106 protein-coding genes and 1 rRNA gene (1 of these 107 running past the window's edge) are annotated in these 115343 nt (G+C 62.7%); 41 read left to right on the top strand and 66 right to left on the bottom strand.

Features of this window, described 5'->3' with window-relative positions; genetic code table 11:
• Positions 1-761, bottom strand: the start of a protein-coding gene (locus tag AC54AG_RS26965; RefSeq protein ID WP_496632400.1) for a hybrid sensor histidine kinase/response regulator. The gene continues 1144 nt to the left of window position 1, outside the view; the window shows 761 of its 1905 coding nt (coding positions 1-761); it begins with the start codon at positions 759-761; its stop codon lies off the left edge, out of view.
• A 45-nt stretch (positions 762-806) separates the two neighbouring features.
• Entirely contained in the window at positions 807-1547 is a 741-nt protein-coding gene (locus tag AC54AG_RS26960; protein WP_128141281.1) for a Crp/Fnr family transcriptional regulator, read from the bottom strand.
• Positions 1548-1782: 235 nt separating this feature from the next.
• Here AC54AG_RS26960 and AC54AG_RS26955 point away from each other — a divergent pair, with 235 nt between their 5' ends.
• Positions 1783-3867, top strand: coding sequence for a putative bifunctional diguanylate cyclase/phosphodiesterase (locus AC54AG_RS26955; RefSeq protein ID WP_496632397.1), 2085 nt, complete (start codon positions 1783-1785; stop codon positions 3865-3867).
• A gap of 9 nt (positions 3868-3876) precedes the next feature.
• Here the strand turns inward: AC54AG_RS26955 and AC54AG_RS26950 are convergent, their stop codons facing one another.
• Together AC54AG_RS26950 and AC54AG_RS26945 are read right to left on the bottom strand one after the other, a co-directional pair.
• The gene (locus AC54AG_RS26950) at positions 3877-4929 is read right to left on the bottom strand and encodes a porin (protein ID WP_072456766.1); all 1053 of its coding nucleotides are present in this window, start codon (positions 4927-4929) and stop codon (positions 3877-3879) included.
• Positions 4930-5368: 439 nt separating this feature from the next.
• Complete coding sequence (locus tag AC54AG_RS26945; protein ID WP_496632395.1) at positions 5369-9190, bottom strand: hypothetical protein; 3822 nt, start codon at positions 9188-9190, stop codon at positions 5369-5371.
• Between the two features lie 170 nt (positions 9191-9360).
• On the opposite strand from AC54AG_RS26945, the gene AC54AG_RS26940 reads away from it, so the two are divergent.
• The 4 genes from AC54AG_RS26940 to AC54AG_RS26925 all read left to right on the top strand — a co-directional run bounded on the left by AC54AG_RS26940 (position 9361) and on the right by AC54AG_RS26925 (position 15937).
• A complete protein-coding gene (locus tag AC54AG_RS26940) occupies positions 9361-12168 on the top strand; it encodes a valine--tRNA ligase (RefSeq protein ID WP_496632393.1) in 2808 nt (935 codons plus the stop codon).
• A gap of 112 nt (positions 12169-12280) precedes the next feature.
• A complete protein-coding gene (locus tag AC54AG_RS26935; protein WP_034749198.1) occupies positions 12281-12736 on the top strand; it encodes a DUF2147 domain-containing protein in 456 nt (151 codons plus the stop codon).
• 272 nt (positions 12737-13008) lie between these two features.
• A complete protein-coding gene (locus AC54AG_RS26930) occupies positions 13009-14784 on the top strand; it encodes an ice-binding family protein (protein ID WP_496632390.1) in 1776 nt (591 codons plus the stop codon).
• Positions 14785-14797: 13 nt separating this feature from the next.
• On the top strand, positions 14798-15937 hold the full coding sequence (locus AC54AG_RS26925) for an OmpA family protein (RefSeq protein ID WP_496632388.1): 1140 nt from the start codon (positions 14798-14800) through the stop codon (positions 15935-15937).
• A 51-nt stretch (positions 15938-15988) separates the two neighbouring features.
• On the opposite strand, the gene AC54AG_RS26920 is transcribed toward AC54AG_RS26925, so the two are convergent.
• The 11 genes from AC54AG_RS26920 to tyrS all read right to left on the bottom strand — a co-directional run bounded on the left by AC54AG_RS26920 (position 15989) and on the right by tyrS (position 25178).
• Positions 15989-16456 (bottom strand): YaiI/YqxD family protein, encoded by a 468-nt coding sequence (locus tag AC54AG_RS26920; protein WP_034749529.1) that lies wholly within the window; start codon positions 16454-16456, stop codon positions 15989-15991.
• A 23-nt stretch (positions 16457-16479) separates the two neighbouring features.
• Positions 16480-17535 (bottom strand): Holliday junction branch migration DNA helicase RuvB, encoded by a 1056-nt coding sequence (gene ruvB, locus AC54AG_RS26915; protein ID WP_034749202.1) that lies wholly within the window; start codon positions 17533-17535, stop codon positions 16480-16482.
• A 6-nt stretch (positions 17536-17541) separates the two neighbouring features.
• Positions 17542-18120, bottom strand: coding sequence for a Holliday junction branch migration protein RuvA (ruvA, locus tag AC54AG_RS26910; RefSeq protein ID WP_496632385.1), 579 nt, complete (start codon positions 18118-18120; stop codon positions 17542-17544).
• A 54-nt stretch (positions 18121-18174) separates the two neighbouring features.
• On the bottom strand, positions 18175-18714 hold the full coding sequence (ruvC, locus tag AC54AG_RS26905; RefSeq protein WP_034749205.1) for a crossover junction endodeoxyribonuclease RuvC: 540 nt from the start codon (positions 18712-18714) through the stop codon (positions 18175-18177).
• Between the two features lie 184 nt (positions 18715-18898).
• Positions 18899-20485: a bifunctional phosphoribosylaminoimidazolecarboxamide formyltransferase/IMP cyclohydrolase gene (gene purH / locus AC54AG_RS26900; protein ID WP_070301635.1), complete on the bottom strand. Its 1587-nt coding sequence runs from the start codon at positions 20483-20485 to the stop codon at positions 18899-18901.
• 107 nt (positions 20486-20592) lie between these two features.
• The gene (locus AC54AG_RS26895; RefSeq protein WP_008445162.1) at positions 20593-20826 is read right to left on the bottom strand and encodes a helix-turn-helix domain-containing protein; all 234 of its coding nucleotides are present in this window, start codon (positions 20824-20826) and stop codon (positions 20593-20595) included.
• 192 nt (positions 20827-21018) lie between these two features.
• Positions 21019-22059 (bottom strand): tRNA dihydrouridine synthase DusB, encoded by a 1041-nt coding sequence (gene dusB / locus AC54AG_RS26890; RefSeq protein WP_496632381.1) that lies wholly within the window; start codon positions 22057-22059, stop codon positions 21019-21021.
• 107 nt (positions 22060-22166) lie between these two features.
• Complete coding sequence (locus tag AC54AG_RS26885; RefSeq protein ID WP_496632380.1) at positions 22167-22811, bottom strand: histidine phosphatase family protein; 645 nt, start codon at positions 22809-22811, stop codon at positions 22167-22169.
• Positions 22812-22814: 3 nt separating this feature from the next.
• Entirely contained in the window at positions 22815-23447 is a 633-nt protein-coding gene (locus AC54AG_RS26880; protein WP_070301633.1) for a YbhB/YbcL family Raf kinase inhibitor-like protein, read from the bottom strand.
• Positions 23448-23466: 19 nt separating this feature from the next.
• Positions 23467-23916: a D-aminoacyl-tRNA deacylase gene (gene dtd, locus AC54AG_RS26875; RefSeq protein WP_072456741.1), complete on the bottom strand. Its 450-nt coding sequence runs from the start codon at positions 23914-23916 to the stop codon at positions 23467-23469.
• Positions 23913-25178, bottom strand: coding sequence for a tyrosine--tRNA ligase (gene tyrS, locus AC54AG_RS26870; RefSeq protein WP_034749219.1), 1266 nt, complete (start codon positions 25176-25178; stop codon positions 23913-23915). Before tyrS ends, dtd begins: the two co-directional genes overlap by 4 nt.
• A gap of 154 nt (positions 25179-25332) precedes the next feature.
• Between tyrS and AC54AG_RS26865 the strand changes: the two genes are divergently transcribed.
• A complete protein-coding gene (locus AC54AG_RS26865) occupies positions 25333-26700 on the top strand; it encodes a M23 family metallopeptidase (RefSeq protein WP_034749221.1) in 1368 nt (455 codons plus the stop codon).
• 121 nt (positions 26701-26821) lie between these two features.
• A complete protein-coding gene (locus AC54AG_RS26860) occupies positions 26822-27916 on the top strand; it encodes an anhydro-N-acetylmuramic acid kinase (RefSeq protein ID WP_496632376.1) in 1095 nt (364 codons plus the stop codon).
• Positions 27917-27980: 64 nt separating this feature from the next.
• Here the strand turns inward: AC54AG_RS26860 and erpA are convergent, their stop codons facing one another.
• The 5 genes from erpA to rplM all read right to left on the bottom strand — a co-directional run bounded on the left by erpA (position 27981) and on the right by rplM (position 30959).
• Positions 27981-28343, bottom strand: coding sequence for an iron-sulfur cluster insertion protein ErpA (erpA, locus tag AC54AG_RS26855; protein WP_029496047.1), 363 nt, complete (start codon positions 28341-28343; stop codon positions 27981-27983).
• A 98-nt stretch (positions 28344-28441) separates the two neighbouring features.
• Positions 28442-28831: a bactofilin family protein gene (locus AC54AG_RS26850; RefSeq protein WP_034749532.1), complete on the bottom strand. Its 390-nt coding sequence runs from the start codon at positions 28829-28831 to the stop codon at positions 28442-28444.
• A gap of 90 nt (positions 28832-28921) precedes the next feature.
• Entirely contained in the window at positions 28922-29959 is a 1038-nt protein-coding gene (gene argC, locus AC54AG_RS26845; protein WP_072456735.1) for an N-acetyl-gamma-glutamyl-phosphate reductase, read from the bottom strand.
• Between the two features lie 169 nt (positions 29960-30128).
• Positions 30129-30521 carry a 30S ribosomal protein S9 gene (rpsI, locus tag AC54AG_RS26840; protein WP_010393285.1) on the bottom strand — a complete coding sequence of 131 codons (393 nt, stop codon included), beginning with the start codon at positions 30519-30521 and terminating at the stop codon, positions 30129-30131.
• Positions 30522-30530: 9 nt separating this feature from the next.
• A complete protein-coding gene (rplM, locus tag AC54AG_RS26835; RefSeq protein WP_010393282.1) occupies positions 30531-30959 on the bottom strand; it encodes a 50S ribosomal protein L13 in 429 nt (142 codons plus the stop codon).
• A gap of 225 nt (positions 30960-31184) precedes the next feature.
• Here rplM and AC54AG_RS26830 point away from each other — a divergent pair, with 225 nt between their 5' ends.
• Positions 31185-31607 (top strand): OsmC family protein, encoded by a 423-nt coding sequence (locus tag AC54AG_RS26830; protein WP_034749235.1) that lies wholly within the window; start codon positions 31185-31187, stop codon positions 31605-31607.
• A 117-nt stretch (positions 31608-31724) separates the two neighbouring features.
• Here AC54AG_RS26830 and coq7 read toward each other — a convergent pair whose 3' ends face one another.
• Together coq7 and AC54AG_RS26820 are read right to left on the bottom strand one after the other, a co-directional pair.
• Positions 31725-32369: a 2-polyprenyl-3-methyl-6-methoxy-1,4-benzoquinone monooxygenase gene (coq7, locus tag AC54AG_RS26825; RefSeq protein ID WP_077399524.1), complete on the bottom strand. Its 645-nt coding sequence runs from the start codon at positions 32367-32369 to the stop codon at positions 31725-31727.
• Positions 32370-32454: 85 nt separating this feature from the next.
• Positions 32455-32886 (bottom strand): hypothetical protein, encoded by a 432-nt coding sequence (locus tag AC54AG_RS26820; protein WP_338680765.1) that lies wholly within the window; start codon positions 32884-32886, stop codon positions 32455-32457.
• A gap of 148 nt (positions 32887-33034) precedes the next feature.
• Here AC54AG_RS26820 and AC54AG_RS26815 point away from each other — a divergent pair, with 148 nt between their 5' ends.
• The 4 genes from AC54AG_RS26815 (at position 33035) to AC54AG_RS26800 (ending at position 39667) form a co-directional block, all read left to right on the top strand.
• Positions 33035-33814: an ATP-binding cassette domain-containing protein gene (locus AC54AG_RS26815; protein ID WP_496632371.1), complete on the top strand. Its 780-nt coding sequence runs from the start codon at positions 33035-33037 to the stop codon at positions 33812-33814.
• 3 nt (positions 33815-33817) lie between these two features.
• Complete coding sequence (locus AC54AG_RS26810) at positions 33818-35014, top strand: ABC transporter permease (RefSeq protein WP_034749241.1); 1197 nt, start codon at positions 33818-33820, stop codon at positions 35012-35014.
• Between the two features lie 170 nt (positions 35015-35184).
• Positions 35185-36078, top strand: coding sequence for an ABC transporter ATP-binding protein (locus AC54AG_RS26805; protein ID WP_034749256.1), 894 nt, complete (start codon positions 35185-35187; stop codon positions 36076-36078).
• 10 nt (positions 36079-36088) lie between these two features.
• Complete coding sequence (locus tag AC54AG_RS26800) at positions 36089-39667, top strand: ABC transporter permease/M1 family aminopeptidase (RefSeq protein WP_496632368.1); 3579 nt, start codon at positions 36089-36091, stop codon at positions 39665-39667.
• Positions 39668-39719: 52 nt separating this feature from the next.
• Here AC54AG_RS26800 and AC54AG_RS26795 read toward each other — a convergent pair whose 3' ends face one another.
• The 5 genes from AC54AG_RS26795 to AC54AG_RS26775 form a co-directional block, all read right to left on the bottom strand.
• Positions 39720-40103 carry a hypothetical protein gene (locus AC54AG_RS26795; protein ID WP_496632366.1) on the bottom strand — a complete coding sequence of 128 codons (384 nt, stop codon included), beginning with the start codon at positions 40101-40103 and terminating at the stop codon, positions 39720-39722.
• 142 nt (positions 40104-40245) lie between these two features.
• Positions 40246-41709, bottom strand: a complete 1464-nt coding sequence (locus AC54AG_RS26790) for a catalase (RefSeq protein WP_496632364.1) — start codon at positions 41707-41709, stop codon at positions 40246-40248.
• Positions 41710-41802: 93 nt separating this feature from the next.
• On the bottom strand, positions 41803-42459 hold the full coding sequence (locus AC54AG_RS26785) for a DsbA family protein (RefSeq protein ID WP_496632362.1): 657 nt from the start codon (positions 42457-42459) through the stop codon (positions 41803-41805).
• 20 nt (positions 42460-42479) lie between these two features.
• Positions 42480-43349, bottom strand: a complete 870-nt coding sequence (locus AC54AG_RS26780; protein WP_034749273.1) for an MBL fold metallo-hydrolase — start codon at positions 43347-43349, stop codon at positions 42480-42482.
• An 88-nt stretch (positions 43350-43437) separates the two neighbouring features.
• The gene (locus AC54AG_RS26775) at positions 43438-44355 is read right to left on the bottom strand and encodes a LysR family transcriptional regulator (protein ID WP_496632359.1); all 918 of its coding nucleotides are present in this window, start codon (positions 44353-44355) and stop codon (positions 43438-43440) included.
• Positions 44356-44454: 99 nt separating this feature from the next.
• Between AC54AG_RS26775 and AC54AG_RS26770 the strand changes: the two genes are divergently transcribed.
• From AC54AG_RS26770 to AC54AG_RS26755, 4 genes are all read left to right on the top strand, one after another.
• Entirely contained in the window at positions 44455-45144 is a 690-nt protein-coding gene (locus AC54AG_RS26770) for a hypothetical protein (protein WP_338680757.1), read from the top strand.
• 113 nt (positions 45145-45257) lie between these two features.
• A complete protein-coding gene (locus AC54AG_RS26765; protein ID WP_080698501.1) occupies positions 45258-46709 on the top strand; it encodes an alkaline phosphatase in 1452 nt (483 codons plus the stop codon).
• Between the two features lie 29 nt (positions 46710-46738).
• Positions 46739-48136, top strand: coding sequence for an alkaline phosphatase (locus AC54AG_RS26760; RefSeq protein WP_034749276.1), 1398 nt, complete (start codon positions 46739-46741; stop codon positions 48134-48136).
• 74 nt (positions 48137-48210) lie between these two features.
• The gene (locus tag AC54AG_RS26755; protein ID WP_070301619.1) at positions 48211-48930 is read left to right on the top strand and encodes a hypothetical protein; all 720 of its coding nucleotides are present in this window, start codon (positions 48211-48213) and stop codon (positions 48928-48930) included.
• Positions 48931-49008: 78 nt separating this feature from the next.
• Here the strand turns inward: AC54AG_RS26755 and AC54AG_RS26750 are convergent, their stop codons facing one another.
• The 3 genes from AC54AG_RS26750 to dprA form a co-directional block, all read right to left on the bottom strand.
• Complete coding sequence (locus AC54AG_RS26750) at positions 49009-51675, bottom strand: DNA topoisomerase III (RefSeq protein WP_034749282.1); 2667 nt, start codon at positions 51673-51675, stop codon at positions 49009-49011.
• A gap of 283 nt (positions 51676-51958) precedes the next feature.
• On the bottom strand, positions 51959-52423 hold the full coding sequence (locus tag AC54AG_RS26745) for a Smg family protein (protein ID WP_034749287.1): 465 nt from the start codon (positions 52421-52423) through the stop codon (positions 51959-51961).
• A 94-nt stretch (positions 52424-52517) separates the two neighbouring features.
• Positions 52518-53621: a DNA-processing protein DprA gene (gene dprA, locus AC54AG_RS26740; protein ID WP_072456707.1), complete on the bottom strand. Its 1104-nt coding sequence runs from the start codon at positions 53619-53621 to the stop codon at positions 52518-52520.
• A 306-nt stretch (positions 53622-53927) separates the two neighbouring features.
• Here dprA and def point away from each other — a divergent pair, with 306 nt between their 5' ends.
• From def to AC54AG_RS26725, 3 genes are all read left to right on the top strand, one after another.
• Entirely contained in the window at positions 53928-54470 is a 543-nt protein-coding gene (gene def, locus AC54AG_RS26735) for a peptide deformylase (RefSeq protein WP_034749294.1), read from the top strand.
• Between the two features lie 228 nt (positions 54471-54698).
• Positions 54699-55655 (top strand): methionyl-tRNA formyltransferase, encoded by a 957-nt coding sequence (gene fmt / locus AC54AG_RS26730; RefSeq protein WP_058050246.1) that lies wholly within the window; start codon positions 54699-54701, stop codon positions 55653-55655.
• Between the two features lie 14 nt (positions 55656-55669).
• Positions 55670-56572 (top strand): LysR family transcriptional regulator, encoded by a 903-nt coding sequence (locus tag AC54AG_RS26725; protein WP_072456701.1) that lies wholly within the window; start codon positions 55670-55672, stop codon positions 56570-56572.
• Here AC54AG_RS26725 and AC54AG_RS26720 read toward each other — a convergent pair whose 3' ends face one another.
• Together AC54AG_RS26720 and AC54AG_RS26715 are read right to left on the bottom strand one after the other, a co-directional pair.
• On the bottom strand, positions 56573-56983 hold the full coding sequence (locus AC54AG_RS26720) for a tautomerase family protein (protein WP_070301616.1): 411 nt from the start codon (positions 56981-56983) through the stop codon (positions 56573-56575).
• Between the two features lie 158 nt (positions 56984-57141).
• The gene (locus AC54AG_RS26715; protein WP_496632354.1) at positions 57142-59619 is read right to left on the bottom strand and encodes an IPT/TIG domain-containing protein; all 2478 of its coding nucleotides are present in this window, start codon (positions 59617-59619) and stop codon (positions 57142-57144) included.
• 650 nt (positions 59620-60269) lie between these two features.
• On the opposite strand from AC54AG_RS26715, the gene metH reads away from it, so the two are divergent.
• Together metH and AC54AG_RS26705 are read left to right on the top strand one after the other, a co-directional pair.
• On the top strand, positions 60270-64064 hold the full coding sequence (gene metH, locus AC54AG_RS26710) for a methionine synthase (protein WP_496632352.1): 3795 nt from the start codon (positions 60270-60272) through the stop codon (positions 64062-64064).
• 114 nt (positions 64065-64178) lie between these two features.
• A complete protein-coding gene (locus tag AC54AG_RS26705; RefSeq protein WP_051990989.1) occupies positions 64179-64550 on the top strand; it encodes an SPW repeat protein in 372 nt (123 codons plus the stop codon).
• Between the two features lie 96 nt (positions 64551-64646).
• Here AC54AG_RS26705 and AC54AG_RS26700 read toward each other — a convergent pair whose 3' ends face one another.
• The 8 genes from AC54AG_RS26700 to rsmB all read right to left on the bottom strand — a co-directional run bounded on the left by AC54AG_RS26700 (position 64647) and on the right by rsmB (position 72874).
• Positions 64647-65927, bottom strand: coding sequence for an EAL and HDOD domain-containing protein (locus AC54AG_RS26700; RefSeq protein WP_034749309.1), 1281 nt, complete (start codon positions 65925-65927; stop codon positions 64647-64649).
• 137 nt (positions 65928-66064) lie between these two features.
• Positions 66065-66844, bottom strand: a complete 780-nt coding sequence (locus AC54AG_RS26695; protein ID WP_496632350.1) for a class II glutamine amidotransferase — start codon at positions 66842-66844, stop codon at positions 66065-66067.
• Between the two features lie 77 nt (positions 66845-66921).
• On the bottom strand, positions 66922-67179 hold the full coding sequence (locus AC54AG_RS26690) for a BTH_I0359 family protein (RefSeq protein ID WP_034749313.1): 258 nt from the start codon (positions 67177-67179) through the stop codon (positions 66922-66924).
• A 150-nt stretch (positions 67180-67329) separates the two neighbouring features.
• A complete protein-coding gene (locus AC54AG_RS26685) occupies positions 67330-67737 on the bottom strand; it encodes an SRPBCC family protein (protein ID WP_034749315.1) in 408 nt (135 codons plus the stop codon).
• Positions 67734-68453, bottom strand: coding sequence for a response regulator (locus tag AC54AG_RS26680; RefSeq protein ID WP_034749318.1), 720 nt, complete (start codon positions 68451-68453; stop codon positions 67734-67736). Before AC54AG_RS26680 ends, AC54AG_RS26685 begins: the two co-directional genes overlap by 4 nt.
• A 98-nt stretch (positions 68454-68551) precedes the next feature.
• Positions 68552-70849, bottom strand: coding sequence for a sensor histidine kinase (locus AC54AG_RS26675; protein WP_070301613.1), 2298 nt, complete (start codon positions 70847-70849; stop codon positions 68552-68554).
• A complete protein-coding gene (locus AC54AG_RS26670; RefSeq protein WP_235194189.1) occupies positions 70849-71355 on the bottom strand; it encodes a DUF4390 domain-containing protein in 507 nt (168 codons plus the stop codon). The genes AC54AG_RS26675 and AC54AG_RS26670 overlap by 1 nt, the downstream gene beginning before the upstream one ends.
• A 97-nt stretch (positions 71356-71452) precedes the next feature.
• Positions 71453-72874: a 16S rRNA (cytosine(967)-C(5))-methyltransferase RsmB gene (gene rsmB / locus AC54AG_RS26665; protein ID WP_496632346.1), complete on the bottom strand. Its 1422-nt coding sequence runs from the start codon at positions 72872-72874 to the stop codon at positions 71453-71455.
• Positions 72875-73250: 376 nt separating this feature from the next.
• On the opposite strand from rsmB, the gene argS reads away from it, so the two are divergent.
• Genes argS through AC54AG_RS26630 form a run of 7 tightly spaced genes read left to right on the top strand, consistent with a single transcriptional unit; the run spans position 73251 to position 79419 of the window.
• Positions 73251-74960, top strand: a complete 1710-nt coding sequence (gene argS, locus AC54AG_RS26660) for an arginine--tRNA ligase (protein ID WP_496632344.1) — start codon at positions 73251-73253, stop codon at positions 74958-74960.
• A gap of 20 nt (positions 74961-74980) precedes the next feature.
• A complete protein-coding gene (locus AC54AG_RS26655; protein WP_496632343.1) occupies positions 74981-75682 on the top strand; it encodes an SPOR domain-containing protein in 702 nt (233 codons plus the stop codon).
• A 9-nt stretch (positions 75683-75691) separates the two neighbouring features.
• A complete protein-coding gene (locus tag AC54AG_RS26650; protein ID WP_496632341.1) occupies positions 75692-76363 on the top strand; it encodes a thiol:disulfide interchange protein DsbA/DsbL in 672 nt (223 codons plus the stop codon).
• A gap of 37 nt (positions 76364-76400) precedes the next feature.
• Positions 76401-77162 carry an SDR family oxidoreductase gene (locus tag AC54AG_RS26645; RefSeq protein WP_496632339.1) on the top strand — a complete coding sequence of 254 codons (762 nt, stop codon included), beginning with the start codon at positions 76401-76403 and terminating at the stop codon, positions 77160-77162.
• A 10-nt stretch (positions 77163-77172) separates the two neighbouring features.
• Positions 77173-77967, top strand: a complete 795-nt coding sequence (locus AC54AG_RS26640; RefSeq protein ID WP_496632337.1) for a biotin--[acetyl-CoA-carboxylase] ligase — start codon at positions 77173-77175, stop codon at positions 77965-77967.
• 4 nt (positions 77968-77971) lie between these two features.
• On the top strand, positions 77972-78730 hold the full coding sequence (locus AC54AG_RS26635) for a type III pantothenate kinase (RefSeq protein ID WP_496632335.1): 759 nt from the start codon (positions 77972-77974) through the stop codon (positions 78728-78730).
• The gene (locus AC54AG_RS26630) at positions 78724-79419 is read left to right on the top strand and encodes an SPOR domain-containing protein (RefSeq protein WP_338680745.1); all 696 of its coding nucleotides are present in this window, start codon (positions 78724-78726) and stop codon (positions 79417-79419) included. The genes AC54AG_RS26635 and AC54AG_RS26630 overlap by 7 nt, the downstream gene beginning before the upstream one ends.
• Before the next feature lie 52 nt (positions 79420-79471).
• Here AC54AG_RS26630 and AC54AG_RS26625 read toward each other — a convergent pair whose 3' ends face one another.
• The 6 genes from AC54AG_RS26625 to AC54AG_RS26600 form a co-directional block, all read right to left on the bottom strand.
• On the bottom strand, positions 79472-80524 hold the full coding sequence (locus AC54AG_RS26625) for a septal ring lytic transglycosylase RlpA family protein (RefSeq protein WP_496632333.1): 1053 nt from the start codon (positions 80522-80524) through the stop codon (positions 79472-79474).
• Positions 80524-81639 carry a rod shape-determining protein RodA gene (gene rodA / locus AC54AG_RS26620; RefSeq protein WP_034749348.1) on the bottom strand — a complete coding sequence of 372 codons (1116 nt, stop codon included), beginning with the start codon at positions 81637-81639 and terminating at the stop codon, positions 80524-80526. Before rodA ends, AC54AG_RS26625 begins: the two co-directional genes overlap by 1 nt.
• 8 nt (positions 81640-81647) lie before the next feature.
• Positions 81648-83615, bottom strand: coding sequence for a penicillin-binding protein 2 (gene mrdA, locus AC54AG_RS26615; RefSeq protein ID WP_034749351.1), 1968 nt, complete (start codon positions 83613-83615; stop codon positions 81648-81650).
• A 12-nt stretch (positions 83616-83627) separates the two neighbouring features.
• Complete coding sequence (gene mreD, locus AC54AG_RS26610; RefSeq protein WP_034749354.1) at positions 83628-84140, bottom strand: rod shape-determining protein MreD; 513 nt, start codon at positions 84138-84140, stop codon at positions 83628-83630.
• Entirely contained in the window at positions 84137-85204 is a 1068-nt protein-coding gene (gene mreC, locus AC54AG_RS26605; RefSeq protein WP_496632330.1) for a rod shape-determining protein MreC, read from the bottom strand. Before mreC ends, mreD begins: the two co-directional genes overlap by 4 nt.
• A 108-nt stretch (positions 85205-85312) precedes the next feature.
• Positions 85313-86356, bottom strand: coding sequence for a rod shape-determining protein (locus AC54AG_RS26600; RefSeq protein ID WP_010393186.1), 1044 nt, complete (start codon positions 86354-86356; stop codon positions 85313-85315).
• 351 nt (positions 86357-86707) lie between these two features.
• Here AC54AG_RS26600 and gatC point away from each other — a divergent pair, with 351 nt between their 5' ends.
• The 6 genes from gatC to AC54AG_RS26570 all read left to right on the top strand — a co-directional run bounded on the left by gatC (position 86708) and on the right by AC54AG_RS26570 (position 93014).
• Entirely contained in the window at positions 86708-87010 is a 303-nt protein-coding gene (gatC, locus tag AC54AG_RS26595) for an Asp-tRNA(Asn)/Glu-tRNA(Gln) amidotransferase subunit GatC (RefSeq protein WP_046683487.1), read from the top strand.
• 52 nt (positions 87011-87062) lie between these two features.
• The gene (gene gatA, locus AC54AG_RS26590; RefSeq protein ID WP_496632327.1) at positions 87063-88547 is read left to right on the top strand and encodes an Asp-tRNA(Asn)/Glu-tRNA(Gln) amidotransferase subunit GatA; all 1485 of its coding nucleotides are present in this window, start codon (positions 87063-87065) and stop codon (positions 88545-88547) included.
• A gap of 38 nt (positions 88548-88585) precedes the next feature.
• The gene (gene gatB / locus AC54AG_RS26585; protein WP_348645805.1) at positions 88586-90061 is read left to right on the top strand and encodes an Asp-tRNA(Asn)/Glu-tRNA(Gln) amidotransferase subunit GatB; all 1476 of its coding nucleotides are present in this window, start codon (positions 88586-88588) and stop codon (positions 90059-90061) included.
• 190 nt (positions 90062-90251) lie between these two features.
• The gene (locus tag AC54AG_RS26580) at positions 90252-90635 is read left to right on the top strand and encodes a BlaI/MecI/CopY family transcriptional regulator (protein WP_496632325.1); all 384 of its coding nucleotides are present in this window, start codon (positions 90252-90254) and stop codon (positions 90633-90635) included.
• Positions 90632-91879 carry a TonB family protein gene (locus AC54AG_RS26575; RefSeq protein WP_496632324.1) on the top strand — a complete coding sequence of 416 codons (1248 nt, stop codon included), beginning with the start codon at positions 90632-90634 and terminating at the stop codon, positions 91877-91879. Before AC54AG_RS26580 ends, AC54AG_RS26575 begins: the two co-directional genes overlap by 4 nt.
• Positions 91880-91976: 97 nt before the next feature.
• Entirely contained in the window at positions 91977-93014 is a 1038-nt protein-coding gene (locus AC54AG_RS26570; RefSeq protein WP_496632322.1) for an oxidoreductase, read from the top strand.
• 6 nt (positions 93015-93020) lie between these two features.
• On the opposite strand, the gene AC54AG_RS26565 is transcribed toward AC54AG_RS26570, so the two are convergent.
• From AC54AG_RS26565 to AC54AG_RS26545, 5 genes are all read right to left on the bottom strand, one after another.
• Positions 93021-93350 carry a hypothetical protein gene (locus AC54AG_RS26565; protein WP_051959363.1) on the bottom strand — a complete coding sequence of 110 codons (330 nt, stop codon included), beginning with the start codon at positions 93348-93350 and terminating at the stop codon, positions 93021-93023.
• The gene (locus AC54AG_RS26560; protein WP_496632320.1) at positions 93350-93820 is read right to left on the bottom strand and encodes a carboxypeptidase regulatory-like domain-containing protein; all 471 of its coding nucleotides are present in this window, start codon (positions 93818-93820) and stop codon (positions 93350-93352) included. The genes AC54AG_RS26565 and AC54AG_RS26560 overlap by 1 nt, the downstream gene beginning before the upstream one ends.
• A 59-nt stretch (positions 93821-93879) precedes the next feature.
• Positions 93880-94071 (bottom strand): YqaE/Pmp3 family membrane protein, encoded by a 192-nt coding sequence (locus AC54AG_RS26555; protein WP_034749384.1) that lies wholly within the window; start codon positions 94069-94071, stop codon positions 93880-93882.
• A 95-nt stretch (positions 94072-94166) separates the two neighbouring features.
• Complete coding sequence (locus tag AC54AG_RS26550) at positions 94167-95033, bottom strand: alpha/beta fold hydrolase (protein WP_496632317.1); 867 nt, start codon at positions 95031-95033, stop codon at positions 94167-94169.
• Positions 95034-95054: 21 nt separating this feature from the next.
• On the bottom strand, positions 95055-95948 hold the full coding sequence (locus AC54AG_RS26545; RefSeq protein ID WP_034749390.1) for a LysR family transcriptional regulator: 894 nt from the start codon (positions 95946-95948) through the stop codon (positions 95055-95057).
• A gap of 124 nt (positions 95949-96072) precedes the next feature.
• Between AC54AG_RS26545 and AC54AG_RS26540 the strand changes: the two genes are divergently transcribed.
• Together AC54AG_RS26540 and AC54AG_RS26535 are read left to right on the top strand one after the other, a co-directional pair.
• Positions 96073-96816: a sulfite exporter TauE/SafE family protein gene (locus tag AC54AG_RS26540; protein ID WP_496632315.1), complete on the top strand. Its 744-nt coding sequence runs from the start codon at positions 96073-96075 to the stop codon at positions 96814-96816.
• Positions 96816-97058: a GNAT family N-acetyltransferase gene (locus AC54AG_RS26535; protein ID WP_496632313.1), complete on the top strand. Its 243-nt coding sequence runs from the start codon at positions 96816-96818 to the stop codon at positions 97056-97058. Before AC54AG_RS26540 ends, AC54AG_RS26535 begins: the two co-directional genes overlap by 1 nt.
• On the opposite strand, the gene pyrE is transcribed toward AC54AG_RS26535, so the two are convergent.
• Positions 97055-97717, bottom strand: a complete 663-nt coding sequence (gene pyrE, locus AC54AG_RS26530; RefSeq protein WP_010393161.1) for an orotate phosphoribosyltransferase — start codon at positions 97715-97717, stop codon at positions 97055-97057. The two genes, AC54AG_RS26535 and pyrE, sit on opposite strands and share 4 nt — an antisense overlap.
• A gap of 108 nt (positions 97718-97825) precedes the next feature.
• Here pyrE and AC54AG_RS26525 point away from each other — a divergent pair, with 108 nt between their 5' ends.
• Positions 97826-98602, top strand: a complete 777-nt coding sequence (locus AC54AG_RS26525; protein ID WP_034749399.1) for an exodeoxyribonuclease III — start codon at positions 97826-97828, stop codon at positions 98600-98602.
• A gap of 137 nt (positions 98603-98739) precedes the next feature.
• Here the strand turns inward: AC54AG_RS26525 and AC54AG_RS26520 are convergent, their stop codons facing one another.
• From AC54AG_RS26520 to AC54AG_RS26460, 13 genes are all read right to left on the bottom strand, one after another.
• On the bottom strand, positions 98740-99642 hold the full coding sequence (locus tag AC54AG_RS26520) for a pseudouridine synthase (RefSeq protein WP_496632310.1): 903 nt from the start codon (positions 99640-99642) through the stop codon (positions 98740-98742).
• A 1-nt stretch (position 99643) separates the two neighbouring features.
• Positions 99644-100546 carry a M48 family metallopeptidase gene (locus AC54AG_RS26515; RefSeq protein ID WP_034749404.1) on the bottom strand — a complete coding sequence of 301 codons (903 nt, stop codon included), beginning with the start codon at positions 100544-100546 and terminating at the stop codon, positions 99644-99646.
• A complete protein-coding gene (locus tag AC54AG_RS26510) occupies positions 100527-101786 on the bottom strand; it encodes an AmpG family muropeptide MFS transporter (RefSeq protein ID WP_034749407.1) in 1260 nt (419 codons plus the stop codon). Before AC54AG_RS26510 ends, AC54AG_RS26515 begins: the two co-directional genes overlap by 20 nt.
• Positions 101786-102397: a methionine biosynthesis protein MetW gene (gene metW, locus AC54AG_RS26505; RefSeq protein ID WP_070301594.1), complete on the bottom strand. Its 612-nt coding sequence runs from the start codon at positions 102395-102397 to the stop codon at positions 101786-101788. Before metW ends, AC54AG_RS26510 begins: the two co-directional genes overlap by 1 nt.
• Complete coding sequence (metX, locus tag AC54AG_RS26500) at positions 102394-103593, bottom strand: homoserine O-succinyltransferase MetX (RefSeq protein WP_080698498.1); 1200 nt, start codon at positions 103591-103593, stop codon at positions 102394-102396. The genes metW and metX overlap by 4 nt, the downstream gene beginning before the upstream one ends.
• Positions 103594-103727: 134 nt before the next feature.
• A complete protein-coding gene (gene ptsP, locus AC54AG_RS26495; protein ID WP_034749571.1) occupies positions 103728-105470 on the bottom strand; it encodes a phosphoenolpyruvate--protein phosphotransferase in 1743 nt (580 codons plus the stop codon).
• A gap of 44 nt (positions 105471-105514) precedes the next feature.
• Entirely contained in the window at positions 105515-105784 is a 270-nt protein-coding gene (locus AC54AG_RS26490) for an HPr family phosphocarrier protein (protein WP_034749416.1), read from the bottom strand.
• Between the two features lie 90 nt (positions 105785-105874).
• Complete coding sequence (locus AC54AG_RS26485; RefSeq protein WP_070301592.1) at positions 105875-106279, bottom strand: PTS sugar transporter subunit IIA; 405 nt, start codon at positions 106277-106279, stop codon at positions 105875-105877.
• 14 nt (positions 106280-106293) lie between these two features.
• The gene (gene gshB, locus AC54AG_RS26480; RefSeq protein ID WP_496632306.1) at positions 106294-107250 is read right to left on the bottom strand and encodes a glutathione synthase; all 957 of its coding nucleotides are present in this window, start codon (positions 107248-107250) and stop codon (positions 106294-106296) included.
• Positions 107251-107347: 97 nt separating this feature from the next.
• Positions 107348-108646 carry a glutamate--cysteine ligase gene (gene gshA / locus AC54AG_RS26475; protein WP_034749425.1) on the bottom strand — a complete coding sequence of 433 codons (1299 nt, stop codon included), beginning with the start codon at positions 108644-108646 and terminating at the stop codon, positions 107348-107350.
• 203 nt (positions 108647-108849) lie between these two features.
• Positions 108850-110388, bottom strand: a complete 1539-nt coding sequence (locus AC54AG_RS26470) for an ammonium transporter (RefSeq protein ID WP_496632304.1) — start codon at positions 110386-110388, stop codon at positions 108850-108852.
• An 11-nt stretch (positions 110389-110399) separates the two neighbouring features.
• Positions 110400-110738, bottom strand: a complete 339-nt coding sequence (locus AC54AG_RS26465) for a P-II family nitrogen regulator (RefSeq protein ID WP_010393464.1) — start codon at positions 110736-110738, stop codon at positions 110400-110402.
• Positions 110739-110749: 11 nt separating this feature from the next.
• A complete protein-coding gene (locus AC54AG_RS26460; protein WP_034749431.1) occupies positions 110750-111517 on the bottom strand; it encodes a TorF family putative porin in 768 nt (255 codons plus the stop codon).
• Between the two features lie 270 nt (positions 111518-111787).
• Here AC54AG_RS26460 and AC54AG_RS26455 point away from each other — a divergent pair, with 270 nt between their 5' ends.
• From AC54AG_RS26455 to AC54AG_RS26440, 4 genes are all read left to right on the top strand, one after another.
• Positions 111788-112036: an accessory factor UbiK family protein gene (locus AC54AG_RS26455; RefSeq protein ID WP_034749434.1), complete on the top strand. Its 249-nt coding sequence runs from the start codon at positions 111788-111790 to the stop codon at positions 112034-112036.
• Between the two features lie 111 nt (positions 112037-112147).
• Positions 112148-113668: a YifB family Mg chelatase-like AAA ATPase gene (locus tag AC54AG_RS26450; RefSeq protein ID WP_496632300.1), complete on the top strand. Its 1521-nt coding sequence runs from the start codon at positions 112148-112150 to the stop codon at positions 113666-113668.
• Positions 113669-113734: 66 nt separating this feature from the next.
• Positions 113735-114280 (top strand): hypothetical protein, encoded by a 546-nt coding sequence (locus tag AC54AG_RS26445; protein ID WP_072456622.1) that lies wholly within the window; start codon positions 113735-113737, stop codon positions 114278-114280.
• A 181-nt stretch (positions 114281-114461) separates the two neighbouring features.
• Positions 114462-114806: a DUF1840 domain-containing protein gene (locus AC54AG_RS26440; RefSeq protein ID WP_092716690.1), complete on the top strand. Its 345-nt coding sequence runs from the start codon at positions 114462-114464 to the stop codon at positions 114804-114806.
• Positions 114807-114867: 61 nt separating this feature from the next.
• Here AC54AG_RS26440 and rrf read toward each other — a convergent pair.
• Positions 114868-114980: ribosomal RNA gene (gene rrf, locus AC54AG_RS26435) — 5S ribosomal RNA — on the bottom strand.
• Positions 114981-115343 lie beyond the last annotated feature (363 nt).

The following is a 115343-nucleotide window of genomic DNA, read 5'->3' as shown; positions in this document are numbered from 1 at the left end:
TTGGCGCGGTTGGCCTTTTCCGCCACCAGGCGTGCCTTCTTCAACTCCGCATTGTTGGTCTCGACCAGCGAGCGCGTGTACGCCTGCTGTTCGCGCAGGCGCTGGTCCAGCAAGGCCTGTTCCGCCTCGACCTGCTTGCGCACCGTGTTGTCCGTGCCGATCAGCAAGTAGCCAATGACCTTGCTTTGCGCATCGCGCAAGGCCGTCACGGAAACAATGGCGGGGAAGCGGCTGCCATCTTTGCGGATGTAGGTCAGTTCATAGATGTCTTCGATGCCGCGCGTGGCCTTGAACACGAGCGCTTCCACGCCGGGCGTGATGACGGTGTCGAGTTCGGCACTGAGGGCGGCGGCGCGCGCAACGATTTCCTGCGCATCAGAAATACCGGCCGGCGTCAGCTTGTCGACCACGTCGCTCGCCGCATAGCCCAGCATGCGTTCTGCGCCCACGTTGAAAATCTGGATCACGCCCTGCGCATCGGTGGCGATGCATGAGAAATTGGCGCTGTTGAAAATCGCATCCTGCAAGGCGCCCGCCTTGAGCAACTGACGCGGCAGGCTGGCCGCCACCGTGCGGCGGTACAGCGCCACGAGCAGCATCAGCAGCAAGAAGACCAGCGCGTCGATGACGCAGGCCGTTTCGAACGGCGCGCGCCAGGCCAGCAGGCCGATGGCCAGCAGCACGATGGCGCTGAACGAAAACGCCAGCGCCATGGGCCAGCGCGATGGTGCGCGCGGGGGAATGTTTTCAACAGATTGCATGGGGTAGCCCGGACTGTGACAACGATAAAAGAGAGGATGCGGTGTTCAGCGCGCCTGGCGCTGGCGCACATCCGACAGCAGGCGCGTGAATTCCTTCTTCACCACGCCATAGCATTCGCACACGTGGCCTTCGAGACCGGCGCGGTCCAGCACGGAAATATGGCCACGCCGGTAGCTGATGAAGCCGCGCGTCTGCAAACGCCCGGCCGCTTCCGTCACGCCTTCGCGGCGCACGCCCAGCATGTTGGCAATCAACTCCTGTGTCATGGTCAGCTCGCGGTTCGGCAGGCGGTCCATGGTCAGCAGCAGCCAGCGACACAGCTGCTGTTCCACCGTATGGTGGCGGTTGCACACGGCCGTCTGCGACATTTGCGTGATCAGCGCTTGCGTATAGCGCAGCAGCAAGCGCATGACGGGGCCGGCGCGGTCGAATTCTTCCATCAGCAAATGCGCCTTCAGCCGGTAGCCGACGCCGCCCGTCTGCACGACGGCGCGGCTCGGCGTCGAATTGCCGCCCATGAACAGCGACACGCCCACGACGCCCTCATTGCCGACGCCGGCAATTTCCGACGAACCGCCGTTTTCCAGCAGGTAGTGAATGGAAACGATGGCCGTGGTGGGGAAATACACATGCTGCAGCTTGTCGCCCGAATCGTAGATCACGTCACCGAGCAGCATCGGCACTTGCTCCAGGTGGGGGGCCAGGCGCGCGAAATCGGCGTCGAGCATGGCGGCGAGCAAATGGTTTTGATTCGGGTTGTGCAGCTGGGCATGCGGACTCGACATGGGCAGGTTTCCTGTTTTCCAGTCGTCAGCTAGGGGATCGATGAAAGGCGTCCGAACGAGGGGCGCCATGTGGTGCAGCGTAACACAGCGCTGGCACAGTGACCCGACTATATTTCTTGTCGGCATTGCCGTCCGTTCGGTAGCGAACGGACGGCATTTCGCCGTGCACCCTACAGTCAGTCACTGCCCGGCCTGCCTGATCATGGATCGGCACCGGCGCTGCCACGGGACCACCATGCAATCATTCTTCAAACGCATCTCCATTTCCGTTTCCACCTCGGCCCTGCTCACGCTCGCGTTCGGACTGTGCCTGACGGCCCTGTGCTACGCCTCGGCGCGCCAGATCGAGGCGGAAAGCGCCCGGCTGCTGCTGCAGTACCACGCCAGCGGACACACCTTGGGCGCCGCCCTGCTGCCGGCCAAAGGCATGGGCCTGGACGCCAGCCATCGCGGCTCGCTGTATGTGCTGCTCGGTGGAATGCTGTCGAGCCTGCTGGCGGCCGCATACGTGTATCAGCTGGTCTCGCGCAATTCCGTGATTGCCCGCATCACGGGCGAACGCACGGCGGCGCTGCAGTTTGCCAATTTGCGCCTGTCCGAAGACATCGCCGCGCGCATGCACAATGAAAAGTCGCTGCGTTTGCGCGAACGCATCATCGAAGTGTCGGCCAACGCCATCATCCTGTGCAGCGCCGACGCGCCAGGCTACCTGATCGAGTACGTCAACCCCGCCTTCGAGCGCATTACCGGCTATGCGGCCGGCGAAGTCATCGGCCAGCGCCTGGAAGACTTGCAGGGCCCGGAACAGGGCCGGCAAGACATGCACGCCATTACGTCGGCCCTGCGCGAACAGCGCGAAGGCAAGGCTATCGTGCGCAATTTCCGCAAGGATGGCAGCTGCTACTGGAGCGAGCTGTTCGTCGCGCCCGTGCGCGACGATGGCGATGGCCCCGTCAGCCACTTTGTCGTGGCGCAATACGACATCAGCAGCGTCATGCGTTTCGAACAGGAACTGGAATTCCAGGCCAGGCACGACATCCTGACGGGCCTGGCCAACCGGGCCTTGCTGCGCGAACGGCTGGAACAGGCGATGGCCGTGACGCGGCGCAGCGGCCTGCCCCTGTGGGTGGTCTTCATCGACCTCGACCGCTTTAAATTCGTCAACGATACCCTGGGCCACGACGCGGGCGACCTGGTGCTGAAAAACGTGGCCGAGCGCCTGCGCGACGCCACGCGCGAAGTCGACACGGTGGCGCGCCTGGGCGGCGACGAATTCGTGCTGCTGCTGCCCCAGCATGGCAATGGCGAACCGGGCGCCGCCATCCTGCAGCGCATCCAGGATGCCGTGGCGCAGCCGCTGCAACTGGGCGAATATGAATTTTTTCTCAGCTGCTGCATGGGCGTGGCCGTGTATCCCGACGACGGCCAGAATGCCGACACCCTGATCAAGCATGCCGACATCGCCATGTACCGCGCCAAGGAACAGGGACGGGGCCACTGGCAATTCTATGCCTCGGGCATGAATGCGGGCACCCTGGAGCGGCTGGGACTGGAGAGCGAATTGCGCCACGCGCTGGAGCGAGGGCAGTTCCACCTCGAATACCAGCCCCAGCTGGATCTGGCCAGCGGCACGGTGGTGGGCATGGAAGCGCTGCTGCGCTGGCAACATCCGCAACTGGGGCGTATTCCACCTGCCAGCTTCATCGGCCTGGCCGAGGAAATGGGCTTGATCACGCCCATCGGCGACTGGGTGCTGCGCACGGCATGCGCCCAGGCGCGCGCGTGGCAACTGGCCGGCCATGGCCCGCTGCGCCTGGCCGTCAACCTGTCGGCGCGGCAATTCAAGCAAAAGAATTTGCTGCACGCGGTGGCGCAGGTGCTGGCGGACACGGGACTCGATGCGGCCCATCTGGAACTGGAATTGACGGAAAGCATGGTCATGCATGACGTGGAGCAAGCCACGGCCATCATGGCCAAACTGAAGGCGCTGGGCGTGCAATTGTCGATCGACGACTTCGGTACCGGTTATTCCAGTCTGGCCTACCTGCGCCACTTCCCCATCGACGTGCTGAAAATCGACAAAACCTTCGTCAGCGACATCACGCACAGCATGGACGACGCGGCCATCGTGCGCGCCATCATTTCGCTGGCGCACAGCCTGCGCCTGAAAGTCATCGCCGAAGGCGTGGAAACGGAACAGCAGCTGGCCTTCCTGCGCCAGCACGGCTGCGACCAGATGCAGGGCTACCTGTTCAGCCGCCCGCTGGCTGCCGCCGCCTTCGAGACACTGCTGCTCGAAGGCAGCATGCTGCCCGCTTAGCGCAAAGGTTTAAAAAGCGTGGCGCAGACCGACGTTGAAGGCGCGGTTGCCCGTGCCCACTTCCGTGGCATTGCCCACCATGTAGGCGGCGTCGTTGCGGTTGCGAATATGCGCATAAGCAACATACACCTTGCTGCGCTTAGACAAGGCATACGTGGCGCCGATGGCCAGCTGCCGCGCATCGCGGTTGGCAGCGTCGCGGTCATCCTTGTGCACGTACGAGGCCAGCAAGGTCGTCGCGCCCAGCGGCACGGACACGCCGACGATGGCGTCGCGGCTGTCCGTCGACTGGGCCGGCGCCTGTGCCGCGCCATACGGGTTTTCCCCGAAGAACATGGTGCTGCCGTCGCCCGTGTTGCGGCCATAACCGGCAAACGCGGTGGCCACGCCGAAGTTGTAGTTACCGGCCAAAATCGTGTTGTTCACGTCGGCCTTGCCCGGCTCGCCGGCACGGCTCTGGCGCGCCAGGCGCAAGGTCAAGGGACCGTTGACATAGCCGAGGGCCAGGCCCAGCGAGCGCTGGTCGGCCGCCACACCCGTGTGTTCGCCAAAGCCGTACATGACGGTGGCCGTCACGCCGCGCATTTCAGGCGAGGTGTAGCGCACGGTATTGTCGATGCGCGTGGCCGAATAACCGGCCAGGTTGGTTGCCGCGCCGGCAAAGCCGCCTTCGAACGGGTCGGCCACGTCGGTCAAGGCCTGGCTTTGCAGGTTGTACTGGCGCCCCACGGTCAGCATGCCCAGCGGGCTGTCGATGCCGACAAACGCCTGGCGGCCGAACAGTTGCCCCGCCTGGTCGGAGCGGCCCGTGTCGCTCAGGACACCCGCTTCCAGCGTGAACACGGCTTGCAAGCCATTGCCCAGGGACTCGGTGCCGCGCAAGCCCAGGCGCGAGCCAGCCGATATGCCGCTGGTGAGCTTGCTGATGCCGCCTTCCTGCACCAGGCCGGCGTCCATCAATCCATACATGGTGACTGAAGACGGATCAACTGACGACTGGGCGTGGGCGGCAGGCAAGGCCCCCAGGGTGGCGAGTGCCATCGTGATCGAGATTTTTTTCATGCGGGTTTCCTTGTATAAGCGAAACCAGGAAAGCGCGCGGCCATGGCGCGGCCACAGGCGCCAAGGCGCGCTGGGGAGTGCCGTATCGAAAGACGACGGACCAGGCAGCAAGATTCCTGGCTAAGCTGTGGCGGCAGCGGCGTGCAATGAGCCGCGTTGATTCCGCCGTGAATGGTGCACCGCTGGCGGTGCGCGTGGCTCAGGCGCCCGGCCCGAAGGGGACGCTCTGAAAGTGGCTGGCATCGCAGATGCGCTGGCCGTGAGACGCGGACGAGTGTTGGATATGAAACGTTGATACAACCGCGTCTGCTGGCGCCGTCCGCAAGGATGGGGCAGGAGGCGCCGAGGCCGGCATTATAGCATCGGCAGCACCTCTACCCCCCGTTCTGTTGCAGGAAAACGACTCGCCAGGCCGCCAAACACGGCCATATGGCCGCGTTTACTTCACCTTGTCGTATGACAGCATTTGCCCATCGCGATCCCAGGCCAGTGTGTCATCCCCGATGCCGATGACGGCGTTAAAGTCCCGCATGCCCGAGCGCGGCGGATACAGCGCAAAGCGCAACAGGCCTTGCCGGGCCGGCAGCGCCACCGTGGCAAAGCCCGCTTCCGGATGGGACAGAGCCAGATGGCGCAGCGGCCCGGCAAACGGCACCTGCCACGGCTGCGTGCCGCTGACGCCTTTGGCAAACGCGGGCGCATCGCCGAGCGCCGCCAGGCCGATATCGGGCACGGCCTCGTTGCGATATTCGACGATGATGCGGGCCGGGCCCGTGGTGGCGTCGCCGGGCCGAGGCGGCAACAGCGCAAACGGTGCATCGGGCGACTTCCCATCGCCCTGCAGCAGCAGCTCGCCATCCAGCACCGACCAGCGTCCCTGCGCCGCTTGCTCATCGGCGCCGTACACCATCTGGTAACTGAAACGCCCGTCGGCGCGCAGCACGATCTGCGACGCGACCTCGGTCCGGCGCCCCATGGTGTAGCGTCCCGGCAAGCGCTGTTGCAGCGCCAGGTCGGCAGCCTTGTCCTTGTGTGCGGGTGCAGCCGCAACCTGCGCAGGCGGCACCCGCCAGCCGCCGGCCGCCAGGATGGCCAGCATGTCGGCGCGTCCCGCGGCGCGCAGCACGCTCCAGTCCTGCGGCGCGAGTTGCCGCAGGCCGCCAGCCAGGCGCGGCAGGCGCGCAGCGAAGCGCTGGCCCAGCCAGCCGGCCAGGATCAGCCCCGGTTCCTCGGCAAAGGCGGTGATCAGGCGCGGCGCCATGGCGTGCGCGCACTGTGGCGGCGCGCTGGAAAATCCATGCTTGAGCAGCAAGTCCCAATACGCATCGGACGCGTTCATGACGATATCGATCAGGTTCGGCGTGTCCGGCAGGCAGACCTTGTCCAGCGACAGCGTCCAGTCGCGCGTGACGAGCGCCAGCATATCGGTATTGAGACTGGCAGCGGCCAGGTCCAGTGCGCCACCCCATGGGTGCTCCGTGCCGTCATCGATCCGCGCGCCGCGCGCGAGGAACAGGCGCACGGCCTCGGTATTGCCATTGAGAATAGCCTGCTCCAGCGCGCTCTTCTGATTGGCGCCGCGCCAGTTCGGATCCAGCCCCAGGTCCAGCAGACGCGGCAGCAGATCGCCGCGCTGCGCCCGCAGCGCCTGCCGCAGCACCACCGCATCGCCCGGCGCGCGCCGCACACCGTCGGCGCGCCGCAACATGCCATGTTCCAGCAACAGCGGCGCCAATGCGCGCTGCGGCGACTGCACGGCGAGCACGGCGGCGTTGTTGCCCAACTGGCTGGCCGGCAGGCCGGCCGCCAGCATCAGGCGTACCCGCTCGACGCCGGCCGCATCGCGCACGGAACGCAGCGCCTCGTCCAGCGGCGACCACTTGATGTCTGCCAGCGGCTGGCGCGCCGCGACGGCCGCCAGCAGCAAGGTCAGCACAGTATTGTTTTCCGGCGTCGGCTTCAGTTTCAGCGCCATCCTCAAGACGGGGAACTCGCCGCCCAGCGGGTCGGCGCCCAGGCCCAGCAGCAGCTTGACCATCGCCGCGTCACTATTTTCGACGGCCGCCAGCAAGGGCGGACGATAGCCGTCGCTGACGACGGGCGCACCCATCTCGGCCAGGCGCGTGACCCAGTCCGGCCGCTGGCTGCGCACCGCATGCCACAGCAGGGTCTCCGTTTCCAGGTGCAGCGCGTCGAGCGTCGTCCGTTTTCTCATGTGCAACTCTTCGGCTGCGGGGCCGGCTTGCTTCCAGGGCATGCCGGGCATCACCAGCTGGCGCAGCACGTCCTCGGACGCCGGCTGATGGTTGTACATGGCACGCATCGCAGCATCGAGCCAGCGGTCCTTTCCCTTTGCGTCATGCCGGGGCACGCGCTGCTTGAGCCAATCCAGCGCGCCGGCGTTGCCCGCTTCGGCGGCGTAGGCGTACAGCGACTTGCCCTGTTCGTAGATCTCGGGCGTGGTGCCGGTGGCCAGCATTTTATCGAGCACTTCGGTGCCGCGCGTCAGGCCCAGCAAACGGCTCCAGAGCATGTGATCGGCCAGCGGCCGTTCGGCTGGCGGCGCCGCGCCGTCTTTCGCCGTCTTTTTCTCTGCCTGGCGCAGCTCCGCCATGCGCTGGTCGCCCACCAGGTAGGGCAGGCCCGAACCAGCGTCCAGCAAGGCGATCATGTTTGCCGTGCGTTCATCCGCGTCGAGCAATTCCGGCAGCATGCCCGCGTCTTCCTGCTGCAGCGCGTATTCCAGCGGCGCCAGCGTTTCATTTCCGGCGCCGTAGTGCCGCACGTCGGCGCCATGGGCCAGCAACAGGCGCACCATCGCGGCGTTGCCGTACATGGCCGCCAGATGCAGGGGCGCGACGCTACTGCCCCCGGTACCTTCGCCGACCGGCACGCCGCGCTGCAACAACAGCGTCATCATGCGCAGCCTGGCCGGCAGCAGCGCGGCGTGCCGCTCGCGTTGCGCCTGGCGGTGCGCCCTTTGCTGCATCTGTTGCAGCAAAGGGTCGTCCAGACGCGGCTGCGCCTTCTGCCATGCCGATTCGGCTTCGACCAGGCTGTACGCGGGCAAGATCAAGGTGTGCAGCAGGGTGTTCGAGCCGCTTCGGTAGGCGCCCGGCAGGGCGACGCCGGCGAGCAGCTGGCCGAAGGCCGCTTCATCGCCCTCGCTGGCGGCATCGAACAGCGCCCGCACTTCGGGCGTCGGCGGCAGCTTGTCGCGCGCCTCGCGCACATAATGGATCATGCGTTCCATGCCATGCACCGAGACCTGTGGCAGCGGCATGCCCACCTTCCACGCCCGCGCCAGCTGATCCGCCTCGGCGTTTTGCGCCGCGTTCATCGCCTTTGCCCAGCCCGCCACGCTGGCGGCGGCCTCCGGCTCCCTACCCGCCGCCGCCAGCTGGCTCAGCATGGAGGCGAGCACATAGTCCTGCGGCACGCCCCAACCCATGCCGTACACCTTGACCAGTTGCAGCTGGGCCTTGGCGTTGCCGCTTTCGGCCGCCTTGCGCAGCCAGCGGACGGCCTGCCTTTCATCCAGGCCGTCTGCTCCGTTGCAACACCGCATGCCCAGCTGGTAGGCGGCGTCCATGTCGCCGCCCTCGGCGGCGCGGAGGTACCAGTCCTGCGGCGAGCGCCGCCCCGTCAGCGACGTCGCCGGCAAGGGCGCGCCGCGCCGCCAAAGGCCGGCCAGGCGCACGGCTTCGTCGACCTGGTCCGGCGACATCGCGCTGCGGTGCGCCGGCAGATACGTCTCCAGCTCGGCCGCGCCGCGCCATTCCTTGTCCTGCAGCGCCAGCAGTCTGAGCGCATACGACAACACCTTGTCGGCCGGCACGCCTTTTCCCTCTTCATACATTTTCGCCAGTTGCGCCATCGGTCCGCCGGCGCCCTGCGACGCCAGGCTGCGCAGCCAGGACAGCGCGCGCGCGGGATTGCGCATGCTGCCCGACCAGCTCGTATACAGAGAAACAAGTTCCTCCTGAGCAACGCGGTCGCCGCGCTTGGCCGCCAGCAGATACCAGCGCACGGCATCGGCATCGCTGCGCGCCACGTCCGAACACTGCTCCGCGCCCGCGTAGATATCGCCGAGAACCTTTTGCGCCTTGATATTGCCGCCCAGCGCAAGTCCGCGCAATTGGGCCACGGCGTCAACGCAGCGCCCGCGCTGGAAAGACGCCATTCCTTCCGGAACGCCGGCGCACGCGCCACCGGCAGCCCATCCGGCGCCGAGCACGGCCAATTGCCACAATTTTTTCATGATTGCCTAAGCTTTCAAATAATGTTGCAAATATGATAGCTTAGAAAAAATACAATGAAGCAATATTGCGCAATCGTGCGCGGCTTTTCGGGCCATCCAGGCCCGCTATTTGCTGCGCATGCTTTATGCACCCCTTATAATGGCTCCTTTTGCCAATCACACGCCAAATCATGGAATTAGCCAAGTCTTTCGAGCCCGCCGACATTGAACAATTCTGGCGCACCGAGTGGGAACAGCGCGGTTACTTCACCGCCACCCTCGATGCCGGAAAACCTTCCTTCAGCATCCAGTTGCCGCCGCCGAACGTCACCGGCACCCTGCACATGGGCCATGCGTTCAACCAGACCATCATGGATGGCCTGACACGCTACCACCGCATGCTGGGCCACAACACAGCCTGGATTCCCGGCACCGACCACGCGGGCATCGCCACGCAAATCGTCGTGCAGCGCCAGCTGGACGCGCAAAAGATTTCGCGCCATGACCTGGGCCGCGAGAAATTCGTGGAAAAAGTGTGGGAATGGAAAGAAAAATCGGGTTCGATCATCACCGGCCAGATGCGCCGCCTGGGCGCTTCGGCCGACTGGCAGCGCGAATACTTCACGATGGACGAGCCGCGCTCGAAAGTCGTCACCGACGTCTTCGTGCGCCTGTTCGAGCAAGGCCTGATCTACCGCGGCAAGCGCCTCGTCAACTGGGACCCCGTGCTGGGCACGGCGGTGTCCGACCTGGAAGTGGTGTCCGAGGAAGAAGACGGCTCCATGTGGTACATCAAGTACCCGCTGGCCGATGGCAGCGGCTTCCTGACGGTGGCCACCACCCGTCCTGAAACCATGCTGGGCGACGTGGCCGTGGCCGTCGATCCGACGGACGAGCGCTACCTGCCGCTGGTGGGCAAGATGCTCAAACTGCCGTTGACGGACCGCGAAATCCCCATCATCGCCGACGAATACGTCGACAAGGAATTCGGCACGGGCTGTGTCAAGATCACCCCGGCGCACGACATGAACGATTACGCCGTGGGCCAGCGCCATAAACTGGCGCAGATCGTCATTTTGACGCTGGACGCGAAGATCACCGATGACGCGCCGGAAGCCTACCGCGGCATGGACCGCTTTGCCGCGCGCAAGCAGATCGTCGCCGACCTCGACGCGCAAGGCTTGCTGGAGCAAGTCAAGCCGCACAAACTGATGGTGCCGCGCGGCGACCGCACGGGCGTTGTCATCGAGCCGATGCTGACGGACCAGTGGTTTGTCGCCATGAGCAAACCAGCCCCGGAAGGCACGTTCTTCCCAGGCAAATCGATCGCCGAAACGGCGCTGGACAAGGTCGCCAACGGCGAAATCAAGTTCGTGCCGGAAAACTGGAGCACCACCTACAACCAGTGGCTCAACAACATCCAGGACTGGTGCATCTCGCGCCAGCTGTGGTGGGGCCATCAAATCCCGGCCTGGTACGACGACGCCGGCAATATCTTCGTTGCCAAGACGGAAGCCGAGGCCCAAGCCAAGGCGCAGGCGGCCGGCAGCACCGGTCCGTTGAAGCGCGACGACGACGTGCTCGACACGTGGTTCTCGTCCGCCCTGGTGCCGTTCTCGACCATGGGTTGGCCTGAAGAAACGCCGGACATGAAGGCCTTCCTGCCATCGTCCGTGCTGGTGACGGGTTTCGACATCATCTTCTTCTGGGTCGCGCGCATGGTCATGATGACGGCGCACTTCACGGGCAAGGTGCCGTTTGAAACCGTCTATGTGCACGGTCTCGTGCGCGATTCGACGGGGCAGAAAATGTCGAAGTCGAAAGGCAACACGCTGGACCCGATCGACCTGATCGACGGCATCGACCTGGAAAACCTGATCGTCAAGCGCACGACGGGCCTGATGAACCCGCGCGACGCGGAAAAGATCACCAAGGCCACGCGCAAGGAATTCCCGGAAGGCATTTCGGCCTACGGCACGGACGCCGTACGCTTCACCATGGCCAGCTACGCTTCGCTGGGCCGCAACATCAATTTCGACCTGGGCCGCTGCGAAGGCTACCGCAACTTCTGCAACAAGATGTGGAACGCCACCCGTTTCGTCATGATGAATACGGAAGGCAAGGACTGCACGCCGAACGACGCCGACCTGTCGCAAGCGGACAAGTGGATCATCTCGCTGCTGCAAAAGGCGGAGCTGGACGTGGCCAAGGGCTTTGAAGACTTCCGCTTCGACAATATCGCCGCCACCATCTACAAATTCGTCTGGGACGAGTATTGCGACTGGTACCTGGAAGTGGCCAAGGTGCAAGTGCAACAGGGCACGGAAGGCCAGCAGCGCGCCACCCGCCACACCCTGCTGCGCGTGCTGGAAGTGGTGCTGCGCCTGGCCCATCCGATCATCCCGTTCGTCACGGAAGCCCTGTGGCAGACGGTGGCGCCATTGGCTGGCAAAACGCTCAAAGCTGAGGGTGACTCCATCATGATGCAGCCGTACCCGATCGCCAACACCGACAAGATCGATGAAGCGGCCGAAGCGTGGATGCAGCAGCTGAAAGCGTTGACGGACGCGACGCGCAACCTGCGCGGCGAAATGCAGATCTCACCTTCCGTGCGCGTGCCGCTGATCGTCGAAGCGGGCAATGCCAGCGAGAAAGAAGCGCTGGCGTCGTACGCACCGTACATCCAGTCGCTGGGCAAGCTGGCCGACGTGCAGATCGTCGATGCGCTGCCGGACTCGCCAGCGGCCGTCGCCATCGTCGGCACCACCAAGCTGATGCTGAAAGTGGAAATCGACGTGGCTGCCGAACGCGAGCGCCTGGGCAAGGAAATCGCCCGCATCGAAGCGGAAATTGCCAAAGTCAACAGCAAATTGGGCAATGAAAGCTTTGTCGCGCGCGCCCCGGCCGCCATCGTTGCGCAAGAAAACGAGCGCTTGCTCAGTTTTTCGGCGACAATTGAAAAACTGCGCGAACAGTTTGCTAAACTAGCCAGCGCATAAGGCAAGTTTGGAAGGATTGCGCGGCGTCATTCGTGACGCCGCGCAGCACTGCTGGTCTTGCCTTGGTATATAACTGTTCGTGACACGATCAAAAAACCAATGGAGACTAGCGATGCATAAAGTATTCAAAGCAAGCGTACTGGTGGCCGCCCTGGCCATCGCCGGCAGCGCCACCGCGCGCGACGGCAACTTTACCCCCGTCGGCACATGGAAAACCATCGACGACGCCAGCGGCAAGCCGAAATCCCTCATCGTCATCACGGAAAGCAACGGCGTCTTGCAAGGCAAGATCGACAAGCTGTTCCGCGGCCCGGACGAAGACCAGAATCCCAAGTGCGACAAGTGCACGGGCGCCAAGAAAGACCAGCCCATCGTCGGCATGGTGATCCTGTCCGGCCTGAAATATGACGGCAAGGAATGGACTGGCGGCGAAATCACGGACCCGGCCAATGGCAAGACCTACAAGAGCAAGGCGGAATTGACGGAAGGCGGCACCAAGCTGCAAGTGCGCGGCTATGTCGGCGTGCCGATGTTTGGCCGCTCGCAGACGTGGGTGCGCGAAGAGTAAGCTCCCCCTGCCCTGATGAAGCCGGCCTTAGCGCCGGCTTTTTTGCGTCTGTTTTCCGCACACGGCCGTTGTTTTCCAGGCCGAATCGCGTTTTTTTGACCCTATCTCCGAACGCCAGGGGCCTATGCGCGCCACCGAACATACTTGAAGTTTCCTAAATGAAATAGTGCATGCCTGTGACGCCATCGCCCTGTAGCGACAGGCGGCATGGCTCTGCCGGATGACCTCATCCGCGGATGACCGGCAATGACTGCCATGCACAAAGGAACACTATGAATCTCTTCAAGCGATATCTGAACCCGCTGATCGTCTCGGCAGGCCTGCTGGCCATGACCGCCCTGGCCGGCTGCGGCGGCGGCGACCAGGGACGCGATCCTATCCTCGGCTTGCCGGCTGCCACCCTGTCCAGCCTGGCCGTCACGCCAGCCACGGCCACGGTCGCTATCGGTGCGGGCCAGCAATTCACGGCCATCGCCACGTATAGCGACGGCTCCTCGCAAGATGTCAGCGCCAAGTCGGCCTGGACCTCGGCCACGCCAGCCAGCGCGACAGTCAATGCCGCCACAGGCTTGAGCACCGGCATCGCTGCCGGCAGCAGCAGCATCAGCGCCGCATTTGGCGGCAAGAGCGCAGCGGCCCAGTTGACCGTCTCGCCCGCCACTTTGACGGCAATTGCCATCACGCCGCTCGCGCCATCGATCGCCATCGCAGCAACGCAGCAATTCACGGTGACGGGCAGCTTCAGCGACGGCGCCACGCGCGACGTCACGGCCGTGTCGGCATTTGCCTCGGCCAGTCCCGCCACGGCCAGCATCGCCGCTGGCGGCCTGGCGCTGGGCAAGGTTGCCGGCACGACGCAGATTACGGCCACCACGGGCGCGCTCACGGCCAGCACCGTGCTGACCGTCACGCCAGCGACCTTGCTGTCGATCGCCGTCACGCCGCAAAACCCGATCATCCCCGTCGCCGCGACGCGCCAGTTGGCCGTCCTTGCCACGTATTCGGATGGCAGCAGCGCTGACGTGACGTCCGGCAGCAGCTTCGTGTCCGCCACGCCAGCCTCGGCCACTGTCGCCAGCGGCGGCCTCGTCACCGGCGTTGCCTTTGGTACCAGCGTCATGAACGCCAGCTTCAACGGCAAGACGGCCAGCACCACCGTCACCGTGCCGGCCATTACCCTGGCCAGCATCGCCGTCACGCCGGCCACCGCCAGCATCGTTGTCGGTGCCACGCAGCAATTCATTGCCACCGCAACGTACTCGGACAGCTCGAACGCCATCATCACCAACAGCGCCGCCTGGACGTCGGGCACCGTTGCCAATGCCAGCGTGCTGAACACGGGCGTCGCCACCGGCATCGCCGCCGGCACCAGCAGCATCACGGCCACGGCCGGCGGCCAGTCGGGCAGCGCGCTGCTGACCGTCACTGCCGTCGCCATCCCGCCCGTCCTCAATCCGATCATCCTGGGCCGCGCCGCATCGTTCGGCGTGCTGGCCGGCACCTCGATCACGAATAATTCGGGCGGCACGACCCTGATCACGGGCGACGTGGGTTCGCCTTCGCAAACGGTCGATCCGACCCAGGCAGCTGGTTTTACCAACTACAAGTCGGGCGCCATCCTGGCCGGCGCGATGACGGATTTGCAAACGGCGATCACGGACGGCAACAGCCGCACTTGCGACGTCAGCTTTGCCGGCGGCATAGACCTCGGCGGCCAGACCTTCGGCCCCGGCGTGTATTGCTATGCGGGCGCCATCAGCATCACGGGTACCTTGACCCTGAACGGTCCCGGCGTGTACATCTTCCGCACGGCGCTGACCTTGAATTCGACCGTCAACTCGGTGGTTGCCCTGAACAATGGCGCCACGGCCGACAACGTCAGCTGGCTGCCCGTCGGCCCGACCACCCTGGCCGCCAACAGCGTCTTCAAGGGCAATATCCTGGGCCAGTCGGCCGCCATCACGGTGGGCGACAACACGACCCTGCTCAATGGCCGCGTGCTGACGGCTGCCGCCGTTACCCTGCGCAACAACCAGATCACCAAATAACCGGGACATGACCATGACTATCGCACACACACTGGGCGCCCTGAGCGTCATGACCGGCGCCTTGCTGGCGGCGCAATCGGCGCAGGCGCAGGACAATACGTTCATCAACCCGGACTGGGCCAACAGCGCCTGGTACATCGGCGCGGGCGTGGGCCAGTCGCGCGCCAACATCGACGAGCCGCGCCTGCGCGCCAGCCTGGCCGCCAACGGCGAAAGCGTCACCGGCTTCAGCAAGGACCAGCGCGACACCGGCTATAAACTGTTTGTCGGCCGCCAGCTGAACCAGTATGTCGCCGTGGAAGCCGGTTACTTTGACCTGGGCAAGTTCGATTTCAAGTCGACCACCAGCGGCAACGGCGTACTGAACGGGCAAGCGGCCTTCCGCGGCGTGAATCTGGACTTGCTGGGCCAGCTGCCGCTGTCGCAGCGCCTGTCCTTGCTGGGCCGTGTCGGCATGCACTACACCAGGACCAACACGGAATTCAGCGGCAACCGCCTGCTGGGTTCGACCAATACCCATGCCAGCGAGCGCAAGCTCAATGCCAAGCTGGGCCTGGGCCTCGAATACAAGTTCAGCGAAGCGCTGGCCCTGCGCGGCGAAGTCGAGCGTTATCGCTTGAACGACGCCGTCGGCAACCGGGGCGATGCGGACCTGTATTCCGTCAGCCTCGTGTATAAACTGGGCCGCCCGGCCAGCGCCACGCCCGCCTACCAGCCGGCGCCAGAAGTCGCCCCGGCCGTCGCGATGCCGGCCCCCGTCATCGTGGCCGCACCGGCGCCAGCGCCCGTGTCGGAAAAAGTGTCGTTTGCCTCGGAAGCGTTGTTTGATTTCGATCAATCGGCGCTCAAGCCGCAAGGCAAGGCCGCGCTGGACCAGCTGCTGGGCCAATTGCAAGGCATGGACCTGGAAGTGATCGTCACGGTCGGCCATACGGATGCCGTCGGCCCTGACGTCTACAACCAGAAACTGTCGCAACGCCGCGCCGAAGCCGTCAAGGCCTATCTGGTGGCGCAAGGCGTGGAAACGAACCGTGTCTACACGGAAGGCAAGGGAGAAACGCAGCCGGTGGCCGACAACACAAGTGCCGCCGGGCGCGCCAAGAACCGCCGTGTGACGGTGGAAGTGGTGGGCACGCGCAAAGTTGCACGCTAAGTTACATGCACGTAAAAAACCGGCTTGCGCCGGTTTTTTTTCGTCCGCGAATTACTGCGCCGGGGCCGGCTTGCGGTGGTGCTTGCTCAAATGCCGGTCCAGGCTGTTGGCGAACTGTTGCCGGTCGGACTGGCTGAAGGCGGCCGGGCCGCCCGTATCGACGCCGCCGCTGCGCAATTCTTCCATGAAGGCGCGCATCGTCAGTTGCTGGGCGATATTATCCTTCGTGTAGAACTCGCCGCGCGGGTTCAGCGCGAAACCGCCCTTGGTCAGGACGTCGGCCGCCAGCGGGATGTCGCCCGTGATGACGAGGTCGCCGGGATTCAACAAACGCACGATTTCCTGGTCGGCCACGTCGGCGCCGGACGGCACTTGCACGGTGCGGATGAAACGCGAGGGCGGCACGCGCAAGCCCTGGTTGGCGACCAGGATGAGCGGCAGCTCCAGGCGGTCCGCCACGCGGTACAAAATTTCCTTGATGACGACGGGACAGGCGTCGGCGTCGATCCAGATTTGCATACCCGGCATACCTTCCTGCGCCATCACAGTTCCCACGCTTCGCCGCCCGGGCCCATGCGCGGCGCGCTGACGCCGAAGTGCAGATAGGCAGCCGGCGTGGCGACACGGCCACGGGGTGTGCGCTGCAGGAAACCTTGCTGTATCAGATACGGTTCCAGCACGTCTTCGATGGTATCGGCCGCTTCGCCGATGGCCGCCGCCAGGTTGCCGATGCCGACGGGGCCGCCGCCGAACTTGAACAGCACGGCTTCGAGCAGCTTGCGGTCCATCACGTCGAAGCCGGCGGAATCGACGTCAAGCATGGCCAGCGCGCGGTCGGCCACCACCTTGGTGATTTCGCCATTGCTTTTGACTTCCGCGAAATCACGCACGCGGCGCAGCAAGCGGTTGGCGATACGGGGCGTGCCGCGGGCGCGCTGGGCGATTTCATGCGCGCCCTCCGGGTCGATCGGTGCTTTCAGCAAGGCCGCGCTGCGCGTGACGATCTTCGTCAATTCGCCCGTGTTGTAGAACTCCAGGCGCGCGACGATGCCGAAGCGGTCGCGCAGCGGATTGGTCAGCATGCCGGCGCGCGTGGTGGCGCCGACCAGGGTAAACGGTTGCAGATCGAGCTTCACGGAACGGGCGGCCGGGCCTTCGCCGATCATGATATCGATTTGATAATCCTCGAGCGCCGGATATAAAATTTCCTCAACGACCGGCGACAACCGGTGGATTTCATCGATGAACAGGACGTCGTTCGCTTCCAGGTTCGTCAAAATCGCCGCCAGGTCGCCCGGGCGCTCGAGCACGGGGCCCGAGGTCTGGCGCAAATTGACGCCCATTTCGCGCGCGATGATGTGCGCCAGGGTGGTCTTGCCCAGGCCCGGCGGGCCGAACAGCAAGGTGTGGTCGAGCGCTTCCTTGCGCTGGCGCGCGGCCGTGATGAAAATCTCGAGCTGGTCGCGGATCTTTTCCTGCCCGACATACTCGTCGAGCTGCTTGGGACGCAAGGCCCGTTCGATCGCCTCCTCGTTGTGCGAGATGGGCGCCGCGTCGATGATGCGCTGTTCCGTGAAGCTGTCGGTCTGGATGCTCATGCCCTATCAGCCTTTCGACAGCGCTTTCAGCGCCAGTTTGATGCCGTCCGACACGCCTGTACCAGCCGGCACGTTCTTCACGGCGGCCTGCGCTTCCTTGTCCGAATAGCCGAGCGCGACCAGGGCGTTGAGGATATCCGATTGCGCGTCGGGCGCCGCGTGCGCGCCGCCGGCGCCGATATCGGCTCCCAGCTTGCCCTTCAATTCCAGCAACAGGCGCTCGGCCGTCTTCTTGCCGATGCCCGGCACTTTCACCAGGCGGCCGGAATCCTGCAGGGTAATGGCTTGGGCCAGATCGGCAATCGTCATGCCCGAGAGAATCGACAGCGCCATGCGCGCGCCCACGCCCGTGATCTTGATCAACTGGCGGAACACGGCGCGCTCGGCCGCATTGCCGAAGCCAAACAGCAGGTGCGCGTCTTCGCGGATGGCCTGGTGCGTGAACAGCACGACTTTTTCGCCCACGTGGGGCAAGTTGTAAAAGGTGCTCATCGGCACGTCGACTTCATAGCCGACGCCCTGGCAATCGACCAGCAATTGTGGCGGATTCTTTTCAAGCAAAATACCGGAGAGACGGCCTATCATCGCGTGTTCCTAATGTTGTGTATCGTTGTTTCTATTGATATGAGGGCCATGCGCCTACCCTACTAAACGGCCGCGCTTCATGCGCAGACCCTGCAGTTGCGGCGCCAGCGCGCCTATCATGGCCAGCGCATCGATGCTGTTGGCATGGCAAATGGCCACGCCCAGCGCGTCGGCCGCATCCGTACCGGGCAAGCCGGGCAAGGACAACAACCGCGAGACCATTTCCTGCACCTGCTCCTTGGCCGCCTTGCCGTGGCCCGTGACAGCCTGTTTCACTTGCAGCGCCGTGTATTCGGCCACCGACAAATCGGCATGGACGAGCGCGCAAATGGCCGCGCCGCGCGCCTGGCCCAGCAGCAAGGTCGATTGGGGATTGACGTTGACAAACACTTTTTCGATGGCCGCGCAATCGGGCTGGTAGGTGCCGACGATCTCGCTCACGCCCCGCAGGATGACCTTCAGGCGCGGCGGTAATTCCCCTTCGGAACCCGTCTTGACGGTCCCCGACGCGATATAGCGCAGCTTGTTGCCGTGTTTTTCAATGACCCCAAAGCCGGTCGTGCGCAGGCCAGGATCGATGCCAAGAATAATCATCGCCAGATTCTATAATGAATACGGCAGGCACCGGTGAATAACCGGTGCCTGCCGCTGAGTACTTTATCGAGTAGCTGTAGGTCGGATTAGCGGTACGCGTAATCCGACATGCGTTGCCAACTGCGCTTGTCGGATTACGCGCGGCCTTCGGCCCCGCTAATCCGACCTACTCTCTCTATCGATATCAATGACGGAAGTGACGCGTGCCCGTGTACAGCATGACCACGCCGCGCTCGTCCGCCGCATCGATCACTTCCTGGTCGCGCATCGAGCCGCCCGGGTGGATGACGCAGGTCGCGCCCGCGTCGACGACGACGTCGAGGCCGTCGCGGAACGGGAAGAAGGCGTCCGACGCCACGACGGAGCCCGTCAGCGACAGGCCCGCGTTTTGCGCCTTGATGGAAGCGATGCGGGCCGAATCGATACGGCTCATCTGGCCAGCGCCCACGCCCAGGGTCATGTTATTGCCGCAGAAGACGATGGCGTTCGACTTGACGAATTTCGCCACTTTCCAGGCGAACATCAGGTCGGCCAGTTGCTGCGGCGTTGGCTGCAGCTTGCTGACCACGCGCAAGTCGCCGATACCGACGTTTTTCGCATCCGGCGATTGCACCAGCAAGCCGCCACCGACGCGCTTGAAGTCCATGGCGTGCACGCCGCTGCCCAGCGGGATTTCCAGCATGCGCACGTTTTGCTTGCTCGACAGAATCTGTTTCGCTTCGGCGGAGAACGACGGGGCGATCAGCACTTCCACGAACAGCTTGGCGATTTCGCCGGCGGTGGCGCCGTCGAGTTCCGTGTTGAAGGCGATGATGCCGCCGAATGCCGAGGTCGGATCCGTCTGCAGGGCACGCGCATACGCTTCCGCCGCATTCTTGCCCAGGGCCACGCCGCATGGGTTCGCATGCTTGACGATGACGCAAGCGGCGCTTTGCTCGAAGCCGCCCATGCTCTTCACGCATTCCCAGGCCGCATCGGCGTCGGCGATGTTGTTGTACGACAATTCCTTGCCTTGCAGCTGGCGGTAGTTGGCCAGCGCGCCGTCGGTGGTGACGAGGTCGCGGTAGAAGGCGGCGCTCTGGTGCGGGTTTTCACCGTAGCGCATGTCTTGCACTTTTTCAAAGGCCACGTTCAGGATTTGCGGATAGGTGCCGCGCTCGGCGTGCACTTTCGTCGGGCCCAGGCTCGTCAGGTAGTTGGTGATGGCGCCGTCGTATTGCGCCGTGTGCGCAAAGACTTTTTTCGCCAGCATGAATTTGGTGTCGTAGCTGACGTCGCCTGCCTTGCCATCGGCCGCACGCATTTCCGCCAGTACCACGTCGTAGTCGGTCGGGTCGCAGATGACGACCACGTCCTTGTGGTTCTTGGCCGCCGAACGCAGCATGGTCGGGCCGCCGATATCGATGTTTTCGATCGCGTCTTCCAAGGTGCAATCGGCCTTGGCGACCGTGCCCTGGAACGGGTACAGGTTGACCACCACCATGTCGATGGTCGGCATGTCGTGCTCGACCAGTTTCGACATGTGTTCAGGGAAATCGCGGCGCGCCAGGATACCGCCGTGCACTTTCGGGTGCAGGGTTTTCACACGGCCATCGAGCATCTCCGGGAAACCCGTGTAATCGGCCACTTCCGTGACAGGAACACCGTTGTCTGCCAGCAGTTTGGCGGTGCCGCCCGTGGACAGGAGGTTGACGCCGAGGGCGGACAGGGCGCGGGCGAATTCGAGAACGCCGGTCTTGTCGGAAACGGAGAGGAGAGCTTGTTTGATCATGGCTGTGGCTAGGTGGTTAAGTGTTCTTGGCGAATGGCGCAGCGGTCAGCTATGAAGCTGGGCCCGCTGCGGCGGATTCAAATCTTGGCGTCACTTGCATGCCGGCATTACAGCAAACCGTGCTCCTGCAATTTCTTTCGCAGGGTATTGCGGTTGATGCCCAGCATCTGCGCGGCGTGCGACTGGTTGCCATCGGCGCGTGTCATCACGACTTCCAGGATGGGCTTTTCCACGGTCAACACGACCATGTCGTAGATATTCGATGCTTGCTGTTCGCCCAGGTCATTGAAGTAATCTTCTAGACTTTTCTGTACGACTTCCTGAATGCTTTCTTTGCTCATTTGTATGCTTCAACCGGCTGAACACCTGGCCATCCGGCGCCGCGTCGCTCATGCGGTCCGCGTGCTGCCCTCTTGCCTCGGTGTTGTAATTAATATTGCATGACGCTCTGTATAGGCGCTCGCCCTTGTACTTCTTTATCACTCGTACTGATCACTATTGCTTATAACTTATGCCACTACCTTGCTATCTGCTCATGCTGCCGTGGCCGCTTCTATAAGGCCACTTTCACTGGATTCGGAGAGGCGGTATTGTAACCGTTCGCCAAATTTCCATTGCGACTCAAAAAATTGATCGACGGCCAGCAATTGCGCATCCGTCGATTCCAGCAAGTTCATTTGCTGGCGGAACGCTTCGCCGCCTTCCAGATCCTTGACATACCAGCCGATGTGCTTGCGCGCCGTGCGCACGCCGAGAAATTCACCGTAAAACGCGTAATGGGCGCGCAAATGCTCGTCCATCAGCGTGCGCACTTCATCCACGTACGGCGCCGGCAGCAAGGTGCCGGTGCGCAGGAAATGGTCGATTTCGCGGCAAATCCACGGCCGGCCCTGCGCCGCGCGGCCGATCATGACGGCATCGGCGCCCGTTTGATCGAGCACAAAGCGGGCCTTTTCCGGACTGGTAATGTCGCCATTGGCCACCACGGGGATGCCCACTGATGCTTTCACGGCGGCAATGGTTTCATACTCGGCATCGCCCTTGTAGCCATCGGCACGCGTGCGGCCGTGCAAGGTCAGCATCTGAATGCCGGCTTGCTCGGCGATGCGGGCGATTTTCAGGGCGTTCTTGTTTTCGCGGTTCCAGCCCGTGCGAAATTTCAGGGTGACGGGCACGTCGACGGCATTGACGACGGCGTGCAAAATCTTTTCGACCAGGCTTTCATCTTGCAACAGGGCCGAACCGCACCAGCTGTTGCACACCTTTTTCACGGGGCAACCCATGTTGATGTCGATGATCTGTGCGCCCCGGTCCACATTGAACTTGGCGCAATCGGCCAGGTCTTGCGGATCGGCGCCGGCGATCTGCACGGCTTTCGGCTCCATTTCGCCTTCGTGGTCCGTGCGGCGCGCGCTTTTTTCCGTCGCCCACAGGCGCGGATTCGACGCCGCCATCTCCGACACGGCGTAGCCGGCACCCAACTGCTTGCACAACTGGCGGAAAGGCCGATCCGTCACGCCCGCCATCGGAGCGACGAAAACGTTGTTGCGCAGAATGTGAGGGCCGATTTGCACTGAGGAACCTGGAATGGACGGAGGAACCTGCTATTTTAACCGATTCCCTGCCTATTTAATAAGCACTATTTTTTTAGCTCAGTGCGTCAGAGTGAGGATGGGGCCGCTTAGCCCAGCTCGTCCATCGCGGGCGCGCTCAAGTGCTCGATATTTCCCCAGTGCACTAAATGCAGCTTGCCGTCGGCGTAAGAAAACCGGTTGACGCTGGCATTTTTGACCTGGAAGTCGCGCGGACTGTCGAGCGTCATGCCGACCGCCTCGCGGTAAGCGCACTCGAGCACGCCGCCGTGGGCCACGATGGCAATCGTCTGGCCGTCATATTGCTCGGCCAAGCGGGCGATGGCGCCATTCGCGCGCGCATAAAACTGGCGGAAACTTTCGGCCTGGCGCTCGCCCGACGGCATCACGGCGTCGATCTGGCGCGATTGCCATTGCGCATACTCGTGCGGATAGCGCGCGGCAATGTCCGCATACAGCAAGCCTTCGAAGGCGCCGTAGCAGCGCTCGCGCAGCAACGAGTCCGTTTGCACGGGTAAATCTTTCACGTCGGCCACGGCTTGCGCCGTCTGCTGCGCGCGCTGCAGGTCGCTGGCGATGATGGCGGCCAGCGGTTCGTCCGCCAGCGCCTGCCCCAGCGCGACCGCTTGCGCCAGGCCCGCCTCGTTCAAGGCGATGTCGATATGGCCCTGCAGGCGACGGCCCGCATTCCAGGCCGTCTCGCCATGGCGTATCAATAAAATCGTGGTGCTCATGCGTTATTTCTTCAGAGTAAGTGCCAACTCGGGATTGAGCGAATAGGCGACGACGAGCTGGGCTTCATCGAGGATGTGGCCGTACAGGGCGGCATGGGCTTGCTGCCCCGTGAAACGCTCGGGCAAAGCCAGTTGCGGCACGTCGAGCGCGTACAGGCGGAAAATATAGTGGTGGATGCGCTCGTCATTCCACGGCGGGCACGGACCATCATAGCCGTAGTAATCGCCGGCCATGGCGGCATCGCCGGCAAACCAGCCCGTGTAATCGTTGATGCCCTGGCGCAACCCGGGACCTGCCGCCTTGCCACGGGGAGTGATGCCGCTGGAAAATTCTCCGGCGGCAATAACCCGCATGGCCGGAGGCAAGTCGAGCAAGCTCCAGTGATAAAAGTCGCCGCGCAGCGCCGTCAGCGACAGGGCCTGGTCATCGCGGTTGGCCAGGCTGGCATCTTGCGGCGCATCGGGGTCGATGCAGAACAGGGCCAGCGACTCGGTGCCGTTGGGCACGTCGTCCCAGGCCAGATGGGGATTGCGGTTGCCGGCGAGGCGCACGCGGCTGGCCGGATCGATCTCGGCAAAAGCATAGTCGGCCGGCATCAGGCCTCCATCACGAAACGTCTCGCTCCACAATTTCATCGCTTGCTCCTCTTTATAGTTATTGCTTTGCGTTCACTTGTAGCCAGAACGTGACGGGGCCGTCATTGGTGAGCGACACTTGCATGTCGGCGCCGAACTGCCCCGTTTGCACGGTCGCATGGCGGCTGCGCGCCTGGTCCACGAAATGCGTGAACAGGCGCAAGCCGTCCTGCGGCGCGGCGGCCGGCGTAAACGACGGGCGCGTGCCGGACTTGGTGTCGGCCGCCAGCGTAAACTGCGGCACCAGCAGCAAGCCGCCGGCCACGTCCGTCACGCTGCGGTTCATCTTGCCCGCCTCGTCGGCAAACACGCGATAGCCGAGCAGTTTGGTCAGCAAGGCGTCCGCTTCCTTCTCCGTATCGCCCCGCTCGGCGCACACGAGCACCATCAGCCCGGCGTCGATGGCGCCGATGGTGGCGCCATCGACATCCACCTTGGCCTGCGTGACTCTTTGCAGCAGCGCGATCATGCCGTCAAGGTGACGCGCGCAAAGCTGCGCTTGCCAACTTGCAACACGAACTGACCGGCTTCCACTTGCAAGCCCTTGTCGCTGATGACGGTGCCGTCGATGCGCACGCCGCCCTGGTCGATCTTGCGCATGGCTTCCGACGTGGATGGGCACAGACCGGCTTGCTTGAGCAATTGCGGGATGCCCAGCGGTGCGCCAGCCAGGCTCACTTCCGGGATATCGTCGGGGATGCCGCCCTTCGAGCGGTTGACGAAGTCGGCCAGCGCATCTTCGGCCGCCTGTTGCGAATGGAAGCGGGCGACGATTTCTTGCGCCAGCGCAACCTTGGCGTCGCGCGGATTGCGGCCTTCCTCGACTTCGCGCTTCAGCTGGGCCAGTTCGGCGATCGAGCGCCACGACAGCAGCTCGTAGTAGCGCCACATCATGACGTCGGAAATGCTCATCAGCTTGGCAAACATGGTGTTGCCCGGTTCCGTGATGCCGATGTAGTTATTCTTCGACTTGGACATTTTTTCCACGCCGTCCAAACCTTCCAGCAGCGGCATGGTCAAAATACACTGCTGCTCCTGTCCGTACTGCTTTTGCAGTTCGCGGCCCACCAGCAGGTTGAACTTCTGGTCCGTGCCGCCCAGTTCCAGGTCCGATTTCAGGGCCACCGAGTCGTAGCCTTGCATCAGCGGGTACAGGAATTCATGGACGGAAATAGGAATGCCGCCCTGGAAGCGCTTGGTGAAATCGTCGCGCTCGATCATGCGCGCCACCGTGTAGTGGGAAGCGAGCTGGATGATGCCGCGCGCCCCCAGCGGATCGCACCATTCGGAGTTATAGCGGATTTCCGTCTTGCTGGCGTCCAGCACTAAAGATGCTTGCGCGAAATACGTCATCGCGTTAATCTCGATCTGTTCCTTGGTCAGCGGTGGGCGCGTGACGTTGCGGCCCGAAGGGTCGCCGATCATGGACGTGAAGTCGCCAATGAGGAAAATGACTTGATGGCCGAGGTTTTGCAGCTGGCGCATCTTGTTCAGGACGACAGTGTGGCCCAGATGCAAGTCGGGTGCGGTCGGGTCCAGGCCCAGTTTGATGCGCAGCGGAACACCGGTTTTCTCGGAGCGTGCTAATTTTTGCGCAAATTCGCTTTCGATCAATAGTTCGTCGACGCCACGCTTGGTAATCGCGAGGGCTTCTTGTACTCTGTCAGACAGCGGAAGCGCGGTCTGAGCGGCGTTAGCCTTTGTAGGCGATGCGGTGGTGTTGATTTCCATAAAATTTGACTGTAGATCTCAAAATGGTAGTAGGTTTGCAGAGTTTGTTATAATGCTCGATCCCATCAATCTTGCCGTATGAAAACGAATCAAAATAACAATAACAAAGAGCGCTAGCTCAGGTCACGTTCAAGGGCAAATTTTAACTGATTGCATGAACCCTATACATAAAATCACAGGCTCACGCTTGTACACACAGCTGACGACGACCCGCAAGGCACGCATTATTGGTGCGTCCGCGGTGCTGCTCGCCGTGGCCGCCTTCGGCGCGGTCGCTGTGTCGCCCATGGCGCCCGACGCATCGGACTTGCCGGTCACGTCCATCGCCCAAAACCTGGAAATGCCTGATCTCGCCTCGCAAATTTCCGCGATGGAACAGGTAGACCAGAATTTCACCCACGAAGAAAAAGTCCGCGCTGGCGATACCCTCGCCACTCTGCTGACCCGTCTCGGCGTGGATGATCAGGCGGCCGCCAATTTCATTAAAACCGACAAGATCGCGCGCGGCGTGATGTTGCTGAAATCGGGCAAGCGCGTGCAAGCGCAAACGACCGAAAACGGCGACCTCAACTGGATGCGCGCCACCCTCGTCGACGGCACGGACAAATCGGTCAAGAACATCCTGATCACCCGCAAGGGCGACAAGTTCGTGGCTACGGAAGTGGCAGCCCAGCTGGAACGCCGCGTTGAAATGCACGCGCGCAAGATTACCTCCACCCTGTTTGCCGCTACCGATTCCAGCCTGGACGGCACCCGCCTGCCAGACTCGATTTCCGCGCAAATCGTGGAAATGTTCTCCACCAATATCGACTTCCGCTCCGACCTGAAACGCGGCGACTCGTTCAATGTTGTCTACGAGACATTCTGGCAAGATGGCGAATTTGTCCGAGCGGGCCGCATCCTGGCCGGTGAATTCACCAACCGCGGCACGACTTACCAGTCCGTTTGGTTCGAAGACCCAGCCAGCAAGCAAGGCGGCGGTTACTACAGCTTCGACGGCAAGTCCCTCAAAAAAGCCTTCCTGAAATCCCCCCTCGAATTCTCCCGTATCTCGTCCGGCTTCTCCATGCGCGTGCACCCGATTTCCGGCAACTGGAAAGCGCACAAGGGCATCGATTTCGCTGCAGCAACGGGTACGCCTATCCGCGCTTCGGGCGATGGCGTGGTCGACTCCGTCGGCAGCCAAAACGGCTATGGCAATGTTGTTGTCCTGAAACACTGGGCCAACTACAGTACCGCCTACGCCCACATGAGCCGCTTCGCTTCGGGCCTGAAAAAAGGTCAAAAAGTCAGCCAGGGCGATGTGATCGGCTACGTCGGCACCACCGGCTGGTCCACGGGCGCGCATTTGCACTATGAATTCCGCGTCGGCGGCGTGGCACAAGATCCAAGCAAGCTGAACGTACAAGCCCAGGCGCCATTGACGGCCGCCGAGCTGAGCCGCTTCCGCATGGTGTCGGCCGACATGATGCACCGCTTCACCCTGCTGCGTCCGAACGACACGGCACTGGCTTCGCGCTAAGCAACACTGCCTTCGGGCAATATATAAAGGCACCGCCCATGCAGATGGCCGGTGCCTTTATTTTTTGAACAGGAAAATGCGGCACAATGCACCCCATCACTTACGCACTCAAGGAATACCCATGCTGTATATCGGTCTGATGTCTGGCACCAGCCTGGACGGCGTTGACGGCGCGCTGGTCGACTTTTCCGATGATGGCGGCACACGCAGCCTCGGCGATGCCTACATTCCCTTCCCCGCCAGCCTGCGCGACGATCTGATGGCGCTACAAAGTGCCGGCCAGAATGAAATCGAACGCGAAGCGCTGGCGGCAAACCAGCTCGTGCGCCATTACGCCGACTGCGTCGCCCAGCTCCTGAGCAACGCGGGCATCGGCCCGGATGCCGTCACCGCCATCGGCGCGCATGGCCAGACCATCCGCCACCGCCCCGAGCTGGGTTTTACGCGCCAATTGAACAACCCCGCCCTGCTGGCCGAACTGACGGGTATCGACGTCATCGCCGACTTGCGCAGCCGCGACGTGGCGGCCGGCGGCCAGGGCGCGCCCCTGGTGCCAGCCTTTCACCAGGCGATTTTCAATGTGCCCGGCCACACGCGCGTGCTGGCCAATATCGGCGGCATCAGCAATATCAGCGTGCTGCACGCGGACGGCACGGTGACGGGCTACGACACGGGCCCCGGCAATGCGCTGATGGATGGCTGGGTCCTGCAGCACCTGGGCCAGCCCTACGACGCCAACGGCGCCTGGGCCGCCACGGGCCAGGTCATCCCCGGCTTGCTGGCAGACTTGCTCAATGAACCGTATTTTGACTTGCCGGCGCCGAAAAGCACGGGGCGCGACCTGTTCCATGCCGGCTGGTTGCAGGACAAGCTGAGCAACTACCCGCAAGCCAATCCTGCCGACGTGCAGGCGACCCTGACACAGCTGACGGCCGCCAGCCTGGCGCATGCCATCCTACGCGACGGGGCACAGGCGGAAACGGTATACGTGTGTGGCGGTGGCGCGCAGAACGCCAGCCTGATGGCGGCGCTGGCCCGTGCATTGCCGGGCATGGCGGTGGAATCGACAGAAGCGCTGGGCGTGGCGCCCAGCCAGGTCGAGGCGCTGGCCTTTGCGTGGCTGGCCTGGCGCTTTACGCAGCGCAAGCCGGGCAACTTGCCGGCCGTAACAGGAGCGCAGGGGCTGAGGGTACTGGGCGCCTTATATCCGAGCTAAGCGGGCGCAGAAACACAAATAGCGGATCGATGATCCGCTATTTTTACATTCCGATAAAACTACTTTATACCGAGAACGATGAACCGCAACCGCAGGTAGAAGTAGCGGTAGGATTCTTGATCACGAACTGTGCGCCTTCCAGGTCATCCTTGTAGTCGATTTCCGCGCCGACCAAGTACTGGTAGCTCATGGAATCGATCAACAGCTGGACGCCGTTCTTGACCATGGTGGTGTCATCTTCGTTGACGATTTCGTCGAAGGTGAAGCCATACTGGAAACCGGAGCAGCCGCCGCCCTGCACGAAGACGCGCAATTTCAGGTCGGGATTGCCTTCTTCTTCGATCAGCTGCGCGACTTTTTCAGCGGCGCTATCGGTAAAGATAATAGGGGAAGGGATCACATCTTGCATTTCAGCGACGGCATTCATATCAGGCACTCCTACTAGAAAACATTAAGTCATTATAGACTGTTGGCGCAAGTCGCGCTGCGGCCGCCGCTGATGCGGCTGGACGGTGTTGTTCCTGCTCACATTTCCGACACGGCCAGGTGCAGCACGGGGTCGGCGCTGTCGTGCCGACTGAGCTTGCCTTGCACCAATGCACCGCTGTGCATTTCCAGCACCTTGTAATAGACCTCTCCTACAATGCGGGCTTTTGGCTGGATTTCAAGCATTTCAGACACATACACGGGGCCATTGATCTCGCCGCTGACGACCAGGCTCGAGCAGCGCACTTCGCCATCGATGCGGCCCGCTTCGCCCAGCACTATATATGTGGGCTCGCCCGGCTCACCCGTGACGTTGCCGCGCACATGGCCATCGATGCGCAAGCCGCCGCAAAACAGCAAGTCGCCCTCGATCCGCGTGGAAGCGCCGATCAAGGTGTCGATGGGATTTTTCGCGTTGCGCTCGAACATGAACGTCATCCTGTCGGGGTAGGTGGCAGTCCAATTTATCACAGGTCCGGCAAAAAGGCGCCGGACCCGCGCAAGCCCAGTCGCCGATCGTTACGGCATCACGGCGATGTGTTGCAAACCGGCCGTTTCTTTCAAGCCAAACATCAAGTTCATGCATTGCACGGCCTGGCCCGACGCGCCCTTGACCAGATTGTCCTGCACCACCAGCACGATGACGGTGTTGCCGCCTTCGGGACGGTGCAAGGCCAGGCGCAGCATGTTCGAGCCACGCGTGGAGCGGGTTTCCGGGTGCGAGCCGAATGGCATCACGTCGACGAAAGGCTCGTCCTTGTATTGCTCTTCGAACAAGGATTGCAGCTCTTCATTGCTGACATCCTTGTTCAGCTGCGCGTACAGGGTCGAATGCATGCCGCGGATCATCGGCACGAGGTGCGGCGTGAAGGTCAGCGCCACTTTCTCGTCCGTGAAACGCTGCAGTTGCGCCGTCGTTTCCGGCAGGTGGCGATGGCCGGCCACGCCGTAGGCTTTGAAACTGTCGCTGCTTTCCGAGAACAGGATGCCGATTTCCGCCTTGCGGCCAGCGCCGGACACGCCCGACTTGCAGTCGGCGATCAAGCCGCCCGCGTTGACCAGGCCAGCTTTCAGCAGCGGGTAAAAGCCCAGCTGCATGGTGGTCGGGTAGCAACCGGGGTTGGCGATCAGCGTGGCTTGTTTGATGTCTTCGCGGTTCAGTTCCGGCAAGCCATACACAGCCTGCTCGATCAACTCGGGCGCTGTGTGGGGAATCTTGTACCACTGCTCGAACTTGGCCTGGTCTTTCAGACGGAAGTCGGCGGCCAGGTCGATGACTTTCACGCCAGCGGCCAGCAGGGCTGGTGCTTGCGCCATGGCAACACCATGCGGGGTGGCAAAGAAGACCACGTCGCACTGCTCCAGGTTCGCCTTGTCCGGCGAGGAAAACGCCAGTTTGACATGGCCGCGCAGGGAAGGATACATGTCAGCAACGGGCAAGCCATCTTCCTTGCGCGAGGTAATCGCCGTCAACTCGACATCTGGATGGGTAGCGAGCAAGCGCAGCAATTCCACGCCCGTGTATCCAGTGCCGCCGACGATGCCAACTTTGATCATGTTCTTTCCTTGTGTATAGATTGCATAAAGATGAGGGAAACGCTACCCCTGCGGGTTTTCCGCGTATTTTACAGCGCAACGCCGAGTCACGCTGAAATGCAAAAAAGCCGCGGGACCGAAGTCCAGCGGCTTTTCGACCAGCACCCCGGAAGGTGCTGTAGCGTAGAAATTAACGCTTCGAGAATTGCTTTGCGCGACGTGCTTTGCGCAGACCAACTTTTTTACGCTCGACTTCACGTGCATCGCGGGTAACGAAGCCGGCTTTCGCCAGTTCCGGTTTCAACGCTGCATCGTAGTCGATCAGAGCGCGGGTGATGCCGTGACGAACTGCACCAGCCTGGCCCGACTCACCGCCGCCATGGACGTTGACTTTGATGTCGAAACGCTCGACATTGCCGGTCAGTTCCAGTGGTTGACGGATGACCATCAGACCCGTTTCGCGCGAAAAGTATTCGTTTGCTGGTTTGCCGTTAACAACGATCAAGCCTGTGCCAACTTTGATAAAAACCCGAGCCACTGCACTTTTGCGACGGCCGGTTCCATAATTGTAATTACCGATCATGTCAGTTCCTTAGAGAACAAGTGCTTTAGGTTGCTGAGCAGCGTGCGGATGGGAACCTTCCGCGTACACTTTCAGCTTCTTGATCATTGCGTAGCCGAGTGGGCCTTTAGGCAGCATGCCTTTGACCGCTTTCTCAAGCGCGCGACCTGGAAAACGCTGTTGCATTTTCTGGAAGTTGGTTTCGTAGATGCCGCCTGGATAGCCAGAGTGACGGTAGTAAATTTTCTCAGTAGCTTTGGTACCGGTCACACGCAGTTTGCCTGCGTTGATGACGACGATAAAGTCGCCGGTATCGACGTGAGGAGTAAATTCTGGTTTGTGTTTGCCGCGCAGTCGGAGTGCCACTTCGCTGGCAACACGTCCGAGGACTTTGTCCGTCGCGTCAACCACGAACCAATCGCGCTGGACTTCATGTCCTTTAGCGGAAAATGTTTTCATGTTGACTTCCTAATAGATTACACGCTCAAATGGTGGTTCCGACGATGTTGCTGTTCGGACTCTGCCTTATTTACTTTTCCTGAGCGAACGGAAAGCCGACAAGTATAAGCGGCTTTGCCTTGCCGCGTCAAGCCGCAATCGAGGCCGGCTGCGGCCCGGCGGGCGGCACATGGATGGGCATTCCTCTATTACAATACAAAACGCTTACAATTTTCGGAGAGTACGATGGAATGCAAAGTCAGCTGGAATGGCCCGTCGGGCATGAGTTTTCGGGCAGAAACGGGTTCCGGCCACCTGGTGACCATGGATGGCGCGCCCGATGGCGGCGGCCACAACCTGGCGCCACGCCCCATGGAAATGGTCTTGCTGGGCACGGGCGGCTGCACCGCCTATGACGTGGTGCTGATCCTGAAGCGGGGACGCGAAGCCGTCAGTGGCTGCGAAGTGACCCTGAAGGCCGACCGCGCCGACACCGATCCGAAAGTCTTTACCAAGATCCACTTCCACTTCACCGTGCGGGGCAAGGCCCTGAAACCGACGGCTGTGGAACGGGCCGTGGCCTTGTCGCATGACAAATATTGCTCGGCGTCGATCATGCTGGCCAAGACGGCCGAGATTACGCATTCCTTCGAAATCATCGAGGAATGATGTAGGTCGGATTAGCGGGGCAAGGCCCCGCGTAATCCGACGACACTACCGGCGCCAACAATGTTGTCGGATTACGGCCTGCGGCCTAATCCGACCTACCCGATCTACGCAGAAGTATCAGATGTAATACGCTGTTTTTGTCATCACTTTGCCCATCAACCCCATCAGCGCCTTCACCGGCGCCGGGGTGTCGATGGCGCCCAGTCTCTGGGCGGCGGCGCCGTGTTCCACTTCGTCGATGGCCATTTGCTTGACGATGGCGCGCGACTTGGCGTCCTGCGGCGGTAATTCCTGCAAGTGGCTAGCCAAATGCGCTTCCACCTGGCGTTCCGTTTCCACTACAAAACCCAGGCTGCGGCCATCACCCATGCGTGCGGCAATGGTGCCCAGCGCAAACGAACCCGCATACCACAGGGGATTGAGCAGGCTCAGACGCGAGCCCAGCTCCGTCAGGCGCTGGGCCGTCCAGGCCAGGTGGTCTTCCTCTTCGCGTCCCGCTTCGTCGAACTGGGCGCGGATGGCCGGGCTGTGCGCATAGCGCGCCTGCGAGTTGTACAGGGCTTGCGCGCACACTTCGCCCACATGGTTGACGCGCATCAAGCCGGCGCTATGGCGCTGTTCGGCCGGGCTTAGCTCCGCATCGGGCGCATGCGCGGCTGGCGTGGGGCGCGAGGCCGAGGCCACGCCCGCCATGACGCGCAGGGCCTTGTCGGCGCCAACAATCAAACGATCCAGGGGGTCAAAATGGCGGTTTGCGGTCATCGTGGCTATTCATGTCAGGGAAAACATGAATTATAGGACGATAGCGGCCGGCCGTCCCCACGCCGCGCGCAGGGGGATCGGGGCTTTATTGACTTGTGCGCGCTTTTTCCTGCTCGATCCAGTCCACCACGGGGCCGACGGCGTCCAGGCCGGACAGGCTTTTCGCCACGCCCAGGTTCAATGAAATCAGGAAGGAAATGCTGTCGACGGGAATATCCGGGCAGTGCTGGGCGAACGCGGCGCGAAAACGTTCCGATTGCAGCACGCGCAAGACTTTTTCACCGCTCATGAATTGCAGCACGCTGGCGATGCTGTGCCCGCCACCTATGGAGTGGTAGATAAAACGGTTGTACTGCGCGTCGATCTGCTTGAAATCGAGCGTTTCCTCCGTCATCAGGCCGGCCAGGTAGTACAGCCCCAGGCTGACGCGGAAGAAACCGATGGCTTCGGCACTGGTCATGCCGGCACGGGCCACAGCCAGTACCTTGTCCTGCATCGCCTGATCGATCGTTTGCATTGCGCTCTCCCGCGCCGTCCGCCGGCGCCCACCGGGCCAGCTTGCATGAAGATGCTATTTTTTTCAATAGACCAAACGATATTTCCACCTTGCAAGTTACATTTTTTGCATGCTACTCTCGTTCTTCACCATTGAATGGATGAAGCACATGATAGAGGTCAAGCACCTGGCAAAACGTTTCCGCATGCCGCCCCACAAGGGCAAGGGCGTGCACGTCAGCGATCCGCGCGAACATGAGGGCTGGTTCCACGCCGTGCGCGACGTCAGTTTCAGCTGCGCTCCCGGCGAAGTGCTGGGCCTGCTCGGCCCGAATGGCGCTGGCAAGACGACCACCCTGCGCCTGCTGTCGACGGCCTTGCAGGCGGACGCAGGCAGCGCCCTCGTCAACGGCGTCGATGTCTTGCAGCAACCGCTGGTGGCGCGCCAGAGCATCGGCTTCCTGTCCGGTTCGACGGGCTTGTACGGCCGCCTGACGGCGCGCGAAAACGTCGAGTACTTTGGCCGCCTGCACGGCATGCCGGCCGACAAGCTGAAACGCCGCTGCGACGAGCTGTTTTCCCTGCTGCAAATGGAGGAATACGGCGGCAAGCGGGCCGATCAGCTGTCGACGGGCATGAAGCAGAAATGCGCGATCGCCCGCACCGTCGTGCACGAGCCGCAGGTGGTGATCCTTGACGAGCCGACGACGGGCCTCGACGTAATGTCGGCCAAGATCCTGCTCGACTTCATCGCCAGCTACAAGGCGCTGCGCGTACCGCTGATCTTTTCCACGCACCACCTGCACGAGGTGGAAAAGCTGTGCGACCGCGTCTGCATCATCAACCGCGGCACCACCGCCTTCAATGGCACGGTCAACGAACTGCGCCACCTGGGCGGCAGCGCGGACTTGTACGACGCCTTTGTCAGCGTCATCAACCAGGGAGCCTGAGCCATGTGGACCATTTATCTGAAAGAGTTGCTGGAACTCACGCGCGACCGCAAGACGCTGATCTTCACCATCCTCATCCCCATCTTTGCCATGCCGCTGATCTTTGGCGGCTTCGCTTATGTTTCCAGCAATATGTTCAAGAACGCGAAAACGGCGGAAATGCGCTACGCGCTGTTCGGCAAGGACCATTCACCGGGCTTGAGCGCGCGTTTTGCGCAGCAGCACAACCTGCGCGAAGTGCCGCTGGCCAGCGAGGGCGACATCCGCCGCGCCATCGGCGACGACAGCATCAAGTTCGCCGTCGTCATCCCGCCCCGGTTTGAAGAGACGCTGAAGCAACAGCAGCAAGCCAAGGTCACCCTGCATTACAACAGCGCCAGCACGGTCGACGTGACCCAGCAACGGGTGCGCGAAATCGTCGAGGCCTACAACGCCAGCCTGCGCGAAAGCGCGCTGTCGGCCCTGAACCTGAGCCCGGCCCAGCTGGCCTTTGCCCTGCACCCCATCGTGCTCGACAAGCAATCCACGGCCAACGAGCGCGAGCAGATGGGCGCCATCGTCGGCGGCATGCTGCCGTATCTGCTGCTGATGGTGTGCCTGACGGCGGCCATGTATCCGGCCATCGACCTGGGCGCGGGCGAAAAGGAACGGGGCACCCTGGAAACCCTGCTGCTGGCGCCCGTGCCGCGCAGCGCCATCGTGGTGGCCAAGTTCCTCGTGCTGTTTACCGTCGGCATGACCTCGGCCGTGCTGATGGTGGGCAGCATGGGCGCCCTGCTGGCCATCTTCGGCAGTTCGCTCGAAGGCAACATGGCCGTTATGGTGCGCAGCATCGGCTTGCCCGACCTGGCCATGGTGACCCTGATGCTGGTGCCGACGGCCGCCATCTTCGCCTCGCTGCTGCTGTCGATCTCGATCTACGCGAAAAGCTACAAGGAAGCGGCCGGCATGATCACGCCATTGATGCTGTTCGTCATCCTGCCCACAGTGGCGGCCATGCTGCCCGGCGTCGAGCTGAACTGGATGTGGGCCATGGTGCCGCTGACGAATGTGTCGCTGGCCATGAAGGAACTGGTCAAGGGCACCATGGATTACCGCATGTTCGGCGTGATCCTGGCCTCGACGACGGTGATCGCGGGCGCGCTGCTGGCCCTGTGCCGCTGGTGGTTCAACCGCGAATCGGTGTTATTCCGCAATTAAACTTGCCATGTGACTCGCGGCGGGGCGCCATCCGCCCCGCCCGGCTGCACTCTGGGCACGCGAAAATGCCGTGTATCGCATGCAACTGCCCAGTACGTCTTAAATTCAATACAATGCCAGCATAGAGTAGCCCTGTCGCACCGGGCAGCAACGCATGAGTTAGGAGTTGTATGGAATTGCAGATCCGCAAATTGTCGAAGACCTACGCGAATGGCGTGGTGGCGCTGGACAATGTTTCGCTGACGATACCGCCAGGCATGTTCGGCTTGCTGGGCCCGAACGGCGCCGGCAAGTCGACCCTGATGCGCACCCTGGCCACCTTGCAGGAATGCGATTCCGGCTCGATCTTCTTCGGCGACTACGACGTGCTCGACGACAAGGACGAGATCCGCCGCATGCTCGGCTACCTGCCGCAAGACTTCGGCCTGTACCCGAAAGTGACGGCCTACGAGCTGCTCGACCACTTCGCCATGTTAAAAGGCTTGTCGCAGCGGGCGCGCCGGCGCGAAGTCGTCGACGGGCTGTTGCAGCAAACCAATCTGTTCGACGTGCGCCACCAGCGCCTGGGCGGCTTTTCCGGCGGCATGCGCCAGCGCTTCGGCATCGCGCAAGCGCTGCTGGGCGACCCGAAGCTGATCATCGTCGACGAGCCGACGGCCGGCCTCGACCCGCAGGAGCGTGTGCGCTTTCACAACTTGCTGTCCGACATCGGTGAAGACAAGACGGTGATCCTGTCGACCCACATCGTGTCCGACGTGGCCGACCTGTGCGCCAACATGGCCATCATCAACAAGGGCCATTTGCTGCTGTGCGGCAAGACCCAGGAACTGATCGACGAAGTCAGCTGCAAGATCTGGGCGCGCTTTGTCGACAAGAAAGAGCTGGCCAGCTTCCAGCAGCGCCACGCCGTCATTTCCACGCGTTTGCTGTCGGGCCGTACCCTGATCCACGTCTACAGCGACGACGACCCGGGCGACGGCTTCGAGGAAGCCATCGGCGACCTGGAAGACCTGTATTTCGCCACCATTGCCGGGCGCCACCGCGTCGCCCAGCAGTGCGACTGAGGGGACGGCCATGTTTGCCATCGCCCGCTTTGAAGCGCGACAGCGGCTCAAGCTGCTGTCCACCTGGGTGTATTTCGCCATGTTCCTGGCGCTGGCCATGCTGTGGATGGCGGCGGCCGGCGGCGTCTTCAAGGAAGCGAGCATCAGTTTCGGCGGCAAGTTCCTGATCAACGCGCCGCGCTCGCTGGCGTTCACGTGCAGCCTGCTCGGCTGTTTCGGCGCCGTGGTGGTGGCCGCCATGATGGGCCGCTCGGTGCAGCAGGATTTCGAATACGGCATGCAGCATTTCTTCTTCAGCGCGCCGATCAAGAAATACCAGTACGTATTCGGCCGCTTCCTCGGCGCCTATCTGGTGCTGGCCGTGGTGTTTTCCAGCATCGTCATCGGTGCCTGGCTGGGCGCCTGGCTGCCCGGCATCGACCCGGAACGGCTGGGGCCGCAACGGGCGCTCGCCTACCTGATGCCGTATGTATTTACCCTGCTGCCGAACCTGTTCATCTTCGGCGCCATCTTCTTCGTCATCGCGGCACTCACGCGGCGCATGCTGCCGGTGTACATCAGCTCGGTGGTGATGCTGATCGGCTACCTGGTGGCGCCGTCGCTGGCACGCGACCTCGACTACAAGACCCTGGCCGCACTGATCGACCCCTTCGGCACGACGGCGCTGATACGCCTGACGGAATACTGGCCGAACGCGGAGCGCAACACGCGCCTGGTGACCCTGGAAGGCGTGTACCTGCTGAACCGCGCCATCTGGTCCGGCTTCGCCCTGGTGGCCTTGCTGCTCGGCTACTGGCGCTTCCAGTTCCACGCGACGACGGACGCGGGCGCCGCCAGGCGCCGCAGCGAGGGCGAGGCGCCGCAGCGCCTGTCGAACGCCTCGCTGTCCACGCAGGAAACGCCCGACTTCGCGCAGCGTAACCTGGCCGCCCTGCTTCTCAAGATGAGCTGGCTGAACCTGCGCGAAACCATCAAGAACATCTATTTTGTCGTCATCGTGCTGGCCGGCGTGCTGACCATGTACGCGGGCGCGCTGGACATGGGTTCCATGTACGGCACGAATACCTACCCCGTGACGGAAAAGGTGCTGGACATGGTCAGCGCCTCGTTCGCCCTGTTCATGCTGATCATTACCACCTTCTACGCGGGCGAGCTGGTGTGGCGTGAACGGGAAGCGGGCACGTATCTGATGCTCGACGCCCTGCCCGTGCCGAACTGGCTGCCCCTGCTGTCGAAGCTGTTGGCGCTGGTCGGCCTGCAAGCCTTGCTGAGTCTGGTCATCATGCTGTGCGGCATGTCGATCCAGGTCTTCAAGGGCTATTACCGCCTCGCCCCCGGCCTGTACCTGGAATCGCTGTTCCTGTCGCACCTGCCCTACTATGCGCTGGTGGCCGTGCTGGCCATCTTCGTGCAGGTGCTGATCAATCAGAAATACCTCGCGTATTTCGCCATGATTCTGTACCACATCGCCAGCATCAGTTTTTCTTCGCTGGGCCTGGGCGACCCGCTGCTGCTGTACGGCGGCACGCCGGAAGTCGTGTATTCGGCCATGAACGGCGCCGGCCACTTTGTGTTGCGCGAGCGCTGGTACCTGCTGTACTGGAGCGGCGCGGCCGTCATGCTGACGGTGCTGTCGCTGCTGTTCTGGCCCCGCGGCGCGCAGGACAGCTGGCGCATCCGCCTGCGCCTGGCGCGCCATGGCCTCACGCATGGCGTGCTGGCCAGCTTTGCCGGCGGCGCCCTGATCTTCGTCTTCGCCGGCGGCGTGCTGTTCTATGTTTTCCACGTGGCCAACGATTACCAGTCCGAGTTTTCCCGCGATGCGGACCGCGCCAGCATCGAGCGCCAGTACCGCAAGTTTGCCGCCACGCCGCAGCCGAGAATCACCGACGTGAAACTCGACGTGGCCATCTACCCGGCACAGCGCAGCCTCATCGTCACGGGCCGCTATCTGTTGCAAAACAAGACCAGCCTGCCGATCAGCCACATTTTTGTGCAGCAAGACCCGACCGCCACCATGCGCCTGCGTTTTGACGCGCGCGTGCATCCCGGCCTCGACGACGGCAAGCTGGGCTTCTACAGCTACCGCCTGGCCGCGCCGCTGGCGCCGGGCGCCACCCTGGGCCTCGATTTCGACATCCGCTATGCGCCGCGCGGCATCTTCGGCCTGGGCCAGGACACCCCCGTGGTCGCCAACGGCACCTTCTTCACGAACGCCGTGCTGCCGCACATCGGCTACCAGCCGCAGCAGGAATTGACGGACCCGCGCGACCGCAAGAAACACGGTTTGCCGGCGCGCGAACGGGCCTTGCCGCGCGACGATGCGAAGGGCTTGGCCGACAATTACGTCAGCAACGACGCCGACCGCATCAACTTTGACGCCACCGTCAGCACCGTCGACGGCCAGACGGCCATCGCGCCGGGCATGCTGGACAACGACTGGATCGCCAAGGGCCGCCATTACTTCCACTACACGATGGACCAGCCCATCCTGAATTTCTACGCGTTCCAGTCGGCCCGCTACGCCGTCAAGCATGAGCGCTGGCAAGACGTGGCCATCGACGTGTATTACCACCCGGGACATGAATACAACCTCGATCGTTTCGTGCGCGGCAGCAAGGAAGCGCTCGAGTACTACACGAAGAACTTCGGCCCCTACCAGCACAAGATCCTGCGCATCGTCGAGTTCCCCCGCTACGCCACGTTCGCGCAATCGTTCCCGAACACGATTCCGTACTCGGAAGGCCTCGGTTTCATCGCCAAGGTGGACGACAAGAACCCGAAAGACATCGACTATCCGTTCTACGTCACGGCGCATGAAGTGGCGCACCAGTGGTGGGCGCATCAATTGGTGGGTGGCAACACGCGCGGCGCCACCGTGCTCAGCGAAACCCTGGCCGAATACTCGGCGCTGATGGTGATGAAGAAAACCGCGGGGCCGGCCAAGATGCGCCGCTTCCTGCGCTATGACCTGAATCAATACCTGATGGGGCGCAGCGAAGAGCGCAAGAAAGAATTGCCGCTGGCCGAGAATGAAAACCAGGCCTACATCCACTACCACAAGGGCAGCCTGGCCATGTACTTGCTGCAAGATATCATCGGTGAAGACAAGGTCAACGGCGTGCTGCGCGACCTGCTCAGAACCCATGGCCAGAAAGGCCCGCCGTATGCGAGCGTGACGGCGCTGATTGCCGGCTTGCGCCAGGTCACGCCGCCCGAGCAGGCTTATCTGATCGACGACCTGTTCGAGAAAATCGTGCTGTTCGACAACCGCGCCCTGTCAGCCACGGCCACCAGGCGCGGCGATGGCAAGTACGCCGTCACCATCAAGGTGCAGGCGGGCAAATTGACGGCTGGCGAACAGGGAGAGGAACACGACGCGCCGCTGCACGACTGGATCGAGATCGGCGTCGACGATGCGAATGGCCATCCGCTGCTGCGCGAGCGCCTGCGCATGACGGCCCGCCAGGCGAGCTACACCGTCATCGTCGGCAGCCGCCCCGGCAAGGCGGGCATCGATCCCGACAACAAGCTGATTGACCGCAAGCCGGACGACAATATGGTCACCGTCGAGCTTGAAGAGCCGTGACGAACAATGGCCGCCCGTGCATACAGGCGGCCACTTCGGTATCACAGGGGAGTCAGGCTGGGGCGGAGCGTGTCACCAGGCTCAGGCTGATGCCCATTTCCGTCAGGTGCTGCATGTCGACCAGCGACAGGTCGAGCGGCGCGTCGACCGTGTCGTCGCCGTTCAGCTCCAGTTGTAGCTCGGCCACGATGCGCGGCATCGTGAACGTGACGCCGCGCGAACGGCATTCGGCCAGGTAGCTGCGTATGCGCGAGGGCAACACTTGCGATTTGGGCGCCTGCGCGATCAGCACTTCAAAGCCGGAATCGAGATGCACGCGATTCGCGCCCTTCGCCTCGCCCTTGCGCCATTGGCGTTCAGGATCGGTGGGCAAGACTTCGAGGATGGATTTGAGCGTGGGGTCGTCCCCATGCACCGACAGCTTCGCGATATTCATATTGCAAGACTTTCTAGTCAGATCAGACCGACAAGTCTACGCATGGACGGCAAGTATGTCCATACGGCAATATTTAGTATCCGTCTCTAATTTGTGCTGCATCAACAACAGGCGGAACAAGCTTGTTCCGCCTGCCACACGCTTACAACGCCACGCCGCGCGCCTGCAAGGCGGCCCGCACGCCGGCGCCGTAGGCGGCATCGGCCCGGTCGAAGTGACCGAGTTGACGCTGCAAGGTTTCCGGCCGCACCAGACTCAAGGGACCAGCCAGGTTGTCGAACAGGTTTTGCTTCGCCTGCGCTGACATCAGGCGGAACAGATTGCCGGCTTGCGTAAAGTCGTCTTCCACGCCGCGCCCATCGTAGCGCGCCGCACCGCCGTCGAGCGCCAGCGCCCCCTCGCCATGGCCCAGCCCTTGCGGCGCGCTGCCTGCCGCCGCCACGTTCGCGTAATTCTGTGCCGCGCCGCCATTGTGGATCGCCATGCCACCGTCGCGCTGCTGGTTGTGGAAGGGGCAGCGTGCCGCGTTCACGGGCAGATGCTGGTGGTTCGTGCCGACCCGGTACAGCTGGGCGTCGTGGTAGGCGAACAATCGGCCTTGCAGCATCTTGTCCGGCGAGTAGCCCATGCCGGGCACGGCGTTGGCCGGCGAGAACGCGGCCTGCTCGACTTCCGCATGGTAATTGTCCGGGTTGCGGTTCAGCTCGAAAATACCGACCGGCAGTAGCGGGAAGTCCGCGTGCGGCCACACTTTCGTCAGATCGAACGGGTTCCAGCCCGTGCGCTGTTCCCATGCATCGAGTTGCTCCTGCGTCGCCACCTGCAGCTTGACTTCCCACTGGGGAAAATCGCCGCGTGCGATGGCGCCGAACAGGTCGCGCTGCGCGTAGTCGGGGTCAGCGCCGGCCAGGCGGCCCGCTTGCGCGGCAGGCAGATTCTTGATGCCCTGGCGCGTCTTGAAGTGCCATTTCACGTACACGCGCTGGCCGTCGGCATTGATCAGGCTATACGTGTGACTGCCGAAGCCATCCATGTGGCGGTAGCCGTCCGGCGTGCCCCGGTCCGAGAACAGCATGGTGACCTGGTGCAGGCTTTCCGGCGCATGGCTCCAGAAGTCGAACATCATTTCGGCCGATTTCAGATTGCTTTGCGGATCGCGCTTTTGCGTGTGGACGAAGTCGGGGAACTTGATCGGGTCCTTGATGAAGAACATCGGCGTGTTGTTGCCAACCAAATCCCAGTTACCTTCTTCCGTGTAGAAACGTACGGCGAAACCGCGCGGGTCGCGTTCCGTGTCTGCACTGCCGCGTTCGCCGCCGACCGTGGAAAAGCGCGCGAAGGTGGCCGTCTGCTTGCCCACTTCGGCAAACAATTTGGCCTTGGTGTAAGACGAGATGTCGTGCGTGACGGTAAAGGTGCCGTAGGCGCCCGAACCTTTCGCGTGCACGACGCGCTCGGGAATGCGCTCGCGGTTGAAATGCTGGAGTTTTTCGATCAGGTGGAAGTCTTGCAGCAGCAGCGGGCCGCGGGGGCCGGCGCTGATGGAATTCTGGTTGTCGGCGACGGGGATGCCCGAGGCGGTACTGAATGGCGGCTGTTGGCTCATGGCTGCTTTTCCTTCGTTGTTGACTAATGGAACTAGTGTAACGAGGTCAACAACAAAGGAAAAGATAATTGATTTTATCGAATCGATAGCTATTTACAATGCACACCCTTGTGTATCGCACACGCCGCCCAGTTGCGCCTGCAATTTCGCGGGCTGGCCAAGGAAGCCGCCGATATCGATCACGGACAGCTTGCCGCTGCCATCGTCGAGCACGAACGTGGGAAAGCCCTGGCCGCCCACTTGCGCTAGCAAGGCGCGGCTGGCATCGATGTGCCGCTGCGTGGCGGCGCCCGCCTGCCGCGCATATTCGGCCTGGAAGGCGGCTCCGTCCATGCCCAGCTCTTGCGCCAAGGTCACCAGCACGGGCAGGTCGGCGATGCGCAAGCCGTCCACGTAATGGGCGCGCTGCACGCGCTGCAGCATGTCCAGGCCCTGGCCGGACAGGACTTCAGCTGCCAGGATGGCCGTGATCGGCGGTTCGGAATCCATCATGGCCGTCGTATCGTTCAGCAAGCCGTTGATATAAGCGTCGCCGAAGGGCTGGCCAGACATTTGCTCGATGCGCCGGTCATGCGGCAGCACATAGCCACGCCATTCGGGCGTGATCTGGCGGCGATTGCTACCCGTCATCATGCCGCCGCCGTGGAACGCCACCGTCAGGCCAGGCACGGCGCGCGCCGCCTCGACCAGCGGCGCGGCGCCGTAGCACCAGCCGCACAGCGGGTCGAAAATGTAGTGCAGTGTGGGCATGTGAGCCTCCTTGTTGCCGCTTACCATTTCATTTCGCCTTTGGCTACCTTCGCGCTGGTTTCTAAAGCGCCATCGAGGCCCAGCTTCGGATAGCGCATTTTCATCGCCTCGATCAGGGCGGCCGAATTGGCGGCCTTGGCGGTTTCTTCTTCAAACGTCACCAGGTAGTCGCGCGTAAAACCGATGCTGTCCGGCGTCAGGGGCGAGCCGACCTTGAAGTGGCCAGGCACGACGGTCACCGGTTTCAGGGCGGCGATGCCGTCCAGGGTCTTGAGCCAGTCCTGGCGCGATTGCGCGCTTTGCGTATCGGCCGTCCACACGTGCAAGTTACCAAACAGCACTACGCCGCCGACGACGGCCTTGATCGATGGAATCCACACATAGGTGCGCGCTGGCGTCGGGCCGGCGATGTCCAGCGACTGGCCTTCCAGGGCGATGTGCTTGCCTTTCAACGCTTCCGGAATGACGATGCTTTTCGGCGCATTGTCCTTCAGGATCGGGCCCCAGTAGGCGACCTTGGCGTCAGCCTTGCGGCGGATCTCGGCGACCGTTTCCGGCGTGGCAACGATTTTCGCCTGCGGGAACGCGGCCTTGATCACGTCGAGGCCAAAGTAGAAATCGGGATCGCTGTGGCTGATGTACACGGTCGTCAGTTTCTTGCCGCTGGCGCGGATCTTCTCCACCAGCTTTTGCGCTTCGGCGCGCGAAAACTGCGCGTCGATCAGCACGGCGTCATGTTTGCCCGCGACCAATACGGAAGCGACGGGGAAGATGGCCTCTTCGCCCGGGTTGAATACTTCCAGGGTCAGGGGTGCGCTGGCGGCGGCCGAGGCGGCGCCGGCGGCAAACACGGTGGAAACAAGAACGCTGCTGATGGTTTTGGAGAACATGATCTGCCTTCACAAGATGATTGGGATGACTGCATCTTACGTTGCCTGATTCGGTATAAAAACCCGTTAAAGCGCAATAGTTTGTTGCTCAATTCGGATGAATTGACAACTGCCGCGCCAAGGCGTGCAGCCACTGCCCTGCCAGCGCGCCATCCCACACGAGCAGGATTTGTTCGCTGCAATCGACGCTGCCAGCCAGTTCGACCTGCAGCAAATCGTGCGCACGCACGGCGAAGTCGGGCAGGTAGGCCAGCGCCCGGCCGGACTGCACATAGCCCAACAGCAACTGCACATCGTCGCTCCAGTAGCGGATGGTGCGCCCGGCCACGCCGCGCCAGCCATCGGCATGGCGGCCACGCTCCTCGCCGCACAGCAAAGAGTGCGTCGGGCTGGCGAAGGCGTGCGGCAAGACGTCCCGCATGCCGCAGCGCACGGAGGCGCAGGCTGCCGGCACGCCGCGCGCCAGCACATGGCCGCGCCCGGCCGCCAGCAGCATGCGCATGCTGCCCAGCGCCGTGCTGTGCCAGGTGGCGGGCCAGTCGGCGCCGCGCTGGGCGGTGGCGTCCTGCGTTACCAGTGCCGCATGGCAATCGCCACGCGCCAGGGCCGCCAGCGCCGCATCCTCGAAAGCCGGTTGCAAACGCACGCTGGCCTGCGGATAGGCGTCCAGCGCCGCCGCCAGGGTATCCGCGTGCCGCCACAGCAGCAGGGCGGGGCCGGCGATGCGGCCATCGATGGCGCCCCGCTCGCCCATCACGTCCAGGCGCGCCTGTTCGGCCAGCGCCAGCAAGGTGCGCGCACGCTCGAGCAGCAAACGGCCGCTATCGTTGAGCAGCAATTGCTTGCCGCTCCGGTCAAACAGGGGCGCGCCCATGTCCCCCTCCAGGCGACGCAAGGCTTTCGACACGGCCGATGGCGTCAGGTGCAATTCCAGCGCCGCCGCGCCCAGGGTTGGCTGGCGCGCGGCGCTGCAAAACACGCGCAGGTCGGCAAGGCTCATGTTCATGATGATTTCCAAACAGGACACAAAAAGTGAAAAATGGTTGCTGTACTGTCCATGATACCGCCCCTATCATCGTGGCATTCCAACTCATCGATGAAACCCATGCTGCGCACCCTCTTCCTTTCTCTGTTCCTGCTCGCCTCCAGCCTCGCCCACGCCGCGCCCCTGACCTGGGGCTTGCATGGCATGGTGCTGTTTGGCGGCAAGCAAGGGCTGTATGCCTCGCACCTGCCGATGTTCCATGCGCCGCACGATTACCAGGCGGTGCTGCAAGTGCGGCTGGCCGACCCCGTCCTCGATGCGCGGCTGCGCCAGCAGCTCGATGGCCATACGGCACTATGGACCCTCGAACCGGAACACTTCGAGCTGGCGCGCTTGCTGCCGGCCGCGCCGCTGCCGCTGCGCCAGTTCCAGGCGACGGTGGTGCGCGGACACTTCGAGAAGGATGGAAAAGCCGAACCCGGCTACGGCGCTGCCGCCATCATCGTCGAGCGCGTCCTGCTGATGCGCCAGCTGTCGCCGGCCCCCGCCACGCACGCCAGCGCGCGCTACCTGCAGGTGGGCGACGGCACGCAGCGCTTCCTCGTCAAGCGTATCGACAGCCGCCCCGATTTCGAGCATATCGTCGCCTGGACTAGCCCCCAGGATGCGCCGCACGACGACGTCGTCGTGGCGAAAACCGGCGTGCAGGAAACTCCTGCCGCCAGCTTGCAAGCTGCCTTGCGCGCACAACCGGGAAAAACGGCCCGCTTGCGCGGCACGGTGTACTTTTCCACCGAGGACGTGCGCTAAAACAACACGCCGGGCGGACGCGCATCCACGTGTCAAATGTGTCACAGCGTCATGATGGCGTCACATTGGATTGTTATCTTGCTAGCTCTTTCAAACCTAGCCGGATGAACCACATGACACGCAGAAAAATTTCCGTCGCTGGCTGCAGCGTCGCCATCACCCTGATGCTGGCCGCCTGCGGCAGCGATGCAAAAAAAGAAGAGGTAGTGGCTGAAGCCCCGCCGAAAAACGTCATCTTCTTCCTCGGCGACGGCATGGGCCTGACCACCATGACGGCCGCGCGCATCTATTCGGTGGGCGAAGAAGGTGCGCTGACCATGGACACCCTGCCGGAAACGGCCTTCGTCAAGACGTTCTCGAACGACGCGCAAGTGACCGACAGCGCGCCATCGATGGCCGCCTACATGACGGGCGTCAAGATGAACAATGAAGTCATCTCGATGTCAGCCAACACGGTCGCCATCGATCCGGGCACGGATGCGAACGGCAACAAGCTGGTCAACAAATGCGGCACCGGCAACGGCACGCCCGCCACCACATTGCTGGAACTGGCCAAGGCCAAGGGCTTTGCCGCCGGCGTCGTCAGCACGGCGCGCGTGACGCACGCCACGCCGGCCGCGACTTATTCTCACATCTGCCACCGCGACCTGGAAAACGATATCGCCGCGGCCCTGGTGCCGGGCGGCACCGGTTACAACAGCGCGCTGGGCACGGCCGGCCTGGACGTCGTCCTCGGCGGCGGCGCGCAATTCTTCAAGCCGTTCAAGGATGGCGGCAAGCGTTCCGACGGCCGCGACCTGCTGGCCGAACTGAAAGCGAAGAGCTACACGGTCGCCAACACCGCCACCGACTTCAAGGCCGTCGATGCGGCCAAGACGGAGCGCCTGTTCGGCGTGTTCACGTCCAGCCACATGAGCTACGACCTGGACCGCGATGCGGCCAAGGAACCTAGCCTGGCGGACATGACCACCAAGGCCATGGACGTGCTGGCCAAGAACAAGAAGGGTTATTTCCTGATGGTCGAAGGCGGCCGCATCGACCATGCGCTGCACGAAACGACGGCCAAGAAAGCGCTGCAAGACACCGTCGCGTTCGACAACGCCATCAAGGCGGCCATCGACAAAGCCAAGCTCACCGATCCGACCCTGGCCAATACCCTGATCGTCGTCACGGCCGACCATGACCACACCCTGGTGCTGAACGGCTACGCCAAGCGCACGGGCAAGACGGCTGCCGGCAACCCTGGCGTGCTGGGCGTGGTGAAGAACTACGTGACCGGCGCTGTCGAGAAAGACCTGGATGGCGCACCGTATTCGATCATCGGCTTCGGCAATGGCGAAAACCGCACCCAGTCGAGCCGCGCCGCCATGGCCAGCCTCGATGAAACCGTCACCAGCGCCAACACCTACCACCAGGAGGCGGTAATCCGCACGGCGGCCGGCAATGAAACCCACGGCGGCACCGACGTCTTCCTGGGCGCCATCGGCAAGGGTTCGGAAACCTTCCTGGGCACCATCGACAACACCAAAGTATTCGGCCTGGTCAAGACGGCCGGCGGTCTGTAATCCCCAAGACATCAACATTGGACAAGCACATGAAACTTGCATTTAAACTCTCCTTGCTGACCACGCTCGTGGCCGCCAGCGTTGCCAGCGCCTACGCCGCCGACGCCAAGAACGTCATCTTCTTCCTCGGCGACGGCATGGGCCCGTCCGTCGTGACGGCATCGCGCATCTACAAATACGGCGAAGACGGCAGCCTGACGATGGACACGCTGGAGCGCACGGCGCGCATCAAGACGTTCTCGAACGATGCGCAGACGACGGACAGCGCGCCATCGATGGCCGCCTACATGACCGGCGTCAAGATGAACAATGAAGTCATCTCGATGGCGCAGGACACGATCGCCAAGGAACCGGGCCGCGACGCCAATGGCAACCTGGGCGTGGACAATTGCCCGGCCGGCGGCAAGAGCGTGCCGACCATTCTGGAACTGGCGAAAGCCAAGGGCAAGGCCGTGGGCGCCATCACCACCACGGAACTGACGCACGCCACACCGGCGACGACGTTCTCGCACATCTGCAACCGCAATGCGCAATACGCGATCGCCGCGCAAGCGACGCCAGGCGGCGCGGGCTACAACGCGGCCCTGGGCGATGGCGTCGACGTGCTGATGGGTGGCGGCCGCAACCACTTCACCCCTTGGTCGACCAGCAACAAATACGGCCGCGTCGACGGCCGCAACCTGCTGACGGAATTTGCCGCCAAGGGCTACACCGTGGCCGCGACGAAAGCGGAAATGGCGGCGGCGCCGAGCGGCAAGAAATTCATCGGCCTGTACAGCACCCGCAGCCACCTGGAATATGAACTGGACCGCACGGCCACGCCACCGCTGGGTGAAGGCGCGACCCAGCCTAGCCTGTCGGAAATGACCCTCAAGGCCATCGACTTGCTGTCGAAAAACGCGAACGGCTACTTCCTGATGGTCGAAGGCGGCCGCATCGATCACGCCTTGCATGGCATCAACGCCAAGCGCGCGCTGACGGACACCATCGCCTTCGACGACGCCATCAAGGCCGCCATCGCCAAGATCAAGGAAACCGATCCGACCCTGGCCAATACCCTGATCGTCGTCACGGCCGACCATGACCACACCCTGGCCTTCAACGGCTATGGCAAGCGCGGCAACAATATCCTCGACATCAATCGCGGCTACAAGGATAACCAGCCGAGCAAGGATGCCGATGGCAATACCTACACCACCCTGGTGTTCGGCAACGGCCCGAACCGCCCTGCCCTGCGCAGCAACGTCGACAGCGCCACGGCCCTGAAAGACAACTACCTGCAAGAAACGGGTGTGCGCCTGGCCAGCGAAACCCACGGCGGCGGCGACGTCAAGCTGCTGGCCACGGGCGCCGGCGCGAAGACCTTCAAGGGCACCCTCGACAACACCAAGGTGTTTGACTTGCTGAAGGCGGCGTTCGGCTTCTGATCCACATCAACACGGTAACCCCACCGGGGCGGATGGCGTAGGCCCTCCGCCCCTCTGCACGTAAAGGCAACACCATGAAATCGTCCCTGATCGCCGTCCTCCTCGCCGCCGGCTTTGCCGCCAGCGCGCAAGCCGCTCCTCCTTCCGCTCCTGCCGACCTGGACCTGGGCATCACCTATTACAGCCGCGTCCTGACGCCCGAAGGCGTGACGCGCGAGAGCCGCTACGAAGAAAAGATGCTGCGCCGCCCCGGCCACGTGTGGGTCGAGCGCGTGCTGGCGCCGTCGACGGACGCGCATGCGGGCCACAACCACGGCGAGAACAAGAAAGTAGCACTGAAGGCCACGCAGCATGAGCACAAGCACTTCAATCCCGTGCTGATCCCGCGCCACGTGATGCTGGAAAAGAACACCGTGCGCGTGGAATACATCGATGCGCATGACAAGATCGTCGTTTCCATCCCGAAAGCCGAGTACGAAAATGTCAATTTCGACGGCTCCTGGGAAAACAGTTTTTATCTGCTGGACCCGAAACTGGTGGCCGCCATGCCACTGTCGAAACAGGCGTCGAACGTGACGGGCGCGCGCTGGCGCGAAGTGGAAAAGAATGGCGTGTTCCAGCGCATTCTGTGGGATGAGCAAAAGCAGATTCCGCTGATCATCGAAAGCGGCGACCGCGCAAATACCTTCTACCGCCGGGTCGACGTCAAGCTGCAGCCGACCGTCAGCAAGGCGCAGCCATGGGCGAATTTGCAAAACTACGCGCAGCGCGAGTATTCGGACTACCTCGACTAAGCGTCAGACTAAGGCCAAGAAAATCGGGACGTAAAAAAAGCCAGGGAATTCCCTGGCTTTTGTTTGGCTGGCGCCCGATTACTCGGCCGCTGCCGCTTTCTTCGCCGGCGCCTTCTTGGCGGCCGGCTTTTTCACGGCCGCAGCTTTCTTCGCTGGCGCCTTTTTCACGGCTGCCGCTTTCTTGACGGCCGTTTTCTTCGCTGGCGCCGCGCCTTCTTCGCCTTCGACCTCGGCGGCTGCCGCCTTCGTCTTGGCACCCGGCTTGGCCTTGCGCTCTTCAAACTCGAAGCTCACCTTGCCATCCTTGCCGCGCACGAGGAATGCCTTGAACGGGCGGCGGGTACGCTGGGATACGAACCCAGGCAACAGGTCGGTCTTGCCATCGTTGAGCAGTTTCGCCATTTGTTCCGGCAAGATTTCCTGCTGCAAGATGATGCGGCCGCTGCGGAAGTCACACGTCTTCGGCTTGGCCACGCTGTGTTCGCACACATAGGCCAGGCCCATTTCGTACACACCGGCGTTGCACTTGGGGCAAGGTCCCACGGGCGTCTGGCCCGTGAAATCGACGCCTTCGCCATCTTCGCTCTCGTCGTTCTGGCCGAAATCGAATTCCAGCTTGAAATTCTTGATCTCTTCATCGCGCACGATGCGCAGGATGGCGGCGAACGGACGGCCCATCTTCGAACGGAAGCCTTGCAGCGGGCCGATGGTGCGGTCCTTCAGCAATTGCTCCACTTCGGCGATTTCAAACTGGCGCGAACCCGGCGTCTTGCTCATCGAAAATTCGCACTTGGTACAGGCGAAACGGCGGTAGTTTTCCTTCACCACGCCGCCGCAATTCGGGCATGGCGTTTCCAGGGTAGCGTAGTCGCCGGGGATCGTGTCGTTGTCGTATTCCTTGGCGCGCTTGACGATGATTTGCGTCATCTGCGCGATTTCGCGCATGAATTCTTCACGCGAAATCTTGCCTTTTTCCATCTGCGACAGCTTGTATTCCCACTCGCCCGTCAGCTCCGGCGCCGTCAATTCATTGACGCCCAGGCCTTTGAGCAAAGTCATCAGCTGCGACGCCTTGGCCGTTGGAATCAGTTCGCGGCCTTCGCGGATCAGATAGCGTTCCGTCAGCAAGCCCTCGATGGTAGCCGCGCGCGTCGCTGGCGTGCCGAGGCCCTTGCCGGCCATTGCATCGCGCAGCTCGTCGTCGTCGATCAGCTTGCCGGCGCCTTCCATGGCCGACAGCAACGTCGCCTCCGTGAAGCGCGCGGGCGGTTTCGTCACCAGGCCGTTGGCGCTGACGCTTTCCGTCTGCACTTTCTCGCCCTTGGCGACGGGCACCAGGTTGCCGTTGCCATTGCTTTCCTTGTCGGCGTCCGTCGATGCTTCCTTGCCGTAGATGGCCAGCCAGCCCGGATTGGTCATGACCTTGCCTTCAGTCTTGAACTGATGGCCGGACACTTCCGTGTAGCGCGTGGTGACCTGGAATTCCGCAGGCGGGAAGAACACGGCCATGAAGCGGCGCGTGACGAGGTCGTACAATTTTTGTTCCGGCTCGGACAGATTCTTTGGCGCGATCGTCGTCGGGATGATCGCGAAGTGATCCGAGATCTTCGTGTTGTCGAAGATGCGCTTGTTCGGCTTGACCCAGCCCTTGTCGATGATCTGCTTGGCGAACTGGTGATAGTTGCTGTTTTCCTTGACCGTTTCCAGCGCCTGCAGCACGGTCGGCATGTAGTCTTCCGGCAGGTGGCGCGAATCGGTACGCGGATACGTGAGCACCTTGTGCTTTTCGTACAGCGCCTGGGCCAGGCCCAGGGTATTTTTAGCGGAGAAACCGAAACGCGAGTTCGCTTCGCGCTGCAAACTGGTCAGGTCGAACAGGCCAGGCGCCATCGAGGTGGTCGGTTTCGATTCTTCCGTGACGATGCCTTGGCGGCCGCGGCAGGCGGTGGCGATCGAATCGGCAGCCGTCTTGCTCCACAGGCGCTCGGCGCGCTTCTCGGGGTCGTTCTCGTCCTTCTTGAACTTCGTGTCGAGCCAGCGGCCTTCATAGATACCGGCCGCGCAGACGAATTCGGCGCGCACTTCCCAGAAGTCGCGCGGCACGAATTTTTTGATCTTGTCTTCGCGTTCGACGACGATGGACAGGGTTGGCGTTTGCACGCGGCCCACGGTCGTCAGGTAGAAGCCGCCTTCTTTCGAATTGAACGCCGTCATGGCGCGCGTGCCATTGATACCGATCAGCCAATCGGCTTCCGAACGGCAGCGGGCCGCGTCGGCCAGCGGCAGCATTTCTTCGTCGCTGCGCAGGTGCGAGAAACCATCGCGGATGGCGCCCGGCGTCATCGACTGCAGCCACAGGCGCTTGACCGGTTGCTTGGCTTTCGCGTTTTGCGCGATCAGGCGGAAAATCAGCTCGCCTTCGCGCCCCGCATCGCATGCGTTGATGAGGGTGGTGACGTCTTTGCGTTTGATCAGCTTGTTTAATACTTTGAGGCGCGCTTCCGTCTTGGCGATCGGGTTCAGCGCGAAATACGGTGGAATCATCGGCAAGTGCGCGAAACTCCATTTGCCGCGCTTCACGTCGAATTCTTCCGGTACGGCGATCTCCAGCAAGTGGCCGACCGCCGACGACAGGACGTATTCATCCGATTCAAAGTACTCATCGTGCTTGGTAAAGCCGCCAAGCGTCTTCGCGATATCGTTCGCGACAGAAGGCTTCTCGGCGATGATGAGGGTTTTTGTCATATTTTTTAGTCTCGAAAAATGCTCTAGGATAGTTTCAGCATGCGCATCATACAGTGCATTGCCAGGCGCCGACGCTTTTGTCTGCGCAAGGCACAGTGACTTGTGGTCTTGTCAAGCGGCCAATGATAAGCGCCTATTGAAGAATTCGGCAAGTTATCTGCAAGCAAGAATGCGCAGGCGCAAACACAATGGCCTGGCGTGCGCGCCGGTGCAGCACATAGTAAAGGGGATGGCGCGGCGGTGGCGCCAGGGTCGGACAGACAGCGAAGAATATGGGTATATATTAGTGCAGCAGGCGCGGCGGGAGGTCTTCATCGTCGACGAACAGGTCGTCGAACATCAGGGCATCCGGTTCCTTGCCCTGGCTCCACAGCAGCATCAGCACGATGACTTTCAGCTTGCCCAGCGAAACGGGTGCCTCGTCGAGCGCCAGCGCCCGTTCGATGACGATTTCGCGCTGCAGTGGCGAAAGCACCTTGGCGCTTTCCAGGAACTGGATGAACCCGATGGCAGCCGTGCCCAGCACGTCGCTTTCCTGCTGCACATAGAAGCGCGTGCCCGTGGAACTGGCCGTCAGGGTTTGTTCGACGCCGGCCATGGCGTTCAAGTCCGTCAGCCACACGAGCGCTTCGGAAATCTCCACGTCGTCGAAACCGACGGCCGACAGTTTGCGCGCCAGGACTGCCGGCTCGGGGCAGGCATCGGGGCGATAGTAAGTCTCGTAGAGGTACACCAGGATATCGAACATGGCTCTACTCTAGCAGCTAAGCTCGCTAAGACACAAGGGTGCGCACAGACAAAGCGCCCCTGTGCGGCAAGGCCGCCACACAAGTGACAAGCTGTCATTTGCAGCGTTGAAACAGTCCTCCCGGCAAGCGTTCGACCCGGCCCGCCAGCTCCAGCGCCAGCAATTCGCCCATCAGCGCGCCCATGGCCAGGCCGCTGCGCGCGGCCAGGGTATCGGCATCGACGGGATCGTGGCCCAGCGCGGCCAGCAGCGGCGTCTCGTCTTCCACCGCCGCCGGCACGCCGGGGGCGCTACCCAGCCACTGCAGCTCTTGCAGCACGTCGTCGGCAGACTCGATCAGCTTGGCGCCCTGCTTGATCAGCGCATGGCAGCCCTTGGCCAGCGTGGCGTGGATGGAACCGGGCAAGGCATACACGTCGCGCCCCTGCTCGCCGGCCAGGCGCGCCGTGATCAATGAGCCCGACTGGGCCGCCGCCTCGATCACCAGCACGCCGCGCGCCAGGCCGCTGATCAGGCGGTTTCGGCGCGGAAAGTTACCGGGCATGGCCGGCAAGCCCAGCGCGTACTCGCTGACGATGCAGCCTTGCTCGGCGATTCTTTGCGCCAGATCAAGGTTGCGACGTGGATACACCAGATCGGCCCCCGTGCCGATCACGGCGACGGTGGCGCCTTCGCCGCGCAAGCCGCCCTCGTGCGCGTGCGTGTCGATGCCCAGCGCCAGCCCGGAAATGATGGTCAGGCCTGCCGCGCTGAGGGCTTGCGCGAAGGCAGCCGCATTCTGCATACCTTGCGCGCTGGCATTGCGGCTGCCGATGATGGCCACACCGGGACGCGACAGCAGTTCCGCCCGTCCCCGCACATATAACAAGAGCGGCGGATCGGCGATTTCCAGCAGCAGCGGCGGATACGCGGCATCGGCCAGGGTCAGCACGGCATTGCCGGGCCGCTCCAGCCACTGCAGGGTGAGCGCGAGCTGGCTGTTGGCCACCGGCTTGGGCGGCTGCACGATGGCGCGCGCCACGCTGGCCGGCACCACCTCGCGCAAGGCCTCGAACGACGTGGCAAAGATTTGCGGCGGCAAGCCGAAGCGGGCCAGCAAGGCGCGCGCCGCCACCGGCCCCACGCCGGGCAGATGCTGCAGGCGCAGCCAGCCCGCCAGGTCCGTGGCCGTGTCTGCCGCCGTTGCAATTGCATGCATGACAACCTCGCTGTGTACTGTGCCATCCCATGCTAGCGCCATGGCACGGACGCGATACCGACGCGCGCAACAATGCGTGCAATGGCGCTGCAAAACGGCCCGCCGCCCACAGGGCCATGGGTGTCTGTGATAAAATTTCCCTTTGCAGCAAACGAATAGCGCACTGGCAAACGCATCTGCCGCGCCGTTGCGCCACACGCGCCCAACCGTAGCGTACTCAAAAATAAAATAGCCCTGCCATCGTTCGCATGGCCCAGGCATGAATAATCCGGCGCACCGGCGCCCACCTTAACCAGTCGAATCCGTATGTCCATATTAAATATCCTGCGTTACCCCGATCCTCGCCTGCACACGATCGCCAAGCCCGTCACCGAATTTGACGCGCGCCTGCAAACCCTGATCGACGACATGGCCGAAACCATGTACGACGCCCCTGGCGTCGGCCTGGCCGCGTCGCAAGTGGACGAGCATATCCAGATGATGGTGATCGACACCACCGAAGAGAAAAACCAGTTGCAAGTCTTCATCAACCCGGAAATCACCTGGGCCAGCGAAGAAAAGCAGGTCTACGACGAAGGCTGTCTGTCCGTGCCTGGCGTCTACGATGGCGTCGAGCGCCCGGCCCGCATCAAGGTGCGTGCCCTGGACCGCCACGGCAAGCAGTACGAACTGGAAGCCGATGGATTGCTGGCCGTCTGCATCCAGCATGAGATGGATCACTTGCTGGGCAAGGTATTCGTCGAATACCTGTCGCCGCTCAAGCGCAACCGCATCAAGACCAAGATGATCAAGGAAATCCGTGGTCTCGAGCGCGAAGCGAGCTTGCGCGCGCAGAACCGCCGTTTCTGAAAACACCTGACCAAACCTACTGCGCGTCGCGACTTGCGGCCTGCGATGCTCACTGTGCTCAAGCACAGTTCCGCTTCTCAGCCACAATTCGCTTCCGCTCGCTACGGTTTTGTAAGGTGTTCAAGGAGTTTTTGCAGTACAGCTGATAAACTAAGCAACAGTAGTCGTTACACCACGCCAGCCTGGCGCCTTCGGCGCGGGCCTGCGCACCTCACGTCAAGGAACCATATGAAAGTGATCTTCGCAGGCACGCCTGAATTCGCCGCCACGGCCCTGAAAGACTTGCACGAAGCGGGATTCGAGATTCCGCTGGTGCTGACCCAGCCCGACCGCCCCGCCGGACGCGGCATGCAATTGCACGCCTCGGCCGTCAAACAGTATGCCCAGCAGCACGGCATCGAGGTGCTGCAACCGTTGTCCCTGCGCATGGACAGCAAGGACCCGCAGCGCGCCGCCGAAGCGAAAGCGGCCCACGAGCGCCTGCTGGCCACCGACTACGACGTGATGGTGGTGGCGGCCTACGGCTTGATCTTGCCGCGCAGCACCCTCGACATCAAACCCTGCATCAATATCCACGGTTCCTTGCTGCCGCGCTGGCGCGGTGCCGCACCGATTCACCGCGCCATCGAAGCGGGCGACGATGAAACGGGCGTGACCATCATGCAGATGGAAGAAGGCCTCGATACGGGCCCCATGCTGGCCATCGAGCGCACGCCCATCGAGGCGGGCGACTCCACCGCCACCTTGCACGACAAGCTGGCCACCCTGGGCGGCAAGATGATCGTCGAAACCCTGCGCAAGATGCAGCAGCAGCCGCTCGAAGCCGTGCCGCAGCCGGAAGCGGGCGTCACCTATGCGGCGAAAATCGCCAAGGAAGAAGCGGCACTCGACTTCAGCCTGCCGGCGCTGGAACTGGGCCTGAAAATCCGCGCCTTCAATCCGTTTCCCGGCGCCTGCGGCCAGGTCGATGGCGTCACCATCAAGATCTGGGCCGCCGAGGTAATCGAGGCGGACAGCAAGGAAGCGCCTGGCCAGGTGCTGGCGGCCGACGCCCAGCACGGCATCGTTGTGGCTTGCGGCAATGGCTCCTTGCGCCTGACGGAACTGCAAAAGCCGGGCGGCAAGCGCCTGCCTGCGGCCGAGTTCATCAAGGGCTTCCCCCTCGAAGGCAAGCGCTTCGTTTAAACCGGCACGTGCCCATGGACCAGCTGACCGCCCTGCGCGCCCTGCGCCGCGTCGTGGAACTGGGCAGCTTCACGGCCGCCGGCGCCGCGCTGGGCATTTCCCACTCCATCGTCTCGCGCCAGGTGCGCCAGCTGGAAAGCCAGCTGGGCGCCCAGTTGCTCAACCGCACCACGCGCCGCTTCGCCCTGACGGCCGCCGGCCAGGAATACTACCTGGCCAGCCGCGATATCCTCGACGCCCTTGACGCGGCCGACCGCGCCGTCGCCATGCACCAGGCGCAACCGTCCGGCAGCTTGCGCATCAATGCGCCGATGGCTTTCGGCACCCTGGAACTGGCCGCCTGGCTGCCCGATTTCAGCCGCCAATATCCGCACATCCACATCGATCTCGTCTGCAATGACCGTATCGTCGACCTGATCGACGATGGCTTCGATGTGGCGCTGCGGCTGGCGCGCGGCTTGCCCGACTCCACCCTGGTGGCGCGCCAGCTGGCCAGCAGCCGCACGGTGGCCGTCGCCTCGCCCGCCTACCTGGCCCGCCATGGCCATCCGGCCACGCCGCAAGACCTGGTCCAGCACAATTGCCTGATGTACACCTCTGGCGAGAAGCCGGCGGAGTGGTCGTTCACCGATGGTGACGGCGCCGCGCACAAGGTGGCCGTACGCGGCAGCCTGCAAGCCAATACGAGCGTGGCCCTGCGTGAAGCGGCCGTGGGCGGCATGGGAATTGCCGCCGCGGCCGGCTTCATCGTGCGCGATGCGCTGCGCAGCGGCCAGCTGGTGGAAGTCTTGCCCGGCTACACCTTGCGTCCACGCACCTTGTACGCGCTGTATCCGCACAGCCGACAGCTGTCGCCGAAGGTCAGGGCCTTCATCGATTTCGCCGTGCAACACTATCAAAATCGCCGCTGGGATTGATCAGGCCTGCTGCTGCAGCGCCTTGCGCACGGCGCGGAATTGCTGCGTCAAGCCGCCGTAGCCCCAGGCCGCCTGGCGCGCATCGTGCACATGGATGTAGCTGACGTCGTGCAAGGCGCCGAGATACTCGTGCATGGCGGCAAACACGGCGGCGATATACGCGGCCTTTTCCGCCGCCGTATTCGTTTCATCGCTGATCAGGATATCGAGGAAAAAGCTGGCCTTGCCCTGCGCCTGCAACGAGGGCCCGCCGACAAACCAGTGCGCCGCGTCAAGATGGCTGATCGCCACCGACGTCAGCTCGGGCGCCTTGTGCAGCAGCTGCGCCGTCAATTGGCTCAGGGTGGCGGCGATGGCGGCCGACTGACGCGCATCGGGTGGCGTGGATAAACGCAGGTTCAGGATGGGCATGGGATGCTCCGCAAGTGGATGAAGCCCCATTCTAGGCAGGCGGGAGATAAAACGGCAGCCCCCGCCAGGCACAGGATCTGTGCAGTTTATGCACCAATGCCTGCGCGCATAAAAAAGGGCTTGCCGCGGCAAGCCCTTGTTGCATCGACCGCCCTTGCTTAGCGGCGCTGCACCTTCATCAGGCGTGCGCCCACGGACGACGACAGGCTGACCTCGAAGCGGCCACCGGCCGGCAAGGCGCTGACGTCGACGCTGGCTTTGCCACCGGTCAAGTCACTGGCGACCACCGTCTTGCGGCCATCGGCGGCCACGTGCAGCACGGCGGCGTACGGTTCCGCCTCGGCATTCCAGACCAGCGCCAGCTTGCCGCCGCTTTGTACCGCATCGAACGTGGCATCGTTGGCGGCGACCTTGCTGCGGCGCGCCGGGCGCTCCAGCTTGGCCAAAGCCTTGCCATTTGCCAGCACTTGCACGTCGCTGATGTCGCCCGGGTTGGCGAAGCTGACGCGGAAATGGCTCATGGCGTTGCCGCCATGGTCGGCCACGGAGACGGCATCGAAGGGCAAGTCGATAGTCTGTCCCAACGCCGTCAGCACGCGCAAGGTATAAGCATGGCCGCTGCCGCTGGCCGCTGCGCCGATGCGCACCGACGAGGCAACGGCGGGACGCAGCCCCACGCCAGATGGCGTGATACGGCCGGAAATCGTCAGATAGCCATTCTCGGCCACGGACATGCTGGCGGCCACCACATTGCTGCCAGTAACCTGCGTGCTGCGCTTCTCCAGGAATTGCTGTACGCGCACATAGCTGTAGTCGGAGAACCAGGCGCCGCTGCAATAGCTCATCACGTCTTTCATCGGCGTGCTGCCATAGACTGCCTTGCTCAACTGGCCAATGCTGCCCGCATAGCTGCTGTTGTACAGCGGTTGCGGACCCAGATCGCCATTCGCATACGGGTAGTCGGCAGCGGCGCCGGACGGACCGCCACAGGCAACGTGCTGCAACGAGTGGTTGTGACCCAGCTCATGCACCAGCGTAGTCAGCCATTCAGGCCATTGATTGCCGAATGGATCGACGGAGGCAATGCTGTTGAACCGGGCGTCCAGGCCGATGGCCGACGTGAAGTCGTTGCCGCTGCTGCGCTGGTTGATGTAGGCCAGGCCGGCGGCGCGCGTGGAGGACATTTTCGGCACGAAACCATAATAATAGGCGCCGCGGTCTTCCAGTGCGCGCTGGTTTTCCAGCTTGCCCAGGGTATCGCTCCACCAGCTGTCGGCCGTGCTGCTGCCAGGCATACTCAGCGCCGCGCGCGTGGTGATGCTGATATTTTCCGCCGCATACGGATACACGCGCAGCAGCGCGGCACGGATCACCTCGGCGTCAGGCAGTTGCGCCACGCCATCATCGGTGCTCAACGGTACCAGCACCAGACGGATCCTGGCCAGGCTGGCCACCACGGGCGCCGCTTCCTGACTCACTTGCACGCCGTCATTGCCCACGGCCGTCACGCGCACGCGCACGCCAGGCAGAACCCAGCCGGACGGCAGGATGGCGCTGAAATTGCCGTTGAAACTGTAATCGCTTTTCGACGTCGGCAAGACCGACGGGCCGCTCATGGTGATGCTGCCCAGGTTGCTGCCATTGGCAGCCGTCGCATTCAAGGTCACGGCCGGGCTGGCCTGGCCTGTTTGCGTGGCCAGCACGGACACGCGCACAGCGGCCGGCTTGCCACGCGTCAGGCGCAAGGCTGCATCGCTGGCATTCAAATTCAGTACCTGCGCGAAATCAATGCTGCCCAGGGTAAAGGCCGACACCGTGCCCGCATTCACGGCGATGCGCGAAGCGGCCGACAGCATCACGCTGCCCGTTGCCGACGCTGGCGCGGACAGCACCAGCTGGCTGGCACTGGCGCTGACGATGGCGGCTGGCGTACTGCCCACTGTGGCCGAGCTGACCTGGTCGAGATTGCTGCCCTGCAGCGTCACCGACAAGGTCGCGCCGTTGACGGCCGACGCGATCGACGTCACTGCCACGTTTGCCAAGACCGTATACGTGTCGCTGCTGGCCACATCGTTGTAGGGACCGCGCACCGTCAGCGCGCCTGTCGCCGCACCGGCAGGCACCACCACCGTCACGCTGCCGGCCGTCTGGCTTTGCGGCGTTGCCGCCGCGCCATTGCCGAACTGCACCGCCGTCACGGCGCCCATGCCGCCGCCCGTGATCGTCACGCTGGAACCGACGCCGCCCGTTGCCGGTGCGACACTGCTCACGCTCAGCGGCAGGTACACGTTCACGTTATAGCTCGTGGTCGCCGTGCCGCTGGCGCTGACCAGGCTCAAGGCGCCCGTGACGGGCACGCCCGGCATGGCCAGGGTTACGCTGCTGTCGCTGCTGGCGCTGGCGGCAACGTTCACGCCGCCCACCTGAAAAGCCGTCACGCGGCTCAGATTCGTGCCCGTCACCACCAGGCTGCCACCCACGGCGACATTCGCCGCCGAGACGGCCGTCACGGCAGGAACCAGCACTGGCGTACCCGAGGTGGTCGCCACCACCGTGTCACCACCGCCACCGCCGCCTCCGCCGCAAGCGGACAGGCCCAGCACGACAAACAATGCTACAAGCAGATGGTTTTTCATGGCTGGCAACCATGTTGATGCAGCGCGATGCCGGGGAGGACACGGGAGAAATGTGACATATTGGTGACTTTTGGTGAGAATGTAATTTCGAAGAACCCATATTATGGGTTAATTCGATTCCCAAGGACAACTATTAATGCTTTTGATTCAATTGGTTTTGATAATAGTTAAAGTATCGACTTGGAAAGATTTATTCTAAGAATTATTCGCTTCACTCTGTCTTGTCTTAAATCAAAATTATTTTCCTTTGCAGCTATTGCCATTCAATTCATTAAAAAGATTCTGACAGTGCGCAAATAATGTGGAAATTTTTCCACAGCCTAGACGCCGTGCCTTCCTGCCAAGTTTGGCGGAAGAATTAACGTTTTGAGTAAGATTTTCAGGAATGTAATTTTCAGAAGCAGGCGCGGCGCAAGCTGATGTGTTGCAATGTGTTGCAACCTGGCCTGCTGTGGGGCGAACAGCCGCTTTTGCTTAAAACCAAAGCAGCCTGATGCCGTATAATTTTAGACCCGGTGAAATCAGGCGATTGCCACCTTCTGCCTGCCCTACCCGGCCGGCACACTCCGTCAGCTGATCCTGCTGGCCCGCAACCGCCTCGTACAGTCTTGTCGCCGCGCCGCCGCCCGTTTGCCTATTGAAAGCATGAAATGAACGATACCGTGATCCCCGCCATGTCCCCGACCGAAGCCACCTTGCGCGCCATCCTGGCGCAGCGGATCATGATCCTCGACGGCGCCATGGGCACGATCATCCAGCAATACAAGCTCGACGAAGAAGCGTACCGTGGCGGTCCCGCCGGCCGCTTCATCGATTTCGCCGCGCCGGCCGACAGTGGCGCGCGCGAACTGTTCGTCAAGGGCAACAATGAACTGCTGACCCTGACGCAGCCGCACATCATCCAGGAAATCCACGAGCGCTACCTGGCAGCCGGCGCCGACCTGATCGAAACGAATACCTTCGGCGCCACGACGATCGCGCAAGACGATTACCACATGGCCCACCTGGCCTATGAAATGAACGTCCAGGCGGCCAAGCTGGCGCGTGCCGCCTGCGACAAATATTCCACGCCGGACAAGCCGCGCTTTGTCGCTGGCGCCCTCGGGCCCACGCCAAAGACGGCGTCGATCTCGCCCGACGTGAACGACCCAGCTGCGCGCAACGTCACCTTCGACCAATTGGTGGCCGCCTACCTGCAGCAGACGCAGGGCCTGGTGGAAGGCGGCGCCGACGTGCTGCTGGTGGAAACCATTTTCGATACCTTGAACTGCAAGGCGGCCCTGTTCGCCATCGACCTGTTCTACGAGCAAAACCCGACTGTCGTGCGCCTGCCTTTGATGATTTCGGGCACCGTCACGGACGCCTCGGGCCGCATTTTGTCGGGCCAGACCGTGCCCGCCTTCTGGAATTCCGTGCGCCACGCGAAACCGCTGACCATCGGCCTGAACTGCGCGCTGGGCGCCGCCCTGATGCGCCCATACGCGGAAGAGCTGGCCAAGATCGCCGACACCTTTGTGTGCATCTACCCGAACGCGGGCTTGCCCAACCCCATGAGCGACACGGGCTTCGACGAGTTGCCAGCCGACACGTCCGCCCTGCTGCGTGAATTTGCCGACGCGGGCTTCCTGAACATGGCGGGCGGCTGCTGCGGCACCACGCCCGAGCACATCGCCGCCATCGGCCAATTGCTGTCGAAAAACACGCCGCGCACGGTGCCGGCCTCATCGCACGACTTGCGCCTGGCGGGCCTGGAGCCGTTCGTCGTCAATGACGCGTCGCTGTTCGTCAACGTGGGCGAGCGCACCAACGTCACGGGCTCGAAAGCGTTCGCGCGCATGATCCTCAACGAGCAATACGACGAAGCCTTGTCCGTTGCCCGCCAGCAGGTGGAAAATGGCGCACAGGTGATCGACATCAACATGGACGAAGCGATGCTCGATTCGCTGGCCGCCATGACGCGCTTTTTGAACCTGATCGCCTCGGAACCCGATATTTCGCGCGTGCCCATCATGGTCGACTCGTCGAAATGGTCGGTCATCGAAGCGGGCCTCAAATGCGTGCAGGGCAAGGCCATCGTCAATTCGATTTCCATGAAGGAAGGCGAAGAGGAATTCCTGCGCCAGGCGAAACTGTGCCGCCGCTACGGCGCGGCCGTCATCGTCATGGCCTTCGATGAAAAGGGGCAAGCCGACACCTTCGAGCGCAAGATCGAAATCTGCGCGCGCGCCTACCACCTGCTGATCGACGCGCTGGACTTCCCGCCCGAAGACATCATTTTCGATCCGAACATCTTTGCCGTCGCCACCGGCATCGAAGAGCACAACAACTACGCCGTCGACTTCATCAACGCCACGCGCTGGATCAAGGAAAACTTGCCGTACGCGAAGATCTCAGGCGGCGTGTCAAACGTGTCGTTCAGTTTCCGCGGCAACGATCCAGCCCGCGAAGCCATCCATACCGTTTTCCTGTACCACGCCATAAAGGCGGGCATGACCATGGGCATCGTCAACGCCGGCATGGTGGGCGTGTACGACAACCTCGACCCGGAACTGCGCGAGCGCGTGGAAGACGTGGTGCTGAACCGCCGCGAAGACTCGACCGAGCGCATGATCGAATTTGCCGGCACCCTGAAGGCGGGCGGCAAGGCCGAAGCGCAAACCCTGGCCTGGCGCGAAGGCACGGTGCAGGCGCGCCTGTCGCACGCGCTGGTGCACGGCATCACGCAATTCATCGTGGAAGACACGGAAGAAGCGCGCCAGGAACTGCTGCACAATGGCGGGCGCCCCATCCACGTGATCGAAGGCCCCTTGATGGCCGGCATGGACGTGGTCGGCGACCTGTTTGGCCAAGGCAAGATGTTCCTGCCGCAAGTGGTGAAATCGGCGCGCGTGATGAAACAGGCCGTGGCCCATTTGATTCCCTTCATCGAGGAAGAAAAGCTGCTGGAAGAAAAGCGCACGGGCATCGTCGCCAAGCCGAAAGGCAAGATCATCATGGCGACCGTCAAAGGCGATGTGCATGACATCGGCAAGAACATCGTCACCGTCGTTCTGCAGTGCAATAACTTCGAAGTGGTGAACATGGGCGTGATGGTGCCGTGCTCGGAAATCCTCGCTCGCGCCAAGGTGGAAAACGCGGACATCATCGGTCTCTCGGGCCTGATCACGCCGTCGCTGGAAGAAATGGCGTACGTCGCCAAGGAAATGCAGCGCGACGAACATTTCCGCATGCTCAAGATTCCCCTGCTGATCGGCGGCGCTACCACCAGCCGCGCCCACACGGCCGTGAAAATCGCGCACAACTACGAAGGCCCCGTGATCTACGTGCCGGACGCCTCGCGTTCCGTGTCCGTGGCGCAGTCGCTCTTGACGCCGGAGCAGCGCGAAAAATACGTGGAAGACATCGAACTCGATTACGCGCGCATCCGCGAGCAGCACGCCAACAAGAAGGCGCTGCCCATCCTGCCGCTGGCGCAAGCGCGCGCCAACCGCATGGTCGTGCCCTTCGATGGCGCCTGCACGCCCGTGAAACCGAAGTTCATCGGCCGCCGCGTGTTTAAAAACGTCGACCTGGCCACCCTGGCCAATTACATCGACTGGGGCCCGTTCTTCCAGACCTGGGACCTGGCCGGCCCCTTCCCCGCCATTCTGACCGATGACGTGGTGGGCGACGCTGCCACCAAGGTGTACGCGGAAGGCCAGGCCTTGCTGAAAAAACTCATCGACGGGCGCTGGCTGACGGCCAATGGCGTCGTGTCCCTGCTGCCGGCGAACAGCGTCAATGACGACGATATCGAGGTGTACACGGACGATACGCGCAGTACCGTGGCATTTACGTACTACGGCATGCGCCAGCAAGGCGTCAAACCGGTGGTCGATGGCGTGCAGCGGCCGAACCAGTGCCTGGCCGACTTCATTGCGCCGAAGGCATCGGGCGTGAAGGATTACATCGGCATGTTTGCCGTCACGTCCGGCCTGGGCATCGAGAAATACGAAAAGCGCTTCGAGGATGCGCACGACGATTACTCGTCCATCATGCTCAAATCGCTGGCGGACCGCCTGGCCGAGGCGTTTGCCGAATACCTGCACGAGCGCGTGCGCAAGGATTTGTGGGGCTATGTGCCGGACGAGCACCTGGGCAACGACGACATGATCGCCGAGAAATATGTGGGCATCCGCCCGGCGCCCGGCTACCCGGCCTGCCCCGAGCACACGGTCAAGAAACAGATGTTCGAGGTCATGCAGGCCGAGGAAATCGGCATGCAGCTGACGGAATCGTATGCCATGTTCCCCGGCGCGGCCGTGTCCGGCTTCTATTTTGCCCACCCGGAGTCGAAATACTTCGTCGTCGGCAAGATCGGCATGGACCAGGTGGAAGACATGGCCAAACGCCGTGGCGCCAATATCGAGGACGTGGAACGCTGGCTGGCGCCCAATCTGTCATAATTTAAGCACAAGGCGCGCGGAACTTTCCGCGCGCCGCAGCGCACTAACGCAGTATGCCGGCCGGCATGCTGCATGCCCGCTCCGGCCCGTTCCCTGACTGGCTAAGGAGGATATATGGCAACCAACTTCAAACTGAAACGCTGGCAGGACCAAGTGATCCTGTTGCTGGGCTTATGGCTGGTCGTCTCGCCCTGGGCCTTTTCCTATCCCGAAGGCTCGCCGCAGATGATCAACGCCCTTGTCTCGGGCCTGGTGATCGCCGTGCTGGCCGCCTTCGACCTCTACAAGACCTATTTCTGGGCCGTCGTGGTCAACCTGCTGGTGGGCGTCTGGGTCGCCGCCTCGCCGTGGATCCTGCGGCTGGCCGATCAGCCCGTCGTCATGTGGAACGAGCTGCTCGTCGGTATCGCCGTCGTCGTGCTGGCCCTGTGGGAACTGCGCACCGACCCCGAGCTGCACAAGCACTGGCCCGGGGCGGCAGCGTAGCGGCGTAAAAAAGCCCTGCTACGGCGGCGCCGTGCAGGGCTTTTGAGAACGCGCCAACAATGTTGTCGGATTACGGCCCTTTGGGCCTAATCCGACCTACAGTGCGTAGCGGACGACGTTATCGCTCCATTCGTAGGCGGCCATTTCCAGCTCCACCAGGTCGTCCGGCGACATGGCCAGGTCGCGCAGGGTCGGTACGATCTCGCCTTCCATGTCTTCGATGCGCTCGATGCATTCGGCCAGGCGCAGCAGGTCGCCGTAGAAGCCTTCGCGCGACAGCAGCGCTTCAGCCACCTCGTCGATCACTTCGATCTGGCTGAGGATTTCCGACATCGGCACGCCGAACAGGGTATCCATCAGTGACATGATGCCGACCGTAAAGGCGATATCGGCCGAGTGGGCGTGGTTCGGGCGCAGTTTATGTGCGAGCAATTCGAGCAAACGGCCGCGCGTGGTGGCCAGCATCAGCAGCGGCGTCATGCTATGGCCGCGCTTGCTTGGCTCCGCGTACAGCATGATTTGCAGCCAGCGCTGCAGCTGGCGGCGGCCCAGTACGGTGACGGCCTGGCTCAGCGAGTCGATGCGCTGGCGCGCGCCCACGGCCGGCGTATTGACCAGGCGCAGCAGGTTCAGGGCCAGGGACACGTCGCGCTTGATGGCGCGCTCGATATCCATGTTGTCGGCGTCCGACGTCACCAGGGTCATCAGTTCCATGACGGCCAGTTGCGACGGCGACAACTTCTTGCCCGTCATGATGGCCGGCTTGGCAAAGTAATAACCCTGGAAGTAATCGAAGCCCAGGTCCAGGCCCGACTTGAATTCTTCGCGTGTCTCGACCTTTTCCGCCACCAGTTTCTTGTTTTCCCGCTTGAAACGGGGCGCCAGCGCCGCCAGCACTTTCGGGTCGACCGTGCTCATGTCCATCTTGACGTACTGCACCAGCGGCAGCAGTTCCTGCACTTGCGCCGTATCGGAGACGACGTTTTCCAGCGCGAAGGTGAAGCCATGGCCCACCAGTTCGCTGATGCGCGCGCGCACTTCCGGCGTGACGGGCATCGATTCGACGATTTCCAGCACCACTTTTTCACGCGGCAGGAAGACGAAGATGTCGCTCATGATCACGTCGGCATCGACGTTGACGAAACCGAGCGCGTCGCCGATGACCTTTTCCATGCCCAGCTGGGAAGCGTGGGCGATGACGGACGCCGTGGCGGACAGGTCGCTGGTAATGTTGGCGGGGCCGACCGGAGCGTTGCGGAATAGCAACTCATAGCCGAACAGGGCCTGGTTGCGGTCGAGGATAGGTTGTCGACCCAGATAGAACTCGCGCACGCGCAAGGGTTTCGGGGTGATGTCGTTGCTGGAAATATCGATCATTAACTCTTCATCAATCACGTCGAGTGACACCGGCCGCGCCGCGCCCGCATCAAGGTTCACTATTGACAATACTTTAGCTGAATTTCGCCCGCGCTGTGGGTATTTTGGCAGCAATCCAGTTTATTGTCGTCAACAAATTAGGCCACTGGCATGTCTTGCACCATCCCGTCGACAAATAATTTCAATTCGCCGGGCACAAACGCCGTCCATTGTTCATTCGTCGTCAGCGGCTGGGTAACGATCACGGCCACTCTGTCCTGGGGCGTCGTCACCTGGGAAAAGTCCACGCTCAGGTCTTCATCGGAGAGTTTAGCAGTTGGAAACGGATGTTGTCGCACCAGATAGTGCAAGCTGGTCGAGCAATGGGCAAACAGTGCCTCGCCGCTCGACAGCATCATGTTGAACGTGCCGTGGGCCGCGATGCCGGGCAACAACTGCGCCAAGGTGGCATGCAGTTGCGGCAAGGCCGGCGGGGCATCGCCAAAGCGCGCGTGCAGCTCTTGCAGCAGGTAGCAGAAAGCCCGTTCGCTGTCGGTGCAGCCGACGGGACGGTAACTGCCCGTCAGCACGGGGTTGAAATCCTTCAAATCGCCATTGTGGGCAAAGACCCAGTAGCGGCCCCACAGTTCGCGCACGAAGGGGTGGCAGTTTTCCAGCGCCACCTGGCCTTGCGTGGCTTTGCGGATATGCGCGATGACATTGCGCGACTTGATCGGATAGCGTTTGATCAGTTCGGCCACGGGCGAGGCGATGGCCGCCTGGTGGTCGACGAAATGGCGCACGCCGGCGCCCTCGAAAAAGGCGATGCCCCAGCCATCATGGTGGGTATCGGTATGGCCGCCGCGCATGGCGAAGCCGGTAAAACTAAAGACAATGTCCGTGGGGACATTGCAATTCATTCCGAGAAGTTGGCACATGGTCTGTTTGCAGCTGGATAACACGGCCACCATACCACGCCGTCTGGCGGATTGGTATGGCGGCGATGGCTATCACATCAGTGCAACAGGACGGGCTGGCTCATGAGGGAATCGTAGCTACCCAAGAATTCATCGATCTCTTCCATGCTCGGTTCGCTGGCGATCAATTCCGTGACGTCGCGGCGGAAGTTTTGCGCAAGGATACCGGCGATAAACGTTTCCCGCTTGCCCCCCTTGTCGACGATTTCATAACCGCCAAAGCGCAGGGCTTCCAGGTCGCCATCGACGCCGAATTCCACAACGCTATATTGTTCGCTGTTATAGATCAGGTTCATTTTGCATCCTTCGCTCAAGCAAGAGAAACTCTTGCGGTTTCAGGACAGAGGTGGGGTTCCCACGCCGCCATTTCAAGCGGCAATGCCACCCTGCGGGCTACAGAGTTGTAACGAGATGCAAACTGCGACTGCGGTAAGGCGATCAGGAAGCTACGTTGAAGAAACAATCAAGTCTGCTTCCAGCGCCAGCAGGACATCGTAGGGACTGGCGGTCAGCCAGGTGCGCAGCTGTTCGATATGCGAGGCGTCGGCCAGGCTGATGAACAGGCGCGCGGGTGGATGGCGCAGCAGACGATTTAATGTTACACGCAATACGAGATTGCCGCTGCAGCACAGGCAACCGGGCGCGATGCGCAACAGTTGCAATGGAAACGATGAGGAAGGGGAAATTTCTTCGGCCAGGTCGGCCAGGATGGCGTTGCCGTCGGCGAGACCCTCGAGGATCACGGCAGTCGCGTGGCCAGGCTGCAAGGCTTGCGCGATGGCCGCCTCGCGCTCGGCGGCGCGACCACCGCTGACCAGGGTCAGCGGCGTCGGACGCCGTACGGCTGACGTCACAGGCCTTTCTTGGCCAGCTTGCCCGGTTCGACGCCCAGCTGTTTCAGCTTGCGATACAGATGGGTGCGTTCCAGGCCCGTTTTTTCCGCCACGCGGGTCATGCTGCCGCCTTCGCGGCCCAGGTGGTGTTCGAAATACATGCGCTCGAACGCATCGCGCGCCTCGCGCAGCGGCAAGTCGAACGACAGGTTGTAGCCATGGCCTTCTGCCACCGCCGGTACGGCGATGCCTGGGCGCACCATCAGCTGTTGCGGCGCGCTGCCGCCAAAGCTGGGCACGGGATGGCTGCTTTCCTCGGCCACCACGGGCGCCACGGGACGCGGCGCCACGCTCGGCGCGCGCACGGTTTCCTGGGCCCGCGTCAAGCCTTGCTGGACCGCCTTCAGCAGTTTTTGCAGGGCAATCGGTTTTTCCAGGAAGTTCATGGCGCCGATGCGCGTCGCCTCGACCGCCGTATCGATGGTGGCGTGGCCCGACATCATGATCACCGGCATGGTCAGCAAGCCATCGCGCTGCCACTCCTTGAGCAAGGTGACGCCATCGGTGTCGGGCATCCAGATATCCAGCAATACCAGATCCGGCGCACCGGCGGCACGCGCTTCGCGCGCCTGCTGCGCATTTTCGGCCAGCTGGATAGCATGTCCTTCGTCGCCCAAAATTTCCGAGAGCAACTCACGGATACCCATTTCATCATCCACTACGAGTATGTTTGCCATTCGTGTCTTGCCTTCCTCATTTCGCCGGCCGTCGCGCACAAGATGCACGCGGCGGACAACTATGATTTTATTAGTGTTTTAAATACTAAACCAGACCCTCACGCCAGGAATTCCTGGGCAGGAGCGTCGGGAGCTAACTTTAACAGCAAAATGACCACCGAAGCGCCATTGCCGTCGACCCGGTTCTCGATATCGATGCGTCCGCCGTGTTCATCGATAATTTTCTTTACCATCGCCAGGCCCAATCCCGTGCCGCGGGCCTTCGAGGTCACATACGGCTCGAACGCGCGCGCCAGGATTTTGGGTGCAAAACCAGGACCATTGTCCGTGATGGCCAGCCGCACGGCGATATTCACGCCGCCGTCCGCACTGCGATAATGAATTGCTTCCGTCCTCACGTCAATCCGCGGATGCGGCGAGTCCGGCGGCAGGTCGGCCATGGCGTCCTGCGCGTTCTGCAGCAGGTTGTGAATCACCTGGCGCAACTGGGTCGGATCGCCCATCACCATCGGCAGATTCGGCGCCAGCAGCGGGTGGATGATGTCGCCATCGTCGCCGCGCAGGTACAGGTTCAGTATCTCTTCGATCAGCTCGTTCAAGCGCAGCGGCGTGAGCACGGCCGGCGGCGTGCGTGCATAGTCGCGGAAGTCGTCGACCATGCGCTTCATCGCATCGACCTGCTTGACGATGGTGGTGGTGGCGCGGCTGAGCAGATCCGCATCCGGCTGCTCCAGCTTGCCTTCGAGCTTCATCTGCAGGCGCTCGGCCGACAGCTGGATCGGCGTGAGCGGATTCTTGATTTCATGCGCGAGGCGGCGTGCCACCTCGCCCCAGGCGATCGAGCGCTGTGCGGAAATGACGTCGGAAATATCATCGAACACGACGATGTAGCCGCTGCCGGACTCCAGCGGCAGGCGCGAACCACGCGCCAGCAAGGTGATGTCATGCTCGTCGGCACTGCTGCCCAGGCGGCGTGGAATCTCGATCTGCCGCTGCCAGTGCAGACGCTGCTGGTTGCGGCCCGACGCCGATTGCGCGCTTTGCGCCGTGAAGGCGCTGATGATGGCGCCGCCAAATTCTTCCATTCCAGCAATATGCGCCAGCGGCTGGCCCACCATGCTCGTGCCCGAATGCTGGAGGATGCGCTCGACCGATTCATTGCAGGTCACCAGCTTGAAGTCGCCGTCGAGCACCATCACGCCGGCCGACATGTTCGCCAGCACCGATTCCAGGTGGGCCTTGGCGTTTTGCAAGGCAGCACGGTTGCTTTCCACGGCCGTGCGCGCATCGAGCAACTGGCGCGTCATGATGTTGAACGACTGTGTCAGGGTGCCCAGTTCATCCTTGGTGGCGACGATGGGGCGCGGCGACAGGTCGCCTTCGGCCACGGCGCGCGTGCCTTCGGCCAGCAGCAGCAGGGGCTGAGCCAGGTTGCCCGCGATCAGGAAAGCGCTGCCGATGGCGCCAAAGATGGCCAGCAGCAAGGTCAAAGTGAGGATTTCCATGTACATCTTGCGCAGACCCACGCGTGCGACGAAACGTTCCTTGTATTCGCTGTAGGCGGCGCGCAGCACTTCGCCATTCGTCGCCAGCTTGGGCGGCACCGCCTGCAGCAGTTGCAGGTAGCGGGGCGACACGGACGGCCCCGGCACGGCCACCAGCACGCGCAGGCGCAGGCTGGCCGCCGTTTCCAGCGACGCCGGCAGGCCTGAGCGGAAACCGCCGCCGCCCGACTCCGTGCCATCGTCGTGCAATTCCAAGCCCCCTTCGGCCGAGGCATAGCCGGCCGGCGAGGCCGCCTGCACCAGCATGGCCGGCGTCGGCAAGTCGGCCGCGCTGTGCGGCCCCGCGCTGGCCAGCAGCACGCCGTCGCCGCTGACGAGCATGGCGTTTTGCATGCCCTCCTCGCGCAACAGGCTGGTCAGCACGGCCGGGCCGGCCACCGGGTCGGCGCCCATTTCTTCGACCGCCTTGTGGCCCCGGTGATCGAGCTCGACCAGGGCGGCATCGAGGCCGGCACGGCCCAGCTCAATCCCCGATTCCAGCGCCGCTTCGATCTTGACGTTGAACCAGGATTCGATGGAGTGGGAGACGAATTGCACGGAGACAAGGAAAATCACAAGGCCCGGCAGGATGCCGACGGCGGCGAACAGCATCACCAGGCGCGTCATCAGCTTGGAGCCGAACTTGCCGCTCTTGTAGCGCGCGTACAGGCGGGCCAGGGAAATACCCACCAGCGCCAGCAGGGAGACGGCGACGGCCGCGTTCAGGCCCAGCAGCCAGGTGTAGTAACGGTCGAAAAAACCGGAATTGTCGGAAGCCGACGCCAGCAGGAACAGCAGGATACTGACAATGCCGCCGCCCACCACCAGCAGATAGCGCAATGCTTGACTCACTACTCCGCCGTATACAAAAAGGTTTTTTTATTCGAAGCCAGGCGCCAGTCGCTGTTATTGAAGGCATTGACCTGTATCGGCTTGGGCAGGTAGTCGCGGTCCATGCCCATGCGCAAGGTGACGTTATACGTCTGCCCCACTTTCAGTTCGCCGCGCCGCGCCACCAGCCAGCGGCTGGGACGGCGGATCAGGAACAGCGCATCGTCGAGCGTGGCAAAGCTTTGCTGCAAGCCGCCGCCCGACACGTGGTACTGGCGCGTGAGCACGTTGTACGACAGCCGGCTGGTCTGGCGCGCCACGATGGCCTTTTCATCGAACCAGTACCAGCGGGGCCGGGTCAGTTCGATTTCCGTCGTGAAAAACAGCGGCACGCCATGCTGCACGGCATCATCGAGGTCATGATTGAGCTCGAAGGAATATGTGGCGGCCAGCTTGTAGCCCTCTTCGCTAGACTCGATGTAGGCACGGGTGATCTCGACCATATCGGCGGCATGCGCACGTGGCATGGTACATGCCAGCATCAGCAGCAGGGCCAGGAGTCGGAAGAGTCGTGTTGTCACAAGTGTGCCGGTGTAGTCCGTAGAATAAGGTTCGACGAATCGCTCAAGCCGCATTTTTTTGGAATAGCGCATAGAACAAACCGTCGTGGTCCTGCTCCGCGCTGCCGGTCGGCAACAGCTGGCCAGGCGCTGTCAATCGGGTCGCATTATTGCGCACCGCAAATGCCGCCGCCTGTGCCTCGGACTCCTGCGGCCACAATGAACATGTCACGAACAGCAATTTACCATCGGGGCGCAGCATCTGCCACAGGTTGTCCAGAATTTTGGATGAAAGTGTTGCAAGTTGGAACGCGTCACCCTTGCGGCGCAACCAGCGGATATCGGGATGGCGGCGCACGATGCCCGAGGCCGTGCACGGCACGTCGGCCAAGATGCGGTCGTACTGCTGGCCGTCCCACCACGCGCTCGATTGCGCATCCTGCGCCTTCAAGGTGGCGTCCAGGCCCAGGCGCTCGAGGTTTTCCGCGATGCGCGGCAAACGCTTGGCGTCCGCGTCGATGGCGGTCACGTGCACGTCGGCCAGTTCCAGGATGTGGCAGGTCTTGCCGCCCGGCGCCGCGCAGGCATCGAGCACGCGCATGCCGTCATGCAAGTCCAGCAGCGGTGCGGCCAGTTGTGCGCCTGCATCCTGCACGGAAACGACGCCCTGCTCGAAGCCGGGGATCAGGGCCACGCCGATCGGTTTATCCAGGCGCACGGCGAACGGTCCCACCTGGCGCGCGGCGATGCCCGCTTCCTGCAGCACGGCCAGATACGCTTCCACCGTGCTCTTGCGGCGGTTCACGCGCAAGGTCAATGGCGGCACGGCATTGCCGGCCGTCAAAATGGCTTGCCAGTCGCGCGGATAGGCCAGGCGCAGCGAGTCGATCCACCACTGTGGATAATTCCATTGCGCCAACGGTTGCTGCAGGGCCGCTTCCAGCAAGGATTTGCGCTCGCGCAAGAAACGGCGCAAGACAGCGTTGACCATGCCCTTGGCATGCGCCAGGTCAGGGTGCGACGTGGCGACGGTGACGGCCTGGTCGACCACCGTGAATTCCTCATACGGCTGCTCGCCCGGCTCGGCCGACATCAAGGACAGCGCGCAGCACAGCAAGGCCGCCAGCATCGGCGGCTCGGGCGCCTTCGACGTCATCAGGCCGACGAGGGTTTCGCTGCGGCCCAGCTGGCGCATGGTACGGTAGGAAATATCCTGGATGGCGCCGCGCGCCTGCGGGCTGGCGTTCGATTGCGTAAACACCTTGGCCAGCGCCTGCGGCAGGGCCGTGCCCGTGCGCACTTGCGCTACGGCATTGGCCGCGCCCAACAGGCAAAACGCCAGCGAGTCGGTGCGCAAATCGGGCTGGAAGCCTGGCTGCAAGACCGGTTTCAGGTCGGGATGGTAGCTGGGACGCAATTTCGGTACGGCAGGAGCCTGGCCTGGCGCCGGCTTGGTTTTCAATTTCAGCGTGGGGCGCTTGTTCATAGTTATCCGGTGTGGCTGCGCGCGGCGGGCTGCATGGAGGCAAAGTCGCGGCCGCGCGTCATCAATAAAGGGTCGATTGTAGCGTTTGTGGCGCCCTCTGGCCCAAGCGATTGCAGCGATACCTGTAAATTGCGGCAAAAAACTGCATATATACAAGCAGAATGCACCATGCTGATGTTTTCGCGCACCAACATGGGCATGCTGTCCTGATAATATCGTGAAACGCGCCGGCACGGGAACACTGCCGGCTGGCGTATTGTTCCCGGCAGCAAACCAGTATAATTAACGCAGTCTGGGCGGCTTGTGTACTAGCCGTCCGTTTTGCTTTTTGATTCATTCTATTCATTCTTAACGCGGTTCCACCGCCATCCTGCTCATGCTCGCCCAACAGAAACAAGAAATCATCGCCCTGTTCCAGGCCGCCCTCGCTCCCGTCCTGGCCGGCACTACGCTTGAGCCTACCGTGGTGCTCGAGCGACCACGCGATGCATCGCATGGCGACGTCGCCTGCAATATCGCCATGCAACTGGCCAAGCAGCTGAAACAGAATCCCCGCGAACTGGCGCAAACCATCGTGGCGGCCGTGCTGGCCAACCCGGCCGGCAAGGGTCTGGTCGAGGCAGTGGAAATCGCCGGCCCCGGCTTCATCAACGTGCGCGTGTCAAACGCCGCCAAGCAGGCCGTGGTGAAAACCATCTTGAGCGAAGCCGACAGCTATGGCCGCAGCACGGCAGGCGCCGGCAAGCAAGTCATCCTGGAATTCGTCTCGGCCAACCCGACCGGTCCGCTGCACGTGGGCCACGGTCGCCAGGCGGCCCTGGGCGACGCCCTGTCCTCGCTGTTCGACGCGCAAGGCTACCAAGTGACGCGCGAGTTCTACTATAACGACGCGGGCGTGCAGATCCAGACCCTGGCCAATTCCGTGCAGGCGCGCGCGCGCGGCTTCAAGCCCGGCGACGCCGAATGGCCCGAGTCCGCCTACAACGGCGACTACATCGCCGACATCGCCAACGACTTCAAGGCCGGCAAGACCGTCTCGGCCAGCGATGGCCAGCCTGCCACGGCCAACGGCAACGTGGAAGACATCGATTCGATCCGCCCGTTTGCCGTCACCTACCTGCGCAACGAGCAGGACATCGACTTGCAGGCGTTCGGCGTGAAGTTCGACAATTACTACCTGGAATCGTCGCTGTACGCGGACGGCAAGGTCAATAACGCCGTGGAAACCTTGATCAAGGCCGGCCACACCTACGAGCAGGATGGCGCGCTGTGGCTGCGCACCACCGACTTCGGCGACGACAAGGACCGCGTGATGCGCAAGACGGACGGCACCTACACGTATTTCGTGCCGGACGTCGCGTACCACCTGGTGAAATGGCAGCGCGGCTTCGTGCAGGCCATCAATATCCAGGGCAGCGACCACCACGGCACCATCGCACGCGTACGCGCCGGCCTGCAGGCCGTCGACATGGGCATCCCGCAAGGCTACCCCGACTACGTGCTGCACAAGATGGTCACCGTCATGAAAGACGGCGAAGAAGTCAAGATTTCGAAGCGCGCCGGCTCCTACGTGACCGTGCGCGACCTGATCGAATGGTCGGGCGGCGGCGACATCGCCAAGGGCCGCGACGCCGTGCGCTTCTTCCTGATCTCGCGCAAGGCCGACACGGAATTCGTCTTCGACGTCGACGTGGCGCTGAAAACCACCGATGAAAACCCCGTCTATTACGTGCAGTATGCGCATGCGCGCATCTGCCGCATCCTGGAAAACTGGGGCGGCGATGAAAGCGCGGTCGCCAACGTCGACCTTTCCCCACTGACGGCGCCGACCGAAGCGACCCTGCTGGCGACCCTGGCCGCCTACCCGGAAATGCTGGCGCGCGCGCAAGCGGAACTGGGACCGCATCAAGTCGCCTTCTACCTGCGCGACCTGGCCGCCAACCTGCACAGCTTCTACTTCGCCGAAAAAGTGCTGGTCGAGGACGAAGCCGTCAAGATGGCCCGCCTGGCTCTCGTCATCGCCGCGCGCCAGGTACTGCGCAACGGCCTGGCACTGATCGGCGTGTCCGCGCCAAACAAAATGTAATCGCGAAGGTCAATCAGTCAATGAATCATGTTTCCCGCTTCTCTTCGACCCGGCGCCAGCAGGGCAATACCCTGGTCGGCATCATCATCGGCCTGGTCATCGGCCTGGGCATCGCCGTCGTGGTCGCCCTGGTGATCACCAAGGGCGCCTCGCCGTTCACCGACAAGTCGGGCAAGGCCGGCAAATCGGCCGAACCGACGGCCGGCCAGATCGCCGACCCGAACAAGCCGATGTACGGCAACAAGGAAGCGGCCAAGGAAGCGGCGCGCGACTTCTCCAAGGAGCCACGCGAGATCGTCACGCCGACGCAGCCGGCAGCACCGGCGCCAGCTCCCGCGCAGCAGCCGAAGGCGCCGCCGCCGGACGCGCTGCAGGAATTGATCGGTACATTGAAAGACAAGCCAGCGCCGAAAACACCGGCGGCAGCGCCAGCACCGCAAGCGAAGGCCGACGTGAAAGAGGCAAAGGCCGATGCAGCCAGCGACAAATGGATTTATTATCTGCAGGCCGGCGCCTTCCATGACATGTCGGACGCCGAAAGCACGCGCGGCAAACTGGCGCTGCTCGGCTTCGAAGCGGCCATCAGCGACCGCAGCACCGACGCCGGCGTGCTGCACCGCGTGCGTATCGGGCCGTTCAACCAGCTCGAAGCGATGAACCGCGCGCGCACCAAACTGTCTGAAAACGGCATCGATGTTGCCGTCGTCCGCAACCAAAAATAAGGAACCAGCATGCGTTTTCTGAAGAACATCCTGATCGCCGCCGCACTGTGCACCGCCGCCATGGGCGCATCGGCCTCGCCGGCCGACCCGAAGAACGGCGTCGAATACGAAACCCTGCCCACGCCGCAGGCGACGGAATCGGGCAAGAAAATCGAAGTGACGGAATTCTTCGCCTATTACTGCCCGCATTGCAACGTGCTCGAACCACAGCTGGCCGCCTGGGTCAAGAAACAGGGCGACAACATCGTCTTCAAGCGCGTGCACGTGTCGCGCGATGAAAGCGTGGCGCCGCAGCAGCGGCTGTTCTTCACCCTGCAAGCCATGGGCCTGGTCGACAAGCTGCACACCAGCGTCTTCCACGCCATGCATGTGGAACGCAACCGCCTGAACACCGACGATGCCGTCTTCGACTTCGTCGCCAAGCAGGGCGTGGACCGCCAGAAATTCATCGACACCTACCGTTCGATGGGCATCTCGGCCCGCGTGCGCCGTGCGGATGCCATGATGCAGGGCTATAACGTCACGTTCTGGCCGATGATCGCCATCGATGGCCGCTACATCACGTCGCCTTCGCAAGCCGATCAGGGCAGCAAGTCGGCCAAGAACGAAGAGCAGCTGAACGCCCAGGCGCTCACCGTGATGGACGTGCTGGTCACGAAAGCCAAAGCGGAAAAGAAATAAGCATGGCCACTTCCCTGGCGCGCCCGGGCATCGCCTGATGCATCGCGTTTTCATCACGGGCGCGTCGAGTGGATTGGGCGCCGCCCTGGCGCTGCAGTACGCGCACCAGGGCGCCCAATTGGGCTTGCTGGCCCGCCGCGGCGACACACTGCGGCAACTGATCGCTTCCCTGCCCCACCCTGAACGCCACCGCGCCTACGCCGTCGATGTCTGCGACCACGCCGCCCTGAAAAGCGCGGCCGATGACTTCATCGCCCATGCCGGCGGCATCGACGTCGTCATCGCCAGCGCCGGCGTGTCGTACGGCACCTTGAGCGAACACGCGGAAGACCTCGACGCCTTCGCGCGCCTCATCGCCATCAACGTCACGGCCACCGTCGCCACCTTCGCGCCCTTCATCGCCGTCATGAAAAGCCAGGGCAGCGGACGCCTGGTGGGCATCGGCAGCGTGGCCGGCATCCGCGGCCTGCCCGGCGCCGAAGCCTACAGCGCCTCGAAGGCGGCCGTCATCAGCTACTGCGAATCGCTGCGCCTGGAATTGAAACCGGCGGGCATCAAGGTCGTCACCATCACGCCCGGCTACATCGACACGCCGATGACGCGCCACAACGCCTACCGCATGCCCTTTTTGATGCCGGCCGAAAAATTCGCCGTGCGCGCCGCGCGCGCCATCGCCGACGGCGACAGCTACCGCGTGATCCCGTGGCAGATGGGCGTCGTCGCCAAGCTGCTGCGCGCGCTGCCCAATGCCGTGTACGACCGGGCCTTCGCGAATGCGCCGCACAAGGCGCGCAACTGACCCTATCACCATGACGAAACACTCAGACTTGAACAGCGCGGCCATCGCCGCCCATTGCGCCACGGGCGCCGCCCACGTATGCATAGAGGTGGTCGACGAAACGGGATCGACCAACGCCGATCTGCTGGCGCGCTGCGCCACCCTGGCCGGCCCCACCCTGCGCATCGCCGGCCAGCAGACGGCCGGACGGGGGCGCGCCGGACGGCCGTGGGTGTCGCAGGCGGACGCCAGCCTGATGTTCTCGCTGGCCTGGCGCTTCAAGGGACCGCTGCATCAGCTGGTGGGATTGCCGCTGGCCGTCGGCGTGGCGCTGGCCGAAACCATGTCCTCGCTGGGCGTGCCGGTGCAGCTGAAGTGGCCGAACGACCTGCTCAAGGATGGCCATAAACTGGCCGGCATCCTCGTAGAAACGCAGCAGGCGCCCGACGGCGGCGTGTGGGCTGTCATCGGCTGCGGCATCAATCTGCTGATGCCCGATGTGCTGGAACGGCAGATCGGCCGCAGCGTCTCGGCCGTGCCCTGGCTCGCGCAGATGGAACGCAATACCCTGGTGGCGGCGCTGCTCAGCCGCCTGGCCGGCGTGCTGGCCGAATTCGACGACACGGGCTTTGCGCCGTTTACGGAGCGCTGGAACCTGCTGCATGCCTGGCAAGGCCAGCACGTGAAAATCCTCGACAACGGCCAGCTGCTACAGCAAGGCGTGGCGGCCGGCGTGGATCACCTGGGCCGCCTGCTGCTGCGCACCGATGGCGGCCTGCAGGAAGTCATGTCCGGCGACGTATCCTTGCGCCTGCTGGGGGAGTAAGCACATGCTGCTGCTGATCGACGCCGGCAATACGCGCATCAAATGGGCACTCGTGGCCGCCGACAGTGCCGCCGGCGGCTGGCTGGCCAGCGGCGCCGTCGCGCATGCGCAGATCGACACCCTGGCTGCGCAATGGGCGCAACTGGCCATCCATGAGGCGCTGCTGTCGAACGTGGCCGGCGCCGTCATCGGCACGCGCCTGCGCGCCATGCTGCCCGTCGTTGCCCGCGACTTTGTCTCGCTGCCACAGCTGGCGGGCCTCACGAACGGCTACCGCGCGCCGTCGCAGCTGGGGTGCGACCGCTTTGCCGCCGCCATCGGCGCGCAAGCGCTGGCGCCTGGCCAGGCCGTCATCGTCGCCAATTGCGGCACCGCCACCACCATTGACGCCGTCACGGCCGACGGCGTTTTCCTCGGCGGGATGATCTTGCCGGGACTGGGACTGATGGCCAGTTCGCTGGCGCGCAACACGGCGCAGCTGCCGCAAATCGCCAGCGACGCCATGCTGCCGGCCGGCTTTGCCGACAACACGGACGACGCCATCCTCTCCGGCTGCCTGGCGGCCCAGGCGGGCGCCATCGAACGGGCCGTGCGCATGCACGGCGCCAGCGCCTGCCTGCTGTCGGGCGGCGCCGCGCCGCACATCGCACCGGCCCTGGCGCTGGCGGTGCCGCTGCACCTGGTCGACAATATCGTCATGATCGGCCTGCAGGCGGCCGCGCGCGCCGGGGCCGCGGGAACACAAGGAAACCACGTATGCTGAAATTCGTCTTCTGGCTGCTGGCCGGCGTCAACCTGCTGGTGCTGGCCATCGGCCAGGGTTATCTGGGCAGTTTTCGCGCCGAGACGCGCGAACCGGCGCGCCTGAAAAACCAGCTACAGGCGAGCAAGCTCACCTTGCTGACGCAGGAGCAGGCCACGGCGCCTGCCGCACCGCCGGCCACCGACGGCGCGGCACCGGCAGCGGCCGCACCAGCGGCGCCGCCATCGTATGCGTGCACGGAAGTGGGCAATTTCCTGCTGGCCGATGGCCGCCGCTTCGAAGCGCAAGTGGCGACGCTGGACCTGGGCGACCGCCAGTCGCGCCGCAACGTGGCCGGCCAGGACATTTCCAGCTACATGGTGTACATCCCGCCGCAGGGCAGCAAGGAAGGCGCCGACCGCAAGGCCGGCGAATTGAAACAGCTGGGCGTGACGAACTACTTCATCATGAATGAAAGCAGCCCGCTGCGCTGGGGCATTTCACTGGGCGTGTTCAAGTCGGAAACGAGCGCGCAAAGCCAGCTGGCAATGCTCAACAAACAGGGCGTGCACAGCGCCCGCGTCGCGCCGCGCTACAGCGCCAGCAAGCAATTCGCTTACCAGTTCCGCGACCTCGACGCGGCCACGCGCGCGCGGCTGGAGAAAATCAAGGCGCAGTTCCCGGAGCAGGAACTGCGCTCCTGTAAATGACTGCTGACAATCGCGTCGGATTACGGCGCCTTGCGCCTAATCCGACCTACGTTCATCTCTCAATGACGATCGGTTTGACACCCGCCGACGCCGGCAGGCTGGCCGCCGCGCGCGCCGCATCGGTGCGGCTCGTAAACGGTCCGCCGTACAGGCGGAACAACGGGCCGGCCGGCACCACATCGAGATTGCCCAGCGTTTGCGCATACGGCGCCAGTTGCGCGCGGCCCGCTTCCGCATTGTCCGCACGCGAATAAGCGCCCAGCTGCAGGTAGAAGCCGGTGGCCAGCGCCGCTGGCGCGGGCGCGGCCACGGTGGCATCGACCACTGACAGCGCGGTGATTTCAGGCTGCACCACGGCGCCCATTTCCGGTTCGCTGTCGGCCGGCGTATCGATCGACCTGGCCACCACCGACGGCACCGGCTTCGGCGCCGCGCGAGCGGCCAGGATGGCGTCGATATCGGCCGGCAGCAGGCGCTCGACGACCACCTGGTGGCTGCCCTTGCCGAGGAAGCCCAGTTTCAGCGCCGCCGTATAGGACACGTCGATGACGCGCGTGGCGTGGAACGGGCCGCGGTCGTTGATGCGCACGATCACCTGCTGGCCGCTGTCGATGCTCGTCACGCGCGCATACGATGGAATCGGCAAGGTCGGGTGGGCCGCCGTCATCTTATACATATCGTAGATTTCGCCCGACGAGGTGCGCTGGCCATGGAATTTCTTGCCATACCAGGTGCCCGTGCCCTTCTGCTTGAACGGTTCGTTGTCGGTGATCGGTGTATAGGTCTTGCCGAAGACGACATACGGGCGGTTCGAGCGCGTCGAATACGGCTCGTTGCGCACTTCCGCGTCGGGTACGTCGCGCAGGTTGGCCGGCGGATTGTCGCCCGGACCGTCATCCTTGTAGTAGCCGCCGCGCCCGGAGCCGGCCGCCGGCAATACCGGCAAGGTGGGATCCTGGCGCACGGGCACCTTGACCTTGCCGCCGGACGGCAGCGGCACGTTATTCGATGCGGACTTTTGCGGCGTGGTGCCGCAGGCGGCCAGGGTCAGCAAGACCGCCAGGCTCAATCCGCGCATGGCGAAGGTGTCGAAAGGCGCCCGCATCAGGTCTGCACCAGCTTGCGGTGGCGCTGAATGCTCATCAGGATACCGGTGGCCACGCCCAGGGTCAGCAGCGCGGTGCCGCCATAGCTGAGGAATGGGAGGGGGACGCCGACCACCGGCACGATGCCGCTGACCATGCCCATGTTTACAAAGGCGTACGTAAAGAAAATCATAGTTATCGCTCCTGCCAGCAGGCGAGTGAAAAAACTGGGGGCGTTGGCGGCGATCATCATCCCCCGTCCCACCAGCAGCAAATACATCAGCATCAGGATCAAGTTACCGACCAGGCCGAATTCTTCGGAATATACGGCAAAAATAAAATCGGTCGTGCGCTCCGGAACGAATTCCAGGTGGGCCTGCGTGCCGTGCGTCCAACCCTTGCCCGTCATGCCGCCGGAACCGATGGCGATGATGGACTGGATGATATGGAAACCCTTGCCCAGCGGGTCCTTGGTCGGGTCGATCAGCATCATCACGCGGTCGCGCTGGTAATCATGCAGGTGCGACCAGGCGATCGGTAGGCAGGACACAAAGGTGATCAGCAAGCCGGCCAGCACCTTCCACGACAGGCCGGCCAGGAAGATGACGGTAAAGCCGGCCGCCACCACCAGCAGCGCCGTGCCCAGGTCGGGCTGGCGCGCGATCAGGTAGACGGGCACCAGCAGCAGCACGGCCGCCATCAGGAACGACTTCCAGCGCAGGGCGCCCGCATTATGCTGGAAGAACCAGGCCAGCATCAGCGGCGTGGCGATCTTCAGGAATTCGGACGGCTGGATGTCGATCACGCCGATATGCAGCCAGCGCCGCGCACCGAGCTTGATGGTGCCGAACAGCGCCACGGCTACCAGCAGGATCACCGATACCGTGTACACGGGCACGGCGATGCGCATCATCATCTGCGGCGTGACATTGGCCGCCACCCACATGACGAAAAAGCACAGCAGGATGTTGCGCAGGTGATCCTCGATCTTGCCGGGAATGCCGATGCTGGCCGAATACAGGGTCAGCAAGCTGGTACTGAGCAGCATCAGGATGATGATCATCAGCGGCGGATCGAACACCGCCAGGTAGGGTTTGGCGCGCCGCCACAGCGAGCGCCTCTCGTTAATGGGCATGTGCTTCCTTATTGCCTGGCAGGTGCCGGGGCGGCCTGCTCGTCCGTGATTTCTTCCAGGGTGCGCACTTCGTCGACATCTTCCTTGGGCACCTTGGTGGTGTCCCTTTCCTTGTCGCTCGGACGCTTGCCCAGCAGGTAGTAGTCGAGCGCCTTGCGCGCGATCGGTGCGGCCACGCCGGCGCCGAAGCCCGCGTTTTCCACCACGATGGCGATCGCGATACGCGGCTTGTCGGCCGGCGCGAAGGCCGTAAACAGGGCGTTGTCGCGCAGGCGCTCGGCCAGCAGCTTGGCATTGTACTTCTCGTTTTTCTTGATGCCCACCACCTGTGCCGTACCCGTCTTGCCGCCCACCGTGTACTGCACGCCGGTGAAGATGCGCGCGGCCGTGCCGCCCTGCTCGCTCGTCACGCCCACCATGGCGCGCTTGATGGTATCGATGTTTTCCTGCTTGAGCGGAATGCGGTAGCTTTCCTTGGGCACGGTCAATGTACGCGCGCGCGTGGCCGCGTCTTCGATGATCTTCACCAGATGCGGCTTCATCACCACGCCGTTGTTGGCCAGGTTGGCCGTCGCGTGGGCGATCTGCAGCGGCGTGTAGGAATTGTAGCCGGAACCATTACTCACCGAAATCGTGTCGCCACCCACCCATTTTTTCTGCTGCGGCGTCTTGAAGCGGTTGCGCTTCCATTCCGTCGACGGCAGCACGCCCGTCTTCTCGTTATTCAGGTCGATGCCCGTCAGCTGGCCGAAGCCGAACGGCTTCATGAAGTCGTGAATGGCGTCGATGCCCATGTCGCGGCCCAGCTGATAATAATAGGTGTTGCACGAGACGACGATGGATTTGTGCATGTCGACCGTGCCATGGCCGCCGACTTTATCGTCGCGGAACATATGCCCGCCCAGCATGAAGAAACCGGGATCGGAGATCGACTGGCTCGGCGTGCGCTTACCCAGTTCCAGCGCGGCCAGCGCCATGAAAGGCTTGAAAGTCGAGCCGGGTGCGTAGGTGCCCGACAGGGGACGGTTGACCATCGGCCGGTCCAGCGAGGTATTGAGTTCGTTCCAGCTTTGCTGGTCGATGCCGTCGACGAACAGGTTGGGGTCGTAGCCAGGCTTGGACACGTAGGCGAGGATGTCGCCCGTGGCCGGGTCGATGGCCACGGCCGCGCCGCGCCATTCGCCGAACGCTTCCTCGACCACTTTTTGCAGCTCGATGTCGATCGACAGGATCAGGTTGTTGCCGGGGGTGGCCGCCGTGCGCGACAAGGTGCGCATGGCGCGCCCGCCGGCCGACACTTCCACTTCTTCGTAGCCGGTGGTGCCGTGCAGCTGCTTTTCGTAGCTTTTTTCCAGGCCTTCCTTGCCGATATGGTCGGTGCCGTTGTAGTTGGCCGCGTCCTCGCCCTCTTCCAGCCCCTTGGCTTCATTGCGGTTGATGCGGCCGATGAAGCCCACCACGTGCGAGGCCACTTCGCCCATCGGATACTGGCGGAACAATCGCGCCTGCACCTCGACGCCGGGGAAGCGGAAACGCTGCGCCGTGAAGCGCGCCACTTCCTCGTCCGTCAAACGCGTGCGCAGCGGCACGCTGACGAAGTTCTTCGATTCTTCCAGCAGCTTCTTGAAGCGGCGGCGGTCCTTGATGTCGATCTGCACCAGGGTCGACAGTTCGTCGATCACGGAATCGAGGCTGGCGCTCAATTTAGACGGCGTGATTTCCAGGGTGTAGGCCGAGTAATTGCGCGCCAGGACCACGCCGTTGCGGTCGAGGATCAGGCCCCGCGTGGGCACGATGGGCACCACGGCGATGCGGTTGTCTTCAGCCTTGGTCGCATAGTCTTCGTGCTTGATCACCTGCAGCCAGATGAAGCGCGCCAGCAGCAGCGAAAAGCAGACGAAGACGAGCGCGCCCAGGATGGTCAGGCGCATGCGGAAAAAATGCAGTTCGCGCTCGGTGTTCTTGAGTTCAGTCATGGCAGGCGCTCGTCAGATCGGCCGGTTATGGTCGCGGTCCACGGCGCGGCGCTGCGGTGCCAGCAGAATCCACGTGACAATCGGCCACAGGGCGACGGCGACGAAGCTCTCGATGAAATTGAGCCAGCCGGGGAAGCGGCCCGAGACGATCAAGCGCGTCAGCAATTGCAGCGCCTGCGTCAGCAGCAGCAGCGGCAGCACGTGCAGCGCCTGCGTCATGATGGGGAACCACAGCACGCGGCGGTGCATCATGATGGCGAAATACGACAGCAAAGTGTAGGCCAGCGCGTTCTCGCCCAGCAGGGTCGAGTCGTGCACGTCCATCATCAGGCCCATGAAGAAGGCCACGCCGATGCCGACCTTGCGCGGCTGGTGGATGCCCCAGAAGACCAGCACCAGCGCGACGAAATCGGGTACGCCGACGAACTGCCCCCATGGCAGCAGGTTCAGCAGAAAAGCGCACAGCAGGGAAAAGCCGATGAACAGGGGGCTGACCGGCAGCAGGATGTAATGCGGGCGGTTCATCGTGTCGCTTCCTTCGGTGGCACGGCGGCAGGTGCGGGCGCTGGCGCTGGCGTCGCAGGTTTTGCGGGCACGGGCGCAGCCGCGTTGGCGGCAGGCGGCTTGGCGGCAGGCGTGGCGGCCGGTGGTGCAGCGGCTGCGGCAGCCTCCTTGGCAGGGTCCTTGATCGGCGCCATCTTGCCGGCAATCTTGCGCCCCGTCTTGATATCTTCAGCGGGCGGACGCGGCGGAATCTCGGGCGACGTCATCAAAATGAGCAGCTGGGTGTTGCGTTCGATACCGGCCAGTGGCTGGCACACGACGCGGCCGAACGGACCATGCGCATTGCGCTCGACCAGGGTCACGCGCGCCACGGCCAGGCCTGCCGGGTACAGGCCGTCGAGGCCCGAGGTAATGACGATGTCGCCGATCTGGATGTCGGCGCTGGGGGCCGTGAAGCGCAATTCCATGGTGCCGGACTTGCCGCGGCCGATGGCCACGCTGCGCACGCCATTGCGCAGCAGCTGTACGGGAATGGCCTGCTCCTCATCGGTCAGCAAGGTCACTTCGGAGGTAAACGGGAACACGCGCGTGACTTGCCCCACCACACCGAGGTTGTCGATCACGGGGCGGCCCAGTTCCACGCCATGCTGGATGCCGCGATCGAGCACGATCTTGCGCGTGGCCGAATCGCGCGTGTCGTACAGCACTTCGGCCATCATGGTCTTGACGGGGACGCGCTCGCGCGCTTCCATCAGCTTGCGCAAGTGGTTGTTTTCAACGATGTTGAGCTGCGCCTGCTGCAGTATCTGCGCCGAGGCGATCTGTTCGTGCTTCAGGTCGCGCACCTGTTTTTCCAGGGCGGACAGCGAAGAAAAGTAATTGCCGACGCCAAGCGCCACATCACGCGGCACCAGCGCCGCCATCTGCACCGGATACAGCACGGTGCCGACTGCCTGGCGCACGGCCGTCAGCGCGTGCATGCGCGAATCGACCAGCAGCAGGGCGATAGAAATGCCGGCGAACACCATCATCTTGACGCGGGCGGAGGCGCCTTGTTTGAAAAGTGGCGGAGGACTGTATTCCATGACTTCCAATGATCAGGCCAGGCGCAGTGCGCCAACGTGCAGGCCCCGGTCAAACGCCGGCGCCAAAACCAAAAAAAGGCCGGAATGGTTTCCGGCCCTTCTGTCAGATTATTCGTAGGAGAAGATCGAGCCGAGCTTGTCCATACGTTCCAGTGCCATCCCGGAACCGCGCACCACGCAGGTGAGCGGATCCTCGGCCACCAGCACCGGCAGGCCGGTTTCCTCCATCAGCAGGCGGTCCAGGTCGCGCAGCAGTGCGCCGCCGCCCGTCAGCATCATGCCTTTTTCGGCGATGTCGGCGCCCAGTTCCGGCGGCGTCTGTTCCAGCGCGTTTTTCACGGCCGAGACGATGTTGTTCAGCGGGTCGGTCAGCGCTTCGAGGATCTCGTTGCTGGAGATGGTGAACGAACGCGGGATGCCTTCGGACAGGTTGCGGCCCTTGACTTCCATTTCCTTCACTTCCGAACCAGGGAAAGCCGAACCGATGGCTTTCTTGATGGCTTCGGCCGTCTGTTCGCCGATCAGCATGCCGTAGTTGCGGCGGATGTAGTTGACGATGGCTTCATCGAACTTGTCGCCGCCCACGCGCACGGAACCCTTGTAGACCATGCCGCCCAGCGAGATGATGCCCACTTCGGTCGTACCGCCGCCGATGTCGACCACCATCGAGCCGGTCGCTTCGGACACGGGCAAGCCCGCGCCGATGGCCGCGGCCATCGGTTCTTCGATCAGGTACACCTGCGAAGCGCCGGCGCCCAGGGCCGATTCGCGGATCGCGCGGCGTTCGACCTGGGTCGAACCGCAAGGCACGCAAATGATGATGCGCGGCGATGGACGGAAGAATTTCGAGTCGTGCACCATGCGGATGAATTGCTTGAGCATCTGCTCGGTCACGGTGAAGTCGGCGATCACGCCATCTTTCATCGGACGGATTGCTTCGATATTGCCCGGCACCTTGCCCAGCATCTGCTTGGCTTCCTTGCCGACTGCCTGAATGGTCTTCTTGCCATTCGGACCGCCTTCCTGGCGGATGGCGACGACGGATGGCTCGTCCAGGACGATACCGAGGCCGCGTACATAAATAAGGGTGTTGGCCGTGCCCAAGTCAATGGCCAGATCGGTGGAGATATACCTGCGTAAAAAACCAAACATGAGTGTCCTGTAGCGCATCGAGCTGCGCAAAAGCTGTTTATGGGGAGTTTCAAAGCGGGCGCTTTCAGGCACCCTGAAAATCCGTGGAGGCGATTTTTTCGGGTTTCGCTTGGCGCTTGCGCAATCTTTTCTATGCTGCGGCAGCGGTCCATCAGCGCCGGCAACGCATTAACCCGCCATTCTACCTTATAATTTGAATGCGATTTGCTCAAAAACCATGGAAAAGTGCGACTCTTGCAGCCGCGAGTTACGCGGCATTCCTCGATTTTTGTGAGCAAAATAGCAGTAAATACCCGCGTTTTATCAAAACGCCAACTTAATACTAATGCGCGGCACTCCGCGCCATTCGCCATGTCCCTGACACTCTCCGACGTAAAACGCATCGCCCACCTGGCCCAACTTGAAATGGCCGACGACCAGGCCGTCACGTCTTTGGCCCAATTGAACAAGATTTTTGCACTGGCAGAACAAATGCAAGCCGTCAATACCGATGGCGTGGCGCCCCTGAGCCACCCGCTGGCCGCCCACATGGACAATATCGCCCTGCGCCTGCGCGAAGACCTGGCTACCGAAACGAACCGCCGCGACGCCTACCAAGCCGTGGCGCCGAAGGTACAGGATGGCCTGTATCTCGTGCCAAAAGTGATCGAGTAACTGCGCCGCTCCATGCTGCTGCCTTCCCGTCGAATATCAAAATAGAAACGCCATGCATACAAAATCCATCAAACAGCTGTCCACGCTCTTGCAGAACAAGGAAATTTCCGCCGTTGCGCTGGCGACGCATTTCCTCGACCGCATCGAAGCGGACAACTCGAACGCCTTTTTGCACGTCGACCGTGCCCTGACCCTGGCGCAAGCGGCCGAAGCGGACGCGCGCATCGCCGCCGGTACGGCCACGCCATTGACGGGCGTGCCGATCGCGCACAAGGACTTGTTCGTCACAAAAGGCTGGCGCACGACGGCCGGCTCGAAAATGCTGGCCAACTACGCCAGCCCGTTTGACGCCACCGTGGTGGAAAAATTCCAGGCGGCCGGCATGGTCACTTTGGGCAAGGTCAATTGCGATGAATTCGCCATGGGCTCCGGCAATGAGAACTCGGCTTTCGGCGCCGTGCGGAACCCGTGGGACAAGCACGCCGTGCCAGGCGGCTCGTCCGGTGGCTCGGCCGCCGCCGTGGCTGCCGGCCTGACGCCAGCGGCCACCGGCACCGACACGGGCGGCTCGATCCGCCAGCCAGCCGCTTTTTGCGGCATCACCGGCATCAAGCCGACGTATGGCCGCGTCTCGCGCTTCGGCATGATCGCCTTTGCCTCGTCGCTGGACCAGGGCGGCCCGATGGCCCGCTCGGCCGAAGACTGCGCCCTGCTCTTGAGTGCCATGGCCGGCTTCGACGAGCGCGATTCGACCAGCCTGTCGCCGGAACAGGGCGGCGTGGCGGAAGATTTTTCGCGCGACCTCGATCAACCGCTCACGGGCTTGCGCATCGGCGTGCCGCGCGAATACTTCGGCGAAGGCCTGGCCAAGGACGTGGAAGCGGCCGTGCGCGGCGCGCTGGCGCAGTATGAAAAGCTGGGCGCCACCCTGGTCGACATCTCGCTGCCGAACACGGCCCTGTCGATTCCCGCCTACTACATGATCGCCCCGGCCGAAGCGTCGTCGAACCTGTCGCGCTACGATGGCGTGCGCTACGGCCACCGCGCCACCGAGTACAAGGACTTGCAGGACATGTACAAGAAGTCGCGCGCCCAGGGCTTCGGCCCGGAAGTGCAGCGCCGCATCATGGTCGGCACCTATGTGCTGTGCCACGGCTATTACGATGCCTACTACCTGAAGGCGCAAAAGATCCGCCGCCTGATCGCGCAGGATTTCGACGCCGTCCTGAATGGCCCGAACGCCGTCTGCGACGTCATCATGGGGCCGGTCGCGCCGACCGTCGCCTGGGACCTGGGCGACAAGACGGACGACCCGGTGGCGAACTACCTGGCCGACATCTACACCCTGTCGACCAGCCTGGCCGGCCTGCCCGGCATGTCGATACCATGCGGTTTCGGTGAAGGCGAGAAAAACAGCAAGCGCCCCGTCGGCCTGCAAATCATCGGCAATTATTTTGGCGAAGCCAAGCTGCTGAACGTCGCCCACCAGTTCCAGCAAGTGACGGACTGGCATACGCGCAGCCCTGCCGGTATTTAATAAGAACAGACGCGCCGCCCAGGCGGCGCCACCAAAAAATAAGCGAGAACACTATGCAATGGGAAGTCGTCATCGGTCTTGAGAACCACGTGCAGCTCACGACCGAATCCAAAATTTTCAGCGGTTCGCCGATCAAGTACGGCGCCGACGCCAATACGCAAGCGAGCCCCGTCGACCTGGCCCTGCCAGGCGTGCTGCCGGTGATGAACAAGCAGGCCGTCGACCGCGCCATCCGCTTCGGCCTGGCCGTGGGCGCCACCGTGGCGCCGCACTCGGTCTTCGCGCGCAAAAACTATTTTTACCCTGATTCACCGAAGGGCTACCAGATCAGCCAGTTCGAGGACCCCGTCGTCATCGGCGGCGCCCTGACCTTCGGCTACGAAAAGGATGGCGAATTCGTCACCAAGACGGTGAACCTGACGCGCGCCCACCTGGAAGAAGACGCCGGTAAATCCCTGCACGAAGACTATGCGGGCATGAGCGGCATCGACTTGAACCGCGCCGGCACGCCGCTGCTGGAAATCGTCTCGGAACCGGAAATCCGCAGCGCCGCCGAAGCCGTGGCCTACGCCAAGGCCCTGCACTCGCTGGTCATGTGGCTGGGCGTTTGCGACGGCAATATGCAAGAAGGCTCGTTCCGCTGCGACGTCAACGTCTCTGTACGCCCTGTCGGCCAGAAGGAATTCGGCACCCGCTGCGAAATCAAGAACCTGAACTCCTTCCGCTTCATCGAAGAAGCTGTGCACGTGGAAGTGCGCCGCCAGATTGAGCTGATCGAAGACGGCGGCAAGGTCGTGCAAGCGACGCGCCTGTACGATCCGGACCGCAAGGAAACGCGCGAAATGCGCAGCAAGGAAGACGCGCAGGATTACCGCTACTTCCCGGACCCTGACCTGCCGCCGCTGGTCATCTCGCAAGCGTGGATCGACACCGTCAAGGCCTCGATGCCGGAACTGCCGGCCGCCATGCGCGCCCGTTTCATCAGCGAATACGCGCTGCCTGACTACGATGCGCTGGTTCTGACGCAGTCGAAAGCCATGGCCACCTATTTCGTCGCCGTGGTCGACAAGGCCGGCAAGGAAAACGCCAAGGCCGCCGCCAACTGGCTGATGGGCGACGTGTCGTCGACCCTGAACCGCGAAGGCGTGGACCTGGACGACGCACCCGTCTCCGCCGCGCAGCTGGCCGCCATGCTCAAGCGCATCGCCGACGGCACGATCTCGAACAAGGCCGCAAAGGAAGTCTTCGCCGGCATGTGGGAAGCGAAGTCCAGCGACGAGAACCTGGTCGACACCATCATTGACGCCAAGGGCCTGAAACAGATTTCGGATACTGGCGCCCTGGAAGCCATCGTCGATGAAGTGCTGGCGGCGAACGCCAAGTCGGTGGAGCAGTACCGCGCCGGCAAGGAAGCGGCCATCAATGCGCTGATCGGCCAGGCCATGAAAGCCTCCAAAGGCAAGGCCAACCCGGCCCAGCTGACGGAACTGCTGAAGGCCAAGCTGGCGGGATAATTCACCTGCCCCCAAAAAAAAGACGCCGCGGCGTCTTTTTTTTCGCCTGTACACATCGCGCATAAACAGCCTTGTCTAGACTTTTCCTGCGCGCTGAAAGGCGTTTGAAGGCCTATTAAAATTAAAGTATACATTTTTGTCTACACGGTTTAATCTAGCCATATTGAATTTCAGGCAAGAGGAAAACCGCATGGCCAAGACGCACGACATCCCGAAACCGACGGCAGCCGAACTCGATCTGCTGCAGGCGCTGTGGCCGCTGGGCGCCGCCACGGCCAAGCAGGTGCACGAGGCGATGGCGTTGACCAAGCCGGCCATCACGTATGGCACCGTGCTGCGCCTGATGCAGATCATGCATGGCAAGGGCTTGCTGATCCGCGACGAAAGCCAGCGCTCGCACGTATATGCGCCGGCGCAGGCGCAGGACAGCCTGCAGACGAATCTGCTCAAGGAATTGATGCAGAAGGCCTTTGCCGGTTCGGCCAAGGCGCTGGTGCTGGCGGCGCTGCGCACGGGCGTGTCGCGTGCCGAACGCGAAGAGATCGAAAAAATGCTCAAGGACGATCAGTCATGAGCGGCTTCGTTCCAGCACTGGGCTGGACCCTGCTGCACTTCCTGTGGCAAGGCTTGCTGATCGGCTGCGCCACGGCGCTGGCGCGGGCGGCACTGCGCAATGCGCGTCCGGAGGCGCGCTACGCCGTCGGTTGCGGCGCCCTGCTGGCCTGCCTGGCATGGCCGGCGGCGGGCCTGTATCTGCGCCTGGCCGGTGGCGATGTCACGGGCTCCCTGTACTCCAGCGCCTTGCTGCCGGCCGCCCTGCTGGCACCCGACAGCCTGCCCGACCTGGACCTGTTGCTGCGCGCCGTCGTTGGCGTGTGGGCCCTGTGCGCCGCCGTGCTGGCCGTGCGCATGGCACTGGGCATGCTGTGGATAGAGCGCAGCGCAAGGAACACGGGCGCCACGCATGGACCACTGCAGACCAGGCTGTCGCGCATGGCGCACGATGCGGGCTTGACGCGGCCCGTGCGGCTGCGCGTGCTCGACAACATCGCCAGCCCGCTCACGGCCGGCATCTGGCGCCCCATGGTGCTGGTGCCCGCCTCGCTGTTGACCGGCATGCCGCCGCACCTGCTCGACGCGCTGCTGGCGCACGAACTGGCGCACATCCGGCGCCACGATTATCTGATCAACCTGCTGCAAAACGCCATCGAGGCGCTGCTGTTCTTCCACCCTGCCGTCTGGTGGATTTCACGCGGCGTGCGCCTCGAGCGCGAACACATTGCAGATGATTTCGCAGCAAGACAACTGGGCGAACCGCGGCGTCTGGCTCTTGCACTTTCGGAACTGGAACGCCTCCAGTTCTCAACCCACCACCTGGCCCAGGCGGCCAACGGAGGAGATCTTATGTCACGTATCAAACGATTGCTGCGCCCCGCACCACACACCCTGAACTGGAAGGCGGCCGTGCCGCTGCTGGCTCTGGCCGGCGCCTGCCTCGGCATCTACGGCCAGGCCGTCGCCGCCGACAGCGCGCCCGTGCTCGAGCGCCGCCCCATCATCGACTTTGGCGTCTGCGGCAAACCCGTCTACCCAGCCGCATCACTGCAGGCGAAGGAAGAGGGCAAGGTCACCATGTCCTTCGACGTGAATGCCGCCGGCAAGGTAACAGGTTCGAGCGTGGTCAAGAGCAGCGGCCATCCGGCCCTCGACGAAGCGGCGCGCAGCGGCATCGCCAAGTGCACGTTCAAGCCGGCCCTCGCTGGCGGCAAGCCTGTCAGCGCCAGCGTCAAGGCGCAATACGTCTGGAGTCTGAAGTAATCCCTGGGCGGCGGCATCGCGGCAACATCGCAGCAGCGCTGCCGCCGCCCGCTTGCGGGTATGATCATGGATTCTTCCACGCACCTGTGAACACGCCATGAACAAGATCAAAACCGGCCTGGTCGGCTACGGCTTTGCCGGCTCCACCTTCCACGCTCCCGTCCTGTCCACCATCGATGCCCTGGAACTGACGGCCGTCGCCTCGAGCAAGCCGGAGCTCGTGCACAAGGATTGGCCGCACGCCACCGTGTATGCGCAGCCCGCACAGCTGTTTGCCGATCCATCGATCGAACTGGTCGTCATCGCCGCACCCAACGAAGCGCATTTCAGCCTGGCGCAAGCGGCCCTGCAGGCGGGCAAGCACGTGGTGGTCGACAAGCCCTTCACCATTTCCAGCGTTGAAGCACAGAGCCTGATCGCGCTGGCGAAAGAGCGCAAGCTGGTGCTCAGCGTGTATCACAACCGGCGCTGGGATGGCGACTTCCTGACCCTGAAAGCGCTGCTGGCACAGGGCACCCTGGGCCGCATCGCCAGCGTCGAATCGCACTTCGACCGTTTCCGCCCCGAGATCCGCCAGCGCTGGCGCGAGTCCGCCGCGCCGGGCGGCGGCTTGCTGTACGACCTGGGCCCGCACATGCTGGACCAGGCCATGCAGCTGTTCGGCCAGCCGGAAAAGCTGTACGCCGATATCGTCCTGCAGCGCGATGGCGCGCAAGCCGTCGACTACATGCACATCGTTTTGTACTACGACCGGCTGCGCGTGGTATTGCAAGCGGGCTGCCTGGTGAAGGCGCCGACGGCGCGCTTCGCCGTGCATGGCGACAAGGGCAGTTTCGTGAAGTTTGGCCTCGACCCGCAGGAAGACGCCCTGAAGGCGGGCGGCAGGCCGGGCCAGCCCGGCTGGGGCGTGGACCCCGTGCGCGGCGCGCTGCACCTGGGCACGCAGCCGGACGGACATTGTGAGCACCTGGAGATGCAGGCGGGCCGCTACCAGGACTTTTACCAGGGCATGGCCGACGCCATCCGCCACGGCGCAGCGGCGCCCGTGCCAGCCGAAGATGCGGCGGCGACGATACGCCTGATCGAACTGGCGCTGCAAAGCGCCGCCGAAGGGTGCGTGCTCAAGGTCAGTTGATCGGGTTCAGTTGATGACAAAGGCCAGCACCACGGCGCCCAGCGCCAGCAGGGCCAGGCCGCAGATGAACAGCAGTTCGCCCCACCATTCGTAGCGCAAGCGCGACTGGCCGGGGCGCAGCGACATGAACGACAGCACGGCGCTGACGAGAAAGACGATGGCGTCGACAGCGAGCAGCTTGTCGATGGCCACGCGCACCTCGCCGCGCGGCGCCAGGTGCCCGATCGACAGCACCGTCATGCAGACGCCGACCATGGTCGCCGACGTGGGCAGGATATGTGCCGACAAACCCCGCGCCGACAAACCCTGTTCAGGCGCCTTGCCGTCGCCAGCCATCAGGATTTACCTTGATTCGTTCCCGCCGGCCAGATCAGCTCCACCCGCGCGGAACTGCCAGCCTTGATTTGCAGCTTGCGTTCCAGCGTCTTGCCGGCCAGGGTGGCACGCAGGCTGTAGCTGCCCGGCGCCAGTTTCGCCAGCAGGAACGGTCCGCTGGCCGTCGTTTCCAGCACCGGGGCGCCCTTGGCGTCGCGTATTTCCAGCTTCACGTCGGAGGCAAATTCCGCCTTGCCCGCCGCCTGCACGGAAAACACGAGACTCAAGGGCCAATGCCGGCTGGCGCTCTTGATGGCCGTCGACTCGTCGAGGCCGATGCCGCCGCTCAGGTATTCCACCGCCCCGTTCTTCTGCACGGGCGGCAGCGCGCTGTCGGCTTGGGCCTGCGCCGCACTTCCCAGCAACAGCCCGGCGGCCAGCATTGCCGCCGCCAGGCCCAGGGTACCGCGTCTGCGTCTGTTTGATGCCATCTCACTCTCCTCATGTCGGTTGAATCAAGATAGGAAGCGCAGCTTAGGCCAGTCTTAGCTTAGCGCCGGCGCATGGCCTCGGCAATCTTCTGGTCCGTCTTGTACTGGCTCAGCGCATATACGGCCCAGATCGTCGCTGGCAGCCAGCCGATCAGGGTGATTTGCAGGATCAGGCAAATGATGCCGGCGATCGGACGGCCGATCGTGAAAAAGGTCAGCCACGGGAGTAACAGGGCAATCAGCAAGCGCATCGTTCGTTCCTTGAGTATTCCCCTGTGCCGCGGGGACCGGGCCGGCATGCGCCGACGGTAAATTCAGTCTAGCCGATTATAACGATACTGGCGTCTCACGCCGGCACGGGTGCCAGCAGTTTTTCCATCCAGGCCAGGATGGCGGCGAAGATGACATCGCGATTCACTTCATTGAAGTTCTCGTGATAATTGGCCGGATAGTAGTGATAGTCGAGCAAGCCATCGGGCACGCTGCGCAGCAGGCTTTCCGTGGCGCGGCTGTCGGCCAGCTTGTCGTCGCCCGCCACCACGGCGAACAGGGGGAAACGCCACGCGGACAAACCGCCCGCCAGTTCCTTTTGCGCCGACGTCAAGGCATGGGCGAAGCGCACCGACGCCGCGCTGGCGCGGATGCCGTCGCGCTCATCCTGGAAATGGCGCGCCGTAATGGTTTGATCGTGCGTGAGCAGCATGGTCAGGTTCCCCAGCGGCACCTTCATCGTGGGGAATCGCTGCGCCAGCCAGCCCGACAGCATCTGCAGCACCTTCGGCACGGGTATCGCATTCACGTAATACGGCGATGAAATCACAAACCCCTTGATGGCCGCATCGCCCGCGAAACGCCGCAACCCCAGGTGCGTGGCGATCAGGCCGCCCATCGAGTGGCCCATGACGAACACGGGCAAGCCCGGATACGTCTGTTTGACCCAGGCGAGGAACAGTTCCTCGTCGTCGAGGAAGGCGTCAAACGAGGGAATGTCCACCTTGCGCTTGCCATCGTGGCCCACCATGTCGAAGCTGACGGTGGCGATACCGTGCTGGCGGAAGTAGAGCGCCGGCGTGACGTAATCGCCCGCATGCGCCATGCCGCCGTGGATCGCCAGGATCACGGCACGTGGATGCTCGGGCTGCCAGATGTGGATCGGCCGCTCGACCTGGTCGCTGCACAGCAGGCTGGCCATCTTGTCTTCTGAAAAACGCATCGCTGCTCCTGTCATGCCCTGTCACGCCTTCAGATGATCGATCAACTGGCGCGCATACAGGGGTAATTCACTGAACTGGCGCACGCAGATCGTGAGATTGCGTACCGACCAGGGATCGGATAATTCCAGGCAGCGCAGCGCCATCGTCTGCTGGCAGCGGCTGGCCGCCGCCAGCGGCACCACGCTGATGCCCACGCCGCTGGCCACCATGCGGCACACGGCATCGAAGCTGCGCAGGCGCACGCGTACCTTTAACGGACGCCCCAGGCGCGCCGCATGCATGCCCAGGTATTGCTGCATCGCGCTGTCGTCGGCCAGACCGATGAAATCGTGATCCAGCACGCTGGCAAAGTCGACCACGCCATCCTGGCCCAGCGCGCGGTGGTGCACGCCGTCGGCCGCCGCGATGACCACCAGCCGGTCGGGGCGGAACAAAAACGTCTGCAAGCCGCGCATGTCGACCGAGTCGGAAACGATGCCCATGTCGGCCAGCCCTTCCGAGACGGCCTTGACGATATCGTAACTGAGGCGCTCTTCCAGGTCGATGGTCAGGTTCGGATGGCGGTCGAGAAAAGCGCCCAGCGCCTCGGGCAAGAATTCGCTGAGCGCGGCCGTATTGCACAACAGGCGCAACTGCCCTTTCAAGCCGCGCGCAAATTCGCCAAGTTCGCCGCGCATTTTCTCCATTTGCAGCAGCACCAGGCGCGCGTGATGGAGCAAGGTCTGGCCCACGGGTGTCGGCTCCACACCGCGCCGGCCGCGCAGCAGCAAGGGCATGCCCAGCATCTCTTCCATGCCGCGCACGCGCGCGCTGCTCGACGCCAATGCCAGGTGGCTGCGCGCGGCGCCCGCCGTCAGGCTGCCCGCCTCCACCACGTTGACAAACAGCTGCAAATCGACCAGATCAAAGCGCATGGCGGCTCTCCTTTTCGCCATCTTACCAGCCTTCGTATTTGACTAAGGCTGACTCAAAATAATCCGCCTTGGCGAAAGTGTCTGGCAAGCGCAGAATCCACGCAGTTCACTGTGGATAAAAAAGATGGAGACCTCATTCCTGCTGGCCGTCGGCGCCAGTTTTCTCGTCGCTGGCTTCGTCAAGGGCGTAGTCGGATTGGGCTTGCCGACGGTGGCCATGGGCACGCTCAGCCTTGTCATGCCGCCCGTGCAGGCGGCCGCCCTGCTGATCGTGCCATCGATGGTGACGAATGTCTGGCAGCTGGCGGCCGGCCCCGGCCTGCGCGACCTGCTGCGCCGTCTATGGCCCATGCTAACGGCCGTCATGGCCGGCACTCTGGCGGGCGGCGCGTTGCTACCGGCCGACAGCGGCGCCTGGGCCGTCGTCGCGCTCGGCGTGGCGCTGATGCTGTATGCGCTGGCGGGACTGTTCTCGCTGCAGCTGCGCGTGCCAGCGCGGCACGAAGCGTGGCTGGGGCCTGTGGCGGGCGCCGTGACAGGACTGGTGACGGCCGCCACGGGCGTCTTCGTCATCCCCGCCGTGCCGTATCTGCAGGGGCTGGGGCTGGCGCGCGATGCGCTGGTGCAGGCGCTCGGCCTGGCGTTTACGGCATCGACCGTGGCGCTGGCGGCCAGCCTGGCCCTGCACGGCGACTTCAGCCTCGGTGCGGCCGGCGCTTCCGCGTATGCGCTGCTGCCGGCGCTGGCCGGCATGCTGGCCGGTCAATGGCTGCGCGGACGCATCGCGCAGCAGGTATTCAAGCGGTGCTTTTTTGCGGGGCTGTTCGCCCTGGGCTTGCATGCGGCGGTCAAACCATGGATGGCGTGATGCAGATCGACTGGCAAGGAGGCAGCGCGCTGTGCGCGTGGATCGGCGGCCAGCAGGTGGCCATGCTCGACATCAGCCGACACGCCGATGAAGTGACGGTGAACATGCTGTTCGTGAAACCGCCATTCCGCCGGCGCGGCATCGGCGGCGCACTGTTGCGGCGGCTGTTGCAATGCCACCCGCAAGCTGCCACTGCCTGCAGCGACCCGCGGCTGCGGACGCTGCTGGAGAGAACTACTTAAATACCATACCGATTGCGGTACGCGGAAACAGCCTCTTTATATTTGAGCAGTTCCGGATCGGCGCCCGCGCCATTCAGGTAGCCGAACAGATCGTCCAGGTTGCCGATCGAGATGACGGGAATGCCATACTGTTTCGACACTTCCTGCACGGCCGAACTTGGCGACAGCTGGCCGTCCGGGCCGGAACGCTCCATGCGGTCCAGGGCGATCAGCACGGCGCATGGCTCGGCGCCGGCGGCGCGTATCATGTCCACCGATTCGCGCACCGAAGTGCCGGCCGAGATCACGTCGTCAATGATGACGACTTTGCCATGCAGCTTGGCGCCGACGATGGTGCCGCCTTCGCCATGGTCCTTGGCTTCCTTGCGGTTGAAGGCGAACGAGGTGTTGCGGCCCTTGCCGGCCAGCGCCACGGCGGTGGCCGACGCCAGGGTGATACCCTTGTAGGCGGGGCCGAACAGCATGTCGAATTCCACGCCCGAGTCGAGCAGGGTTTGTGCGTAGAACTGCGCCAGCTCGGCCAGGGTGGCGCCGTCATGGAACAGGCCCGCATTGAAGAAGTACGGCGACTGACGTCCGGCCTTGGTGGTGAACTCGCCGAACCGCAAGACTCCCTTGGATACTGAAAACGCGATAAACTGCTGGCGTAAATTATTCACATTAGCCTCATTTTTTAAAAGTGCCTGTATTTTAATCCGCGCGCACCGGCGAGACAATCGCCATGCCGCGCCCGCCGGCCCCGTACAACGCCCTTTCACTCTCGACCTATGCCAAAAATTATTTCCGCCAATCTGAACGGTATCCGTTCCGCCGCCAAAAAAGGCTTTTTCAACTGGATGGGCACGCAGACGGCCGATTTCATCTGCGTGCAGGAATTGAAGGCGCAGCTACCCGACATGACGCCGGAATTCCTCAACCCGCACGGCTACCATGGCCATTTCCACTATGCCGAGAAAAAGGGGTATTCGGGCACGGGCGTGTACAGCAAGGTCGAGCCGGACGCCGTACATATCGGCTTCGGAAGCCCTGAATTCGATGCCGAAGGCCGCTACGTGCGCTGTGATTTTGGCAACCTCTCCGTCATTTCCGTGTACTGCCCGTCCGGCTCGTCCGGCCCCGAACGCCAGGAAGCCAAGTTCCGCTTCATGGAACTGTTCCTGCCGCATTTGCTCGAATTGAAGGCGCTGGGCCGCGAAGTGGTCATCTGCGGCGACTGGAACATCGCCCACCATGAAATCGACTTGAAGAACTGGAAGGGCAACAAGAAGAACTCCGGCTTCCTGCCCGAGGAACGGGCATGGCTGACGCGCGTCTTCGACGAAGTGGGCTTTGTCGACGTGCACCGCGGCCTGGACAAGCGCGAAGACCAGTACACGTGGTGGAGCAACCGCGGACAAGCCTACGCGAAAAACGTGGGCTGGCGCATCGACTACCACGTCGCCACCCCCGGCATCGCAGCCCAGGCGCATACGGTCAGCGTCTACAAGGACGAGCGTTTTTCCGACCACGCGCCGTTGATCATCGATTACACGATCAAGGGCTGATCTTTGACACGTCGCGGGTGGTGTCGGCTTACGCGCTGCGCGCTAAGCCGACCTACGCCTGCTCTACCGTAGGTCGGATTAGGACCGCAGGGCCGTAATCCGACAACATTGTTGGCGTCGCCAGTGGTGGCGTCGGCTTACCCGAGCATGCGCCGGCTTTCAAAATGGCGCATCTCGCCCGTCAACGGGTCCGTGAAATCGATGGCCCGCGCCAGCAGTTGCAAGGGCTGCGACATGTCATCTTCCTTGCACGGCAGGGCCACGGGATAAAACGCATCGTTGACGATGGGGATGCCCAGCGCAGCCAGGTGCACGCGCAGCTGGTGCTTGCGGCCCGTGTGCGGCTGCAGCCGGTACAGGGCGACAATGCCGCGCTCTTCGATCACCTCGATGATGGTTTCCGAATTCGGCTCGCCCGCCTCTTCGCACATGAGGAAAAACTGCGCGCCCTCGACCATGCGGCTGCGGTAGGTAAATGGAAAATCGCGGCCCGTCAGCACAGGCGCCAGTGCCTCGTACGTCTTGCGCACTTCGCGGCGCTGGAACAGCGACTGATAGGCGCCGCGGCTGGCTACCTGGCGCGAAAAAATCACCACGCCGGCCGTCTCGCGGTCCAGGCGGTGGATCGGCGTCAGCTCGGCGCAGTCCAGCTTTTTCTTCAGGCGCGTCAGCAAGGTCTCCTGCACGAAGCGCCCGGCCGGCGTCATGGGCAGGAAGTGCGGCTTGTCGACCACCACCAGGTGTTCGTCCTGGAACAGGATCTCTTCCTGGAAGGGGATCGGCGTTTCGCGTTCCAGCTCGCGGTAGTAAAAAATGCGCATGCCACGCTTGTACGCACTGCCGGGGCCCAGCACGGCGCCGTCACCATCGACCACTTCGCCGCGCGCCATGCGGTCCAGCCATTGCGCGGCGCTGATCTGCGGATAGCGCTCGAGCAGGAAGGACAGCATGTCCGGCCACTGCCCTTCGGGCAGCCACAGATAGCTGGGCGCCACGCCGTCGCGCATGGGCAAGGGTGCGGCGGCGTGACGGGCCGGCATCCTAGCGCTGCGCGATGGCGTTGCTGCGGTAAGGCGGCAAGGCGTCGACGCTGACGCCCTTGCTGCGCGCGTACAGCGGCAGCACTTGCGCCATGTGGCTGTTCATCTGCGAGATGCGGTCCTTGCCCGACGGGTGCGTCGAGAGGAATTCCGGCGGCGCGCCCTTGCTCACGGCCGCCATTTTCTGCCACAGGATGACGCCGGCGCGCGGGTCGAAGCCGGCGCGCGCGGCCAGGTCCATACCGATCAGGTCCGCCTCGCGTTCATCGTCGCGCGAAAACTTCAGCATCACGCCCTGCGCCGCCATATTCGTGGCGGTACTGGTGATGCTCGGATCGACGCCGAGCCAGGCCGACAGGCCGGCACCGGCCAGCTTGGCACCGACGGCGGCCAGGTTGCCCTTGCCGGCCTGCGCCTGCGAGTGCTCGCGCAAGGCGTGGGAAATCTCATGGCCCATGACGATGGCCACTTCGTCGTCGGTCAGATTCAGCTTGGTGATGATGCCGCTGTAAAAAGCGATCTGCCCGCCCGGCATGCAAAAGGCATTGACCTGGTCGGAATTGAGCAGGTTGACCTGCCAGTTCCAGTTGGCCGACGCCTCGTTCCAGCGCGTGGCGAACGGGATGATGCGCTGGGCGATGGCACGCAGGCGTTTCACTTGCGGATCGCTGTCGGGCACCAGCGCATTTTTTTCCTTCGCCTCGTTGACCAGCTGCGTATATTGCTGCTTCGATTGTTCATTGAAGTCGGCGCCGCCGGCAAAGATGCGCGAAGTCGACAGGGGGCGTACCTTGATGCCATCCTGGACCGTCGCCTGCTGGGCGTGGGCGGACAGGGACGACAGCGCGGTGGCCGCGCACAGGCTGGCCAGGACGGCGTAACGTTTAAGGGATATTGGTGCCATTGGCAGACCTCCATGGAGCGATTTTAGGCAGCATCATCATGGCCGGGAAGGCCAGGAAGAAGCACACGATGAAAAATGAGAACCAGCCCAGCTCGGCGACCAGAAAGCCCACCGAGGCATTGATCAGGGTGCGCGGCACGGCGCTGAGGCTGGAAAACAAGGCATATTGCGTGGCAGTGTAGCGCGGGTCCGTGCTGCGCGACAGGAACGCGACAAAGGCAGCCGCGCCCAGGCCCAGGCTGGCAAAGGCTTCAAAACCGATCACGGCGCTGAGCAGCATGGTATTCGGCCCCACCTGCGCCAGCCAGGCGAATCCGAGAATGGCGACCGCCTGCAGCGCGCCAAACACCCACAGGCCCCGGTTGATGCCCAGCTTGAGCATCCATATGCCGCCCACCACGCCACCGGCCAGGCTGGCCCAGAAACCCGTGGTGTTGGCGGCCAGGCCGATCTGCGTCATGGAAAAACCCAGGTCCAGATAGAACTTCGTCGCCAGCGCCGTGGCCATGCTGTCGCCGATTTTGTAGAGTAGTACGAAGGCAAGGATCCACATTGCGTTACGCCAGCCATCGCGCGCGATGAATTCCTGGAACGGCAGAATGATCGCTTCGCGCATGGTCTTCGGCGGCGAGCCGTACACGGTCGGCTCCTTGATCAGCAGGGTGCAGACAAACCCCGGCAGCATGAAGGCGGCCGTGATCCAGAAGACGGGTTGCCACGGCATGCGGTCGGCCAGGATCAGCGACAGCGCGCCCGGCACCATGCCCGCCACTTTATACGCGTTGACGATGACGGCGGCGCCCAGGCCCTGCTCGTTGTCACTGAGGATTTCACGCCGGTAGGCGTCGATGACGATGTCCTGGCTGGCCGACAGGAAGGCCACGCCGCCGGCGGCCGCCGCGATCAGGCCGATCTGCGTGAGCGGGTCCAGCATGCCCATGCCGCCGATGGCAAAGAACAGCGCCACTTGCGTGAGCGCCATCCAGCCGCGCCGCCGTCCCAGTCCCAGGATGCGGTAGCGGTCCATCAGCGGCGCCCACAGGAATTTCCAGATGTACGGGAACTGCACCAGCGCAAACAGCCCCAGCGCCTTGACGTTCAAGCCCGACTTGGCCAGCCATGCCTGCAGCAGGTACAGCAGGATGAACAGGGGCAGGCCGGAACTGAAGCCCAGCACCAGCACGGCCAGCATGCGGCCGTTGGCATAGGAACGCCAGCCAGGCGCCGGGCTTTTGCTCATCAATGCACCGCTTTTTTACGCAGGCGGAAGACGGCCAGGTCGCCGCGCAGGTTCGGCAGCACGGAGACCATCTTGCCTTCGGCCAGGGCCACGCATTCGATCACTTCCAGGCCGCATTCCTCGGCCAGTTCACGGAAGTCGTTGATGGTGGCGCAGCGCACGTTCGGCGTGTCGTACCACTGGTACGGCAGCGATTTCGACACGGGCATGCGGCCCTTGAGCAGCGCCACGCGGTGCGGCCAGTAAGCGAAGTTGGGGAAGGAGACGATGGCCTCGGCGCCCACGCGCACGATGTCGCGCAGCAGCGGCTCGACCTGCTTCATCATCTGCAGCGACGACAGGCACAGCACCGTATCAAAACTGTTGTCGCCAAAAATCGACAAACCCTTTTCCATGTCTTGCTGGATCACGTTCACGCCACGGCGGGTGCTGGCCAGCACCTTGTCGTCGGCGATCTCGATGCCGTAGCCGCTGCACTGCTTGTCGCTTTGCAGGTACTGCAGCATCACGCCTTCGCCGCAGCCCACGTCCAGCACGTGCGCGTTGTTCGGCACCCAGTGGGCGATGAAGGCCAGGTCGGGGCGCAGCGCGCTCAATTCGTCAAAAGTCATGCGGTCTCCTTCGCGCCCTGGCGGACGGCTGTGTTCTGTACTGCGGCAGGCGCGCCCGCCCCGATGTCGTTCCAAACCTGGCCATAATAGGCGCGCACCATGTTCATGTAGCGCGCGTCTTCCAGCAGGAAGGCGTCGTGGCCGTGCGGCGCGTCGATTTCCGCATACGTGACCTGGCGGCGGTTGCACACGAGCGCCTCGACGATTTCGCGGCTGCGCTCGGGCGAGAAGCGCCAGTCGGTGGAAAACGAGGCGAGGAAGAACTTGGCCTTGGTGCCCGACAGGGCCTTGGCCAGGTCGCCGCCATGCGCGCGCGCCGGATCGAAATAATCGAGCGCCTTGGTAATCAAGAGATACGTGTTGGCGTCAAAGTATTCGGAGAACTTGTCGCCCTGATAGCGCAGGTACGATTCGATCTCGAAGTCGATGCCGAAGCCGAACTTGTAGTCGCCCGTCTGCGTCGCGTCGCGCAGCTTGCGGCCGAATTTTTCCGCCATGTCGTCATTCGATAGGTAGGTGATGTGACCGACCATGCGCGCCACGCGCAAGCCGTTCTTCGGCACCACGCCGTGCGCATAGAAGTCGCCGCCATGGTAATCGGGGTCCGATAGGATGGCCTGGCGCGCCACGTCATTGAAGGCGATGTTTTGCGCCGACAGCTTGGCCGTCGAGGCGATCACCACACAGTGGCGCAGGCGTTCGGGGAACATGATGCTCCACGCCAGCGCCTGCATGCCGCCCAAGGATCCCCCCATCACGGCGGCGAACTCGGTGATGCCCAGTTCATCGGCCAGGCGCGCTTGCGCGCTGACCCAGTCTTCCACCGTGACGACGGGGAAGGCGGCGCCATACGGCTTGCCGGTGGCGGGATTGGTATGCATGGGGCCCGTCGAGCCGAAGCAGGAGCCGAGGTTATTGACGCCGATGACGAAGAATTTGTCCGTGTCGAGCGGCTTGCCGGGACCGACCATATTGTCCCACCAGCCTGCGCTCTTCGGCTGGTCCGCGTACACGCCTGCCACGTGGTGCGAGGCGTTCAGGGCGTGGCAGACCAGCACCGCGTTCGATTTGTCGGCGTTCAGGGTGCCGTAGGTTTCATACATCAACATATAGTCCCGCAGCGATGCTCCGCTTTGCAGCTGCAGGGGTTGCGCAAAATACATGGTTTGCGGCGAAACGATTCCAATGGATGACATGTGTGTCGGTTTATAAAAGGGGGGCGGCCCCACGGGCCATGGTCGATGCAGCACCGCGATGATAGGTGCTGCAACTTTAGCATCAGGACACCTCTTGCCGCGCGCGACGTGTCCTGATGCTGATAGGTGACAGTTTACATGAGCTGCAGCTGCTGGACTGCTTCCGCGATCACATTTGGTTCCATGGAACGCATAATTTTGCGCATTTGTGGCGCAATCAGGCCCAGGTCGCTGTTGAGGATCTCTTGCTTGACCGCCAACAGCTGGGCCGGGTGCATGGAAAACTCGCGCAAGCCCATGCCCAGCAACAGGCGCGTGAGCTTCACGTCGCCCGCCATTTCGCCGCAGACGGCCACGTCGATGCCCGCCTTGTGGCCGGCGGCGATCGTCATGGAGATCAGTTGCAGCACGGCCGGGTGCAGCGGATTGTACAAATGTGCCACTTCGTAGTCGACCCGGTCGATGGCCAAGGTGTACTGGATCAGATCATTCGTGCCGATCGACAGGAAATCCATACGCTTGACGAACATGGGCAGGGCCAGCGCGGCGGCGGGAATCTCGATCATGGCGCCCACTTCGACTTCGTCGTCGAACTTGACGCCCTCCTCGCGCAGGCTGGCCTTCGCTTGCGCGATCATGGCCAGCGACTGGTCGATCTCGAACGCATGCGCGAGCATCGGAATCAGAATGCGCACCTTGCCGAAGGCGGAGGCGCGCAAAATGGCGCGCAGCTGCGTCAGGAACAATTGCGGCTCGGCCAGGCAGTAACGGATGGCGCGCAGCCCCAGCGCGGGATTCAAGGCCGTATGGTCGGCCTGGTCGAGCGGCTTGTCGGCGCCGATGTCGAGCGTGCGGATGGTGACCACGCGGCCCTTCATCGACTGCACCGTGTTGCGGTAAGCCTCGAACTGCTCGTCCTCGGTGGGAATCTTGTGGGCGCGGCCCATGAACAGGAATTCGGAACGGAACAGGCCCACGCCGCTGGCGCCCGACTCCAGCGCAAACGGGCAATCCTCGGGTAATTCGATATTTGCCAGCAGGGTGACGGGCGTGCCGCATTTGGTCACGGCCGGTGTCTTTTTCAGCTTGCCCAGCTTCTTGCGCGCGCGCTGCATGGCCACCTGGCGCTCGCGGTACTGTTCCAGCACCAGCGCGCTGGGGTTGGCGATCACCACGCCGGCGTCGCCGTCGATGATCAGCCAGTCGTCCTGGTCGATCAGCATCGATGCCTGCGACATGCCGACGGCGGCGGGAATATCGAGGCTGCGCGCGACGATGGCCGTGTGCGAGTTCTGTCCGCCCACGTCGGTAATGAAACCGATGAAGGAGCGGTCGCGGAACTGCAGCATGTCGGCCGGCGAGATGTCGTGGGCGACGACGATCATCTGCGCCATCAATTCGTCTTCGGCCGCGGCCTTGGGCAGCAGTTGCTCCGTGCCCAGCAAGACTTTCAAGACGCGTTCGGCCACCTGCTGGATATCGGCCTTGCGTTCGCGCAGGTACGGGTCTTCGATTTCGTCGAACTGCGCCGACAATTCATCGATCTGCGTCAGCAGCGCCCATTCGGCGTTGTAGTGGCGCTTGCGGATGATGTCGAGCGGCGCTTCTGAAATCATCGGATCGGACAAGATGAGCGCATGCACGTCGATGAAGGCGCCCAGCTCCGTGGGCGCATCCTTGGGCAGCTCGTTCCACAGGGTTTGCAGTTCCTTGTGGACGGTGGCGATGGCGCTTTGCAGGCGCTGCACTTCGGCTTCGATCTGCTCCTGGGCGACCAGGTAATGTTTGACGTCAAGGGCGGCCGGCGCCAGCAGATGCGCGCGGCCAATGGCGATGCCGCGGGAAACCGGGATGCCGTGGAGCGTGAAAGATGCCATGGGTTGACCTGTCGGAATGCGGCTGCGGCTGCGTTCGGCGGGCATTACTCGCCTTCGCCAAACCTGTCATTAATCAGGGCGGTCAACGCATCGACACATGCCTGCTCATCATCGCCCTCTGCTTCCAGGGTCACTTTCGCGCCCTTGCCGGCGGCCAGCATCATCACGCCCATGATGGACTTGGCGTTGATGCGGCGCGCGTTGCGGGTCAGCCAGACGTCGCTCTTGAACTTGGCGGCGAGCTGGGTAAATTTGGCGGAGGCGCGTGCGTGCAGTCCCAGCTTGTTGATGATTTCGAGTTCTCTTTGAATCATTTTTGTATGGTCTCTATCCCTGAATGCACTGCATTGTTGCCAGCCCTGCTATAAAACCCGCCGCCTTCAGGGCGGCGGCCATGTCACTCTCTACTCGCCCACGCGAATACGGTTATCGACGCGCACGGCGCCGCTTTGCGCACCGGCCAGCGCCATCTCCACCACCACGTCGAGCGTGTCGCGGCGATACGTGATGGCACGCAGCAGCATCGGCAGGCTGATGCCGGCGATGACTTCCACCCTGCCCGCATCGGCCAGCTTGTTGCAGCAGTTCGACGGCGTGCCGCCCTTCACGTCGGTAATCACCAGTACGCCGGAACCATCGTCGAGGCGGCAGATGGCTTCCGACGCCAGTTTCTGCACTTCCATCAGGTCCTGGTCGGCGACGACATCGATGGCTTCAAACCGTTCCGTTGGCCCCCGGAACACATGCGCGCAGGCGGCGATGAACGCCTGTCCCAGCGGTGCATGTGTCATGAGCAAAATCCCTACCATAGTCATTTCACCTTCTAGCGCTGCTGCGCTTGCGCAACGCCATGCTCGACGGCGTCGACAAACATGGCCGCCACGTCAAAACCCGTTTGCTGCATGATTTCCTGGAAGCAGGTCGGGCTGGTGACATTGACTTCCGTCAGATAGTCGCCGATCACGTCCAATCCTACCAGCATCAGGCCGCGCGCGGCCAGGATAGGGCCCAGCTTTTCTGCGATTTCCAGGTCGCGTGCCGTCAATGGCTGCGCCACGCCCGTGCCGCCGGCGGCCAGGTTGCCCCGTACTTCGCCCGCCTGCGGGATGCGCGCCAGCGAAAACGGCACCGGCTTGCCGCCGATGACGAGGATGCGCTTGTCGCCCTTGGCGATGTCGGCGATGAAACGCTGCGCCATGATGGTCTGCGCGCCGTTGTCCGTCAGCGTCTCGATGATGGCGCCCAAATTCAGGCCATCGGCCTTGACGCGGAAGATGCCCGTGCCGCCCATGCCGTCGAGCGGCTTGAAGATGACATCCTGGTGCTTGGCGTGGAAGGCGCGCAGGCGCGCTTCGTCCGACGTCACCAGGGTCGGCGACGTGAATTCGGAAAACTGGGCAATGGCCAGCTTTTCATTGTTGTCGCGGATGGCGGACGGCTTGTTGAAGACGCAAGCCCCCTGCTTTTCCGCCAGTTCCAGCAGATACGTGCCATACACGTATTCCATGTCGAACGGCGGGTCCTTGCGCTCGACGATGGCGTCCAGCGCCGACAGGCGCACTTCTTCGGTGGAGACGACCTTGTACCAGTCGTGTTCGTCGCCGGTCAGCTCGATGTGTTTGACCCGTGCCGTGACGATGCCCTCTTCCAGCGCCATGTCCTTCTGTTCGAAGGCATACACGGCATGGCCGCGTTTGGCCGCCTCGCGCATCATGGCGAAGGTGGAGTCTTTGTAAGTCTTGAAGCCTGCCAGCGGGTCGGCAAGGAATGCAATTTTCATGGTGCGTCCAATCGGGGAGCCTGGATAAGGAATGCTTGATTCTAGCCGAGATCGCCAGGCGCGGTAGTCGTCGCGCCCGGCAAGTCTCGTTGACGGATCAATACACCTCGGGATTCGGGTCCGTGCGCTCCATTTCCAGCGACGCGGCCAGCAAGGCCAGGCGCGCCACCACGCCATACACATAGAAGCGGTTCGGCGCGGCCGTGCCCGGCTTGGCCTTCAAGTCCGGCACCGCATGCTGCTGGGCAAACGCCAGCGGCACGTACTGCGAGCCGGGCGCGTTCAGGTTCTGGTCCACACCTTTTTCAGCATGCACGCGGTAGAAGCCGCCCACCACATAGCGGTCGATCATGTAGACGACGGGCTCGGCTACGGCATCCTTGATGCTTTCAAACGTGGGCACGCCTTCCTGGATGATCACGTCGGTCACCAGCTGGCCATCCTTGACGATGGACATTTTTTCGCGCTGCTTGCGCGACAGGTCGCGCACTTCGCTCGCGTCGCGCACCGTCATGATGCCCGTGCCATACGTGCCCGCATCGGGCTTGACGATGACGAACGGCTTTTCCTTGATCCCGTATTCTTTGTATTTCTTGCGGATCTTGGCCAGCAGCACGTCGACGCTGGCGGCCAGCGCATCTTCGCCCTCGCCTTCCTGAAAATTCACATCGCTGCACTTGGCGTGGAAGGGGTTGAGCATCCACGGGTCGACATCGATCATCTTGCCGAATTTTTTCACCACTTCATCGTAGGCCGTGTAGTGGTTGCTCTTGCGGCGCAAGGCCCAGCCCGCGTGCAAGGGCGGCAGCAGACTTTGCTCATGAATATTTTGCAAGATATCGGGGATACCGTCCGACAAGTCGTTATTCAGCAGAATCGTGCACGGGTCAAAATCCTTCAAACCCAGGCGACGGCCGTTGTTCAGGCGCACGAGCGGTTCGATGACGAGCATGTTGCCATCCGGCAACGCCAGCGGTGTCGGCTGGGTAATCTCGGGCGACCAGGAGCCAAAGCGCACGTGCAGCCCCGTCTGGCGGAAGATTTGCATCAATCGCGCCACGTTCTGCAGGTACTGCGGCGTAGTGTTGTGCAATTCCGGCACGATCAGCAGGTTGCGGGCGTCCGGGCAATACTTGTCAATGGCGGCCATGGCCGCTTGCACGGACAGGGGCAGCATTTCCGTGGCCAGGTTGTGAAAACCGCCAGGGAACAGATTGGTATCGACGGGCGCCAGCTTGTAGCCGGCGTTACGCAAGTCTACCGAGCAATAGAAGGGCGGCGTGTGCTCTTGCCACTCCATGCGAAACCAGCGCTCAATGGCTGGCGTCGCGGCCAGAATCTTTTTTTCGAGGTCGAGCAGCGGTCCGGTCAGGGCCGTGACGAGATGGGGAACCATAGTTACATCCTTAAATTATGTGCAGTATTCAAAAAAGCACACAGAACTGCCGACTATATTACCGTGTAAGTACCCCAAATCGGGGCAAAAGCCTTGTTTTAAAGACCTTTTACATTCCCACAACGAAAAAAAGGCACCTCAATGAGGCGCCTTTTCCACCGGACATGCCGCGCCGGGACGCTGGCATGCCAGATAGTGATTATTTAGCCATGATACGCTTGCTCGCCGTGGCTGGTGATATCGAGGCCTTCGCGCTCTTCTTCTTCCGGTACGCGCAGGCCGATGACGATGTCGACCAGTTTATAGGCGATGACGGAAATGATGGCAGACCAGAGGATGGTGGTGCCGACCGCTTGCGCTTGCACCCACACCTGGTGGCCGATCGAGTACGGATCCGCCGACATCTTGTTGGTGACATAGTCGAAGATGCCCTGGCCGCCCAATTGTGGTGCAGCAAACACGCCCGTCAGCAAGGCACCGAGGATACCGCCCACGCCATGCACGCCGAACACGTCGAGCGAATCGTCAGCGCCGATCAGGCGTTTCAGGCCGTTCACGCCCCACAGGCAGACGACACCGGCCAGCAAGCCGATGACCAGGCCGCCCATCGGGCCGACAAAGCCGGCCGCCGGGGTGATCGCCACCAGGCCGGCCACGGCACCCGATGCGCCACCGAGCATCGATGGCTTGCCTTTGCTGATCCACTCGCCAAATACCCACGACAGGGTAGCGGCGGCAGTGGCCAACAGCGTATTGACGAAGGCCAGCGCAGCCACGTCGCCCGCTTCCAGCGAGGAACCGGCATTGAAACCGAACCAGCCCACCCACAGCAGCGACGCACCGATCATGGTCATGGTCAGCGAGTGCGGCGCCATCGATTCGCGGCCGTAGCCTACGCGCTTGCCGATCATGATCGCGCCCACCAGGCCGGCGACGGCGGCATTGATGTGCACCACGGTGCCGCCGGCGAAGTCCAGCGCGCCTTTTTGCCAGATCCAGCCAGCCTTCAGGGCTTCGCTGGCCGAAGTGGCGGCGTTGGTGATCAGGTCAGGACCGGTCCAGAACCACACCATGTGGGCCGCTGGCAGGTAGGCGAACGTGAACCACAGCACGACGAAGGCCAGCACGGCGGAAAACTTGGCGCGCTCGGCAAAGGCACCGACGATCAATGCGCAGGTGATGGCGGCAAACGTGCCCTGGAAGGCGACAAAGACGAACTCGGGAATGACGACGCCCTTGCTGAAGGTGGCGGCGGCGGCAAACGTGCCCTTGGCCGGATCCCAGATACCGTTCAGGAACAGGCGGTCGAAGCCACCGAAGAAGGCGGTTTTTTCCGTGAAGGCGATCGAGTAGCCGTAGATACACCACAGCACGATGACCAGCGCGAACACCATGAACACTTGCATCAGCACCGACAGCATGTTCTTCGAGCGCACCAGGCCGCCGTAGAACAGGGCCAGGCCGGGGATGGTCATCAGGATCACCAGCAGGGTGCTGATCATCATGAAGCTGGTATCGCCCTTGTTGGCAACGGGCGCGGCGGCTGGCGCGGCAGCGGCCGGGGCAGGAGCGACGGCGGCCGGAGCTGCTGCGTCAGGCACCGGCGTGACGGCGGGAGCGGCGACGGCCGAAGTCGTGGCCGCCTCCGTCTTGGCGGGGGCATCGGCAAAGCTCGGCGCGGCGACGCCAAACGCACACAGACAGGCAAACCCAGCTAGCAATTTTGTTATATTTTTACGCATCAATATTCCCCTTAGAGCGCTTCGTTGCCGGTTTCACCGGTACGGATGCGGATGACTTGTTCCAGGTTGTAGACGAAAATCTTGCCATCGCCGATTTTACCGGTACGCGCGGCACCTTCGATCGCTTCGATGGCCTGGTCGACAATGGCGTCATCGACGGCCGCTTCGATTTTGGTTTTTGGCAAGAAGTCGACGACATACTCGGCTCCACGGTAGAGTTCCGTGTGACCTTTCTGGCGGCCGAAACCTTTGACTTCGGTAACGGTAATGCCTTGCACATTGATAGCCGACAAGGCTTCGCGTACTTCGTCCAGTTTGAACGGTTTAATGATTGCAGTAATCATTTTCATGGCAGTCTCGCTTAAAAGGTTTTGGATACGGTCAGCACGAGACCGGATTTCGCCAGATTCTTGCCATTCGGTGCCAGCGACGTGATGTTGGCTTTGACGTAGGCCAGGGCGACTGTTGCCATGCCAAAATCCTTGGTGACGCCTAGCTTGTAGTCGGTGTAGCTGAGGGAATCGTTGTGCTCGACTTTCTGGCGGCCCACATGCAGGTTCAGCAGATAGCCTTCGTGCACATCGATATTCGCGCCCACGTCGAGGTAGCCGCTGTTCTTGCTGTCGGCCACGCCGAACAGATTGGTGGTCGAGTGCGAGTACTTGATGTAGGCCGGGCCATAGCCGAGCTGGCCATACAGCTCGAAGGTGTTGGCATTGGTGCTCAGCCCATTCGAGGGATAGAAGTAGTACAGGCCGCCTACGTCATAGGTAAAATCCTTGCTGATCTCGCCCCGTTTGCCGCCGTAGATGTCCCATTCCAGATTGGTATCGCCGCCGCCGTCCTTGATCCATTTGATGCTCGACAGCCAGGTGCCGACGTACAAACCCGTCGGGTTGTGGGTATAGTCGGCGCCGCCGCTGATGGCCGGTTTCAAGCGGCTTTGCGAGATGCCGCGGTAACGGTAGTCGCTGGTCAGCGCCACGTTGTAGCTCACCACGTTATCAGGTACGGCTTCGGCTGCAGCAGGCGCCGCCACTGCATCCTGGGCCATGGCGCTACCGCACAAGGCGGCCATGGCCAGCGTCAACGCTGCAGCTAAAGTCATGTTCTTGGACAGATTCTTCATGGCGATTCCCTTTTATTGAACTTTTAAAGCGGTTGAGGTTTAAAATCTTGGCTGGAGATCACAAAGCGTTCATACCTTCTTTAGCAGAATACGTGCCAGCTCTCTTGCCACCTTGACAGGTGCGTTTCCGGCCATACATACCCTGCAAGCCTCTGGGCATGCGGGTACGGGCTGCTGAAGCATTGTGAATTTGCCCAGTTTCGCACCAGATTAACGCCGCTGTGCACCGCAATGGTGCGATGCACAGGCCGCACCATAAAAGGACTGACCATGGACATGAATACCTTCTTTAACGACTTGCAAGGCAAGATCCATCAAGCCATCGAAAACTCGCCTGCCAAGGATATCGAGAAAAACGTGAAATCGATGATGACCCAGGGCTTCGCCCGCCTCGACCTCGTCACGCGCGAGGAATTCGATATCCAGGCGCAAGTGCTGGCCAAGACCCGCGCCAAGCTGGACGCACTGGAACTGCGCCTGATCGAACTGGAAACGCGCCTGAACGACACCAAGGCGTAAGGTGCGGCCAGCAAGGCTCCGTTATTGACGGCCTTGCTGGCATAGCTCAAGCCTGACGGCGTTGCATGCGCTAGACTGATCCTGCCCGCGCCCGCGCCACAGGGGAGTCTGATGAGTCTGGCCGTCCTGAAAAGCCGCGCCCTGGCCGGCATGGAAGCGCCCGAGGTAAGTGTCGAAGTCCACCTTGCCAATGGCTTGCCTTCGTTTACGATTGTCGGCCTGCCGGATACGGAAGTGAAGGAATCGCGCGACCGCGTCCGTGCCGCGCTGCAAAACTGCGGCTTTGACATGCCGGCGCGGCGCATCACGGCCAATCTGGCGCCGGCGGACTTGCCCAAGGAATCGGGGCGCTTCGACCTGCCCATCGCGCTGGGCATCCTGGCCGCGTCCGGCCAGTTGCCGGGCGACCAATTACACCACTACGAATTCGCGGGCGAACTGTCGCTGTCGGGCCAGTTGCGCCCTATCCGCGGCGCGCTGGCAATGACCTTTGCCATGCAGCGCAGCCAGCCGGGCGCGCCACGCGCCTTCATCCTGCCGCAGGCGAACGCAGACGAAGCGGCGCTCGTCAGCGATGCCTGCATCTATCCTGCCCACAGCCTGCTCGAGGTCTGCGCGCATTTTGCCGCGCACGCCAGCCGGACCACCCTGCAACGCCATCAGCCCATGCTGGCCGTACCCGATTTTGCGTATCCGGACTTTGCCGACGTGCAAGGACAGCAGCAGGCGCGCCGCGCACTGGAAGTGGCGGCCGCGGGCGGCCATAACGTCCTGATGGTGGGGCCACCGGGCGCGGGCAAGACCATGCTGGCCAGCCGCTTCCCTGGCGTGCTGCCGCCCATGAGCGACGAAGAGGCGCTGGAATCGGCCGCCGTGCATTCGCTGGGCGGCCACTTCAAGGTGGAACACTGGAAACGGCGCCCCTACCGTGCTCCGCACCAGACGGCGTCCGGCGTGGCCCTGGTGGGCGGCGGCAACGTGCCGCGCCCGGGAGAAATCTCGCTGGCCCACTGCGGTGTGCTGTTTCTCGATGAAATCGCCGAATTCCAGCGCCGGGTGCTCGATGTGCTGCGCCAGCCCATGGAATCGGGCGTGATCAGCATTTCACGCGCGGCCCGCCAGGCCGAGTTTCCTGCTCGCTTCCAGTTGATCGCCGCCATGAATCCCTGCCCCTGCGGTTATCTGGGCCATGCTTCGGGACGCTGCCGCTGCACGCCGGACGCCGTACTCCGTTATCACAGCCGCCTGTCCGGTCCGCTACTCGACCGTATCGACCTGCAGATTGAAGTGGCCGCCATGCCGCCGGCGGCGCTGGGGCGGCACGCAGGCGCAGGCGAAAGCACGCAAGCCATCGCCACGCGGGTCGCGGCAGCCTTTGCCCTGCAGCTGGCACGCCAGGGCAAAGCGAACCAGCGCCTGAGCAGCACGGAAATCGAACAGCATTGTCGCCTGGAAACGCATGGCGAGCAGCTGCTGCATGGCGCCATGGCGCGCCTGCACTGGTCGGCGCGCACCTATCACCGGGTATTGCGCGTGGCGCGCAGCATCGCGGACCTGGCGGACAGCCCCGGCATCACGCAGGCGCATGTCGCCGAAGCGATCCAGTACCGGCGCGTGCTGCGTGAAATATAAGGCAGCCAGCGCGAACGCCACGCGTGCGCGATTGCGCGTGATGGGCGGCGCTGCTACCATCTGCTGATGAAAAAACCATCAATTGCCCTCTTTCTGACTACGCTCGCGGCCGCCAGCGTCCTGTCCGCCTGCAGCCCGAAGTTCGACTGGCGCGACTATCGCAGCCCCGACGCCCAGTTCACGGCCTTGTTTCCAGGCAAGCCCGCCGTGCTGACGCGGGAGGTCGATCTCGATGGCAAGAAAGTCAGCCTGACCATGACGGCCAGCGAAGTCGATGGCAATACCTTCGCCATCGGCAGCGCCGTGCTCGACAGCGCAGAACAGGCGCAAGCAGCCCTGCCCGCCATGCAGACGGCCCTGTTGAAAAATATCAACGGCACCGTGCGCAGCGAAAAATCCGCATCGGCGGCCAGCAGCACGGCTGCCGGAACGCAGCAGCGCAGTTCGCTCAGCATTGAGGCCAAAGGCACGCAACAAGGCAAGCCTGTCTTGCTGGTCGGCCGTTTTGTGGCGCAGGATAAGCGCATCTTCCAGATCATCATTCTCGGTGAAGAAAGCAAGCTGTCGCGTGACACCATCGACACCTTCATGGACTCGGTGAAACTGGATTAAGACTTAACGATCGCTTAAACCGGTGTTTTCACGATAAGCGAGCTCTTGTAAATACGTGCGTTGTCCAACAGATGGCCCTATCCGGCTTGCAAATATGCAATCCGGGACAAACGGACGGCCTGTGCGACATTTCAAGTCGTGATATTGTTTCGACACTAACAACAAGTTTCAGAAAGCGCTTATGTTGATCTCATTCAAATCCAAATCTTCCCCTGAAGTACTGATGTATCAAGAACATGCCCAGCGTATCCTCGACATCCTGCACAAGAACCCCACGCGCGGCGTCATCACGCCAGCCGAAGCGGGCGATGCCTTGGCCCTGCTGGAAAAAGAAGTCGCGGAAAGCAAGTTGCATCCGGAAAATGACATCGAACACGATGTGCATACCCCGGAAACCCTGGAAGATGGCGAAACGGGCGCCCATGCGCGCGCACAAAAAGTGCATTTCTCGCAGCGCGCCTATCCCCTGATGGAGATGTTGCGCTCGGCCAAGGCGGAAAATGAAAGCATCACCTGGGGCATCTGATCCGATGAATGCTGCAGACGAAAAAAAACCCCGCACCTAGCGGGGTTTTTTTATATAACAAGCCTGACGATAACCTACTTTCACACTGGTTGCAGCACTATCATCGGCGCAAAGTTGTTTCACGGTCCTGTTCGGGATGGGAAGGGGTGGTACCAACTTGCTATGGTCATCAGGCATAACTTTTTCAACAACCTGCTCCCAGCGGGGCAGCAAGTCGTCTGATCTGAGGAGGCGAATTATACCCCAGGTCGGCTTGACGCACAAGCGCGTAGCAGGGAATCACCACGCGAATGTCAACAATGTTGTCGGATTACGCGCTACGCACCTCGGCGGCCCCGCTAATCCGACCTACCGGCCATCCAATAAACGTAGGTCGGCTTAGCGCTGCGCGCGTAAGCCGACAAACACCCGCGGCGCCCAACAAAAACCCCAGACGTAAAAAAACCCCAACCGGATCACCGGAAGGGGTTTTTTCGAATAACAAGCCTGACGATAACCTACTTTCACACTGGTTGCAGCACTATCATCGGCGCAAAG

The organism is Janthinobacterium sp. BCJ23 (genome assembly GCF_059617945.1).
This window is presented reverse-complemented; position numbering and strand designations above follow the sequence as displayed.

Coding starts and splice junctions, on each gene's coding strand:
- AC54AG_RS26960 (WP_128141281.1), bottom strand. CDS start 1,547: ATGTCGAGTCCGCATGCCCAGCTGCACAACCCGAATCAAAACCATTTG.
- AC54AG_RS26955 (WP_496632397.1), top strand. CDS start 1,783: ATGCAATCATTCTTCAAACGCATCTCCATTTCCGTTTCCACCTCGGCC.
- AC54AG_RS26950 (WP_072456766.1), bottom strand. CDS start 4,929: ATGAAAAAAATCTCGATCACGATGGCACTCGCCACCCTGGGGGCCTTG.
- AC54AG_RS26945 (WP_496632395.1), bottom strand. CDS start 9,190: ATGAAAAAATTGTGGCAATTGGCCGTGCTCGGCGCCGGATGGGCTGCC.
- AC54AG_RS26940 (WP_496632393.1), top strand. CDS start 9,361: ATGGAATTAGCCAAGTCTTTCGAGCCCGCCGACATTGAACAATTCTGG.
- AC54AG_RS26935 (WP_034749198.1), top strand. CDS start 12,281: ATGCATAAAGTATTCAAAGCAAGCGTACTGGTGGCCGCCCTGGCCATC.
- AC54AG_RS26930 (WP_496632390.1), top strand. CDS start 13,009: ATGAATCTCTTCAAGCGATATCTGAACCCGCTGATCGTCTCGGCAGGC.
- AC54AG_RS26925 (WP_496632388.1), top strand. CDS start 14,798: ATGACTATCGCACACACACTGGGCGCCCTGAGCGTCATGACCGGCGCC.
- AC54AG_RS26920 (WP_034749529.1), bottom strand. CDS start 16,456: ATGCAAATCTGGATCGACGCCGACGCCTGTCCCGTCGTCATCAAGGAA.
- ruvB (WP_034749202.1), bottom strand. CDS start 17,535: ATGAGCATCCAGACCGACAGCTTCACGGAACAGCGCATCATCGACGCG.
- ruvA (WP_496632385.1), bottom strand. CDS start 18,120: ATGATAGGCCGTCTCTCCGGTATTTTGCTTGAAAAGAATCCGCCACAA.
- ruvC (WP_034749205.1), bottom strand. CDS start 18,714: ATGATTATTCTTGGCATCGATCCTGGCCTGCGCACGACCGGCTTTGGG.
- purH (WP_070301635.1), bottom strand. CDS start 20,485: ATGATCAAACAAGCTCTCCTCTCCGTTTCCGACAAGACCGGCGTTCTC.
- AC54AG_RS26895 (WP_008445162.1), bottom strand. CDS start 20,826: ATGAGCAAAGAAAGCATTCAGGAAGTCGTACAGAAAAGTCTAGAAGAT.
- AC54AG_RS26885 (WP_496632380.1), bottom strand. CDS start 22,811: ATGAGCACCACGATTTTATTGATACGCCATGGCGAGACGGCCTGGAAT.
- AC54AG_RS26880 (WP_070301633.1), bottom strand. CDS start 23,447: ATGAAATTGTGGAGCGAGACGTTTCGTGATGGAGGCCTGATGCCGGCC.
- dtd (WP_072456741.1), bottom strand. CDS start 23,916: ATGATCGCGCTGCTGCAAAGAGTCACGCAGGCCAAGGTGGATGTCGAT.
- tyrS (WP_034749219.1), bottom strand. CDS start 25,178: ATGGAAATCAACACCACCGCATCGCCTACAAAGGCTAACGCCGCTCAG.
- AC54AG_RS26865 (WP_034749221.1), top strand. CDS start 25,333: ATGAACCCTATACATAAAATCACAGGCTCACGCTTGTACACACAGCTG.
- AC54AG_RS26860 (WP_496632376.1), top strand. CDS start 26,822: ATGCTGTATATCGGTCTGATGTCTGGCACCAGCCTGGACGGCGTTGAC.
- erpA (WP_029496047.1), bottom strand. CDS start 28,343: ATGAATGCCGTCGCTGAAATGCAAGATGTGATCCCTTCCCCTATTATC.
- AC54AG_RS26850 (WP_034749532.1), bottom strand. CDS start 28,831: ATGTTCGAGCGCAACGCGAAAAATCCCATCGACACCTTGATCGGCGCT.
- argC (WP_072456735.1), bottom strand. CDS start 29,959: ATGATCAAAGTTGGCATCGTCGGCGGCACTGGATACACGGGCGTGGAA.
- rpsI (WP_010393285.1), bottom strand. CDS start 30,521: ATGATCGGTAATTACAATTATGGAACCGGCCGTCGCAAAAGTGCAGTG.
- rplM (WP_010393282.1), bottom strand. CDS start 30,959: ATGAAAACATTTTCCGCTAAAGGACATGAAGTCCAGCGCGATTGGTTC.
- AC54AG_RS26830 (WP_034749235.1), top strand. CDS start 31,185: ATGGAATGCAAAGTCAGCTGGAATGGCCCGTCGGGCATGAGTTTTCGG.
- coq7 (WP_077399524.1), bottom strand. CDS start 32,369: ATGACCGCAAACCGCCATTTTGACCCCCTGGATCGTTTGATTGTTGGC.
- AC54AG_RS26820 (WP_338680765.1), bottom strand. CDS start 32,886: ATGCAAACGATCGATCAGGCGATGCAGGACAAGGTACTGGCTGTGGCC.
- AC54AG_RS26815 (WP_496632371.1), top strand. CDS start 33,035: ATGATAGAGGTCAAGCACCTGGCAAAACGTTTCCGCATGCCGCCCCAC.
- AC54AG_RS26810 (WP_034749241.1), top strand. CDS start 33,818: ATGTGGACCATTTATCTGAAAGAGTTGCTGGAACTCACGCGCGACCGC.
- AC54AG_RS26805 (WP_034749256.1), top strand. CDS start 35,185: ATGGAATTGCAGATCCGCAAATTGTCGAAGACCTACGCGAATGGCGTG.
- AC54AG_RS26800 (WP_496632368.1), top strand. CDS start 36,089: ATGTTTGCCATCGCCCGCTTTGAAGCGCGACAGCGGCTCAAGCTGCTG.
- AC54AG_RS26795 (WP_496632366.1), bottom strand. CDS start 40,103: ATGAATATCGCGAAGCTGTCGGTGCATGGGGACGACCCCACGCTCAAA.
- AC54AG_RS26790 (WP_496632364.1), bottom strand. CDS start 41,709: ATGAGCCAACAGCCGCCATTCAGTACCGCCTCGGGCATCCCCGTCGCC.
- AC54AG_RS26785 (WP_496632362.1), bottom strand. CDS start 42,459: ATGCCCACACTGCACTACATTTTCGACCCGCTGTGCGGCTGGTGCTAC.
- AC54AG_RS26780 (WP_034749273.1), bottom strand. CDS start 43,349: ATGTTCTCCAAAACCATCAGCAGCGTTCTTGTTTCCACCGTGTTTGCC.
- AC54AG_RS26775 (WP_496632359.1), bottom strand. CDS start 44,355: ATGAACATGAGCCTTGCCGACCTGCGCGTGTTTTGCAGCGCCGCGCGC.
- AC54AG_RS26770 (WP_338680757.1), top strand. CDS start 44,455: ATGCTGCGCACCCTCTTCCTTTCTCTGTTCCTGCTCGCCTCCAGCCTC.
- AC54AG_RS26765 (WP_080698501.1), top strand. CDS start 45,258: ATGACACGCAGAAAAATTTCCGTCGCTGGCTGCAGCGTCGCCATCACC.
- AC54AG_RS26760 (WP_034749276.1), top strand. CDS start 46,739: ATGAAACTTGCATTTAAACTCTCCTTGCTGACCACGCTCGTGGCCGCC.
- AC54AG_RS26755 (WP_070301619.1), top strand. CDS start 48,211: ATGAAATCGTCCCTGATCGCCGTCCTCCTCGCCGCCGGCTTTGCCGCC.
- AC54AG_RS26750 (WP_034749282.1), bottom strand. CDS start 51,675: ATGACAAAAACCCTCATCATCGCCGAGAAGCCTTCTGTCGCGAACGAT.
- AC54AG_RS26745 (WP_034749287.1), bottom strand. CDS start 52,423: ATGTTCGATATCCTGGTGTACCTCTACGAGACTTACTATCGCCCCGAT.
- dprA (WP_072456707.1), bottom strand. CDS start 53,621: ATGCATGCAATTGCAACGGCGGCAGACACGGCCACGGACCTGGCGGGC.
- def (WP_034749294.1), top strand. CDS start 53,928: ATGTCCATATTAAATATCCTGCGTTACCCCGATCCTCGCCTGCACACG.
- fmt (WP_058050246.1), top strand. CDS start 54,699: ATGAAAGTGATCTTCGCAGGCACGCCTGAATTCGCCGCCACGGCCCTG.
- AC54AG_RS26725 (WP_072456701.1), top strand. CDS start 55,670: ATGGACCAGCTGACCGCCCTGCGCGCCCTGCGCCGCGTCGTGGAACTG.
- AC54AG_RS26720 (WP_070301616.1), bottom strand. CDS start 56,983: ATGCCCATCCTGAACCTGCGTTTATCCACGCCACCCGATGCGCGTCAG.
- AC54AG_RS26715 (WP_496632354.1), bottom strand. CDS start 59,619: ATGAAAAACCATCTGCTTGTAGCATTGTTTGTCGTGCTGGGCCTGTCC.
- metH (WP_496632352.1), top strand. CDS start 60,270: ATGAACGATACCGTGATCCCCGCCATGTCCCCGACCGAAGCCACCTTG.
- AC54AG_RS26705 (WP_051990989.1), top strand. CDS start 64,179: ATGGCAACCAACTTCAAACTGAAACGCTGGCAGGACCAAGTGATCCTG.
- AC54AG_RS26700 (WP_034749309.1), bottom strand. CDS start 65,927: ATGATCGATATTTCCAGCAACGACATCACCCCGAAACCCTTGCGCGTG.
- AC54AG_RS26695 (WP_496632350.1), bottom strand. CDS start 66,844: ATGTGCCAACTTCTCGGAATGAATTGCAATGTCCCCACGGACATTGTC.
- AC54AG_RS26690 (WP_034749313.1), bottom strand. CDS start 67,179: ATGAACCTGATCTATAACAGCGAACAATATAGCGTTGTGGAATTCGGC.
- AC54AG_RS26680 (WP_034749318.1), bottom strand. CDS start 68,453: ATGGCAAACATACTCGTAGTGGATGATGAAATGGGTATCCGTGAGTTG.
- AC54AG_RS26670 (WP_235194189.1), bottom strand. CDS start 71,355: ATGCCACGTGCGCATGCCGCCGATATGGTCGAGATCACCCGTGCCTAC.
- rsmB (WP_496632346.1), bottom strand. CDS start 72,874: ATGAACAAGCGCCCCACGCTGAAATTGAAAACCAAGCCGGCGCCAGGC.
- argS (WP_496632344.1), top strand. CDS start 73,251: ATGCTCGCCCAACAGAAACAAGAAATCATCGCCCTGTTCCAGGCCGCC.
- AC54AG_RS26655 (WP_496632343.1), top strand. CDS start 74,981: ATGAATCATGTTTCCCGCTTCTCTTCGACCCGGCGCCAGCAGGGCAAT.
- AC54AG_RS26650 (WP_496632341.1), top strand. CDS start 75,692: ATGCGTTTTCTGAAGAACATCCTGATCGCCGCCGCACTGTGCACCGCC.
- AC54AG_RS26645 (WP_496632339.1), top strand. CDS start 76,401: ATGCATCGCGTTTTCATCACGGGCGCGTCGAGTGGATTGGGCGCCGCC.
- AC54AG_RS26640 (WP_496632337.1), top strand. CDS start 77,173: ATGACGAAACACTCAGACTTGAACAGCGCGGCCATCGCCGCCCATTGC.
- AC54AG_RS26635 (WP_496632335.1), top strand. CDS start 77,972: ATGCTGCTGCTGATCGACGCCGGCAATACGCGCATCAAATGGGCACTC.
- AC54AG_RS26630 (WP_338680745.1), top strand. CDS start 78,724: ATGCTGAAATTCGTCTTCTGGCTGCTGGCCGGCGTCAACCTGCTGGTG.
- AC54AG_RS26625 (WP_496632333.1), bottom strand. CDS start 80,524: ATGCGGGCGCCTTTCGACACCTTCGCCATGCGCGGATTGAGCCTGGCG.
- rodA (WP_034749348.1), bottom strand. CDS start 81,639: ATGCCCATTAACGAGAGGCGCTCGCTGTGGCGGCGCGCCAAACCCTAC.
- mrdA (WP_034749351.1), bottom strand. CDS start 83,615: ATGACTGAACTCAAGAACACCGAGCGCGAACTGCATTTTTTCCGCATG.
- mreD (WP_034749354.1), bottom strand. CDS start 84,140: ATGAACCGCCCGCATTACATCCTGCTGCCGGTCAGCCCCCTGTTCATC.
- mreC (WP_496632330.1), bottom strand. CDS start 85,204: ATGGAATACAGTCCTCCGCCACTTTTCAAACAAGGCGCCTCCGCCCGC.
- AC54AG_RS26600 (WP_010393186.1), bottom strand. CDS start 86,356: ATGTTTGGTTTTTTACGCAGGTATATCTCCACCGATCTGGCCATTGAC.
- gatC (WP_046683487.1), top strand. CDS start 86,708: ATGTCCCTGACACTCTCCGACGTAAAACGCATCGCCCACCTGGCCCAA.
- gatA (WP_496632327.1), top strand. CDS start 87,063: ATGCATACAAAATCCATCAAACAGCTGTCCACGCTCTTGCAGAACAAG.
- AC54AG_RS26580 (WP_496632325.1), top strand. CDS start 90,252: ATGGCCAAGACGCACGACATCCCGAAACCGACGGCAGCCGAACTCGAT.
- AC54AG_RS26575 (WP_496632324.1), top strand. CDS start 90,632: ATGAGCGGCTTCGTTCCAGCACTGGGCTGGACCCTGCTGCACTTCCTG.
- AC54AG_RS26570 (WP_496632322.1), top strand. CDS start 91,977: ATGAACAAGATCAAAACCGGCCTGGTCGGCTACGGCTTTGCCGGCTCC.
- AC54AG_RS26565 (WP_051959363.1), bottom strand. CDS start 93,350: ATGGCTGGCGACGGCAAGGCGCCTGAACAGGGTTTGTCGGCGCGGGGT.
- AC54AG_RS26560 (WP_496632320.1), bottom strand. CDS start 93,820: ATGGCATCAAACAGACGCAGACGCGGTACCCTGGGCCTGGCGGCGGCA.
- AC54AG_RS26555 (WP_034749384.1), bottom strand. CDS start 94,071: ATGCGCTTGCTGATTGCCCTGTTACTCCCGTGGCTGACCTTTTTCACG.
- AC54AG_RS26550 (WP_496632317.1), bottom strand. CDS start 95,033: ATGCGTTTTTCAGAAGACAAGATGGCCAGCCTGCTGTGCAGCGACCAG.
- AC54AG_RS26545 (WP_034749390.1), bottom strand. CDS start 95,948: ATGCGCTTTGATCTGGTCGATTTGCAGCTGTTTGTCAACGTGGTGGAG.
- AC54AG_RS26540 (WP_496632315.1), top strand. CDS start 96,073: ATGGAGACCTCATTCCTGCTGGCCGTCGGCGCCAGTTTTCTCGTCGCT.
- AC54AG_RS26535 (WP_496632313.1), top strand. CDS start 96,816: ATGCAGATCGACTGGCAAGGAGGCAGCGCGCTGTGCGCGTGGATCGGC.
- AC54AG_RS26525 (WP_034749399.1), top strand. CDS start 97,826: ATGCCAAAAATTATTTCCGCCAATCTGAACGGTATCCGTTCCGCCGCC.
- AC54AG_RS26520 (WP_496632310.1), bottom strand. CDS start 99,642: ATGCCGGCCCGTCACGCCGCCGCACCCTTGCCCATGCGCGACGGCGTG.
- AC54AG_RS26515 (WP_034749404.1), bottom strand. CDS start 100,546: ATGGCACCAATATCCCTTAAACGTTACGCCGTCCTGGCCAGCCTGTGC.
- AC54AG_RS26510 (WP_034749407.1), bottom strand. CDS start 101,786: ATGAGCAAAAGCCCGGCGCCTGGCTGGCGTTCCTATGCCAACGGCCGC.
- metW (WP_070301594.1), bottom strand. CDS start 102,397: ATGACTTTTGACGAATTGAGCGCGCTGCGCCCCGACCTGGCCTTCATC.
- metX (WP_080698498.1), bottom strand. CDS start 103,593: ATGTCATCCATTGGAATCGTTTCGCCGCAAACCATGTATTTTGCGCAA.
- ptsP (WP_034749571.1), bottom strand. CDS start 105,470: ATGGCATCTTTCACGCTCCACGGCATCCCGGTTTCCCGCGGCATCGCC.
- AC54AG_RS26490 (WP_034749416.1), bottom strand. CDS start 105,784: ATGATTCAAAGAGAACTCGAAATCATCAACAAGCTGGGACTGCACGCA.
- AC54AG_RS26485 (WP_070301592.1), bottom strand. CDS start 106,279: ATGGTAGGGATTTTGCTCATGACACATGCACCGCTGGGACAGGCGTTC.
- gshB (WP_496632306.1), bottom strand. CDS start 107,250: ATGAAAATTGCATTCCTTGCCGACCCGCTGGCAGGCTTCAAGACTTAC.
- gshA (WP_034749425.1), bottom strand. CDS start 108,646: ATGGTTCCCCATCTCGTCACGGCCCTGACCGGACCGCTGCTCGACCTC.
- AC54AG_RS26470 (WP_496632304.1), bottom strand. CDS start 110,388: ATGCGTAAAAATATAACAAAATTGCTAGCTGGGTTTGCCTGTCTGTGT.
- AC54AG_RS26465 (WP_010393464.1), bottom strand. CDS start 110,738: ATGAAAATGATTACTGCAATCATTAAACCGTTCAAACTGGACGAAGTA.
- AC54AG_RS26460 (WP_034749431.1), bottom strand. CDS start 111,517: ATGAAGAATCTGTCCAAGAACATGACTTTAGCTGCAGCGTTGACGCTG.
- AC54AG_RS26455 (WP_034749434.1), top strand. CDS start 111,788: ATGGACATGAATACCTTCTTTAACGACTTGCAAGGCAAGATCCATCAA.
- AC54AG_RS26450 (WP_496632300.1), top strand. CDS start 112,148: ATGAGTCTGGCCGTCCTGAAAAGCCGCGCCCTGGCCGGCATGGAAGCG.
- AC54AG_RS26445 (WP_072456622.1), top strand. CDS start 113,735: ATGAAAAAACCATCAATTGCCCTCTTTCTGACTACGCTCGCGGCCGCC.
- AC54AG_RS26440 (WP_092716690.1), top strand. CDS start 114,462: ATGTTGATCTCATTCAAATCCAAATCTTCCCCTGAAGTACTGATGTAT.